The organism is Desulfoluna sp. CYM3A (assembly GCF_056829965.1).
The window spans coordinates 2910184-3017500 of sequence record NZ_CP186556.1 but is presented as its reverse complement, the minus strand read 5'-3'; the positions used below and the strand labels follow the sequence as shown (position 1 = coordinate 3017500).

Genomic DNA, 107317 nt, shown 5'->3' with positions numbered 1-107317 from the left:
GGAGTGAAATAGTACCTGAAACCGTTTGCTTACAAGCAGTGGGAGCACGATGTCTTCGGACCGTGTGACCGCGTGCCTTTTGCATAATGAGTCAGCGAGTTAATCTACGTAGCAAGGTTAAGCCGATAGGTGTAGCCGTAGCGAAAGCGAGTCTGAACAGGGCGAAATGAGTTGCGTGGATTAGACCCGAAACCAAGTGATCTATCCATGGCCAGGGTGAAGCGTGAGTAAAATCACGTGGAGGCCCGAACCGCCGCACGTTGAAAAGTGCTCGGATGAGCTGTGGATAGGGGTGAAAGGCCAAACAAACTTGGAAATAGCTGGTTCTCTCCGAAATATATTTAGGTATAGCCTTGCGTTATTATGCGACGGGGGTAGAGCACTGAATGGGCTAGGGGTCTCACCAGATTACCAAACCTAATCAAACTCCGAATACCGTTGACATCTATCGCAGGAGTCAGACTGCGGGAGCTAAGTTCCGCGGTCGAGAGGGAAACAACCCAGATCGCCAGCTAAGGTCCCTAAATCCATACTAAGTGGTAAAGGAAGTGGAAATGCTTAGACAACCAGGAGGTTGGCTTAGAAGCAGCCATCCTTCAAAGAAAGCGTAACAGCTCACTGGTCGAGTGAGTCCGCGCCGAAGATGTAACGGGGCTAAGTATGGTACCGAAGCTGCGGGTTGGTATTTATACCAACGGTAGGAGAGCATTCTGTAGGGTTGAAGGTCGACCGAAAGGACGGCTGGACCGATCAGAAGAGCCCATGCTGACATGAGTAGCGATAAAGCGGGTGAAAAACCCGCTCGCCGAAAGCCTAAGGTTTCCTGAGTAAAGCTAATCTTCTCAGGGTTAGTCGATCCCTAAGCCGAGGCCGAAAGGCGTAGGTGATGGAAAACAGGTTAATATTCCTGTACCACCGTGCAATCGTTTGAGAGACGGAGGGACGCAGAAGGGTAGGTCATCCGGGTGTTGGATATCCCGGTTCAAGCAGGTAGGCTGGAAAGACAGGTAAATCCGTTTTTCCCTTAAAGCCGAGACGTGATGACGAGGACGTAAGTCCATAAAGTGATTGATCCCATACTGCCAAGAAAATCTTCTATCGAGATTGCAAGGTGATCGTACCGCAAACCGACACAGGTAGGCAGGGAGAGAATCCCAAGGCGCTTGAGAGAACCCTGGTTAAGGAACTCGGCAAAATCACACCGTAACTTAGGGAGAAGGTGTGCCTCATATATGTGACGGACTTCGCGTCCTGAGCAGACAGAGGCCGCAGAGAAATGGCGGTAGCGACTGTTTACTAAAAACATAGGACTCTGCTAAGTCGCAAGACGATGTATAGGGTCTGACGCCTGCCCGGTGCCGGAAGGTTAAGGGGATTTGTTAGTCTTCGGACGAAGCTTTGAACCGAAGCCCCGGTAAACGGCGGCCGTAACTATAACGGTCCTAAGGTAGCGAAATTCCTTGTCGGGTAAGTTCCGACCTGCACGAATGGCGTAACGACTTCCGCACTGTCTCAACCAGGGACTCAGCGAAATTGTATTGGCGGTGAAGATGCCGTCTACCCGCGAAAAGACGGAAAGACCCCGGCACCTTTACTACAGCTTGACATTGGATTTTGGAGCAGCATGTGTAGGATAGGTGGGAGACTTTGAAGCAGGCACGCCAGTGTTTGTGGAGTCACCCTTGAAATACCACCCTTGTTGTTTTAGAGTTCTAACCCCATATCGTAATCCGGTTGGGGAACAGTGTCTGGTGGGTAGTTTGACTGGGGCGGTCGCCTCCCAAAGAGTAACGGAGGCGCGCGAAGGTTCCCTCAGGATGATTGGAAACCATCCTTCGAGTGCAAAGGCATAAGGGAGCTTGACTGCGAGAGAGACATTTCGAGCAGGTACGAAAGTAGGTCTTAGTGATCCGGCGGTTCTGTATGGAAGGGCCGTCGCTCAACGGATAAAAGGTACGCCGGGGATAACAGGCTTATCGCCCCCAAGAGTTCACATCGACGGGGCGGTTTGGCACCTCGATGTCGGCTCATCACATCCTGGGGCTGGAGCAGGTCCCAAGGGTTTGGCTGTTCGCCAATTAAAGTGGTACGTGAGCTGGGTTTAAAACGTCGTGAGACAGTTTGGTCCCTATCTTTCGTGGGCGTAGGATATTTGAGGAGATCTGTTCCTAGTACGAGAGGACCGGAATGGACGAACCACTGGTGTTCCTGTTGTCGCGCCAGCGGCATAGCAGGGTAGCTAAGTTCGGAAAGGATAACCGCTGAAAGCATCTAAGCGGGAAACCCACTTCAAGATTAGATATCCCTCTGACATTCGTCAGCTGAAGACCCCTTGTAGACGACAAGGTTGATAGGCCGGGTGTGTAAGCACAGCAATGTGTTCAGCTTACCGGTACTAATTGGTCGTGAGGCTTAGCCACAATCTTACTACATAGATGCTGAGTGCTTTATTGAGTCCATATCCTGATTGATGATCGGAAAAATCGCTTATACGATTTTCCGGTGGTGATTGCAAAGAGGCCACACCCGTTCCCATCCCGAACACGGAAGTTAAGCTCTTTTGCGCCGATGGTACTGCACGGGTAGCTGTGTGGGAGAGTAGGACGCTGCCGGATTCTTTTTTTAAGGCCCATGACATTCTGTAGATGAAACTGCGTTGGCGGGTCAGTTTGAGACGGTACGGGAAGCCCTACCAGATGGTTTGCGAAGAAGGTTGAGGACTGGTAGGGTGCGCCGTGCGCCGACGGGTAAAGAGCCGTAGCCGAAATCGACCGATTTTATGCGCCATCTCGTGCTTTTTTGGTGTCACCGATTCAAGATCTGTGTTTGCCTATCGTGGTCGGACACCCCGAAAGCCGAATCTGCGCGTCACGCCAAATGGTGCGGGGACCGCACCCTACAACCCACGATCCCGATCGGTGTCTCGTAGGATGCGCCATGCCGTCGACAGGCGCTCCATAGCCCGAAATCGACCGATTTTATGTCGCCATCTCGTGTTTTTTGCCGTCACCGATTCAAGATCCGTGTTTGCCTATCGTGGTCGGATACCCCGAAAGCCGATGTCCCTCGTCACGCCAAATGGTGCGGGAGCCGCACCCTACAGCCCAAGATGCCGATTGGTGTCTCGTGGGGCGCCGTGTACACCGATATGCGGCCTATAGCTCTAAATCGACCGATTTTATGTCGCCATGTCGTTTTATTTTTGGTGGCACGGACTCAAGATCCGTGTTTGCCGAGCGTGGTTGGAAATCCCGAAGGCTGATGACCCACGCCAAGCGGTGCGGGAGCCGCACCCTACAGCCCGCGACGCTGATCGGTGTCTCGTTGGGTGCCGGTGTGCGTACCGACAGGAGCCCTATAGCTCTAAATCGACCAATTTTATGTCGTCATCTCGTTTTGTCTTTAATGCCCCAGATTCAAGATCCGTGTTTGCTGAGTGTGGTCAGACCTCCCGAAAGCCGATGCCCCGCGCCACGCCAAATGGTGCGGGAGCCGCACCCTACAGCCCACGACGTCTATCGGTGTCTCGTCGAGTGTCTCGTGCCCACCGAAAGACGCCCCATAGACTGAAATGGACAGATTTGATGTTGCCATCTCGTGTTGTTTTTGGTGCCACCGATTCAAGATTCGTGTTTGTCAGCGTGGTCAGGCTCTCCGAAAGTCGATGTCACGAGCCACGGCAAGTGGTTCAGGATCCATGCTCCACAGTTCACGAAGCGGGTGGGGTGGGGCTGCGTGGCGCATCGTGTTTCAGTTGAATCGCCGGTAACGGTAATCCGTGTTGGAATGATGGAACCGAGGGCCGCGTGATGCCATGCGGTTCAGGTCCTGCAACCATCGCTTCGGAAACCGTGCAGTCACTGGTACACGATACGGCGCAGCGTGCAAGAGATGTCTGTGGGAATTACTGAATCGATCTGTTTGTGTCTTACATCGATTGTTACGAAGAAGAGTGGAGACGCATCATAATAGGGTTTCTTCGGCGGATATAGAAGTAAGGTGAGGAATCATCACTTTACTTTTTGGGGCCCAGAATGTGTTGGCATCTGATACTTATTGGGCCTGTTTCTCGGGGAAGCTGTAGTTTGAGGGGTTGATGTCGGACAATCGAGCCTGAGTGGCTCATGAACAGTGTTATATAAATCATGCATGAAAACAGAGGAGACGACAATGAAGAAGCTTCTGGTTCTGTTCTGCTCCGCCGGTGTTCTGTTGATGGCGGGATGCGGGAGCGAAAAGGTGACCCCCGAAGATGTCGGGAAGAAGTACATGGAAAAACGGTTTGCCGGTGCCGAAGCCAATTTGACCGAGCTCAAGTATGACGTCGTGGATACCGGTGATGACACGGCCACGGTATCCATTGAAGGCAGTATCTCTTACAAAGAGCAGATTTTCCTCGAGAAAAAAGGTGGCAACTGGGTTGTGGCTGCCGAGGCCCCGCAGGCCACCGAAGCTGTTGCTGAAGCTGCAGAGGCAGACGAGGCCGTTCATGCAGAGGCGGATGCCGCACAGGAGGCAGAGGTCGATGCCGAGGCCCCTGCTGAGCCCGAAGAAGAAGCCCATGACGGCCACGACGACAGCCATGCTGCCGAAGAGGTCGCTCACCACTGATTTTTGAGGGATGCACGGGCTATAGGATCGCGTGATGTTTTCCTTGCCCGGTAGATCCCCTGGCTTCGTTTTCAAAAACCGCCTCTTTCATATTTTGGGGAAAAGACGGTTTTCTCTCAATGTTGCCGGTTCTTTCCGTTCTTGGCTGTAAGACCACCATGAATCTTGACGATGTACCGTTCTCGTGGTATGTAATGTCATGCTTTTTTAGGTGGTTATGTCCTGATTTTTGTTTTGTCCATCTCTTGTAGGTTTCCCCGCTGTTTTTTTCTTCCATGGCTCCCCCCACGTGACGATTCGGCCTGTTTTCCCTTCTGATAGCGCAGTGAAGGTTCCATCTGTCGTTCCGGCATCTTTATATATAAGGTGGTTATGGATCCCACGGTACCCGGCTTCCCTGATGTCCTCTGAAGTATTGAAGCGGGGTCTTCCGGCATGGAATCGTGTTGCCGGTTTGGGGGCTGGAGATGAGGGGCACGGGGGCGTTGCGCAAGGTGTCATCAGTCCGTTTGATCAACATATTCAATGGGTCACAGGCCTCTGGTTTGTGTGTTCAGGGCAGGGTGAACACAGCCTTTGCCAATCGCGGGGCTTTGACTGATTTTAAAATGCAACGGAACGCTGTTTTAGTTCTTGACGCTCTCTTTTGGTATCTGATATATCAGATACAGAAGATCACGCATCATCGGTGATGCGCTGGTACTGTACTGATCGGGATAAGCGACATGTCAGAGATTTTAGAAATCGTAAAAAACAGAGACCCTCATCAGCCGGAATTCCACCAGGCCGTTACCGAAGTGGTGGAGTCCGTAATGCCCGTTCTTGAGCAGAACCCTCAGTACCGACAGCACAATGTCCTGGAGAGACTTGTGGAGCCGGAGCGTGTCATTATGTTTCGAGTCCCCTGGCTCGACGATGAAGGCAAGATTCAGGTGAACCGAGCCTTTCGCGTTCAGATGAACAGTGCCATCGGCCCCTACAAGGGCGGATGTCGTTTTCACCCCTCGGTGAACCTCAGTATTCTCAAATTCCTCGCCTTTGAGCAGGTCTTTAAGAACGCTCTGACAACCCTTCCCATGGGAGGCGGCAAAGCAGGTTCCGACTTCGACCCCAAAGGCAAGTCCGACAACGAAGTCATGCGCTTTTGCCAGAGCTTTATGGCGGAACTCTTCCGCCACATCGGTCCCAACACCGACGTACCTGCCGGCGATGTGGGGGTAGGGGCCCGTGAGATCGGCTACCTGTTCGGTATGTACAAAAAACTCACCAACGAGTTCACCGGGGTTCTCACCGGCAAGGGCCTCAACTGGGGCGGCAGCCTGGTTCGCCCCGAAGCCACAGGGTACGGCGCCGTCTACTTCCTGGACGAGATGCTCAAGACCCGCGGTGAGAGCATTGAAGGCAAGACCGTGGCCATTTCCGGTTACGGCAACGCCGGCACCTATGTCATTGAAAAAATCAACGAACTCGGCGGCAAGGTGGTCACCATCGGCGACGAGTACGGTTACGTTCACGATCCCGACGGCATCAAGGGTGAGAAGCTGAAGTACATGGCCGACCTCTGGACCATTTACCGTCGCCCCGCCAAGGATTACGCCGACAAGTACGGCTGTGAGTGGGTGCCCGGCAAAAGGCCCTGGGAAGTCCCCTGCGACGTGGCCATGCCCACCGCCCTTGAAAACGAGCTCCAGCTTGATGACGCCAAGACCCTCGTTGCCAACGGCTGCAAGGCCGTTGTTGAGGTGGCCAACATGCCCTGTACCCTTGAGGCGGCACACCACTTCAAGGAGAACGGGATCCTCTTTGCCCCTGCCAAGGCAGCTAACGCAGGCGGTGTGGCCACCTCCGGCCTGGAGATGAGCCAGAACAGCATGCGCCTCTCCTGGGGCCGCGAGGAAGTGGACGCACGCCTCAAAGGCATCATGCAGAACATCCACAACACGTGCCTGTCCGCAGCCGAGCAGTACGGCATGCCCGGCAACTACGTGGCCGGCGCCAACATTGCCGGTTTCATCAAGGTTGTGGACGCCATGATCGATCAGGGCGTGGTTTAATCCGGGTATTTCAAGACGGTTACCAATGAAATACCCGGAATAAGACAATACAGACGGGGGACCGGCGCTTCTCAGAACGCGTCTTATGCAGCCGAAGTGAGTCGGGAGGGTCGGCGCCCCCACCTGTCTTTAACATACATGAGTTTCCATTTTTTCTGGAAGGAGTGGACCATTGATAGATTTAAAAAGCATCCCCACAACCAAGGAAGACCTCGATTCCTACGAGGTGAAAAACAACTTTCATTCCTGGTCTTACCAGCCTGAGAAGTCCCCCCTGCGCGTTGTGTCCGCCAAGGGTGTTCGTTTCACCACCGAAGACGGTCGTGAGCGTCTTGACTTCAGCTCCTGCTTTGTCAGCCACAACATCGGCCACCAGGACCAGCGCGTCATCGACGCCATGTGCAAGCAGGCCAACGAGCTGACCTCCTTTGCCCCCAGCATGTCCACCAAGCCCCGCGCGGTCCTGGCCAAGATGCTGGCGGAAGTGACCCCCGGAGACCTCTCCAAGTCCTTTATCTCCCTGGGCGGCACCGAGGCCAACGAAGCGGCTATTAAGATTGCCCACCAGTTCACCGGACGCCGCAAGATCATCGGCCGTTTCCGCAGCTACCACGGCGGCACCGCCACCTCCATGAGCCTCTCTCTGGGCGACTCCCGTGGCTGGCAGCAGGTCCTGGGCGGTGCGGATCTCGTTCGCGTGCCCCAGCCCTACTGCTACCGCTGCATGTTCGGTCAGAGCTACCCCGGCTGTAAGATGGAGTGCGTCAAGTACGTGGACGAAGTGATTGAACTCGAAGGCGGCGGCGACAAAGTGGCTGCCATCATCTTCGAGCCCATCACCGGCGCCAACGGCATCATCGTGCCTCCCGACGAGTACATGAAGGAGCTCCGTGCTGTCTGCGACAAGTGGGGCGTTCTCATGATCGCCGACGAAGTCATGACCGGCTTCGGTCGTACCGGTGAGTGGTTCGCCATGAACCACTGGGACGTGGTGCCCGACATCATGACCATGGCCAAGGGCCTCTCCTGCGGCTACCTGCCCATCGGGGCCACCATTGTGCGTGAGCACATCGGCGAAGCCTTCAAGAACACCTTCTTCGGCCACGGCTGCACCTACGCAGGTCACGCCATGAGCTGCGCAGCCGCCGGTGCGGTGCTTCCCATCTATCAGGAAGACAACCTCATCGAGAACTCTCGCGTCATGGGCGCCTACCTCCTGGACAAGGCCATGGAGCTCAAGGAGAAGCACCCCAGCGTGGGCGATGTTCGCGGCAAGGGGCTGTTCGTGGGCATTGAGCTGGTCAAGAACAAGGAGACCAAAGAGCCCATCATGGCCGTTGCGGACCGCGTTAAAAAGGGTCTCAACCCCAAGACCGCCGTTGCCGCCAAGCTCGGCGAGTTGGGCATGATGGCCATGGCCGCCAACCCCAGCAACGTCATCGCCATGGCTCCTGCGCTTATCGTGACCAAGGATGAGATCGACGAAGGCATCGCCAAGATGGACGAAGCCCTCAATGTTGCCGACACCTATACTGAATAACAGCCTCTCTCCGGCTCCTGTCGGGAGCCGGAGAGACCTGTGGTTATAACTGAAGACCATTTCGCCGGGGCTGGGTTTATAAAGACCCCGGCGTCTTGAAACACGCTTTTCAAAAGGAGAGCAGTTACATGGAATTTACGAGAGTCAAGAACTTCATCAACGGTGAGTGGGTTGAAGACCCCAAAGCAACTTATATTCCCCTGCACAACCCCTCTACAGGTGAAGTGATCGGTGAAGTTCCCATGAGCAGCACCGAGGCCTCCATTGAAGCAGTGAAAGCTGCGGATGCCGCTTTCCCCGCATGGAAGAACCTGTCCATCGGCAAGCGCGTAGGTTACCTTTTTGCTCTTCGTCAGGCCATGCTTGACCATCAGGAAGAGCTGGCCGTTGCCATTGCCACCGACCAGGCCAAGCACATCAGCGAAGCCCGCGGTGAGGTGATGCGCGTTGTTCAGATTTTTGAAGCCGCCTGCAGCATCCCCACCCTGATGCAGGGCGAGACCCTGGATAAGATCGCCAACGGCATCAGCGGTCGTGTGACCAAAGAGCCCATGGGCGTGTTCGGCGGCGTGGCTCCCTTTAACTTCCCCGCACTCGTGTTCGGCTGGTTCATCCCCTACGCCATCGGCACCGGGAACACCTTTGTCTACAAGCCCTCCAACGAGTCACCGCTCTTCATGCAGATCATCGGCGACATCTTCAACGAAGTGGGTCTCCCCAAAGGCGTGGTCAACATAATTCACGGCGACCCCAACGTGGTTGAGGCCTGGTACGACCGTCCCGAAATCGCAGGTGTCTGTCTCGTGGGCTCTTCCCCCACGGCCAAGGCCATCGCACAGGGCTGCGGCAAGAACGGCAAGCGCTCCATGCTCCTCGGTGGTGCCAAGAACTTCCTCGTGGTCATGGAAGACGCCAACATGGATGTGTTCATCGAGAACTTCATCCACTCCGCCTACGGCTCCGCAGGTCAGCGCTGCCTGGCCGGCTCCATCATCGCCGTTGTCCCGGAAGTCTACGACGAGTGCATCGAGCGCATGGTCGAAGCCTCCAAGAAGGTCACCGTGGGTGATGCCATGGATCCCGATATCTACATGGGGCCCGTCATCAGCAAGGAGGCCAAGGAGCGCATCGAAAAGTACATCGAGATCGGCATCGAAGGTGGTTCCAACCTCGTTCTCGACGGCCGCAGCCCCGAGCTGCCCGAGAAGAACAAGGATGGCTACTTTGTCGGTCCCACGATCTTCACCGACGTCACCCCCTGCCGCACCATCGCCCAGGAGGAGATCTTCGGCCCCGTGGTATCTGTCATGAAGATCAACGACCTGAACGACGTGCTGGGACTCATCAAGGAGCAGCCCTTCGGCAACGGCGCCTGCATCTTCACCCAGAACCAGTACTACACCGAAAAATTCATCTCCGATGCCAACGTTGGCATGGTGGGTGTGAACGTGGGTGTCTGTGCCCCCCACCCCTACCTGCCCTTCGGCGGTATCAAAGATTCCCTTGTCGGCACCGACAAGGTTCAGGGTAAAGACGGTATCGACTTCTTCACCCAGAACAAAGTAGCCACCGTTCGCGTGACTCCCCCCGAGGGCGTTGCCGAATGCGGCACCCGCGTAGACGGCGACAAGTCTGTTCGCAGCTGCGTAGCCCAGTAGGAGAAAGCTGATCCTGAAAAGGGAAGAGGGGGCCTGTGACAGGGCGCCCTCGACCCTTTCAGGACTGCCCGGACAAGGGGGGATGTGCCGCTCCCCGGATCCCTGCAAGGGGCTCTGAACTCCGGCTTAACCTGTGAAGTTACAAACCATACCGACAGGTGCACTATGGCGTACAAAAAAATTGTCGTGGCTGTTGATGTCAACGACGCAAGCTCTGCCCTCATGGAGCAATCCGTTGAGCTTGCCGTGAAAGAGGGGGCGGAACTCGCCGTGTTCCATTGCCTACGCCAGTCTACGGTTGCGGAACTGGAAGACCGCATAGGAACCTTCACGGAGATGGACCAGGCCTCATCTCACCGGAAACGCATTGAACGAAAAGATGCCCAGGTGATGCACGCCGAGGCATGGCTCCAGGGCCTGTGTATTCTGGCCAAAGGGAAGGGAGTCAAAACGAGAACCCATGTGGCTGTGGGAAAACCCGGGGAGGACATCGTCGAGTATGCCGGCGACTGGGGGGCGGACCTCATCGTGCTGGGGCGGACAAACCGCGGCACCCTGACCGACCTTCTCCTGGGGAGCGCCAGCAACCACGTGGTCCATCATGCGCAATGCTCCGTACTGCTCGTCCACACGAATCCGACGAGCGGGTAAACCCGACAGCGCCTGGTGACCTTCACGCCCAAAATAGATAACATCAAGAAACTATGAGGGGAATTTAAAGGTGGGGAACAATCCAGCTGTAAGAAATAAAATTGAAGTGAAGAACCTGACCAAGCGATTTGGCGACCTTCTGGTTCTTGACAAGATCAACTTTACCGTGGCTGAGGGTGAATTCCTCAGCATTGTCGGTCCGACCGGGTGCGGGAAAACGACCTTCCTGAACCTTCTGTCCACGCTCATGCCTTCCTCTGACGGCAATATCTTCATCGACGGAGAGATTGCCGATCCCACCAAGCACAACCTTGCCTTTGTTTTTCAGGAGCCCACATGCCTGCCGTGGCGAACCGTGCGTGAAAACGTTGCCTTCGGCATGGAGGTGAAGAACGTCTCCGAGGCGGAAAAAGAGGAACGCCTCAATCGCATCATGGATATGGTTGGCTTGACTGACTGCGCCAGCCTCTATCCCAACCAGGTATCGGCCTCCATGATCCAGCGTATCGCTGTGGCCCGTGCCTTTTCCGTCGACCCTGACCTGCTCCTGATGGACGAACCCTACGGCCAGCTCGACGTCAAGCTCCGCTATTACCTGGAAGACGAGCTTGTCTCGCTCCAGAACAAACTGAAAAGCACCGTTATTTTTGTCACCCACAACATTGAGGAGGCCGTCTACGTTGCCGACCGTATCCTGGTCCTGAGCAACAAGCCCACAAATGTTCGCGCCGAGGTGGTGGTGGACCTTCCCAGGCCCCGCAACCCCATGGACCCCAAATTTGTTGAGATTCGGGAGCACGTCACCGAGCTCATCCGCTGGTGGTAACCGCCGCCTTTGGGGAAAAGATGCACGAAACCTTTTTTTAACCGGATGGTTGAAAGGGGCAAAAGCCGTTCAGTATCTCGTAACAATCGGCTTTTAGCTTCCGCGCCACCCGGCAGCACCACGGTCCGCAGGCGAGGTTTCACGCCGATGCACCGTCAACCGGACCTTGAGGCTATTCGGCTGATAAAATACCGATGGATCGGGCACTTTAGCACCTGTTGGTGAACCCTCCCCTTTTGAGGTGTGCAGGAGGAGGGACGAGGTGTCACTCCGTGAAACATTAACTGTAGTTATGCGAAGGAGAGTGTAATGAGAAAGCTTAAACTAATCGGCATCGTGTGCCTGGTTCTTTTGTTTGCCGTGACTGGCGTCGGAACGGCATTCGCTAAGAAGAAGCTTTTTAAATTAAAGACCTGCTGGCTTCCCGAACATGAAGCATTCATGGCCTGGTACATGGTGGAGAAGGGCTGGGACAGGGAAGAAGGTCTGGACATGGAACTTCAGTACTACGACTCAGGGATGGCACAGCTGGAAGCCCTTCCCTCAAAATCATGGCACCTGGGCGGTAACGGGGCCACCCCCCACGTCCTGGCAGGCCTGCGCTACGGCACCTACTGCGCCATGGTGGGCAACGACGAATCCTTTACCAACTCCGTGCTCGTGCGCGCCAACAGCCCCATTTTAAAGACCAAAGGGTGGAACCCCAAGAACCCTGACGTCTACGGCAGCCCCGAAACCATCAAAGGCATCACCATCCTCACCACCACGGTCTCTTCTCCCCACTACACCATGAGCTCCTGGCTCAAGGTTTTCGGTCTCAAAGACAAGGACGTCATCGTCAAGCACATGGACCAGGCCCAGGCCATGGCCGCCTTTGAAGCGGGCGTGGGCGACGCTGTCTGCCTCTGGGCTCCCAACATGTACATCGGCATGGACCGCGGATGGAAGGTTGTGGGCAACATCCACACCTCCGGCACCAGCCTGCCCATCACCATGATGGTGGCCCGTGAGTTCGGCGACGAGCACCCCGAGATCGTGGCCAAGTTCCTCCGTCAGTACTTCCGCGTGGTCAATCTCATGAAAGAGCACGGCCAGGGCAACTTCGACACCCCCACCAGCAAGCAGCTCCTCGCCGATTACCGTCGGTTCTTTGAAGAGTGGGTGGGCACCCCTCTGACCAAAGAGATGGCCATGATGGACATCAAGATGCACCCCGTGTTCACCCTGGAAGAGCAGCTTGAACTCTTTGCCAAGAAGGACGGCCAGATGAGCACCGTGGAGATCTGGATGCGCGACATCACCGATTTCTTCACCGCCCAGGGCAAATTCACCCAGGCCGAGCGCGACAAGGTCGTCAACAGCGACTACATCACCGACAAGTTCCTGAAGCTGGTGAAGACTCCGATCCCTGCGTACAACTAAGGATTGCTTCCTCCTGACATAAGGGATTTCCCCCTTCCCCTTTCCGGTGTTCTCGGAAAGGGGAAGGGGGATCGGATGCAAAAAAGTACACGATTACGACTCGGAGGTTCATGATCCATGAGTTATGAAGAGGTGAAGGTTACCAAAGAACCCATCATGGTGATCCTTCCAATCATCAGCATCATCTTCTTTTTCGGGGCCTGGCAGTCCCTGCTCACCTTCGGGGTGGTGCCCAGCTCGCTGCTGGCGTCTCCCCTGGAGGTCCTCAAGCTGTTCATTGCCAAGTGGACCCAGTTGAACCCGGACGGCGCGCTTCTCACCACCCACATGTGGACCAGCATCCAGGAGGCATTTACAGGGTATGTTCTGGCGCTGCTGGTGGGGATTCCCCTCGGTCTTGCCATGGGGTGGTTCCCGGTTGTGGAAGGGCTCGCCCGACCCATTTTTGAATTGATCCGACCCATTCCCCCCATTGCCTGGATTCCCCTGACCATCTTCTGGTTCGGTATCGGCATCCCCGGCAAGGTCTTTATCATCTGGATCGCCGGCATTGTCCCCTGCGTCATCACTCCTACGTCGGGGTGAAGATGACCAACCCCGTGTTGATTCAGATGGCGCGGACCTACGGCGCCTCCAGCTGGCAGATTTTTACCAAGATCTGTATCCCGTCTGCGCTTCCCATGGTTTTCGGTGCTCTCCAGATCGCCCTGGCCTACTGCTGGACCAACCTGGTGGGAGCCGAGCTTCTGGCTGCCGACAACGGACTGGGCTTCATGATCACCATGGGCCGCCGTCTGGCCATGCCGGACATGGTGCTCCTCGGGATGGCCATGGTGGGGTTGACGGGCGCTGTCATCGGCGTGGTCATCGATGCCGTTGAAAAGCGACTTCTTGCAGGGATAAGGAGGTAGGACACGTGACATCAATTGCCAACGAAACCCAATCGACGGCCAAGGAGCGGAGCCCCATCACGGTGAAGACCGTCCTGATGAACAAGTGGTTCCTCTACGCCGTCTCCCTGACCTGTTTTTTCGGGCTGTGGGACTATGTGGCCTACAAAAAGATCCTGGGCAGCTCCCTGGCCCGCCCCCTGGAGGTGGTGGAGTACATGGGGTACATGATCACCCACCGCCTGGCCGGTAACTCTTTGTGGGGCCATGTCTGGGCCAGTACCCGGCGCATCCTCATCGGGTTTTCCATCGCATCCCTGGTGGCCGTGCCCCTGGGGCTGATGATGGCCCTGAACAAGTACGTCAACGCCATCGTCAAGCCGATCTTCGACCTCATGAAGCCCATGCCCCCCATTGCCTGGATCTCCATTTCCATTCTCTGGTTCGGCATCGGAGAGCCCTCCAAGGTCTTTATCATTATCATCGGGACCTTTGTGCCCTGCCTGTTGAACTCCTACAACGGGGTGCGCCTGGTGGAGCCCGAGCTCTACGATGTGGTCCGGGTCCTGGGCGGGAACCGGCGGGACGAGATCCTTCAGGTCTGCTTTCCCGCGGCCTTTCCGTCCATCTTTGCAGGGCTTCAGATCTCCCTTAGTATCGCCTGGACCTGCGTGCTGGCGGCTGAGCTCGTCAGTGCCCGTTCCGGCCTGGGGTACGTCATCATCAAGGGCATGAACCTGGGGCGTCCTGCCATGGTTCTGGGTGGCATGGTGGCCATCGCCATTGCCGCACTGCTGACATCGCAGCTGGTGGGGTTGCTGGAAAAAGTGCTGTGCCCCTGGAAGCGTGAAATCGAGGGACTCTAACCCATTGGAGGATGGAAACAAGACAATGGCTGAAAACGGAAACACAAACGCAAAAATTTCCTGTCGGAACATCAGCAAGACGTTCATCCAGAAGGGGAGCCAGAAGGTCCATGTTCTTGAAGACATCAGCCTTGATGTGGAAGAGAACGAGTTTGTGGTGATCTTAGGACCCGGTCAGTGCGGGAAGAGTACCCTCTTGAGGATCATGGCGGGTCTTGAGACCCCCACCACCGGCAGCGTGGTCATCAACGGCAAGGAGGTGGACGGTCCGGGACAGGACCGGGGCCTCGTGTTCCAGAGCTACATGCTCTTTGCCTGGCGAACCGTCATGGGCAATGTGGAGATGGGGCCGAAGCTCCGCGGGGTCGGCAAGGAGGAGCGCCGAAAGGTTGCCCAGCATTACATCGACATGGTGGGCCTCCAGGGCTTTGAGAGCAAATTTCCCCACCAGCTCTCCGGCGGCATGAAGCAGCGGGTGGGCATTGCAAGGGCGTACGCCAATCAGCCCGAGGTGATGCTCCTGGACGAACCCTTCGGCCAACTCGACGCCCAGACCCGTATCTACATGGAGCAGGAGACCGTCCGCATCTGGGAGCAGGAGAAACGAACTGTCATCTTTGTCACCAACAACATTGATGAGGCCCTGTATTTAGGGGACCGCATCATCTGCATGGAGGGCAAGCTGCCCGGTCGCATCCGCGAGGTCTACGAGGTCAACCTGCCGCGACCCAGGAAATTTACCGACCATGAATTTTTGAAGCTTCGCCATGAAATCACCGAAGCCTCGGAGTTGACCTTGTAACCCGAACGCGTTTACCGCACATCGGCGGGCCCTTCATCTTTCATGGGAAAGGTGGAGGCCTGCCGGGCGGGAACCGGGGTTGGGTTACGGTGCGTGTTTTTTTTAGTGGGAGGGCCCCCTGACGCGGCACAGAGTGTGTGTCTGACGGGCAAGGGGCCGGGTTTTAACGGATTCATCTGTTTTGTGCGTGGTGTTCAATGAAGAATACTCTGTGCTGGATATTTCATAAAATATATAATATAAAATATCAGATAATTTGCAATGCAAGGCACAGGGGGCATCAAGGGCCATGAGGCCGGATCTCCCCTGCTTGCCTGAAATAGAAGACCATAAGGAAGGACCATGCAGTCGTCAGCAAGACAGGGGGAAAGCGGGGTGGTACAGCATAACCCCTGCGCGAACAAATTTACGATTACCTTCGCAATGATATCAACAAAGGCAATCTCCTGCCCGGACAGTTGGTGAATACCAACGAGATCAGCCGCAGCATGGGCATCAGCAAAACCCCTCTGCGTGAGGCGTTGATCCAACTGGAGTGCGACGGCTTTGTCACCATTCTCCCCCGGCGGGGGGTGATGGTCAACCGCCTCACCCTTTCGGACGTGCGTGAGTCCTGGGAGATCTGCCGGGCCTTTGAGTCCGAGATGATCAACCGGCTGTTTCACCGCATCGACGCCTCCTGCATCGCGTCCATGGAGGCCATCAACAACGAGATGAAAGAGGCCATGGCCGAAAAGGACACGGATCGCTTCTACCAGCTCAACATTGCCTTTCACGATGCGTTTCTCTCGCTGTCGGACAACCGCCAGATGCTTCGCATCCTGAAGCGCATCAAGCAGAGGCTCTATGATTTTCTGTCCCGCTCCTGCATTCCGGAGTGGGAGACCGTCAACTGCGACGAGCACGAGCACCTCATCGAGCTGCTGCGCTCCGGGGATCGGGAGTCCGCCACGGCGTTTCTGCGGGATATCCACTGGTCTTTCGAGAAGCAGGAAGACCATATCCGGCGCTTTTACAAGCAGGCCACCAAGGAAGAGGTGGCCCTGGCCGGGGAGTGATCGTCGGGTACCAGAGGCTATATCATTCCGGGGGTCAGGCCCGGGGTGCGATCAATATGAAAAAAGACGGGTGAACGCAGCAAGGCTGCTTTACCCGTCTTCGTGGTTTTAAACACAGGTGGGAGCCTGCTGTGGTACCGAGCCGGAAGGGGGCAGGGGGCAGCATGTTTTCGGTTCTCCGGCCCCGACCGTTATGTACGTAAGGATGTTTGACGCATGATGACCTTTCTCTTGACCGGTATCGTGGTGTTTCTTACCCACACCCTGGAAGTGATTACCGGCTTTGGGTGTACTGTTCTCGCTTTTCCCTTTGTGACCTGGATTCTGGGAATCTATGAGGCCAAGATTCTGTTGGCCGTCTTGACCTGGATCCTGGGTGCCTACCTCGTCTCCACGAAGTTTCGCCACATCAACTGGCGCCAGTTCGGCATCATCGTGGCCCTGGTTGGCCTGGGTATGCCCGCGGGCATTTACCTCTTTAACCATTTTCCCAGCGACACCCTGAAGCTGCTTCTGGGGATTTTCATTGTTTTTACCTCCATCATGCAGCTGAAAAAAGAGTACGGCGGCATTCAGCTTCGGGTGACCATTCCGGAGTGGGTCTACTACGTGCTCCTGGTGTTGGGCGGTGTTCTCCACGGGGCCTTTGCCACGGGGGGCCCCTTTGTGGTGCTCTATGCCACGCGTAAGCTGCGGGACAAGGGCGAGTTCCGGGCCACCCTCAGCCTCCTGTGGGTTTCGGTCAACACCTTTCTCATTGCCACCGACGCCACCTTTGACCCCATCCTCTCCAACATGGGCGCGGTGATCACCCAGGGGGCCGCCATGGGGCAGAGCCTCCTCAACCTGGTCTGGTCCCTGCCGTTCCTGCTGGTGGGCATTCTCATCGGTGAGGTGGTCCACCATCGGGTGGATGCGGCCCTCTTTCGAAAGATCGTCTTCTGGGTGCTTCTGGCCACGGGTGTGTTCATCATCCTCGCCAACGTGCTTCATATCGGATAACGATTCAGCCCGAAAAAAGCCTCCGGCGGCCCTGCCGGGGGCCAAACTTTTAATCCACCTTCGCCCAAGGGCTACGGCGCGACAAGAAAGTTTGACAAACAGGTCTTAAGTAAGCCTTCCAGGCTACGCTGAAACAATTTCGACATTTTCTGCCTTAGAAGAGTTTTTTGCGGAGCTTTTTTTAAAAAAGCGACCCGCCGGAGGCATAGCTGAATAGTTACCTTTTTATTTACTTTAAATACGCAAAAACCGGTCCCGGCATGTCATGCCGAGACCGGTTTTTTTGTTTGGTAACCATGGGCTCCCATTGACGGGAGGCCGGGGTATCTATGTCTACGCCTTAGTGGTGATCATTTGAGAACCGTGACATCCATGGCCGCCAGGGCCATGCGGGTGTCCGGGGATGCTTCGTAGAGTTGGATCATCTCGGCGGTGATGGGACGGCCCAGCTCCATGGAGAGCTTGTCGGCCAGGAGCTCCCTGTCGAGGTCCGAGACCTGTGCCGGGGACGTTCCAGCCTGCTTGAGATGCTTGTCTATGATGGATTTGTCCCCCTGGGGCACGTAAATGGTGCCGGTGGAGATATCCACGGCAAAGGCGATCACCCCCGGGATGATGCCGAACAGGAGCCCTGCGGCATCCAGGAGAAACACGGCGGTATCGAGCCTGCCGCCGGACTGTCCCTTGCGCTCGGGGTAGAGGAGGTACCCGCAGGCGGTGAGGTTCAGGACGGCCGTCAACAGGGCGATGGCCGTCATTTTTCGTATCAGGTTTCTGGCTTTCATGGTGAGTCCTTATTGCGGCACCAGCACCGTGTTGTCGATGAGCCGGGTTTTGCCCAGCATCACGGCAAGGGCCATGAGGGTAGGGGAGGTGACGGTCTCCACCTCGTCCAGGGTTTCGGGGTCGCACAGGGAGATGTAGTCGATGGTCATGTCCGGGCAGCCGGACAGGTGGGTCTCGGTCATGGCCTTGATGGCTTTGGCCTGGGTCTCTCCTGCGGCGATCATCTCCCGGGCCTTTGACAGGGACTGGCTGAGGCGAAGGGCCTCAATACGCTCGCCTTCGCTTAAGTAGGCGTTGCGGGAGCTCATGGCCAGGCCGTCTGCTTCCCGGATGAGGGCTCCGCCGATGATCTCGATGTCCATGTTGAGATCCTTGACCATGCGGCGGATGATGGCAAGCTGCTGAAAGTCCTTTTCACCGAAGACGGCCACATGGGGCTTGACGATGTGAAAGAGCTTGGTGACCACCGTGGTGATCCCCTTGAAAAAAACGGGGCGGGAGAGGCCGCAGAGGTGGTTGGGGAGGGTCTCCAGCTGGACGTAGGTCTCGTAGCCCTCGGGGTAGATCTGATCGCTGGTGGGGGTGAACACCACGTCCACGCCTGCGTCCCTGGATTTGGCCAGGTCACTCTCCATGGCCCGGGGGTAGGCGTCCAGATCTTCGTTGGGGCCGAACTGGGCCGGGTTTACAAAGATGCTGGTGACCAGGATATCTGCGTGTTTCTTTGCCTCCCGCATGAGGGAGAGGTGCCCGTCGTGGAGAAAGCCCATGGTGGGTACAAAGGCGATACGTTTTCCCTGTTGCCTCAGGCTGTCGCTTAAGCTCTGCATCTCGTGAATTGAACCGATGACGTCCATGTGGGTGGCCTCACTATTGGGGTTTGTTTCTTTTTTAACGGATGGCGGCACCTGTGTCCGGGGCGGCTGTTTCTCCTGCCGTTCCAGCATCGGATGCCTGTTTTATCAGCCATGGGCTTAATCCAGTCCCGATGAAAAGTCAATCCGTTGGAGGCGCTTTCCGGCGGAAAGGTCGGGAAACAGCCCGGAATTGAGAGGCCAAGGACCCTTGGAGGCCCCAGATCCGCAGGCCCTGTGCGGGGTGTGGTCGCAGAGCTTCCCATGCCTGGTGCTTGCATTGGTATTTGGTGTCTGATATATCAAAAGGTGCCCCTTTGTAAATCATGGCAAGCGGTATATATCTCTGAGACTCGGTACGAAGGAGGGTGTGGATTGACACAAAACGGCAGGTTGTCCATGGAAGAATTTGATTCCCGGTTTAAGGTGTTCTATGAGTTGATGCCCTGTAAAATCAGGGAAATCCTGTTGGTGTCCAGCCTGTATGATGCGTGCATCATGGAAGAGGACGGGCGCCTTTCCGAGAAGATCGTCACCGAGTACCGGGGGCTCAACCTGAGCCGTCCCCCGCGCCTGACCTGGGTGTCCACGGCCGAAGAGGCTCTGGACATGCTGGAGAAGCGTTCCTTTGATATGGTGGTCACCATGTTGCGCCTCGTGGACATGGATGCCTTCACCCTGGGGGAGGAGATCAAGCGCAAGTGCCCGAATATCCCCGTGGTGTTGCTCACCCACAGCCCCCTGCCCAGCCAGTTCGATCCGGTGCGGTCCAAGTCCCGGGGCGTGGACCGCATGTACGTGTGGACCGGAAACGCCGACATCCTCCTGGCCCTGATCAAAAGTGAGGAAGACCGTCTCAATGTGGCCCACGACACTGAAAAGGCCGGGGTCCGTATCATTTTGATGGTGGAGGACTCTCCCCTGTACACCTCGGCCATCCTGCCCATCCTTTACAAAGAGGTGGTGACCCAGGTCCAGGACGTCATGGAGGAGGTCTTGAACCACGAGCACCGGCTCCTCACCATGCGGGCCCGTCCCAAGATCCTCGTGACCCAGAGTTATGAAGAGGCCATGGAGATCTACGAAGAGTACAAGGAGTACATCCTTGGCGTGATCTCCGATGCCAGCTTTCCCCGGGACGGGGCTGTGTGCGACGACTCCGGGTACCTGGTGCTCTCCCACATCCAGGGGGAACAGGCGGACATCCCCCTGATGATGGCCAGCACCGAGTCGTCCAACCGCAGAGTTGCCGATGAGCTCGGTATCTACTTCGTGGACAAGAACTCTCCCTCCCTGTCCGGTGACTTCCATCACTATTTTGTGAACCAGCTGGGCTTCGGAGACTTCGTGTTTCGGGACAGCGACGGGGGAGAGCTCTGCCGGGCCCCCAACTTCCGTGCCCTTGAGAAAAAACTGGCCGATATTCCGGATGAGTACTTTTACAACCACTGGAAGAAAAACGATTTTTCCCGCTGGTTCTTCGCCCGCTCCGAGACCCTTTTGGCAAACAGGCTGCGTCCGGCCACGGACGAAGATTTCATGGGTAACATCGCCGACATGAAGGCCTTTATCCTCAAGAATATTCAGGAGCGGCGCCGCAACCGCCAGAAGGGGGTGGTGGTCCAGTTCGACGCCGAGGAGTTCGATCCGGAGACCGAGTTTCTGAAGATCGGGAACGGCTCCCTGGGTGGCAAGGCCCGGGGCCTGGTCTTTGCCTCCACCCTGCTTCGCCACCACCCGGAGCTCCACGACAGCTTCGGGGGCGTTGAAATTTCTCTGCCCCAGACCGGGCCGATCCCCCACCGAGGGCTTCGACGCCTTTGTGCGGGAGAACGATCTCAAGTGGGTGGCCAAGGCCGATCTACCAGATGAAGAGGTGATCGAGCTGTTCCAGGATGCCACCTTTCCCGGCTGGATCGACGAAGAACTCCGGGCGTTTTTAAAGGAGATCAACCATCCCCTGGCCGTACGCTCCTCGGCCCTGTTTGAAGACGCCCAGTTCATGGCGTATGCGGGGCTCTACCATACCAGCATGATCTCCAACGACGATTCGGAGTTGGAGGTAAGGCTGAACCAGCTCATCTCCGCGGTGAAGCTCGTCTACGCTTCCACCTATTTCCAGGGACCCAAGAGTTTTGCCCGGCGGGTAGGGCATCGCACGGAAGAGGAGAAGATGGCGGTGATCATCCAGGAGGTTTGCGGGCGGCGCTGGGGTGATTACCACTATCCGGCCGTCTCTGGGGTGGCTCAGTCCTACAATGATCATCCCTTTGGAAAGATGGAGGCGGATGAAGGCATCGCCGCCATCGCCATGGGACTCGGGCGCACGGTGGTGGAGGGGGAGCAGGCCCTGCGGTTTTCCCCGCGACGCCCCCATATCCTGCCTCAGTTTCCCGGGCTGGCAGGAAGAACCTCTTAACGCCCAGCAGAGCCTGTATGCCCTGAAGGTGGGGGCCAAGGCCCGGCGCTCCGTCATGACCCTCAACTCGGAAATTGAAAAGCTCAACATCCGTGACCTGGACGACGCCGGACCGGCCTCTTTCCTTTCCGGGACCTATGTCCGGGAGGAAAACACCATCCGGTACGGCCACCAGTGCCGGGGCCCCAAGGTGTTGACCTTTGACAGGATCCTTAAGTACAACATGTTTCCTCTGCCTGAGCTCCTGTCAAAGGTCCTTGAGATCGGTTCCCAGGGCATGGGCTGCTCCGTGGAGATCGAGTTTGCCGTGGAGCTTCCCCTCAAGCCCGGGGAGCAGGGGCGCTTTGTGCTGCTTCAGATACGGCCCATGACCGACCGGGACGAGCTGGCCGACGTGGTGATCACCGATGAGGAGAAGGCCGCCGGGGTCAGTGTCTCCTCCCACGCCTTGGGAAATGTCAAGGGGCAGCCCGTCACTCATATCCTCTATGTGAAGCCCGATACCTTTGATCTGAAGAACACCCGGGAGATTGCCCGGGAGATCGGCCGCATGAACGCGGAGATGGCCAGGCGAGGGGAGAAGTACCTGCTGCTGGGACCGGGACGCTGGGGCTCGGCGGACCGCTGGCTGGGGATTCCCGTGACCTGGGAGGAGATCTCCGAGGTGTGCGGCATCATCGAGAGCAGCCACGCCGACCTCAAGGCCGACCCGTCCCAGGGCTCCCACTTTTTTCATAACATCACGGCCCTGGGAATCAACTACGTCTCCATCCTGGCGGAGCGGGGCGATTTTTTCGACATGGAATGGCTCCTTGAGCAGCCGGTGGCCGTGGACGGAGAGTTTACGGCCCTTGCCAGCTTCGAGGTCCCGTGCGTGATGAAGGTGGACGGGCGACATGCCGTAAGCGTTCTGTTACCGCCTGCCTGAGGCACCGTGCAGGGGGAACCTGTCGGGACCGTATCGCCCTGGGGTAAACACCTTTTCCCTTGGTGAAGGCCCTTGAACAGGCGTTGACGGGCGAGACATTTGTGTGTACATTCCGTTTTTTTGCATGATGGGGGCTCCTGTTTTTTTAAGGGATTGGTGAAAAGGGGGCCCCTTGCCTCCCCGTGGGAGGAGGCTGGTTGAAGAGCCGGTGTTGCCATGGGGCGCTGCCGGCTGGTGTGAGTATATTTGAAAGGATACTTTGGAAAGGGTTTTTCGGCGCGCAGGTTTTGGCGCGAGCGGAAACATGGCCCGGGTGCTGTTGAATTGACCAGACTGATTTTTTTGACATCCATCCGGAGTTACCGACGGAAGAGCTAAACAGGATGCCCGCAGGGCATCCTCCTTGGGGACATTCTATGGGGCGGGAACACAACCCGTGACCCACGGAATGATGGGGACCCTGAGGGGCGCGTTGCCGCACCGCCCTTCCGCATACTGATGAAGGAGATGTGTGATGGATACTCAGGGAAAACAAGGCATAAGCATCATTGCCAAGCCTTTGCGGGAACAGATTTACGAGTATTTAAGGGATGAGATGTACCGGGGCAGCCTCCTGCCCGGCTCCCTTGTGAACGTCAATGAGATCAGCCACCGCCTGGGCATCAGCAAGACCCCCCTCAGGGACGCGCTGATCCAGCTTGAGTGCGACGGGTTTGTCTCCATTCTTCCCAGGCGCGGGGTGATGATCAATAAACTCTCCCTGGAAGATGTCAAAAACGCCTGGGAGATCTGCAGGGCCCTGGAATCGGAGATCCTGATTCCCGTGTTCGACAAGCTCAAGGAACCGGCCCTGGCCGAGATGGAGCGGTTGACCAAGGAGATGAAACGGGCTTCGGAGGTCAAGGACACCTACAGCTTCTACCAGAACAACGTGGCCTTCCATAACGTCTTTCTGAACCTCTCCTCCAACGACCAGATGCGCCGCATCATCCAGCTCAACAAGCAGCGCCTCTACGATTTTCTCACCCGCAAGCACATCCCCCAATGGGAAGAGGAGCACTGCGAGGAGCACATGGCCTTCATCGACCTCATCCGTCGCGGAGACGCAGACGAAGCCGCCCAATACCTGAAGGTGACCCACTGGTCCCTGGAGGACCAGGAGACCTACATCCTCCAGTTCTACTTCAACGGGGAGACCCATGAGTAAGAGAGTATCTGTGAGTCTGGAGACCCTGGACGTCCGCGTCCTTGACGGCGGCAGGGGCTGGGTGGCCCTGGACAAACCCTGCGGGGTCTCGGTCCATAACGATCCGGGCAGGGACCTTGTCTCTGCAGTGATCCATACCCTTGCCACGGAGCCCGTAAGGCTCCTGCAGGAAGAGGGCGCCAAATCCGACTCGGTCCATGCCGTGCACCGCCTGGACGGGGACACCAGCGGGGTGGTGCTCTTTGCCTTCGGCAAAGAAGCGGCACGGCACCTGACGCGCCAGTTCGAAGAGAAACAGGTCACCAAGGAGTACCTGGCCCTGGTCCACGGCGACCTGACACCCGAAAAGGGAAAGTGGGCGCAGCCCCTGGCCAAGGAAGCCGGCGGGCGCACCAACCCGGCAGGCAGCGGAAAGCGCATGGCATCCACCACCGCCTTTTCTGTTGTGTCCCGATCCGTGCACTACACCCTGGTGCGCTGCAGCCCTCTCACCGGCCGCAAACACCAGATTCGCCGCCACGCCAAACTGGCGGGCCACCCCCTCACAGGAGACCGGAGGTATGGCTCCAAACGCGCCCTGGCCGTTCTGGAAGAGCGATTCGGGTACCGCCGCTTGGGCCTCCACGCCCGGACCATCACCTTTTGCCCTCCGGGTTCAGACCAGACCATCACCGTGGCGTCGGCCGACTCCGTGCCCGAGGCCATGGAGACTCTTCTCCAGGGCGACATGGCCCAAGAATGATTTCACGTCAATGACGTTTAACCTGTCAGCAGCTTAATAAGCTGCCTCCTATGGATACAGTCACCGGAAAAAATTCCATTCGCTGTGTAAAATAAATGTATTCAGGGGCTTGCTTTGAGCTGCTGTCATGGCTTTAACAGCTTGCATGTGACATTTTGTAGGGTGTGCTTGCGCACCATTTGTTCGGAAAACCAATGTCTTTTGCCATATCCCTGCTGCGTGAAGGCCACCCGTACATGGGTTTCATGAGCGTTACGATTTTTCGGTGGTGCGCAAGCGCACTCTACCTCACATCCCCTACACCGTCGGCAAGTTACACCCACATGAGGGCGCGTTTGCGCACCTTTTAATTTCACAGTAACTGAATCGTTACGCCGATGTTTAAAACCTGTTTGTTAAACTTTTTAAAAGTTTAGCCCCCGGCAGGGCCGCCGGAGGCATGCTTTTTGGTTTTTTGCATTTGCGCAGCTTCCCGCTTTCGCGAACCCCGGGGTGTTGCATGGGGGCCGTCTGTGGTATAGTGCGCCATTCGGATCGGCATCCGTGGATACCGCCGGGCCTGGGGAGTTCCCTGAAGCATTTGCGGGCGGGCAGATAAGTCACCATCAATCTATACGAAAGAGATCATGAGCCAGACCATCAATACATCAGTGGATATCGGAGGCGTACGCCTCGCCAACCCGGTGATGACCGCATCGGGAACCTTCGGGTACGGCAAAGAGTTTGACGAGGTCCTCAACCTCAACCGGCTGGGCGGCGTCGTCATGAAGGGGCTTTCCCTGTATCCCGCCAAGGGCAACCCTCCCCCCCGCATCGCAGAGACCTCCTGCGGCATGCTCAACGCCATCGGCCTTGAGAACGTAGGGATCCAGCGGTTTATCAAGGAAAAACTTCCGGAGATGAAGGCCTTTGACACCAAGGTGTTCATCAACATCTACGGCAAGACCGTGGAAGAGTACGCGGCCATCGCGGACACCGCCGAGGGCGTGGAGGGCATCCACGGCATCGAGATCAACATCTCCTGCCCCAACGTGAGCGCAGGGGGCCTGGCCTTCGGCGTGGATCCCGTTGCAGCCGCTGATGTGGTCAGGGCGGTGAAGGCAAAAACCAGCCTGCCCGTCATGGTCAAGCTCAGCCCCAACGTCACGGACATCACCGAGATCGCCCGGAGCGTGGAAGGGGAGGGGGCTGACTCGGTTTCCCTGATCAACACCCTCACCGGCATGGGCATCGACATCCACACCCGTAAGCCCCTGCTGGCAAATGTGGTGGGGGGGCTCTCCGGCCCCGCGGTGAAGCCCGTTGCCATCCGCATGGTGTACCAGGTTGCCAAGGCCGTGAAGATTCCGGTCATCGGCATGGGCGGGATCATGACCGCTGACGACGCCGTGGAATTCCTCATTGCAGGGGCCTCCGCCGTTCAGGTGGGCACGGCCAACTTTGTGTACCCCGACGCCGCCGAGAAGGTGGTGGACGGTATCGAAGCCTTTCTCAAGGAGAAGGGGATCAGCGATGTCAACGACCTCATCGGGAGCGTAGAGGTCTGAAGCCCTTAAAGCCCTGACAGCCGGGCTTCGATGATCGGGTTATACGAAAGAATTTTAAAAAGCCGCGTTTTTACGCGGCTTTTTTTATTGGGGCACAATGCCTTGGGATGCGGCTTCAGCCGTGGGGCTTTTCCTTTGCGTCTCGTTCCCCTCTCAGAACTTCGAAGGCGGTGCCCCGGGATCGGCGGTGGTGAATATCCTTGCTTTTGAGCTCTATCTTTGTTTATTAAGACTGAACATAGTTAGGGTTTATGTCTGTTGTCTTTTCATTTGGTTTGTCGTTCGAATGTTAACCGATGTGAAACAATGGAAAGGGGGAGTTGATGAAGCGCACCATCCCGGTTCTTCTTGTTCTGGCTCTTTTGGTCTGCCTGCCCGGCGCAGGCGAGGTGTCGGCAGACGCCATTCTTGGGCAGTGGTACACCAAGGATAACGAGGCTGTCGTCGAAATCTACAAAGAGGGCGACACCTATGCGGGAGGGTACCTTTTTGGCTAGCCGTCGGTGGCGGGTGACCAGATGAGAACGGGGCCCCTGTGGTGGACGCCAACAACCCCGACCCGGAAAAGGCCAAACAGCCCGTTCTGGGCATGACCCTGGCCCACGGATTTTCCCATGTGGGGGGCAATGACTGGGAGAACGGTCATATCTATGACCCGGACAACGGAAAGACCTACAAGTGCCTCATGAAGCTTAAAAAAGGGGGCAAGCAGCTGAAAGTGCGCGGGTTCATCGGGGTGTCTCTGCTGGGACGCAACGAGTACTGGACGCGCAAGGGGCAGTAGCTGTTTTATCCCCGGTGCAGACATGCGCGTGTACCGGCCCGGGCACTCCGGGCCGACATCATACCGACCATCAAACGTCAATGAGGAGGAAATATGTGTAAGCGAATTGTGATGATACTTCTGGCCCTCTGCCTTGCCACAGGCACTGCTTTTGCCGTGGATGCAGAGGATGTCACCTTCCCGGAAAAGGTCACCTTTGACGGCGTGGACCTTGTCTTCAACGGTTCGGGCATCCGCGTCAAAAGCTTTGTAAAGCCCTATGTGGCGGCCCTTTTCCTCCAGGAGAAGAGCTCCGACGGTGAGGCCGTGGTCGCGGCCGATGCCCCCATGGCCATCCGGCTCCACATCACCAGCAAGCTCATCACCTCCAAGAAAATGTCCAAGTCCACGCGCAAGGGCTTTAAGACCTCCACCAACGGAAACACCGCCCCCATTCAGGCGGAGATCGACCAGATGATGGACGTGTTCAGCGAAAAGATCCATGTGGACGATGTCTACGACATGGTCTATGTACCCGGTACCGGCACCTCCATTTACAAGCAGGGAGAGAAAAAGGCCACCATCAAAGGGTACGAGTTCAAAAAAGCCCTCTTCGGCATCTGGCTCGGCGCCAAGCCCACCACCGAAGCCCTCAAGGCCGGCATGCTGGGACAATCCAACGGCTAGTAAAAAACAAAAGCATGCCTCCGGCGGCCAAGGGCTGAGCCCTTGGAACCCAGGTTCGCCCGTGAGCAGTGGGGCTACCCGAGGCTCGTCATGCAGCCTGCTGCGATGCTTAAAAATAAAAAAAGGTGGAACCGAACATTCGGTTCCACCTTTTTTATTTCAGCTTGCTCTCCACACCGCCGAAGGCGGTACGTAGAAAGAAAATGCGGTCGCAATGCGACCGCGTTTTCTTTCTACAAGATAGCTTTCATGGCGGTCATGAAGCTGCGGAGTTCTTTGCCGATGACTTCCACGGGGTGGTTGCGGATGGCATCGTTGACGCCGATGAGGGCCACGTTGTCCACGCCGTTGCCGTCTGAGGCAAGGCCTTTGCCGATGATGTCGGTCTCTACGCTCTTCATGAAGTCGGCCAGAAGGGGCACGCAGGCATTGGCGAAGAGGTAGCAGCCGTATTCCGCGGTATCGGAGATGACCTTGTTCATCTCGTAGAGCTTCTTGCGGCTGATGAGGTTGGCGATGAGGGGGGTCTCGTGGAGAGACTCGTAGTAGGCAGACTCCTCTTTGATGCCAGCGGCCACCATGGTTTCAAAGGCCAGCTCAACGCCTGCCTTGACCATGGCCACCATAAGGATGCCGTTGTCGAAGAACTCCTGCTCGGAGATCTCCATGTCGCCGGCGGTGGACTTTTCAAATGCGGTCTGGCCGGTCTCTTCGCGCCATCCCAGGAGCTTGGCGTCGCCCTCGGCCCAGTCGGCCATCATGCCTTCGGAGAAGGCGCCGCTCATGATGTCGTCCATGTGCTTGTTGAAGAGGGGACGCATGATGGTCTTGAGCTCTTCGGATACTTCAAAGCACTTGATCTTGGAGGGGTTGTCCAGGCGGTCCATCATGTTGGTGATGCCGCCGTGCTTGAGGGCTTCGGTGACGGTCTCCCAGCCGTACTGGATGAGCTTGCTGGCGTAGCCTGCGTCCATGCCCTTTTCGATCATCTTATCAAAGCAGAGGATGGAGCCGGTCTGGAGCATGCCGCAGAGGATGGTCTGCTCGCCCATGAGGTCGGATTTGACCTCGGCAATGAAGGAGGAGAGGAGGACGCCTGCACGGTCACCACCGGTACCGGCGGCGTAGGCCTTGGCGATCTCCAGGCCGTCGCCGTTGGGGTCGTTTTCTTTGTGGACGGCGATGAGGGTGGGGACGCCGAACCCGCGCTTGTACTCTTCGCGTACCTCGGTTCCGGGGGATTTGGGGGCCACCATGACAACGGTTAAGTCCTCGCGGACCTGCATGCCCTCTTCAACGATGTTGAAGCCGTGGGAGTAAGCCAGGCAGGCGCCTTTTTTCATGAGGGGCATGACGGCCTTGACCACGTTGGTGTGCTGCTTGTCCGGGGTGAGGTTGAGCACGAGGTCGGCGGTGGGGAGCATCTCTTCGTAGGTGCCGACTGCAAAACCGTTTTCGGTTGCGTTCAGGTCAGTTTCAACACTCTCGTCGATGGCTGCCTGACGCAGGGTGTAGGAGACGTCAAGGCCGCTGTCACGCAGGTTCAGGCCCTGGTTAAGACCCTGGGCCCCGCAACCCACGACAACGATTTTTTTGCCTTTGAGCTTCTCCACGCCGTTGAACTCAGACGGGTCCATGAAGCTGCATTGGCCAAGCTGTTCCAGTTGAAGGCGTAAGGGAAGGGTGTTGAAGTAGTTCATCTTTGGATGCTCCATATCATGAAAATAAAGATTAATGGGCCATATCGGCTTGCTGGGGTCGCCCGAAGGCGGCCCCGATTGTGTTACCTGTTTGTTAAACGATTCAAAAGCTTGGCCTCCGGCAGGGCCGCCGGAGGCTTTTTTTTATATAAACCTATATCACATCACAGGACGTGACGGGGTTTGACTTGAAATATTCAAGGCGGTTGAGGCCGTTAATGTAGGCCTTGGCGCTTGCCGTGATGATGTCCGGGTCGGCGCCGCGTCCCAGGGAGACATGCTCCCCTTCCTTCATGCGGACGGTGACCTCACCCTGGGCGTCGGTGCCGCCGGTGAGGGCGCCGATGGAGAAGCGCAGGAGCTCGGGCTCCCGCCCGGCGATCTTGGCGATGGTGTTGAACACCGCGTCGATGGGGCCGTTGCCTTCAAAGGCTCCCTGCTTCACCTTGCCGTTGATGCCCAGGCGCACGCTGGCCATGGGGTAGACGGTGGTGCCGGAGGTGACGTGGAGGTATTCCAGGGTGTACACCTCATGACTTCGCAGGACCACGTCCGTGACCAGGGCTTCCAGGTCCTCGTCCATGATCTCTTTTTTCCGGTCGGCCAGCACCTTGAAGCTTTCAAAGACCGTGTTGAGCTCTTCTTCGGTGAGGTTATAGCGCATCTCTTCCAGGCGGGAGCGCAGGGCAAAGCGCCCGGAGAGTTTGCCCAGCACCAGCTTGTTGGTGGTGAGCCCCACGGTCTCCGGCCTCATGATCTCGTAGGTCATGGGGTTCTTGAGCATGCCGTCCTGATGGATGCCCGATTCGTGGGAGAAGGCGTTGGCCCCGACGATGGCCTTGTTGGGCTGCACCATGATGCCCGTGATGGAGCTGACCAGGCGGCCCGTGGCGTGGATACGCGTGGTGTCGATGCCCGTCTCCATGGGAAAGGTGCCGGGGCGCGTGTGCAGCGCCATGACCACCTCTTCCAGGGCCGTGTTGCCGGCCCGCTCGCCAATGCCGTTGATGGTGACCTCGGCCTGTCCGGCTCCGGCGGCGATGGCCGCCAGGGTGTTGGCCGTTGCCAGGCCAAGGTCGTTGTGGCAGTGGACGCTCAAAGTGGCCTTGTCCATGCCCGGGGTGTTGGCCATGACGTGGCGCACCAGCTCGCCGAATTCACTGGGGAAGATTCCTGGGCGCCCACGGTGTCGGGGAGGTTGACGGTGGTGGCCCCGGCCTCGATGACCGCCCCGAAGATGCGGCAGAGAAAGTCGGGGTCGGTGCGGGAGCCGTCTTCGGCGGAGAACTCAATGTTGTCCGTGTACTGCCGTGCGTGGGAAACCGCTGCCACGGCCCGCTCCACAACCTCGTCACGGCCCATGCGGAGCTTGTACTCCAGATGGATGTCCGAGGTGGCGATGAAGGTGTGGATCCGGGGTTTTACCGCGTCCTTGATGGCTTCCCAGGCCCGGTCGATGTCCCCGGCGGTGGCCCGGCACAAGGCGGCCACTTCCGCGTTTTTTACGGTCTCCGAGATGCGGGAGACCGCCTCGAAATCACCGGGGGAAGATGCGGGAAACCCCGCTTCGATGACGTCCACGCCCAGAGCGTCCAGATGGGTGGCGATGCGCAGTTTTTCCGCGGTGTTCATGCTTGCGCCGGGTGACTGTTCGCCGTCTCGTAAGGTGGTGTCAAATATGGTGATGGTTCTGTTCATGGTTTTGTGCTCCGAAAATTGGGTCTGCAAGTTTGTCGTGTGGTTCTAACGATCTGTCGTTTGAATTCAGGCAAACCCAGTGAGCATGGACCGCAGGATGCCTGCGGCGTCTCCTGCGGTCATTGTCACCTCTTTCATGGTACGGGGCCTCCTGGTCCCCTGTTGGTGGTATGGCGGCCATTGAAGACCGCCGTGTGTATGTGGCCTGCGGGACGTGCCGCAAAGGGTGCGTCCGGCTATTTTTTCTTGGCCAGCTTGTACTGAAAGCTGTCGGCCAGGGCCTCGAAGCTCGCTTCGATGATGTCCTCGGAGACGCCGATGGTGCTCCAGATGTCGTCGCCGTCCCGGGATTCGATGAGGACGCGGACCTTGGCTTCGGTGCCGCCCCGACCGTCCATGACGCGGACCTTGAAGTCCACGAGGTGCATGGTCTCCAGCTCTTTGTAGAATCGGCTCAGGGCCTTGCGCAGGGCGTTGTCCAGGGCGCTCACCGGGCCGTGGCCTTCGGCGGCGGTGATCTCGCTTACGCCGCCTACGTTCACCTTCACGATGGCGTGGGAGGTGCAGGGGCGGTCCTTGTCCTTTTCAATGGTGACCCGGAACGACTCCAGGTCGAAGACGGGCTCGTATTGTAGCAGGAACTTGTCCATGAGGACCTTGAAGGAGCCGTCGGCCACCTCGTACTGGTAGCCTTCCTGTTCCAGCATCTTGATCTCGCTGACGATGCGCTTGGAGTCGAACTCCGGGGCCTCAAGGTCGATGCCCATCTCCTTGGCCTTGTATTCGATGTTGCTCCGGCCCGCCTGGTCCGAGACCAGCACCCGCCGCCTGTTGCCCACATCCTCGGGATCGATGTGCTCGTAGGAGAGGGGCTCTTTCATGACGGCGCTCACATGGACCCCGCCCTTGTGGGCAAAGGCGCTCTTGCCCACAAAGGGGCGGGAGGCCAGGGGGATCATGTTGGAGGTCTCGCTCACGAAGCGGGACAGCGGTTTCAGTTTTTTCAGGTTCGCCTCGGAGACGCAGGGCATTTTCTCAATTTTAAGTTCAGGATGGGGATCACCGAGGTGAGGTCGGTGTTGCCGCAGCGTTCCCCGTACCCGTTGATGGTGCCCTGGACCATGATGGCTCCTGCCTGGACCGCAGCGATGGAGTTGGCAACGGCCAGGTTGCAGTCGTTGTGGGCGTGGATGCCCATGCGGACATTGCGGCCGGTCTCGGCATCGAGGGCGGCCTTGACCGTCTCCAGGATCTCCGTTACCTCGTGGGGCAGGGTGCCTCCGTTGGTGTCGCACAGCACCACCACATCCGCACCCCCGAAAAGGGCGGCGGACAGGGTTTTGACGGCGTACTCCGGGTTGGCCTTGTACCCGTCGAAGAAGTGCTCGGCGTCGTAGAGGACCTCACGGCCGTGGCTTTTTAGAAAGGCGACGCTCTCTTCGATCATGGCCAGGTTTTCCGACAGGGTGTTGCCCATGATGTCCACCACATGGAGATCCCAGGTCTTGCCGAAGATGGTGATGGCCGGAGAGCCGCAGCCCACCAGGGCCTTTAAATTGGCGTCTTCTTCGGCGGGGATCCCCTGCCGCCTGGTGGAGCCGAAGGCGGTGATGCGCGCCGTGGCGAAGGTTTCGCCTTTGGCCAGCTCGAAGAAGCGATCGGCGGCAGGGTTGGAGCCGGGCCATCCGCCTTCGATGTAGTGGATGCCCATGTCGTCCAGGCGCTGGGCCACTTTGAGTTTGTCCTCCGGCGAAAAGGAGATGTTCTCCCCCTGGGCGCCGTCGCGAAGGGTGGTGTCGAATATCAGGACCGGTTCCATGTCATCTTGCTCCGGGTGTTGTCTTGAAAAATGATAACCAGGTGGCTCTTGTGCGTCTGTTTTTCTCTTATACGCACCGGCCATGGGGTTGCCCCGGCCTCTTTAAGGCCGGGGATGTCTGTTTTGTGATCAGTTACCGCGGTAAAGGGCAATACTGCCGGTGCGGACGATCTCTTTGATCCCCATGGGGGTGACCAGCTCGATAAAGGCCTTGAGCTTGTCTTCCGTGGCCGTGGCCTGGACGGTGACGTGCTCGGGGCCCACATCCACGATCTTGTAACGGAAGATGTCGATGATGTTGATGAGGTCACCGCGGTTTTCCGCCTTGGCGTGGACCTTGATGAGGGCCAGCTCCCTCTGGACATAGTCCGATTCGGTGAGGTCGTGGACCGTCACCACGTTGATGAGCTTGTGGAGCTGCTTTTTGATCTGCTCCATGATGCCGGGGTCTGCCGTGGTCACCATGGTGATGCGGGAGATCTCGGGCTCGTTGGTGGCTGCCACGTTGAGGCTCTCGATGTTGTAGCCGCGGCCGGAGAAGAGGCCGACAATGCGGGAGAGGACGCCGGGCTCGTTGTCCACCTGGATGGAGAGGATGTGTCGTTTTTCGCTCATGGGTCGATTTCCTTCGTATCTATAAGGGGGGCCGGATTTCGGCCGCCCGTATCGGTTCAGGGTGCGATGGCGTTAAACGGCGGCCCTGCAGCAACGCAGGGCCGGTCCACGGATCAGACAAGGAGCATGTCGGTGATGGCCTTGCCCGCCGGGACCATGGGGTAGACGTTTTCTTCCCGGTCCACCATGAACTCCATGATCACGGCCCCTTCGGTTTCGAGGCCCTCTTTGAGGACGGCTTCCACCTCTTCGGGCTTGGTGGCCCGGAGTCCTTTGGCGCCGTAAGCCTCGGCAAGCTTCACGAAGTCGGGGTTGTGGTCCAGGGTGGTGGCGGAGTAGCACTTGTCGTAGAAGAGGTCCTGCCACTGGCGCACCATGCCCAGGTATCGGTTGTTGAGGATGATGACCTTGATGGGCAGCTTGTGCTCCACGGCCGTTGCCATCTCCTGCATGTTCATCTGGATGCTGCCGTCACCGGCGACGTCCACCACGAGTTTGTCCGGGCAGGCCATCTGGGCGCCGATGGCCGCAGGCAGGCCGAAGCCCATGGTGCCCAGGCCCCCGGAGGTGATGAACTGGTGTGGACGGTTGAAGTGGTAGTACTGGGCAGCCCACATCTGGTTCTGGCCCACCTCGGTGGTGACGATGGCCTCGCCCTTGGTCATCTTGAAGAAGGTGTCGATGACGTATTGGGGCTTGATGGTCTCCTGCTGGTCGTAGGCCAGGGGCGTGGTGTTTTTCCAGGCCTCGATCTGGCTCTCCCATTCGGTTCGGTCCGGGGCGTTTTCGGAGACCGCCTCTTTTTCCAGGAGTTCGTTGAGCTTCTCCAGGGCGATTTTGCAGTCCCCCACGATGGGCACGTCCACCTCGATGTTCTTGTGGATGCTCGTGGGGTCGATGTCGATCTGGATGATGGTGGCGTTGGGGGCGAAATCATCGGTTCGACCCGTGACGCGGTCGTCAAAGCGGACCCCCACGGCCAGCATCAGGTCGCACTGGCTGATGGCCATGTTGGCACGGAAGGTGCCGTGCATCCCCGGCATGCCCAGCCACAGCGGATCGGTACCGGGAAAGGCGCCCAAGCCCATGAGGGTGCTGGTAACGGAGATGTTGGTGTTTTTTGCCAACTGGGTCAGGGCCTCGGAAGCCCCTGAGAGCACCACGCCGCCGCCGGAAAAGATCAAGGGACGCTTGGCGTTCTTGATGAGCCCTGCCACGCGGGAGAGCTGCTTGACGTTGGGCTTGTACGTGGGCTTGTAGGTCCGCATGGAGATCCTGGGGACCGTTGACTTTGGCCTTCAGGGACTGCACGTTTTTGGGGATGTCCACCAGGACCGGGCCGGGGCGACCGGACCGGGCCAGGAAGAAGGCTTCCCTCAAGATGCGCTCCAGGCTGTCGATGTCCTTGACCAGGTAGTTGTGCTTGGTGCAGGGACGGGTGATCCCCACGATGTCCACTTCCTGGAAGGCGTCGTTGCCGATGAGCTGGGTGGGGACCTGGCCGGTGATGATCACCATGGGGATGGAGTCCATGTAAGCCGTGGCGATGCCGGTGACGGTGTTGGTGGCACCGGGGCCGGAGGTGGCCAGGCAGACGCCTGTGCGGCCCGTGGCCCTGGCAAATCCGTCGGCTGCGTGCACAGCGCCCTGTTCGTGGCGTGCAAGGATATGTCTGATATCCGTCCTGGCAAGTTCGTCGTAGATATCGATGACCGCACCACCCGGGTATCCGAAGATGGTGTCAACCCCCTCTTCCTTCAACACTTTCATCAGGATTTCAGTTCCTGTGAGTTCCATTGCAGACATTCCTTGATCCTTTGCTTGTTTGGCGACGGGGAAAGGCCGCGTCCCGTCGCCGTAGTCATCGTCAAAATTCATTTAAAACGGAGTAAACGGCCGCCGAAGCGGCCGGTAAGTCCATGCTATTTCACCACGGCCCCTTGGCTGGCCGAAGAGACCATGCGGGCGTAACGGGCCATGTAGCCCTTGGTGATGCGGGGGGCAGGGGCCTCCCACTCGGCTTTACGCTTTTCAATGGCCATCTCGGGGATCATCAGCTCGATGCTCTTGGTGGCGATATTGATGGCAATGAGGTCCCCTTCGCGGATGAGGCCGATGGGACCGCCCGAGGCCGCCTCGGGTGAGACGTGGCCGATGGCCGCGCCGCGGGTGCCGCCGGAGAAGCGGCCGTCGGTGATAAGGGCCACGGAGCCGTCCAGCCCCATGCCCGCGATGGCGGAGGTGGGGGTGAGCATTTCGCGCATGCCCGGGCCGCCTTTGGGTCCTTCGTTACGGATGACCACCACGTCGCCTTTGTTGATCTTGCCGGCCATGATGGCCGCAGAAGCCTCTTCTTCGGATTCAAAGACACGGGCCGGACCCTTGTGCTGCATCATCTCGGGGAGGACGGCGGACTGCTTGACCACGCAGCCCTCCGGGGCGATGTTGCCGAAGAGGACGGCAAGGCCCCCTTCCTCGTGATAGGGGTTGTCCCAGGGGCGGATGACGCCGGCGTCCAGGACGCCTGCGTTTTTGATGTTGTCACCCACGGTGGACCCGGTGACGGTGATGCACTCGGTGTTGAGGCGTCCCTGGTCGGCCAGGATTTTCAAGATGGCCTGGATGCCTCCTGCGCGGTTCAAATCTTCGATGTGGTCCTTGCCGCCGGGGGACAGGGAGCAGAGGTGCGGGGTGACCTTGCTGACCTCGTTGATGAGGGACAGGGGCACCTCAACGCCCGCTTCATGGGCAATGGCTTTTAAATGGAGCACGGTGTTGGTGGAACAGCCCAGGACCATGTCCACGGCCAGGGCGTTGGCAAAGGCCTCCTCGGTGAGGATCTGGCTGGGGGTGATGTTCTTCTCCACGAGTTCCAGGATCTTCATGCCCGCCAGTTTGGCCAGGCGTTCCCGGGCGGCCATGACCGCGGGGATGGTGCCGTTGCCGGGCAGGCCCAGGCCGATGGCTTCGGTGAGGCAGTTCATGGAGTTGGCCGTGAACATGCCGGAGCAGGAGCCGCAGGTGGGGCAGGCCGAGTCTTCCATGGCGGTGAGCTCTTCCTCGGTCATCTTCCCGGAGAGAACCGCGCCCACGGATTCAAAGACGCTGATGAGGTCCACCTTTTCATTGGGGCGCTCGGGGTGGCGACCGGCCAGCATGGGGCCTCCGCTGATAAAGATGGAGGGGATATCGAGGCGCGCGGCGGCCATGAGCATGCCCGGGACGATCTTGTCGCAGTTGGGGATCAGGACCAGGCCGTCCAGGGCGTGGGCCGTTGCCACAACCTCCACGGAGTCGGCGATGAGCTCCCGGCTGCCCAGGGAGTAGCTCATGCCGGTATGGTTCATGGCGATGCCGTCGCAGACGCCGATGGTCCCGAACTCAACAGGCATGCCGCCTGCCATGTAGATCCCTGCCTTGACCGCTTCGGTGATGCGGTTCAGGTGGGTGTGACCCGGAATGATGGTGTTGGCCGAGTTGGCGATGCCGATGATGGGGCGCTCAATTTCGGTGTCGGTGTAGCCCATGGCCTTGAAGAGGGATCGGTGCGGGGCTCTCTCTACGCCCTTCTTGACATTGTTGCTTTTCATGACGTGCTCCATAAAAAAAAGCCGTTACCAGCGAGGGCTGATAACGGCTTTTTTTTTGTGTGATATTTATGTTAAGCCATTACAGTCGCCTTTATGTAGACGAATCCCAATCACGGGCACAATGCCCACTACAAGAATGAGAATCACAATAATAAGGTTGGTAATCGCTTTGGCGTCGTACATGAGTCCGGGTTTCCTAAATAGATTCATTTGATCGTCACTTGATATCCTCTTCATCCCCCTTTGTCAAGGAGTTCGTATCGGATGTGGAAAAAAGTCGGGGGGAATCTTTTATATATGTTAAGCGCGCGGCCGGTTTGCTTTAGAAAAATCGTGTTTCTTTCGGTAGAATCAATTTTGCGTGCACGTATAACGTTTTGATATGATAGGGGTGTTTTGAATATTTCTCTTCGGGTGGGGCAGGGCGGGGATAAAATCACGCCCATGGTTGACCACGGGCGTTTTTACAGGCTTTTTCGCCGATGGCGAAGGGCCGAAGGTCCGGAATGCGGCCCGGTTCCCCGGCAGGATGGCTTACGATGCGGGCAAGGGAATGTGGTTGATGGCCGAGGCCATGTATCCGGCGCCGAAGCCGTTGTCGATGTTCACGGCGGCCACATTGGAACTGCAGCTGCTCAGCATGCCGAACAGGGCGGTCATGCCGCCGAAGCTGACCCCGTAGCCTACGCTCGGCCTGTACGGCGATGACAGGGGCCTTCACCATGCCGGCCACCACGCTGGGCAGGGCGCCCTCCATGCCGGCCACCACGATGATCACTGTCGCCTTTTCCATGGCTTCCCGGTGGCGCATGAGGCGGTGAATACCGGCAACCCCCACGTCAAAGACCGACTGCACGCGGTTTCCCATGTATCGCGCGGTGAGCAGGGCTTCCCGGGCCACGGGGATGTCCGAGGTCCCGGCCGAGAGCACCAGCACGGTGCCGTGGCCGGTGGGTTCCGGTTCGTTTGTGGCACAGATGACCATGCGTGCGTCCGCCTCGTACCGGCAGGTGGGAATGGCTTCAATGATGCGCCGGGCCTTTTCTCCGTCCACGCGGGTGGTGAGGATGACGTTTTCCTGGTGCATCATCCTTTCCATGATGCCGATGATCTGCTCGCTTGTCTTGCCTTCTCCGAAGATCACCTCGGGAAAGCCTTTGCGCAGGCTCCTGTGATGGTCGATGTTGGCAAAGTCCAGGTCTTCGTTGACCACGTGGGTGAGCTTACCCGCGGCCTCGTCCACGGAGAGGTCTCCGTTTTTGAGGGTTTCGAGAATCTGTGTGAGGCGTTGTTTGTCCATGGGGGTCCGTCACGGGTTGGGGGGTGAGTTCTTGGGGTACCTGTCGGACCTGTTCTAATCGTTTTTTGCGATGAGGTCAACGACGGCCTCGCGCATCTCCATGAAGAGCTCCACCAGGCGGGGATCGAAATGGGAACCGCTGCAATCCTGAATTTCCCGGAAGGCTTTGTCCACGGGCCAGGGGGCCTTGTGGGGGCGCTCGGAGATGAGGGCGTCAAAGACATCGCAGATGGCCACGATGCGACCGATGAGGGGGATCTCTTCGCCTTTGAGTCCCTGGTTGTAGCCGGTGCCGTCCCACCGCTCATGGTGGGTGAGGGCGATGGTGCGGGCGTCCTGCATGAGCGGAGAGTTGCTTCCGGCCAGGAGGCGGGCGCCGATGGTGGTGTGCCCTTTCATCTGCTCCCATTCGGCGTCGGTGAGTTTCCCTTTTTTCATGAGAATTTCGTCCGGGATGCCGATCTTTCCGGCGTCGTGCAGGGTGCTGGAGAGGGCCAGGCGCTCGGTCTCCTCTTCGGAAAGCCCTGCCTTGCTGCCGAGCATCTCGGCCAGTTTGCTGATGCGCAGCACGTTCTGGCCGGTGCCGCAGTCCCGGAACTTGGAGGCCAGGCTCAGGCGGTTGACGATCTCCACCTGGGTCTCCTTGAGTTCCCGGGTGCGCTGTCTCACCTTTTCTTCAAGGATGAGGTTTTTGTTTTTGAGGCTCTCCTGGGTCACCTTGAGGGTGAGGTGGGTTTTCACCCGGGCCCTGACTTCGGAGATGTCGAAGGGTTTGGTGATGTAGTCCACGGCGCCGATGGAGAGTCCCTTGCGCTTGTGGGCGGGGTCGTCCATGGCCGTGATGAAGATGATGGGGATATCCCGTGTGGCCGGTGACTCCTTGAGCCGACTGCAGACTTCAAATCCGTCCATGCCCGGCATGAGGATATCCAGGAGGATGAGGTCCAGATGATTGGCGTGGGCGTACTCAATGGCCTTTTGGCCGCCTAAGGCCACCCCGAGCTTGTAGTCCTCCCTGAGGGCCTGGACGAGGATGTCGATGTTGGCCTTGGTATCGTCAACGAGGAGGATTCTCCTGTTGGCATGTTCTGTCATGGGGTCGGTCCTTGTGCCTGGCATCGAAGGCCTTTTATTCGTTGGGGCGTGACGACGGGCTTGTGCCTGTCGGGGCTGGCCCGCCGGTGTGTTTGAGATGGCGCGAGAGGGTGTCCGTAAGGGAGGCGGCCCCCTCGAAATCGTATGCCAGGATCGCTTTTTCCATGGCGGTGATCAGTTGCGTCATGTCGGAATCCGGCCGGGGGATACGGGCCAGGTTTTCCTGGACCTTCCGGAAACACCCCTCTGAGGCCACGGGATCGAATTGGGCCAGGTGGCCGGCCAGTTCGGGCAGCAGGGCCAGGGCTGTTTCCGTGGGCGAGGACGGACGGGGGCGCGTGACGGGTGTGGCGTTGCCCGGGGCTGTGGTGTTGCCGATTCTTCCGGCGGAGTCCAGCACCACGGCAAGGGAGGCCTCCACCAGGTGGAAACTCTCTGCGATATGGCCCTTTTCCTCTTTTTGGATGGCCGTCTCAAGGGATTTTGCGGCCAGCATGAGCTCCCCTGCGGAGATGTTTCCGGCCACGCCCTTCAGGGCGTGGACGCTTCGGCCGGCCTCTTCGAGGTCTCCTGCGGCCATGAGCTTTCTGAACTCCGTGAAAAACGGTGTGTACTGGGCTTTGAATTCCTGAAGGATCCGGACATAGGTGTCCCAGGAGCCCCCCAGCCGGTGGACCCCTTCCTCCAGGTTGAGGCCGGGAAGGGTAAAGGAGAACTCCCGGCGGGAGGGGGCTTGGTCGGACCGGCGGGCGTATCGGGCTCCCAGCTTCAGGGCTTCGGTGAGGCGGATGTTTTTCCGGATGACCGAAAAGAGGCGGGTTCGGTCGATGGGCTTGGATATGTAATCGTTCATGCCTGCGGCCAGGCATTTTTCCCGGTCCCCGTACATGGCGTGGGCGGTCATGGCGATGATGGGCAGACCGATGCGTTTCAGCTCGTTGCGGATGACCCGGGTAGCCTGGTAACCGTCCATCTGGGGCATCTGGATGTCCATGAGCACCACGTCGTAATTTTGTGTCTTTATCTTTTCAACGGCCTCGGTACCGCACTCGGCCGTGTCGATGAGGGCCCCGGAGCCCTGGAGCATCTCGGTGGCCACCATGCGGTTGATGGGGTTGTCCTCCACCAGGAGAATGGAGACACCGGAAAACTCGTCGCTGGGGGAGGGGTGCCGGGTGGTGTCGTTTTTCTGGGTGGACTCGTACCCGAAGATCTCCATGATGGAGTCAAAGAGCAGGGACTGCTTGATGGGCTTGAGCAGGAAGCTCTCCACCCCGAGCTGCTTGGCCCGCTTGATCTCAAACTCATTGCCCAGGGCGCTGATAATGATGATGGGGGGCGCATCCGATCGTTTTGTCTCTTTGATCTGCCGGGCCACTTCGATGCCGTCCATTCCCGGAAGCCGAACGTCCAGGACCACCAGGTCGTAGGAGCGGCCCTGGTCGGCACCCCGGCAGAGGCGAAGGGCCTGCTCCCCGGACTCGGCCAGGTCCGTGCGAAACCCGAAGGACTCCATGTACCGCTTGATGACCATAAGGGTGGATGGGTTGTCGTCCACGATGAGGGCGCACATCTCGCCCATGGTGGGCGGCAGGGTGGGGGTGGCCGTGACGCTTTCGGGCACCACCTTGAACCGGGCGGTGAAGGAGAAGAGGCTGCCCTTGCCCCGCTCACTTTTCACCCAGATGTCCCCTCCCATGATGCGGACGATGTTTCGGCAGATGGCAAGACCCAGGCCCGTGCCACCGTATTTACGGGTGGTGGAGCCGTCTGCCTGGGCAAAGGCGTTGAAGATATCGTCCGTGCCGCTTTCAAGGAGGGCCGGGTCAATGCCGATGCCGGTGTCCCGGATTTCAAAGAGGAGGGTGGCCCCGGATCCCTCCATTTCTTTTAGGGAAACGCGGATGCAGATCTCTCCTTCCTCGGTGAATTTAAAGGCGTTGCTGATGAGATTGGAGAGCACCTGCCGCAGACGCAAGGGGTCGGCGATGAGCTGCCGGGGGATCCTGGGATCGATGTCGATGATGAGCTCCAGCTGCTTTGCCATGTTCTTTTCAAGGAACATGTCGGTGCTCTCGTCGATGAGTTCGTGCAGGGAAAAGGGGATGCTCTCAAAGGTGAGCTTTCCCGCATCGATCTTGGAAAAATCGAGGATGTCGTTGATGAGCTCCAGAAGGGAGAGGGAGGAGCTGCGGATGATGCCTATATACTCCAGGCGTTTTTCCGTGTCGATCTGCTTTGTGAGCAGATCGGACATGCCAACGATGGCGTTCAGCGGGGTTCGGATTTCGTGGCTCATGTTGGCCAGGAACTCGCTCTTGGCCCGGGTGGACTTGTCCGCCTCCTCCTTGGCCCGTGTGAGTCGTTCGTTGGCCCGGATCAGCTCGGCGGTCCGCTCCTCCACCCGTTTTTCCAGGTCGTTTCGTGCCTGGGCAAGGGCCTCTTCAGCCCGCTTCCGGTCGGTGATGTCCCGGGCCACACCCCGGAAGCCCGTGGGTTCCCCGTGCTGGTTCCGGATGAGGGTGGCGGAGATGGAGAGGACAGCGGACTTGTTTTTGCCTACCATTTCATAGTCGCTGATCTTTCCGGGGATGCCGGTTGTGTAGATGGTGCTGAAGACGTTGAAGAGTTCGGCGGCGGTTTTTTTGCTGGTGTACGCCTTGTAGTGGAGGCCCATGAGCTCTTGGCGCGTGTAGCCGGAGATGTCGCACATGGAGTTATTGAAGAAGATGAGCTTGCCGGCCAGGTTCACCTCGAAGAACCCCTCCTGGATGCTGTCCAGAATGGTCTGGTAGGAGCTTCGGCTCTTGATGAGCTCCTCTTCGTAGGTTTTGCGCTTGGCGATCTCTTCCCGGAGCTTCCGGTTGGCCGCCACCATCTCGGCGGTTCGGTTCTCTACTTTCTCTTCCAGCTTGTCCCGGTACTCTTCCAGTTCGGCCTGGCTGGTGATCTGCCGGGTGATGTCCCGGAGAAAGGTCAGAGTCGCGGGGCGCCCGTTCCACAGGATGCCGGAGGAGCGCAGGCGAACCACACCGAAGCTGTCGTCGGCTTTGACGGTGCGGAAGGTGTACTCGGAGAACCCTTCCCCTGAGGCGTCTCCAATGGTGAGGCGGTAGCTATCAAGGACTCTTATGGTGTCGTCGTGGTGGATGAATTCGGCGATGGGGTGGCCGATGATCTCCCGGGCCGGAAGGCCCAGGTGCTGTTGCACCTTGCCATTGGCAAAGACAAAGCACTCGTCCTGAATGACCACCACGCCGTCGCTGGCGTGTTCGACCATGGCGTCTTTGACGGCAAGGGAGGCACGGGCCTGGTTCAGCTCCGCCTCAAGGCGCAGAATCATCTCTTCCGGTGTCTCATGTCGCGTGGGGTCTGGCAACGGATAGCCCTCCGGTGAACGCCTGCCCATTCACCTTGATTTCATCATCGAAGCAGCCGGGAGGCAGAAAGCGTCGGTGCTTCCCCGGGGATAAGGAAAAACAGGCGTGAGCAATGTTTATTTTTACAGCACTGCGTTTATCGTTACCGTACCTTTTCTCCAATTACAATGGCCCGTTTTTTGCGGACTGTTCCTTCTCTGCGGACAGGAACTCTTGCCTGATTTATTTCCCTTTGCGGGCTAAAGACGAGGGGTGGGTGGACTCGATGTAGCGCTTGACTCCCTTGACGATGCCGTCGCAGATTTTCTCCTGATAGGCGGAGTTGCCAAGGCGCTTGCACTCCCGTTTGTTGCTGATAAAGCCTGTCTCCACAAGGATGGCCGGCATGCGGGCACCCAGGAGCACATAAAACGGTGCCTGCTTGACGCCTTTGTTTTTGATGTTTCCGTAGCTTCCCTTGAGGTTGGCAACTAGGGAACTCTGGACGTACTGGGCGAGCCTGCTGGATTCGTTGATCTTGGCGTTTTTCATCAGGCTGTTTAAGATGGTGTGCAGGTCGCTGATGTTTTTTTCACTGGTGGCGTTTTCCCGGGCGGCAACGTTGATGGAGGCCCGGTCCTTGGCCAGGTTAAGGAAATAGGTCTCCACCCCGTAGGCCTTTCTGTTTCGGGAGGCGTTGGCGTGGATGGAGATGAACAGGTCGGCCCGCTTGCGGTTGGCAAAGGTGGTGCGCTCGTCCAGGCTCAGGTAACGGTCGGTGCTGCGTGTGAGAATCACCTCGCATTTGAGTTCCTTGCGGAGCTTCACGGCCAGGCGTTTGGCAAGGGACAGGACAATGTCCTTTTCGGCAACCCCCTTGTAATACCCCGGGGCTCCGTGGTCCTTGCCGCCGTGACCGGCGTCGATGACGATACGCCGGACGCCCAGGGCCAGCTGACGCGCCAGGTCGTCGGGGGTGATGAGATCCCCTGGATCTTTTCTCGGTGCCCGTGGCGAGGGGGCGGGGGTTGAGGGTTTGCTGCTCCAGATGTCCACCACAATGCGGTCCGGCTTTTTCAGGGAGAACACCTTGTAGTGGCTGAAATTGACTGCGTCCACCACCACCCGGACAGTGCCGGGTTTGAAAAGGCCGGAACGGACCTGTTTGACCCTGGGATCGTTGGGAAGGGTGATGCTCGTTTCCAGCTTTTTCTCCGCGTGCCCCTTGATATCGATCCAGATGCGCTTGGGGCGCTTGTTTTTCGGGTCGTGACGCAGCATGCCGTGGGTAAAGGCCAGGGACCCCTTGGTGTCCAGCACGATGCGGGTGCGTGAGGGAAGGGAGCCGTAGCGGATGTGGGTGACGGCGCCGTCGGTGGCTTTTTGAGGGGCAGGCGAAACCACGGGTTTGTTGGCTTTCCGTGTCTCGGAGGCCTTGACGGAAACGGGCGGGGCCTTGGGTTTGGCCGGTCTGGCCGCGGGTTTGGGAAGGCGCCTCAGGAGCTTGGTGGCCTCATGGCTGTAGCGGCTGGAGCCGAAGGCCCTCGCCTGGGTCAGGAGGCTCCGGGCGCGTTCGAGGTCGGAGCGCTTGCCGGAGTATTTTTCCAGTTCGATGTAGAGTTTGCCGGCCTGGTAGAGGCCTGCCGGGGCCCAGGGCCCTCGGGTGTCCTTGCGCCAGGCGTCGAGGTATTTGTTGGCGCAGGTTTCCCATTTATCACGCCTGTTTTTCCAGGAGGGGGTCTTCAGGAGTTTGCGGTGATAGGATTCTGCAGCGTGGTATGCTTTTTTTGCCTCGTCCCGTGGGGCCGCCCCGGCCAGGGGGGCGGCAAACAGCATCGGCAAAAGAAACAAGAGCAGGAGACAGGCCACGGCAACGGCCCGAGGAGTGCCCAGGGACCGTATGGGGGCATCTGTTTTTTTGTGGATCTCTCTGGTCTGCTGCACCCGATCTCCCACTTCAGCTCTTTGATTCCTCTTCGGACAGGGTTTTCAGTTCGTTGAGCAGGGCCAGGGCCTGCAAGGGGGTGGTGGCGTTGATGTCCACCGACCGGAGTTTCTCAAGGACCGGATTTTCCCGTGACGGGAAAAGGGCCAGCTGGACAAATCCGCTCTCTTTTTTTCTGGCTTTCCCGCTCTTTTTGGGCGGCTTTGCCTTTTTCTCAGGGAGGCCTTCTCCCAGGCGCCGTCCGAGGTTTTTCTGGTCGCCGTTTTCATCGCTTTCGATGACGGAGAGTACTTTTTTGGCCCGTTTGATGACGGTCTGGGGAACACCGGCAAGGCGTCACCCGATACATAACTCTCTGAATACTACGCCTTCAACCAGTTTTCGCAAAAAAATGATGTTTTCGTTCCACTCTTTCACCGCAATGTTGAAGTTTTTGACCCGGGGCTTGAGCCCTTCGAGTTCCGTCAACTCATGGTAATGGGTGGCAAACAGGGTTTTGACACCGGCTCCCGAGAGGTCGTGGAGGTACTCGGCCACGGCCCAGGCAATGCTGAGGCCGTCGTAGGTGCTGGTGCCCCTGCCGATTTCATCCATGATGATGAGGCTGTCGGAGGTGGCGTTGTTGAGAATGTTGGCCGTCTCCTCCATCTCCACCATAAAGGTGCTCTGCCCCTGGGAGAGGTTGTCCAGGGCGCCCACGCGGGTGAAGATGCGGTCGGTGACGCTGATAACCGCTTTTGCCGCCGGGACAAAGGAGCCCAGCTGAGCCATAAGGGTGATGAGGGCCACCTGCCGGAGGACCGTTGATTTACCGGCCATGTTGGGGCCGGTGATGAGGATCACCTGGTTGTCCGTGTTGTCCAGTCGGATGGAGTTGGGGACGTATCGCTCGGCGGTGATCATCTTTTCCACCACGGGGTGGCGCCCGTCCCGGATGTCGATGATGCCGTCGGTGGTGATGGCGGGCCGTGTGTAGCCGTTGTGGTCCGCAATCTCGGCCAGGGCCAGGAGCACGTCCACCCGGGCGATGAAGCGAGCAGCCGAGGCAAGGTCTGCGTTTTTCTGGGTCACGGAATCCCGCAGGGAGCAGAAAATCTGGTACTCCAGGGTGCTGCGCCGCTCTTCGGCGTGGAGGACCTTGGTCTCGAACTCCTTGAGCTCTTCGGTGATGTAGCGTTCGGCGTTGACCAGGGTCTGCTTTCGGATGTAGCTGTCGGGCACCTGGGCGGACTGTGCCTTGGAGACCTCGATGAAGTACCCGAAGACTTTGTTGTATTTGACCTTGAGGGAGGAGAGGCCGGTCTTTTCGCGCTCCGTCACCTCCAGCTCGGCGATCCAGCTCTTGCCGTCGGTGGTGAGGCGGATGAGCTCGTCAAGCTCTTCGTTGAACCCTTCTTTGATGATGCCGCCCTCCTGAAGGGTCAGGGGGGCGTCTTCCCGGACGGCTCGCTGGAGCAGTTCGGCCAGCTCGGCAAGGCCAGCTGCGTTGCCGTCGAAGCGGTAAAGCTCAGAGCCGAAGTCCGTGAGCTGTTCCAGAAGGCGGGGCAGGGCCACAAGGGAGTTCTTCAGGGCGGTGAGGTCCCTGGCGTTACCCTGGTTCATGGCGATACGCCCGGCAAGTCGCTCCAGGTCAAAGACCCCGCTTAAGTCCTCCCGGGCCAGGCTGCGGCGCGTCATGTGCTCTTTGGCCTCGGAGACGGCGTCCAGTCGCGCTTCGATGGCCTTGGGTGCCAGCAGGGGCGAGCGTACCCAATTTTTGAGGAGGCGGCCCCCCATGGCGGTGACGGTCTTGTCGATGGTGCCCACAAGGGTCCCTTTTCGGGAGCCGTCCCGTAAGTTGGCGATGAGCTCCAGGTTCCTGAGGCTGGAGTCGTCCATGACAAGGTAGTCGTCCAGGCCGTAGGTCTCAATGCGGTCGAGGTGTTCGATTTTCCTGAGCTGGGTCTCGCTGACATAGGAGAGGATGGCACCTGCTGCGCCCACCCCGGCCTTGAGCCCTTCGCACCCGAATCCTTCCAGGGAGCGGGTGTTGAACTGATCCGTCAGGCGGCTCTTGGCGCCCCTGTGGTCGAACTCCCGGTCTTCCAGGTAGGTGAAGGAGCTGGTTTGCAGGGCCTCTTTCAGGGGATCCATGTCCCGGTCGATGCGTAGGGATTCGGGAAGCAGGACCTCCGAGGGGGAGAGCTTCACCGATTCATCAAAAAGGGCGGACAGGTCCGAGGTCTCGCAGAGGCGAAAGGTGCCGGTGGAGATGTCCAGGCAGGCCAGCCCGGCAGCCCCGTTGTTCCGGTGGATGGAGAGGATGAAGTTGTTGCTCTTCTCATCGAGAAGGGCCGAGTCCAGGATCATGCCCGGGGTGACAATACGGGTGACGTCCCGTTTGACGAGTCCCTTGGCCGCCTTGGGGTCCTCCACCTGTTCACAGACAGCCACCTTGAGCCCGGCGTTGATAAGGCGGGCGATGTAGCTGTCCGCTGCCTTGGCCGGGACCCCGCACATGGGGATGGGGTTCTCGGATTTTTTGTCCCGGGAGGTGAGGGCAATCTCAAGGACTTTGGACGCTTTTTCCGCGTCTTCGAAGAACATCTCAAAAAAGTCACCCATACGGTAAAAAAGGATCGCGTCCGGGTGGTTGGACTTGATCTCAAGATACTGGGCCATCATGGGTGTGGGTTTGTTTTGCGTCATGGTTGTCTTGTTTGGGTGCCGCTCCCCGCGAAAGCAAACGCCGCGCTCAGTGGCGCGGCGTACATGGCTTTGGGACGGATTACTACAGGGCATCCCCGGGGCGGAAGGCTTTATGGCGACGGTACGCCGATGCCTCTTCTGCCGGGTGATTTCCCGTGGGGTTCAGGTTAAATCTGGGCGAATAATCAGCTCTGTGAGGACTCGGATTCCAGAGCTTCGGGGGCCTCTTCAACGACTACTTCTGCCTGGGGCTCGGGGGCTTCCACGGGGCGACGCTTCAGAAGATCCATCTCACCGCGGAGGGTGGAGATCTTCTCCTGCTGGGAATCGATGACCGCGTTGAGTTCCTTGACCATCTTGCTGGATCGAAAACGGGCCATGAGACCGGAGGTGTAGGCCAAAAGGAAGCCCAAAAGGAAAAAACCGAGGAAGTAGAGGCCGTGGGCGATGGCCGGTGACTGGTAGCCCCACAGTTTGAGGTCCACGGAAAGAGCCTCTGTGGGCAAAAAGCAGAAAGACCCGATTCTGATAGGCTACGACAAACAGTGCGACAAGTATCAAGAATATCAGAGCAAATTTAAGTTTTTTCATGGTTTTCTCCTGGTGTCGTGCCCGGTTTTTTTCCGTCGGCAGGTTTTTTGAGCCTGCGTTTGGGGCGCGGTCCGGCACAATGTGGCGGACGGGTTCGGCGAATCGGCAGGCAATTCGAGAAAGATACTGTTGGATTCACATAAACTTTTTGATTGAAAAGTTCAACCTTTTTTTCTCCTGAAGGGCTTGGGCGGCGGGCTTTTTGGGCCGCAAGCCATGGCTCAGAGCCGCACGAGGTCCAGGGCTCCCCAGAACCCGATACGGGAACCTGCCACAACCACAAGCCCTTCCACTCCGGGGATGGTTTTTCCAAATTCGACGGCCCCGTCGATGTCTTTTTCACCTGTAACCCTGTTCCCGATGGACGTGGCCGCCGCATCGGCAAGGGCGCCGGATGGGGAGACCACGCATACGGCGTCGCTTTTCCCGAAGCTCAGGGAGTGGCCCACGGTGCCGGAGGAGGTGCAGACGGCAAAGGGCGCTTGCACATCCTTGAAGGCCAGGCCCACCTTCATGGAGAAGGGCGAGTCCCCTGCGTGGAGGGCCACGGTGGTGTCTCCTTTGACGGCAATGAAGGTGTCCCCGCCGTTTTCAACGATTACCTCGGACGAGTGGGGGAGCAGGGCCCTTGCCACAGCCTCGGAGAGGGCGCCCGCCACGGCGGCCATGGGGCCGACCCCTGCCTTTTGGCATGCATCGGCCATGGTGCGGACCAGGGCCGGGGCCGGGCCGGTGACCGGTACGGGGACCAGGGAGGTGGCAAAGTCCGGGTGGGTTTCGATCCATGTCTCCAAAGGGGTGCGGGCATCCAGGATGGCCCGGACAGCTTCGGCGGTGAGGTCACGGCAGGCGGAAATGGCCAGGTCGGTCTCCTTGACCGTGGCCCGAAAGGTGGTGAGGCTCTCCCGAGTGCAGAGCTTGCGATAGGTTCGGTTTTGATAAAGGGGGTTTTCGTTGCTCATGGGATCTCTATGGTGACGGGGTGAGATGAATGACCTTCGGGCGGAGTTCCTCCGGGCAGAGGCGCAGGAAGTAGGTGTCGGTCATGCCCGAGATAAAGTCCCGGACCACCATTTCGGCCGGGGTGGTTTCCAGGTAGGCTGTGGGCATGGTGCGGACAAAGCCCTCCATGATGAGGGAGCCTTTGCGCTTGCTGCGCAGGTCGTCCAGGCAGGTGTCAAAGACCAGAGAAAAGAGCTGGGAGAGGTTTCCCAGGTGCTCCTTGATGGCCGGGCTTCGGTAGATGCGCTTGAGGTTGAATGTCTTTAGGGCCTTTATGGCCTCTGCTGCCTCGTCGGAGTAACGGATCTCCCCTTCGGTGCTGTGGGTGATGACGTCGGTGACCAGGCTGTAGACGATGGTGCCGTTGGTCTCTCCCAGGATCCGGGTGCAGGGCTTCGGCAGGTCGCTGCGCTTGATGATGCCCAGGCGGATGGCGTCTTCGATGTCCCGGCCGATGTAGCTGATGGTGTCCGCAAATTTGACCACGCACCCTTCAAGGGTCAATGGCGCCGGAGCAAACCGCTCGCCCTGGCCCAGTCGGTGCATTTCGTCGTCCAGCTGGGCAAAGGTCTTGTGCCGGTCCGGGGAAAGGGGAAGGTCATGGCTTTCGCCGTTGTGGCAGAAGATCCCGTCCAGGGTCTGGAGGGTGAGGTTCCAGCCTTTCCCCTCTTTCTCCAAGGTGTCAAGGCATCGGACGCTCTGGATGTTGTGGCGGAAGGGGCCCAGGCCCGCCTGCCTGGAAAGCTCCGAGCTGTCCTCTCCCCTGATGGCCGAAGGGGGCGTGGCCGATGTCGTGGCCCAGGGCGATGGCTTCAATGAGGTCTTCGTTGAGCCCCATGGCCCGTCCCACGGTGCGCGCAATGCGGGAGGCCAGCTGCACGTGGAGCACCCGGTGGGTGAGGTGATCGTTCTGGATCAGGGAGAAAACCTGGGTTTTGTCGATGTATCGGGTGTAGGCCTGGGAGTTGATGATCCGGTCCACATCCACGGCGTAGGCGGGGCGGTAGCCGGATGCTTCGGCGGAATCGGGCTGGCGGCGAAGGGCGTTGGTGGACCTGGCGGCAAGGGGAGACAGGGTCTCTTCCACGCGTTCTAAACGGCGTCGGATTGTGGTGCCGGATGGGTCCATGGGTTGCAACCGTTGGTGTGTGGGCTGACAAGCGGGCGTACCGGCCCGGAAACAAGCCGGGCCGGTACGCGTCGATTTTACAGCTGCTTGACGATTTTTGCGATCACGCCGTCAAGGGCTTTGGAGAATTCGTTGGACTTGTTCTTGGTGAAAATGGGGGTGCCTGCATCCGAGGCTTCCACCACCTCCGGGTCAAAGGGGAGGGTGCCCAGGAAGGGAATGCCCATCTGGGTGGCCGTGGTCTGGCCGCCGCCGCTCTTGAACAGGGAGATCTTGGTGTTGCAGCCGGGGCAGGAGAAGGGGCCCATGTTCTCCACAAGGCCCACCACGTCAAGCTTCACGGTCTGGCAGAAGTTGATGGACTTGCGCACATCGGCAAGGGCCACTTCCTGGGGCGTGGTGACCACGATGGCCTTGGACTCGGGGATGGTCTGAACCACGGTGAGGGGCTCGTCGCCGGTTCCCGGAGGGGCATCGATGACGAGGAAGTCAAGGTCACCCCACTCCACCTGGCTGACAAACTGCTGGATCATGCCCGCTTTGGCCGGTCCCCTCCAGATAACGGCCTGGTCGGCTTCGCGCATCAGGCACTGCATGGTGATGACCTTGAGGTTCTCACCCTTCTGGGCGGGGATGAGTTTTCGCTCTTCGTTGATGTCGAGGAGCTCGCTTAAGCCCATGATCTGGGCAATACTGGGGCCGTGGAGGTCCACATCCATGAGGCCTACCTTGAAGCCCTTGTCGGCAAGGCCCACGGCGAGGTTGGCGGAGATGGAGCTTTTGCCCACACCACCTTTGCCGCTCATGACAAAGAGTTTGTTCTTGATCTTGGAGAGGGTACCCTTGATCATTCTTTCCTGTTCCTGGGCGGCATCGGTTTTTCCGCCTTTGGCTTTTTTAGCCGCATCCACACTGTCGTGAATCATGGTGCTCAACACTCCTTGTGAGTTCAGTCTGCGGGCTTGCATGTGGTGCTGGTGTTCGGCCCGCGGGTCATGAGGTCACCGGACTGATCGTCCGGGCTTTCACACTCTCCACGAGCGACACATGGAATGCACACGCCGTTTCGTGGGGACTGTAAAAACAGGGTCGCCTCCCCTGCCGTCCATCAGGGGAAGACTCAATATAATGCAAATCAGGATTTCTTCAAGGTGTAATGGGCGAGATATTTTTTTACCTGATCTGTTTTGGGGTGGCTAACTTGTTTTGTTTTCTTTAGTCTGTGTTGATCGTGTTCCTTGTATTTGTGAGCGATCCCCTGTAAATCAAAGACAAAGGAAGGGTGCCGGACCGTCATGTTCACGGTGCTTTTTTTTATCGCCATTTCCGGCTCGCCTTTGGCAAGCCGCATATATGTTCCGGTTGTATGCCGACTCTTCGTTTCTTTTTTTAGGTGCAGATGCTGACTATGGATAAAAAGACCATCGAACCGGGTGCCTTTGCGGCGCACTCCATGGCGTTGACGGTGCTGGGCCGTCTCAGGGATAAGGGCTTCCAGGCCCTTGTGGCAGGCGGGGCTGTGCGGGATTGCCTCCTGGGGCGTCCCGTACGTGAACTCGATATTGCCACCAACGCCTCCGCCCTGGAGGTGACGGCGCTTTTTAACGGTGCGCGAGTGGAAAAGGTGGGCCGCAGTTTTCCCCTGGTCCTTGTGAACGGGGTGGAGGTGGCCACGTTCCGCGGGGAGAGCCTTGAAGAGGACCTTTTTCGGCGGGACCTCACCTTCAATGCCATGGCCTGGTGCCCGGATACCCATCGGGTCATCGACCCCTGGGGGGGCGTCGGGGACCTGTCGAAGCGCATCGTCCGCTTTACAGGTAACCCTGTGGAACGAATCCGGGAGGATCCCTTGCGCCTGTTGAGGGCGGCGCGGTTTGTGGCGGAGCTTTCCGGGACGATGGCAGAAGAGAGCCTTGATGCCATGGCCTCCGAAGCAGGCCTTATGGCCGACGTGGCTTCCGAGCGGATCCACCATGAGATCCTCAAGGCCATGGCAGGAGAGACGCCGTCCCTGTTTTTCGAGACCCTGAGGCAAGGCGGGCTTCTTCCGTATCTCTTCCCCGAGATGGAAAAGAGCGTGGGCCACGACGGGGGCATTCATCACGACGAGACCGTGTGGGAGCACATGATGATGGCCACCGACGCCATCTCGCCAAAATTCCCCTTGCTGCGGCTTGCCATGGCCCTGCACGACGTGGCCAAGCCACAGTGCGCGGACACGGGCAAGAACGGCATCCGGTTCCATGGCCACGAAAAGGCGGGTGAGCCCCTGGTGGACGCATACCTGGAGCGCCTGGGGTTCAGCAACCAGCAACGGGCCTATGTCTCCAAGATCGTGCGCCATCATATGCGGCGCATCGATGCCGATTCCACCCCCAAGGCCGTGCGTCGGATCCTGCGGGACCTGGACGAGAGCAGCCTGCACTGGCAGGACTGGATGCGCGGGGTCTTCGCCGACGGCAAGGCCAACAAAAAGAAGCGGGGCGGATACTCCCTTGCTGAAATGCGGTTGATGGTGGGCGCCGTGTACGCCGAGATCTCCCCCAAGAAACAGAGCGCCTTTTCCCTGGCTCACCTGGCCGTCGGCTGACCCCGACCACCCATGGGGCGGGGCATTCCCCAGGGCCCCTGCGTGGGCAGGGTCCTCAAGGCCCTCCTTGACAAGGTGATCGAATCCCCGGAGCTCAACACCAAAGAGACCCTGCTTAAAGAAGCAGCATTGTTGGCCGGGAAGCAGGCATAGCCTTGGATGGCTAAAAGCAGCCTTCTTATGGTCAACGTGAGTGGAGAAAGCAAGCCTCCGGGGGCCAGGTGGGGGCACTTGGAAACCCTATGGCGAATGCATGGAGGAATCCATTATGCCATCGTTCTCGGGGCATTCGCATGATGTGTGACATCTGGCAACCGTCTTTGCAGGAAAGGCCGATTTCATTCTTCTAAAAATACGATGAAGAACTTTGGGATTCGCCTGATTTTAACCAGAATAACTCCGGCGGTTAAGGTATTGCCTGAAATCATAAAGTTGGGTTTAATAAACAGGCCTTCATGCCTCGTCCGTCTTGGTAAAATCAAAACCTTGGGTAACTTGGACACGGTGCACAGAGTGCACCCTACGGGCTGCCGGGTTTTTGGGACAGTTTCAGCAATAAAATCGTCATGGCCCAAACGATGACCAAGACGCATCCGAAACCTGCTTTCAAGGTGGCACACCTTGCCGCATTTCTTAAACCCACCGTGGAACCTTTTGGCAATAGTCCCGGTAACTCTCCCCGAACAACTCTTCCATCAGTTTTTCTTCCCCGGAAATGACAAATCGGTACAGGACCACTTTAAGGGCCCAGATAAAGGGCAGGGTGGCGAGGTTTCCCAGGACCGCGCACCAGCCGGTCATGGTCATGAGAGCCACCACGTACATGGGGTTCCTGCTCTGGCGGTAAGGGCCCCGGACGACAAACGCCCTGGGGCGGGTAAAGGGGTGGGTGGGGGTATGTGCCCGCCGGAACTTTTGGACGGCATGCCAGAAGATCCAGAGGGCAGGCACCCAGAAGATGGGACCGGTAAGGTAAAAAGGGCTTTCCGGAAGCCTGAAGACCGGGAGCAGCCGATCCGTAAGAAAAGCCAGGCCGGCCATGAGGGTGAGCCAGACCGGAGGCCAGATTCGCAGTTGCATTTTAGGTGGTTCCTTTCTTTTGTGGGCGGAGTGTTTGCACATAGTGAGTAGTGAGTGGTGAATAGTGAGTAGTGAATGGCACGGTTTGAAGGCGTGCCACCCACGGGCGAGCGCCGGAGAATGTGAAGGGCGAAGCCCCGTAGCATTTGCGAATCTGGGTTCCAAGGGGTGGCTAAGCCACACGAAGATAGAGGCTCTTGGCTGCTGGAGGCAGTGCGGTTAAACCCGAACAACGGACAAGTTACGATAGCGTACCCTGACCCTTAAAGGATATGTGAAACAGCTTGTACAAACCACCAGCTTTGGTATCGGGCGAAGCCCGAGTCGAAGGCCCTTGCGCTTTGACCTGAGGAACGAAGGGCAAGCGCAAGGGCAATCAGCTTTCGAGGTGGCTCACCTTGCCGCCGGAGGCCTGCCTTTTCCCGTGACGTTGAATGTCCGGGCGCGGTTGATGACGGCGGCCAGTTCGAGTTTTCGAAAGGCGGCCAGGTCGCCCCTCAGGATGTCGGAGAGGGATTCGAGGCCCTTTGCTTCAACTGTGTCCATGACCTGGTCCAGAATGTCTGCCAGGGTACGGGAGCCGTCCATGAGGGGGGCAGCCATGGCCACGGCCTGGGCCAGGGCCCGGGTCTGGGAGGCCTCCACGATCTGTTCCACGTCGTCAAAGGTGATGCGGGTGGTGCCCAGGACCATTTCGTGGCGTCCGTAGGTGGTGATCTTGACCCGTCCCCGACGCTGTTCCAAAGGGATGCTTTTGGGGTGCGGGGTGCGGTGGGTCACGGGGCGCAGGGGGCCGGAGGTTTCCTTCACGCGGCCGTCGGCATTCTCTTTGGCGATGGTATGGGCTTTGTCGGTGACATCTTCCGGGGCGTAGTCCGTCATCTGGATGACATGGTCTGCCGTGGCAAAGTAGTCGCCGGAGCCGCCCATGACAAGGATGGTGGAGACGCCCTGGCGAGTGCGAAGTTCTGTGACCCGGTCAATGAAGGGGGTGATGGGTTCGTTTTCCGAGGCCACCAGGCGCTGCATTTTTTCATCACGGATCATGAAGTTGGTGGCCGAGGTGTCTTCATCCAAAAGGAGAAGCCGGGCCCCTGCCTCGATCCCTTCGGACACCGCGGCCTGGGAGGTGCTTCCGCTGGCGTTCTGGGTGTGAAAGGCCACGGTGCTGCGTCCGAAGGGGAGGTTGTTGATAAAAGGCGAAATATCGGTGCCTGTGATGCTTCGGCCTGTCGGGCGGCCCGGATCTTGAGGTCGGGGCCGGGTGATCACCAGCTCCCTGCGGATGCGGTCGTAGACCCCCAGCTCCAGGGCATTTAACAGGGTGGACACTTGTGTGGGAACCCGCCGCCGACGATGAGGGGCGACCCCTTCGGGGATGCCCATGCCCGTTACCGTGGGCAGTCCCACTTCGCACGCGCAGGGAGGCCGGGGAAGAGAAGGGAACGGCCCCTTTGCCCAGGGGCCTCGGGTCGATGCCGCTTGCCCGGGGGAGCAGGGCGCCGTCGGCCACAAAGGCCACCCGCCCGAGGCCTGGAAGCTGGGCCCTCAGGGCATCGGCGTCTTCGCAGCATGTCACGTGGGCGGTGAGGGCGGCTCGTCTGTTTTCTTTGAAGAAGAGAGCTTCTGTGGCAATGGCCGGAAGCTCGGAGAGAAGCATCTCCATGACGTCCCGCCCGGCGATGCGTCTTCCGAAGGCGGGCAGCCCGAGGAAGAAACGGGCCTCGAGGCTCGTCCGTGACGGACATGGCCGTGCGGGAGAGGACATCCCTGGGGGTGCTCGATGAGGATGAGCCCACCTTTGCCTGTGCCCCGGATTCCTTTGATTGTGCTCCGTGCGGTGCGGGCGAAGAGCCGGGTCAGGTAGTCGCCTGCGGCTTCGGCTCCAGGTGAAGCTGTTGTCAAAAACCGGAGGTGTCGCGGGTCGGACACGGACACGGAGGCGCGAGGGCTGCGGCAAAGGGATCCTGGACATGGTTTTTTTGGATATGAATGCCTTGAAGGCATAGGTGCCCTGAAGCTCTTTGTAAGCTTTGTATCCCTTGCCGTCGATACGGCGCAGGATGGTTTGAAGTGTCTGCGTGTCTTTCATGGGGGATCCGTTGTGTTGTTGGGGCGTGTTTGGCGCCTGATTGACCGGTGAGGGCGGGTGAGGCCTCTCCTGATTCGGTTACGTGTCAGGATACCCCAGGGGGATCCAACGCGCACGCAGGTTGCTGTTTGATTTGCACTGTGAACGTTGTTAATAAATCCGTTGACAGGCCAGGGGGGACACGGTACCACCCTGTAACGTTCTCCCTGTCATAACGTCTGTCATTCGGCCATCTCTCTCTCTCTCTCTCTCTCTTTCTCTGGTTTTACGCACATCAGAGTTTCCGCAATCACATCAATGAGTTCTTTGATGCCGACGACCCGGATATCGCCTACTACACAGCCTTTCAGGAGGTGTTCGGAAACGACGAGGTGATGGCTGTGGTCTTCAGGGACACGGATATCTTCACCCCGGAGAATCTCTCCTTTATCCGGCATCTCACCGATATCATGGAGCGGCATGCCGGGGTGCAGCGGGTGCTTTCCCTCACAAACGCCGAGGTGGCCGTGGGTGAAGAGGATACGGTCTCCTTCGACCCGGTCCTGCCCGACGGGGAGGTCACCCCCGAGGTGGCGGAGGCCTCCCGGGGGATGGCACTGTCCCATGAGATCCTTACCGGCCAGGTCATCTCCGCCGACGGCACCACCACCTGCCTTCTTGTGGAGCTGCTTCCCTTTGACTCCAATGAGGAGAAAGGCAAAGCGATTCGGTCCCTTCAGGCCGCAGCGGACGTGGTCTCCGGGGGGCGGCACCTCCGGTACTCGGGAGGCCCCTGTGTGGAGGTGGAGATCAACGCGTTGACAAGGCGCGACAACATGCTCTTTACTCCTGTGACCTTTCTGATTATCATGGTCATCGTTTATCTCATGCTGAGAAATGCGGCTTTGTCGCTTCTCGGTCAGGTGAACATACTGATCATTGTTTTATGGGGTGTCGGGCTTCTGGTGATGTGCGGAGAGGTGGTCAACACGGTGACGGTGGTGATCGCACCGGTGCTTCTGGCCATCTCCATTGCCGACTCCATCCATATCCTTTCCCACTACCGCACCCTGTACAACCGCAACGGCCGTGATCATCGGGCTGCGGTGAGGGAGGCGGCCCGCAACCTCTGGCGACCCTGTCTGTTTACCAGTCTCACCACCGGCATGGGCTATCTCTCCTTTGTGACCACAACGGTGAGGCCTGTGAAGATCGTGGGGGTGTTCACCGCCGTCGGCGTCATGATCGCTTTTTTCATGTCCGTGTTTGTCCTGCCTGCGTTTTTGATGGCGTGCCGCGCGGCTGTGGAAAAACGCCATGGGGACCGATTCCCCCTTGGCAAGGGGGCGCAGGATCCCGTGATCGGGATATTGACGCGGCTTGGCCGCTGGGTGGTGGCCCGCAGCGGGGTGGTGGTGCTTGCTTTTGTTGTGACGGCGGCGGGGGTGGGGTACGGCATGACCCGCCTTCGGTTTGATACGGACTTTGCCGCGTACCTCAAGGACGGCAACCGGGTAAAAAAGGACATTCGGTTTGTGGAGGGCAATATCAGGGGCACCGTCCCCGTTGAGATGGTGATCGAGGCGGCGGGCCCGGAAAGTGATTTTACCCACCCGGAGAGCATGAAGGTGCTTTCCGAGGTGGCGGAGGAGGTGATGGCCCATATGGCCGGGCAGTACACCCATGTGTTCTCTGCGGCAGATTATTTCGCTGAGATCCATGGCGCTTTTACCGGCGGAGACGGTGGAAAAGGGGCGCTTCCGGAGAGTCGCACAGACCTTCTGGATTATTACGAACTGGCAGACCCCGAGGTGCTGGAGCGGACCTTGTCTCCTGATTACCGGATGGCGCGCATCTCCTTTGCCTCCAGGTTCGGGTCCAACGCCAATGCCGAAAAGGTCCGGGCCTTTGCCGAGGCAAGGGTTGGGCAGATTCTGGGAAGTAACTACCGGTATCGGTTTACAGGGCTCTCGTCCCTTTACAACACCATGGACAAGAACCTGAAGATCAGCCAGATCAGAAGCTTCGGCACCGCCTTTGCCCTGATCTTCGTGATGATGTTTTTTGTGTGCAAGAGCCCGCTTCTGGCTCTGATCAGCATGGTGCCCAACCTGTTTCCCATCTGCACCACCCTGGGCATCATGGGGTGGGTCGGCATCCCCCTGGACACCTCCACCATCATGATCGCAAGCGTTACCATCGGCATTGCCGTGGATGATACCATCCATTTCATCACCTGGTTTCGGCGGAATTGCGAGGCCGGGCTCTGCATCCGGGAGGCCCTGGTGAAAACCTTTGGGGATACGGGCAAGCCCATCGTGATGACGTCTATGGTGCTCTGCACGGCCTATTTTGTGTTTATGACCGGGTCGGTGAAGCCCGTCATCGCCTTTGGGGCGCTGGCGGGGCTGTCCATGTTTTTTGCGTTGCTGGGGGATCTCCTGATCCTGCCGGCGTTGATTTACCTGATAAAGCCTGCGCTGTGCAGGGACGAGGCTCAAGGTGATGCCCCGGGGAGATGTGTCTGATGTGTTGTAGGGTTGTGGCCTGTGTTGTGCTGATCTGGGCCGTGTGTGTGGGGTGGGTGTTTCCGGTGTGCGCCTGGCTGCCGGAGGGTGTGGAGGCCGAGTGGACCTTCGGGGCCAAGAGCATGGCACCCTTGAACAATACGGATTATGTCGAAGACAGCATGATCAGCAACGAGGTGAGGCTGGAGGGGGCGCTTTTCTGGGCGGGGGAGGGGTTTTCTGTGTATGGGACACCTGAACTGCGGATCAACGATGCCGTGTTCAGTGATTCTCCGGGTGGGGAGATCCGCTACAGCGACAGCGGGACCACCCTCAGGAGAAACCTCACGTTGTCGTCGCGGGGAGTCGAGCTCTCGTTCCGGGAGCTTTATGTGGAAAAGGAGACGGACACAAGCCGCTGGCGGGTGGGCAATCAGGTTTTTGCCTGGGGCACCGCCGACTTCATCAACCCCACCAGTTACTTCAACCCCGAAGATCTCCGGGAACTTTTTCTGAAAGAGGAGGACGGTCTGCTGCAGGGGGTGCCTGCGGTCTCTATGCTGCGTTTTATCGGGGACTACTCTGTTGAGGCGGTTTTCATGCCCATGGGCGTTGGGCGGCTCAATGCCTGGGAGGGAGACTATTTTTACATCGATCCCGACAACTTCTCCCTGCCCGTGAAACGTACGGACAACGAAGAGCCCGATGTAAGCGTGGACAATGCGGGGGTGGGGATCAAGGCGTCCCGGAGCGTGGGCAGCTGCGATCTCTCGTTGAGTGCCTACCACGGCCCCGATCGTGAGCCCCTCATCACACCGGACCGGGTGATTATGGAACCGGGGGAGCCGGTGTCTGTGGTGGCCCGGTCTTTCCACGGGAATGTCACCTCTGTGGGGGCAGACGTCTCCGCCGACCTGGGGCAATGCGTGGTGCAGGCGGAAGGGGCGTGGAGCTTTGACAAGCAGGGGTATGTCACCCAGGACACAAGCAATCCGGCTGCCATGGTGTTTCCCTATGAGATTGTGGACTCCGGTTTCTGGTCGGTGTCGGCCGGGCTGAACTGGTTCCTTCCGGTGGTGGACTGGTTCCCCGCCCACGAGGGGGAGTCGGTGGTGACCCTGGAGGCTCATCGGTCGGGCTACACCCGCAATGGCCTTGGGGACCCTTTTTATGACGAAACCCTTGCCTTCCGATACCAGGACAGCTTTTTAAGCAGCCGGATTCCCGTCTCCCTTTTCTGGGTGATGGACGGGGATGACGAAGGCCAGATGACCTGGGCCAAGGTGGGGTACGACTTTCAAAACGGCCTGGTGGTGGAGGGTTCCCTGGTGTTTTATGACGGATCTGCCCCGGAGCTGAACGAGGTGGGATCCCCGTTCTGGTACCTGAGGGACCGGGACCTGTTCATGGTGACTTTAGAGTATCAATTTTAACCCAACCGGCTGTGTCCGTGTTGGTCCCGGGCGGAGCTTGGGCGGCGGCGCGGCACAGGTGTTTTTATGACATTGAGGTGACTGACCAGCTTCTCTCTGCCAGAGGCATGGGGGGCGAATGGTCACCGGAAGAGAGGAATAGATGGTAAAAATGCGAAAAATCATGATTCTTGCGGTTGTCGGTGTGATGATCCATGCCGGGGCCTTTGCCCTGACGGGACGCGAGGTGGTGGACCGGTCCGAGGAGATCGCCAGCCCGGATACGGCCACCAGCGAGGTGGTCATGGAGATTGAAAAACGGGGCAAGGTCACGGAAAAGATCTTCACCCTCACGGCCATGGACACCGAAGACGGTGAAGACCGGGCTCTCATTGCGTTTCACAAGCCGTCCCGCATCAAGCTGCTGACCCATGCCCACAAGGGCAGGGATGACGACCAGTGGCTCCAGATGTCCTCGGGCCGGGTCAAGCGCATCAGCCTGTCTTCGAAAAAGAAGGCCTTTGTGAACTCCCACTTCACCTATGAGGATATTGCGTCACGGGATGTGGACGATTACGCCTACACCCTTTTGGGCAAGGAGACCGTGGCCGGAGAGCCCTGCTACATGGTGGAGAGCCTGCGGATCAGGGGTAAGAAGGTGTATGACAAGACCGTGCTTTACATCAGCGAGAAGGACTGGTTCCTGAGGAAGATGGACTACTATTCCAAGGGCAAGTTGTTAAAAATTCTTGAGAACAAGGATATCCGGACCGTCGACGGGATCCTGACTCCCTATGAGGTGGTGATGAGCCGGGCGGGAAACAGGGGACAGACACGCCTCCTTCTCCAGGAGATCCGGTATAACCTGCCCATGAAGGCCACGGATTTTCGAAAAGAGTCCCTGCGGTAAACCGGGTGTGGCCGGTTTCGCTTTGATAATTCCTGAACGTGTGGTAAAAAAGTTGATCCCTCCTTCGGTGAAGGAGGCTTCCACGAATTGTCGTTTATCATGCCAATGACCATGAACCCGATGGAGACTATGGATACATCCAAAGCAACAGGGACGAACGCACCCCGCAACCTGACCAAGGGCGAGGCCACCCGGCGGCGCATCCTGGATGCCGCCCGCAAGGTTTTTTCAGAGCACCCCTACCATGCGGCCAGTGTCCGGATGGTGGGAAAGGCTGGGGGATTTGATCACCCGATCATTCATTACTATTTCCCGAAAAAGGCCGGCTTGTTCGAGTGCGTCATGGAAGAGCATGTGGTGGAGTTCCGCGAGTTCATGGAACACTGGTTCGACGGCCTGGACGCTTACACCACCGATGAGGGACTGGCTGTTTTCATCGAGCGGGTCATTGATTTTCATCTCTCCAACAAGAACTGTTTCAGGCCACGCTCATGCAGAACACGGCCCACGTGGAAAATTTCGATCAGTTTCCCGCCTCGGCCCAGTACGCGGTGTTCCACGACAGCTTCCTCAAGACCTTTCGCCAGAAGGTGCACCACAACGCATCGGACGAGGAGGTGAGCAAGTTCGTTTACAGCTTTACCGTCCTGGCGGCCAACTACCTGGGGGCAAGCTCCACCTACGCCCGGTTCCTGGGCATGGACGGAGAGTGCGACGCCTACTGGGATTGGGTGAAAGAGACCATTCATTACCTGTTTTTACCGCGAATGGAAAAGATTATTTTCGATCATCAGGACAAGTAACAGGCCCCTCGGGGCTTTTCAAACCGATTCTTTCAGGCGGGGCAGACGGCGATGCAGTGACCCGGCACCGGATGCCCCGGCCACAGGATACGCAACTGTTTTTTAAATAAATGCCGGGTTCCGTCAGGCATGGCATGGCCAAGAAGAAGAGATCAAGCAACTACCCCGAGCCGCAACGGCTCTCCTATCCCGAGGCGGAGAAGGCCCATTCATGGCTTTCCATGCTTCTGGATGCTTACATCATCGCGGACAAGGGCATTTATGCCAGCGTGGAGGCCCAACTCAAGAAAGGACGACGGCTTGCATGCGCCAAAGGGTGCTCCACCTGCTGCTCCACCCACGTCACCATTCCTGTCTACCCCCTGGAACTTGCGGGGATCTACTGGTACGCCATTGAGAGCCTCAGCGGAGAGGCCGCACAAACCATCCAGCACCAGCTCGCCCGGTTTCACCCCGGGGCCGGGTGTCCGTTCCTCGTGGACGGAGGCTGTGGCATTCATCCCATGCGCCCCCGGCCTGCAGGCATTTTAACGTCTTCGACACCCCCTGCGCCGAAGGGGAGGACCCGTTTTTTACCCGCAGGGGCGATGTGCTGACCCCGGATGAGAAGGCCAAGGACAAGGCCCTCATGGCCATGCTCCCTTACCACGGCATCACGGACCGGGCCGAAAAGCGCGAGACCATCAAAAAGGGGCTCATCCACAACACCGTCCAGAACCTCCAGGAGATCGAGTGGGTGAAACTGGCCCAGAGGATGGGGGGGAAATAAATAGGAAATAGGAAACAGGAAATAGGTGATAGGTGATAGGGGAACAGGGGCTGGGAAGGTCCTCGTTTCATGACCTTATGGATTACATGAGTTGGAATTGCCCGGCGAAGATGGCCGCAAGGGCCAGGGTGTAGCCGGCCAGAAAGCTGATGTAGCTGAGTTTGAGAAGTTTGAACTTCGGGGTGAGAATCACGGTGCTCATGCGGTAGAGGTCCCGGGCCACCATGGTCCCGATGGTGGCTGAGTTTTCCAGCATTTCGGCCATTTTTTCGATATAGGCCTCTTCGGTGTACTCGGCAATGCTTGAAAAGTGGAGCAAAGGGGGCTTCGGGTCCCCTTTTTTCGTGTAGCGCCTTGGGATGAGGCTGAGGACGGCAAAGAAGATGCTGAGAACCGAGGCGGAGATGCCCAGGAGGATGCCCCAGTGCCACTGGGGGCGCCCCAGGCCCGAGAGGGCGATGGGGATGAGAAACGAGTTCACCGTGATGACCGTGGCCGCGCGCCGGTCGGCAAACCCCACGTAGTTGATCTGCTTTGAGATGACCGCGCCGAGGATGGAGGCGCGAAAGACCGGCGGCCAGATGGTTTGCTTTAAGGGGTCGTGATCGGTGGGGGCTGGCATACCGCTCCTTAATATCGTTTCTTCCAAGTTGTTGGTGTGTTATTGCCGGCTTTTTTCGTCCCGACCCGGCATGGTGCCGGTGAGGAGGCAAACGGCCCAACAGGTCCGATGACAGGGGGCTCCGGCAGTTAAGGAAACCATGTTGTCATCCCATTGTCAACGCAGGGGAGCCCTCCCTTGACTTGCCTCTGCACCTGGCTTAGTCTGGAACAGGTACGGCATGTTGAAACCGGAGTGGCAACTGACAGCTGTTTTTCCGGTTTTTTTGTGCCATCGCTTGATGGACCATCGTTAACAATCGATATCAAAGAGGACTCACCATGGTGATACCCGTTATCCTTGCCGGGGGCTCAGGCACCCGGCTCTGGCCCCTTTCCCGCGAACTTCATCCCAAGCAGCTTATCGGGCTGGTCAATGAGTACACCATGTTGCAGAACACGGTGCTGCGCCTTTCCGGGTTCGAGGCCATGGGGCGTCCCATCGTGATATGCAACGAGAACCATCGGTTCATGGTGGCCGAGCAGCTTCGCAGCATCGGCATCGAGCCGTTGGCCATCATGCTGGAACCCGTGGGCAGAAACACGGCTCCGGCCCTTGCCGCTGCTGCGCTCAAGGCCCTTGAGGTCGACGAGAATCCCACCCTGCTTGTGCTCCCCGCTGATCACACCATCACCCATGCCGACAAGCTCCATGACGCCATGCGCGAGGGCCGAGACCTGGCCGAGGCCGGGCGCCTCATCACCTTCGGCATCGTCCCTGAGTCTGCGGAGACCGGGTACGGATATATCCGAAAAGGGGCATCCGTCAACGGGGGGAACGCCGTGGTCATCGACCGGTTCGTGGAAAAGCCGGACCTTGAGACCGCCGAGTCCTACGTGGCATCCGGGGAGTATTGCTGGAACAGCGGCATGTTCATGTTCGGGTGCCGGGAGGTCCTCGGTGAACTGGACCGGTTCGCCCCGGAGATCGTGGCGTCCTGCAGGGAGGCCGTGGAAAAAGGGGCCTCGGACCTCGATTTTTTCCGCCTGGATTGTGATGCCTTTTCCGCCTGCCCCGAGGACTCCATCGACTATGCGGTGATGGAAAAGACCGACAAGGGGGTGATGATCGCCCTTGCCGCCGGGTGGAACGACGTGGGCTCCTGGGACGCCATCTGGCAGATCGGAAACAAAGATGAGAACGGCAACGTGGTCAAAGGGGACGTGGTGACCCACGACGTCTCTTCCTCCCTGCTCCAGGGGGAGAGCCGGATGATCGCGGCGGTGGGTATTGAAGACATGATCGTCGTGGAGACCAAGGATGCCGTTCTGGTGGCACCTCGGAGCCGCGGTCAGGACGTGAAGAAGATCGTCAGCCAGCTCAAGGCCGACACCCGCTCCGAGGCCCAGCTCCACACCGTGGTCTACAGGCCCTGGGGGTCCTATGAGGGCATTGACGTGGCCGATCGGTTCCAGGTGAAGCGCATCACCGTCAAGCCCGGTGCCGAACTCTCTTTGCAGAAGCATTTTCACCGTGCAGAGCACTGGGTGGTGGTGCGGGGAACCGCCATCGTCACCCGGGACGACGAAAAGATCCTCCTTAAGGAGGACGAATCCACCTACATCTCACTGGGACGCGTATCTTGGCTCCAAAATCCGGGGAAAATTCCCCTGGAACTCATTGAAGTACAGTCGGGAAGCTACCTCGGGGAAGACGATATTGTCCGCCTGGAAGACAACTACGGCCGATAGGCACGGTTCGGCGAAAGGTTTTTTATGGTGAGTCGATCCGTGATGACACATGACCATTCAAAGGGTGGGGACCAACGATGAGCGGAGATGCGTTTCATTCCCTTAAGGGGCATTTTCTCCTGGCCATGCCGTCCATGAAGGATCCCAATTTTGCACGGTCCGTGGTGTACCTTTGCGAGCATACCGTGGACGGGGCCATGGGGTTTATCGTCAACCGTCCCAGTCACCTGATGGCGGCCCGTGACGTCTATCAGGAGTTCAAGCTCGAACATGTGGATGCCGCCGTGGATGTACCTGTGTACACGGGGGGCCCGGTTCAGCTGGATGAGATCTTTCTCCTGCACGGCCCCCCCTTTGACCATGAGGGTACCTTCCCCATGGGCGAGGACGTGGCCTTGTCAAACTCCATGGAGACCCTGTCGGCTGTTGCCCGGGGAGGGCCTGAAAAAGTAGCAATTTTTCTCGGCAGCTCCGGGTGGGCCGCCGGGCAGCTCGAAGGGGAGCTTGCGGGCAATGTGTGGTTGACCGTGGAATCCGGTATCGACTTGATCTTCGAGGTCCCGGCGGAGGTACGATGGGAAAAAGCCCTGGATCGTCTTGGTATTGATCCCGTGCTTCTTTCCGGAGATTTTGGGCGGGCATGACGCCCGGTAAAGGCAACCCCTGCTTCCCGACAATTAAATGGGCGCGTTCCTTGTGGACGCGCCTTTTTTTTATTCTGCCTCAACGAGTGTTCCCCGATGTTGCTAAACGGTGTTCATTTCTGTATTGACATTCCAGAACTTTCATTTTAGAAAAAACCGCGCATTGAGTCCGTTGATGAATGACGACAGGCTCACCTGGGCAGATACACCTCCTAACAATTGGTTTTTGAGGATGATATCCTGTTGAGGGGTTGCTGATCGATGCAGCTGAAATCCTCAGAGGCCCGTGTTCCGGCATGGGACGACGGATTTTGGTGAAGGCCAGCCCACGGGGTGGCTGTTTTTTGAGAATTAAACAGAACAAGTGTTTTGATATAAGCCTGCGGTTGAGCTGAGGGATGTGCCCGGCGATGCCTCGTTCAAGGCGCGTGAGCCGAACGGCACATGTCTGGGTTCGAGCAGGCCCTGGTTTTCTTAATGTAAGGAATGTGACGTGTTGACTACAATGAAATTGAGAACCCGGATGCTGTTGAGCATCTGTTCGGTCATGGCCCTGGCTTTTACGGTGACCATCGGGATCGTTGCCGTGATGTCCGGCAACCTGGCAGAGACGGAAGCCCTGGAAAAAGCGGAGCAGATGGCCTACCGGTACGGCGGCGTTGTCAAAGCGGAAGTGGAGATCGCAGCGGACTCGGCCCGAACCCTGGCTCAGGTCTTTGGAGGTGTGGTGACCGGACTTGACAAGGAGGACGGGAGCCTGTCCCGCCGGGACCTGTTGACGCACCTCATGAAACAGGTGATAGACAAAAACCCCGGTTTTTATGGTGTGTGGACGATCTGGGAGCCCAACGCCCTGGACGGCAGGGATGCCGATTTTGTGAACGCCGAGGGCCACGACGCCACCGGGCGGTTTGTGCCCATCTGGAGCCGCAGCTCGGGCAGCCTGAAGCTGCGGCCCAGCCTGAACTATCGGCGTGAAGGCGACGGGGACTACTACCTTGTGCCCCAGCGAACCGGCAGGGAGGTGCTTGCCGAACCCTATGCCTTCAATATCGGGGGTCGAAATCACCTGATGACAACAGTGAGCGTGCCCATTGTCATGGAGGGAAAAGTTCTGGGGGTGGTGGGTGTGGACATCGCCCTGAAAACCTTTCAGGATGCCTTTGCTGGCATTAAGATTTACGGGACGGGTTACCTCTCCATCGTCTCCAACGGGGGCGTGTATGTCTCTCACCCTGCAAACGGGCGACCCGGTAAGAGCCTCTTTAAGGAGACCTCCTGGGGAAAAGGGTTTGAACAGGCCATCCGGGACGGAAGACCGTTTCATGGGACCAACCACTCTGCGATCCTGGGGTGTGAGGTGGTGCGCATGGGCGTTCCTATCTGCATCGGCAAGGCCGACACCCCCTGGGCAGCCATGATCAGCATCCCCACCGCAAAGATCCTGAAGAAGGCACACACCATCCGGTATGTCTGCCTTGGGGTGGCCCTGGTTGCCATGCTGCTGCTCGTGGCCACGGTTTATGTGATCACCGGGCGCGCCACCCGGCCCATCATACGGGCCGTGACCTTTGCCGAGGCCGTTGCCAAAGGTGATTTCAGCCGGACCCTCTCCACCCGGAGGCATGATGAGATCGGCACCCTTGTGGGGGCCCTGAACTCCATGGTGGGAACCCTGGGGGACATGTTCCGGGATATTTCGGCGGGCGTAAGCCAGCTCAACGCTTCCTCTTCCAATCTTTCGGCAGTGTCAGCCCAGATGTCCTCAGGCGCCCGGGAGACCATGGAGAGGACAAGTTCATCCACAGCGGCCGCCGAAGAGATGAGCACCAACATGGCCTCGGTGGCTGCCGCCGCCGAGCAGTCCTCCCAGAATATCGGGCGGGTCGCCGCGGCCACGGAACAGATTACCGGCACCATCGAAAAAATCGCAGGAAACTCCGAGGAAGCGCGCCACGTGAGCAAGGAGGCGGTCTCCAGTGCCAAGCGGTCTTCAGAAAAAGTCAAAGCCCTGGGCGCGGTTGCCCACGAGATCAATACGGTGACCGAGGCGATCACCGAGATCTCCGCCCAGACCAACCTGCTTGCCTTGAACGCCACCATTGAGGCGGCCAGGGCAGGGGAGGCGGGCAAGGGATTTGCCGTGCGGAAAGCCATCAATACCTGGCCCATCAGACCGCCGAAGCCACCCAGGAGATCAAGCAGAAGATCACCGGCATTCAGGTCTCCACCGATGAAACAGTCAAGGAGATCGAACACATCTCCGAGGTGATCTTCCAGACCAACGAGATAGTTTCGTCCATTGCAGAAGAGGTGGATGAGCAGTCCATGGCCACCCGTGACATTGCGGACAGCATCACCCAGGCCTCCCAGGGGATGGCTGAGGTGAGCGCCAGTGTGGCTGAAAGCACGGCTGTGGCTGCGGACATGGCGCAGGATATCGTCGGTGTCAACGAGGCGGCCGAGGAGATTGCCGAGAGCAGTGCCGGTGTCAAGCAGAATGCGGGAGATCTCCACCATTTGTCGGATCAATTGAAAGGGATGGTGGAGCACTTTCAGCTTTAGCACGATGAGTGCAGCCCATATGTAAGGCACCAGATCTTCTGATGGTGTGTTTTTCGCTTGTGTCTCCGGCGGGACCTGCCGGGGGCATAAGCGTATGCCTGATTTAAAAAGTGCCTTGAGCAGGCAGGTTAAAAAAACACGATTGAATGAATGTTGTTTTAAAGGCGGATGTGATTTGCCTATTGCCGCGCGTGGGCCAGGGTCATGTCGATCATCTGTTCAATCTCCTGCCGACGGCTTCCCCCCTTGATCATGATGACCATGCCCATGAGCTGGCAGAAGAGGTGGTTGGCAAGGACTGCGGTGTCCTTTTCGGCCGGGATCTCTCCTTGCTCTTGTGCGGCGTCCAGGCAGAGCCTGAGGTCCGCTTTCTGCAGGGTCCAATGGTGCTGGACACGGTTCAGGACCATCTTGTCCATCTGGTTTTTTTCGGCCACCGTGGTGAGCAGAAGGCACCCGTTGCCTTTTCCTGAGTAGGCATAGTCGATGCGGTGGCGGAAAAAATCGGTGATATTCCCCAGGCCCAGGGGCTCGCGGCGGAGGATATGACCGACGTGCCGGTGCACGGCCCGGGTATAATGGTCGATACATGCACAGAACAGCCCTTCCTTGTTACCGAATTCCACATACATGCTGTGTTTGTTGAGCTTTGTCGCCTTGACCAGGTCGTTAACGGAGACGCCCTTGTAGCCTTTGTCAAGGAACTGCGAGGTGGCCGCGTTTAACACGTCCTGATGATTGTACTCTTTGTTGCGGGGCATGGTTCTGTCCTGTGGCGGGTTGGTGGTGAATTGGGTAAGCTAAAATGATCGTTCTGTTATGTCAAGGGGCAATGTCAGGCGCCCATGGTGCCGGGTAGATGGGTGTGGAATCTGTAGATATCTCTGATATAATGCAATATCCCGTCATGATTTCTTCCTTGTACCCCCATGAAAAGGCAGGCCCCCATGACCCATCACGCGGCAGTTGTCCGGATGATCCGATCCCTCCTTGACGCCCAGCGACTCGGCGTGCTCAGCACCCACTGCAGGGGACACCCCTACGCATCCCTGGTGGCCTATGGTGCCACCGACGACCTGTCTCGGCTTTTTTTCGTCACCCCCCGGTCCACGCGTAAATACGGAAACATGACCGAGGACGACCGGGTTGCCATGCTCATCGACAGCAGGTCCAACGCGGAAGCCGATTTTCATGAGGCCCGGGCCGTGACCATAACGGGCCGGGTGTCCGAACCCGGGGAGGACGCCGCCGCTCCCCTAAAAGCCCTTTTTCTATCCCGCCACCCCTACCTCTCCGATTTTGTCGCGGCCCCCTCCTGTGCCTTTATGGTGAAAGTCCGGCGCTGCATTTTCGTGGAGCGGTTTCAAAACGTCACCGAGATTGAGGTGAGCCCATGACCTTTCTTATGCCCCTGGCCCGTGCGGGAGCCCATGGCGAATCGGTGGTGGGGGGCAAGGCCAACTCCCTGGCCCGCATGGTGCAAAACGGTATTCTGGTCCCGGACGGGGTCTGCGTAACGTCCGAGGCGTATGGCGTTTTCGTTTCAGAGGCCGGGCTCTTTGAGCGGATCCAGATGACACTTCAGTGCAAGCCTTTTTCCGAGATGCGGTGGGAAGAGGTGTGGGACGCGGCCTTGAGGATCCGCAACCTGTTTCTGACGGCGCCCTGGCCACCTGCGCTTTATGAGGCCCTTGCCACGGGGCTGGAACAGTTCGTTGAAGGCGGTCCCCTGGTGGTGCGATCGTCGTGTCCGGAGGAGGACTCAGGAGGGGCGTCTTTTGCAGGGCTGCATGACTCTTATGTGAATGTTCGCGGCCTGGAATCCACCCTGGATCACATCAAGCGGGTCTGGGCCTCCCTCTGGTCGGACGGCGCTCTTCTCTATCGGCGGGAGCGGGAGGCTGATTTCCGTGCGGGAACCATGGCCGTCCTTGTCCAGCGGCTGGTGAGGGGGGAGGTGTCCGGTGTGGCGTTCAGCAAGAGCCCCCTGGCTGCATCCGAGGGGGTGGTGGAGGCTGTGTACGGTCTTAACCAGGGGCTGGTGGACGGCACGGTGGAGCCGGATCACTGGCGGCTGGACCGCACCTCTGGGGCTATCCTGGCGCACAGGGCTCCTGAAGGCCGGCCATCGTGCCTTGGCGCTGGCCCCTCCGGGGTCCGCACGGTTTTGCTCCCCGAGGCCAAGGCGGCCAGGCCTCCCCTGGAGGATGAAGAGGTGACATCGGTGTTTGCCCTGGCACGTCGCATGGAGTCCCTGTTCGATTCTCCCCAGGACCTGGAGTGGACCTTGGACGGGGGGCGGGTGCATGTGCTTCAGTCCCGGCCCATCACCACCTTGGAGGCACAGGGTTCACCAGGGAATGACGCGCTGCACAAGCGTCTCCATCGCAGCTATGACAGCCTGTGTGCATTAAGGAAGAAAATCGAGACCCGGCTCCTGCCGGAGATGACCGAGGCGGCCGAGGAGATGGCCAGGGTCTGTCTGGAAACCCTGAACGACGGGGCGCTGGTCCGCGAGTTAAGGCATCGTATTATTGAGATCAACGAGAGGTGGGTCGGGGTTTACTGGTCGGAGTTTATTCCCTTTGCACACGGGGTTCGGCTCTTTGGCCAGGCCTACAACGATGCCGTCAAGCCCGACGATCCCTTTGAGTTTACCCTTCTTCTGACCCATACGCCCCTTGTGGGCATGGCGCGAAACCGTCGCCTGGGAGCCCTGGCAGCCCAAATGCGGGAGCACCCGGACTGGAACGGGGGCGCCAGCTTTGGTGCTTTAGCATCCCTGAGGGATCGAGGCTGCCGTGTCTTCGTTCATCAACGATTACAGGAGAGCTCTCCTGGGCGGTGGCCGGGGGGGCTTCGGCCCAGTCGCCCCGGCAAACCCTGGTGTCCCTCGTCCTTGAGATGGCGGCCCACCCGCCCGCATCCGAGGCCACGGCCGGGGACGCATCCCGGCTGGAAGAGAGGTTTTTGGGGGCTTTTCCTGTGGAGTCCAGGGAGTATGCGCAGGGCGTTCTGGACCTGGGGCGTTCCAGCTACCGCCTCCGGGACGATGACGACGTTTACATGGGCGCCTTGGAGCGGGAGCTCTTTCGCGCTGTGGCCGAACGGCACGGTGAGCGGATCGGGACGGGGACCGTCCGGGGGCTTCGTCATGAGCTGGAACGCTTCGGGAGCCGTCCCACCATCCAAAGCGCTCCGGCCCGGGATGCGGAGGAGACCTCCGTGATCAAAGCCCGCCAGATCATGGGCCAGCCCGCCGGACAGGGGCTGGTTCGGGGAAGGGCCCGGGTGATCCGCAGCCCCGGCGACCTTGCAGGTCTGGCATACGGAGAGATCCTGGTGTGCGATGTGGTGGAACCCACCATGACCCATGTGGTGCCCCTGGCCGCAGGGATCGTGGAGCGACGCGGCGGGATGCTCATCCACGGTGCCATCATTGCCAGGGAGTACGGCCTGCCGTGCGTGACCGGCGTGCCCGATGCCACCACGCGCATCGCCACCGGGGATCTGCTCACCGTGGACGGGTACCTGGGCATCGTGACCCTGGGTGAAGCCGATGAGATCTTCGGGGAAGGGACGGCGGGCCGCGTGAAAAAAGATTGCTGATTTAAGTGCGATACGATATAAGCAGGCGTCGCATGAACCACGGGTTGCTACGACCCGTGGTTTTTTTATTGTTCAAATTGAGGAACCTTCTATGATCTGCGCAACCAACGTGGCGCTTGCCTACGGCAAACGCGTCCTGTTTAAAGACGTCAATATCAAGTTCACCCCCGGCAACTGCTACGGCCTTATCGGTGCCAACGGCGCCGGCAAATCAACTTTTCTCAAGATCCTTGCAGGGGAGATCGAGTCCGACAAGGGCGACATCAGCGTCGGGCCCGGCGAGCGTATTGCTGTCTTGAGGCAGGTCACTTTGCCTTTGATGAAGAGACGGTCATCAACACGGTGATCATGGGCCACCAGCGGCTCTACGACATCATGGTGGAGCGGGACGCCATCTACTCCAAGGCGGAGTTCACCGAAGAGGACGGCATCCGTTCCGGTGAACTGGAGGCGGAGTTTGCCGAGATGAACGGCTACGAGGCCGAGTCCGAGGCTGCGGTTCTCCTGAACGGCCTGGGGATCCCGGAAGAGATGCGCCACCTGAAGATGAAGGATCTGGAAGGGGGGGACAAGGTCCGGGTCCTTCTGGCCCAGGCCCTCTTCGGCAACCCCGACGTGCTGCTCCTTGACGAACCCACCAACCACCTGGACCTGAAGTCCATCGCCTGGCTGGATGATTTTCTGGCGCGGTTCCAGAACACCGTCATCGTGGTCTCCGCCGAGCCGCCACTTCTCAACCAGGTGTGCACCCATATCGCCGACATCGACTACGGCAAGATCCAGGTGTTCGTGGGCAACTACGACTTCTGGTGCCAGGCGAGCCGCCTGATCCAGAAGCAGAAGCAGAACGAGAACAAGAAGACCGCGGACAAGGCCAAGGAGCTCACCTCCTTTATCCAGCGATTCAGCTCCAACGCCTCAAAAGCCAAGCAGGCCACCTCCCGGAAAAAGCTCCTGGAAAAACTGACCCTGGAAGACATGCCCGTCTCGTCCAGGCGATACCCCTGGGTGGCCTTCAAGCCGGAGCGTCCCTGCGGCAACGTCATCCTGGAGATCGAAAACCTGAGCAAGACCATCGACGGCCAGGAGGTGCTCCGCGACCTTAACCTGGTGGTCAACAACGGGGACAAGGTCGCCTTTGTGGGGGACAACGGCCTTGCCAAGAGCACCCTTTTTCAGATTCTGGCAGGGGAGATGGAGCCGGACTCCGGCAGCTTCCGCTGGGGTCAGACCATCACCCCCTCTTTTTTCCTCAAAGAGAACCGGCAGTACTTTGAAACCGATATGACCCTGGTGCAGTGGCTGCTCCAGTACGCGCCCCCGGAAGAGGGAGAAAGCTTTGCCCGCGGTTTTCTGGGTCGCATGCTTTTCTCCGGTGAAGAGGCCATGAAAAAGACCGGGGTTCTCTCCGGCGGGGAGAAGGTGCGCTGCATGCTCTCGCGCATGATGCTCTCTGATGCCAACGTGCTGGTTATGGATGAACCCACCAACCACCTGGACCTGGAGTCCATCACCTCGCTGAACGAAGGGCTCATGGCCTTTCCCGAGGTGGTTCTCTTTGCGTCTCACGACCATCAGTTTGTCTCCACCGTGGCCAACCGCATTGTGGAGCTTACCCCCCGGGGCAGCCTGGACCGGCTCATGAGCTTTGACGACTACCTGGCCAGCGCCGATGTCGCAAAGGAGAGGGAAGAGCACTACTGCGGCGAGAGCGCCCTGGCGCTGTAAGCTTTTAAAATTCTTTGGCGACCGGGCCAAGCCCAGTGCGGCGCCCGTGCCTTGAACCGATGCGAAACCTCTGCGCCCGGCGACTGCCCCGGGGGCTCTTTCCATGTGGAAGAGACCATGAACATCAGCACCATGCCCATCACCGATCTGAAGGTGGAAGAGCCCTTTTCAACCCTGTTTCCCGTGGGGGAGGATACCCTGGAGGGGATCCGCCTGGATATGGAGTCCAACGGGTACGACGACGCCTTTCCCATCATTGTGTGGGAAGAAAAGGGGATCGTTGTGGACGGTCACACCCGGTATACCGCGGCCCTGGCCGTGGGGTTGGAGACCGTTCCCGTCCTGATCCGGAATTTTGAAAACGAGGACGACGCCATCCTCTACGCCTTTCATCTTCAGCGCAACAGGCGGAACCTGGCCGATGAGGACATCGTCCGCTGCCTGCAGCTCCTGGATTCCATTGACGAGGCCCGCGGGGACGACGGGGAGAAACGCACCAAAAAAGAGATGGTCAAGGAGCGTGCCAACGAGCTGGGCACCAGCGAGAGCAAGGTGGACAAGGCCCGAAAGGTGATGGAACACGCCGACGATTCTATCCGCGAGGCCGTGGAATCCGGTGAAAAATCCATCAACCAGGCCTTTAACGAGATGCAGGAGATGCGACGGGAGAGCGGCGAGCTCAAAGGGCGCACCACCTCGTCACTGGCCTGCGGTGCCCGCTACAACAAGACCCTGGGCAAGCTCATCGAAGAACTCACCCGGATCCGGGACGAAGGCTGGGAGCAGATCTCCATGGAGAAGGCCCTTCTGGATGTGGAGACCCTCAAAAACATTGTGGAGGGGTAATCCGGCGGCAAGGTGGGGGCACCTTGAAACCCTATGGCGAATGCATGGCGGCAGACATCATGCACCTATTTTCGGGGCATTGGCGTGTTGTGTGATATGGCGCAGCCGTTTTTGCGGAACTTGTTAAGGCCCATTGGACCTCTGTAAAGCATATTGGATAGATGACAGGCGCGACTCCTTGGTGGATCGCGCCTGTTGTGTTTTGGGGAGATCGTTTATTGCGGGGGCTCAAGGGTGAACATGGTGCGGTCCACCGCAGGGTTCACGAAGGCGCGATCGATGCGGATGGTGGCTTTCACCCCTTTGGCCGTGGTGAGGGTGATGGTGCGGAACCGATTGGTGCCGTCCGGGTCGGCCGTGGGTGAGAGGTGGAGGTCGTAGACCTCATCCCCGCCTTTGGACAAGGTGGTCCGGGTGGGGAGGCCCCGGGGGTCTATGTCGATGGTTTTGGTGTGACGCCTGTCGAGGCGAAGCACCAGGGCTCGGGCGCCCTCTTCGGGCAGGGGGTGGAGCCGTGCGGACTCAAAAGGCCCCACCATGATCTTGCCCGAGAGCAGGGCGTGGATTTCGGAGAGGGCAAAGGGGATGCCCGTGGCAGAGGCCAGGGAGGGGTCTTCCACCTTTTTGACATAGGGTTTATGGCTGCCCATATGGGAGCGGAGCCTGAGGCGCGTGCCGTCATAGGCAATGGACTCCACGGGGGTGGCCGCGGCCATGATCTCCAGTCTCAGGAGGTTGGGGGCATCACCGGCCCAGGCAAGGCGAAACCGTCGGGTTTCCCCGTCTTCGGTGGTGGTCACCGAGCCGATGCCTTTAAAGGAGGTCACCTCCGTCGCGTTAGGGCGACTGCGAGTCGACGGAGCTCCTCTTGGGCGCCGTCGGTCTCGAACCGGAGGGCAGGGGGAGAGAGGATGCTGCATGCTGAAAACAGGGGCAGGACACAAAGGACGATGAGGATCAGGACTGGGCGTTGCATGGATGATTACTTTCTTCCGGTTGTGTGAATAGGGGCGGACAACACCAGGCCCTGGAAAGGCAGCGTCTCCGGTAACGACTCGGCTTATGCCTCCGGCGGCCCTGCCGGGGGGCAAACTTTTGAAAAGTTTGACAAACAGGTCTTGATAGCTCTGGCATGAATCCCGGCGATTTTGACTGCTCTAATCTTTCAAAAAAGCGACCCGCCGGAGGCAAGCTGAATAGTTACTTCGCTTTTAAGATGAAATACCTTGTTGCCGGAGGCGGGTTTTTGGCGCTGGGTCGTTACCGTCTCCGTACGTCAAGATAACATAAAATGCCATGCTCACCATAGTGTCGCTCTCTTCTAAGGTGCGTATTTTTTCACGGATGGCCGGTGCGTCTTCATGGCCCAGCTTCAGGGACTCCCGATAGTAGTTCAGGGCCTCCTGGGTCAGGTTGTTCTGTACCAGGGCGTCCCCCAGGTGCTCCATGACCACCGGGTCGTCGGGAAGCAGGGCCGCAGCCTCCCGCAGGGTGCTCAATGCCTTGGAATACTGGCCCTTCTGGTAGTAGACCCAGCCCAGGGAGTCGGTGATGTAACCGTCTCCGGGCTTGTACTCCAGGGCTTTTTTGATGAGGCGCTCGGCATCTTCCAGATGAATGCCCTGGCGCGCGTAAGTATATCCCAGGTAGTTCAGGGCATTGGGGTCCTCGGGGTCCAGTTCAAGGGCCCGTTTCATGGCATTGGTGGAGGCCTCGCTTTTTCCCCATTTGTCGTAGAGAACTCCGATGCGGAAGTGCGATGGTCCGTGAAAGAGATGGCCTTGAGGAGGCAGGCTTCCGCTTTGTCGTATGCCTTTTGCTCTTCGTAAAACGAGGCCAGGTAGTTCAGGATTTCGATGCTTTCGGGCTGCTGCTCCCGCGCCTCTTCAAGGGTTTGAATCGCTTCATCCTGTCTTCCCTGTTCCCAGAGCTGGACACTGACAAACAGGATGGCACGCTCGTAATAGTCCGATGCGGGGGAGATGCGGGTAAAGCACTGGATGGCCTCCTCAGAGTCTCCGAGCTTTTCACAGACGAACCCGAGCATGTAATTGAACTCGGAGTTGTCCTTGTAGGCGGTCATGACCCCGGTGAGGAGCCGGTGGGCTTCCGAGTACTTCCGGCGTTCGATGTACTGCTGGTTGATGAGGGTGTAGATCTCCGGCCATCGGTCCGCAGACGCGGTGATCTCGTCGTAGAGCTTCCGGGCCTGCTCCTCTTCATCCAGTGTGTCGTGGAGCAGGGCCATGGCCAGGCTGGCGTGGAGATCGCCGGGGCTGTGGGTAAGGGCCAGGCGGTACTGGGCCTTGGCCTCGTCGTATTGTTTACGGCTGACGAGAATATCGGCCAGTTCCAGTCTTGCCTCAATGAACTCCGGCGCGATATCCAGGCTCTCTTTGAGGTGATGCACCGCCTTGTCCTCATCGCCTTTCTCCTTGTACAGAAGGGCGGCATAGTAATGGCCTGCGTAGGCGTAAGGGTACGCCTCAAGGAGTTTCAGGTAGGTCTCAAGGGCATTATCGCGTTTGCCGATGGTGGTCTGGAGCAGCCCCAGGCGAAAGTAAGCTTCTTCCCGCGTGGGGTCCGACTCAATGACCCGTTTCAGGAGCTTTTCCGCCTGTCCTGCCCGACGCTCGGCCAGGCGGATACGGACCAGGAGCAGCAGGGAGTCGGCGTCATCGGGGTGGTCGGCCAGGATGCCGTCGATGACCTCAAGGGCTTTCTCTTTTTCCCCGGCAAGAAGGTACACCACGGCAAGCTCCCGCTTGAGAATCAGGGCCGAGGGGTCTTTCTCGGACGCTGTGGTGAGGTACGCGGCAGAGGTGGCGTAATCTTCGGCCTTGCGGGCCAGCATCGCCTCAATGTAAAGGCGGTAACCGGACCAGGTTTCCGGGCTGTCGGGCTCCTCAATGGACGATGCTCCAGGGACCATGGGGGTGGATGCGTTGGAGGTAAGGCCTTCCCGGGTGGAGGAGGCGCACCCGGAAAGGAGAAGCACCGACAGGGTCAGGGCCGATAGAAGGACCGGGGCGAGTCGAAGCCCCCGGATCGTGGCTGAGATAAGGTTCATACATTCCGTTCCATGTGGTTGAGGAAGGGAGTTATTCGGACCGGTCGGTGTACAGGTGAAAATCAGGAAGCTCGCTTTGAAAGAAATCCTTCATCCGTCGGGTGATGTTTTTTTCAATCTGACGGACCCGTTCCCGGGATATGTTGTACTTTTCACCGATCTCCTGAAGGGTCAGGGGGTCTTCAGAGAAGATGCGGGAGTTGAAGATCTCCAGTTCCCTTTCGGCCAGTTCCTTTTTGAATGCCTCCACTTTATTGTGGAGCAGCGATTCCAACTCCTTCCGTGCGACCTGGTCTTCCGCCGAGTCGGATTCGGAATTGAGAAACTCAATCCGTTCCGTGTCGGAATCCTCCTTCAGGGGAGCATCCAGAGAGACATCCCAGCCGTCCAGGCGCTGGTCCATGTCGATGATCTCCTTGGGAGAGACGCCGAGCCGCTCGGCAAGCAGCTTGGGTTTGGGGTCAAAGCCCTGTTCGATGAGCTTTTGTTTCTCCTTTTTCAGTTTGAAAAAGAGCTTTCTCTGCCCCTGGGTGGTCCCGATTTTGACCAGGCGCCAGTTGTCCATGATGAACTTCAGGATGTAGGCTTTGATCCAGAACGAGGCGTAGTAGGAAAATTTTACGTTTTTATAAGGGTCGAACTTTCGCACCGCCTGCATCAGGCCGATGTTGCCTTCCTGAATAAGGTCCAGCAGGTTCTGCATCCAGACGCGCTGGAAATCCAGGGCGATTTTGACCACGAGCCTCAAGTTGGCAGTGACCAGCTGGTAAGCGGCATCGGGGTCTTCATGTTCCTGGATGCGTATACCCAGTTCCACCTCCTCTTCCCGGGTGAGCAGCTTGTACTGGCTGATCTCCGAAAGATAGCTCTGGAGCGGGTCAAACTTGGCGACAGCATTGCCGCCGGAGGATTTGACAGGCAGATGGGTATTTTTGGACGCAGGCTTCTTTTTCTGGGAAGCCTTGACGATGACCTCGGTTTCAGATGTCATAGGGTCTCTTTGTGAAGCGTTGTTGTCGTTTTTCTCGTTGTCTCTTTTAATTTTCATATGGAAACATGATCACTGAAGATGAAGGGGGCTGCGGTATTCTTCTCACCGCCTGTGCACAGGGCACCTCCCGTGAATATCGTCACAAAAATCGTTTTGCACCTCTTTGCGTAAAAACAAGGTGTCGTCTTATCTGAATGTATCATGAATCGCCGATTATGGGAAAAGTCTGCAATTCTCAGTCCCCGATATATCACAGTGGGGCGAATTGCCAACCTTGGAAACACCGGCCCCTTGAAGAGGTCGTGATTTCGACCTGTTGACCGGGCGATTTCTTTTAACGGACCGGATTTTAACGAAAGCGGGCATGCATGACCTCTCAAGGTACCTTTTCCCTGACCGGCAGCCCGTCAGGGAAACCTTTTCATCAGGGTTTCATCCGCACCAGTCGTGCCACCCGGGTCGGGAACCGCCTTTTTTATGGGGGCCCTTTTTTTGGGTGGACAAACGAAATACCGTCTGCTAAATAGCTTCTCGCATCAATCAATGCGCCTGTAGCTCAGTTGGATAGAGCATCCGCCTTCTAAGCGGATGGCCGCAGGTTCGAATCCTGCCAGGCGTACCATAAAAAAAATAAAGGCATTCCTTGATTTCAAGGGGTGCCTTTTTTGTTTTATGGGGCACCGCCTTCCTGTTTGTGACTCACACGTCTCTGCATCTCCTTTATTCCTTGTATAACAACCGGTTTGCTGCCCTGTGTGCGGTATGGTGAAAATTTGTGTGCCATAGGGTAAAAAGAAAGCAACTGTTGTGCCACGGGCAGGCGTTTTTCATAACTGTCCGGGGTCGCAGCAATATCAGGGATGGAGGCGATGGGCGCAGACGCTATGGCCCTGTGGATTGTGTCTTTTGTAGGCACCCTGGACGAATGTGTATCAAAAAGATCCGTACAGGGGGCGACGTCCCGGCAAGGCCCGTCAGCCCGCTGATCCTTCACCGCCCCGGACCAGGCGTCTCACGCCGTGGCAGACCACCGCACACTCCAGCCCGAAGGGGAGGTATCCCCCATACCCCAGCAGGGGCATTTCGAATACGTGGAACCGCCCCACATAGGGAATCGCGTAGGTCCAGCGTGCCAGGCTGAACATGTTCCACATCTCCCAGAAAAAGCCGCAGGCAAGGGCCGAGATGGCCATGAGCCAGAGGTGCGACCAGTTTCCCGATTTCAAGGGGCTGAAGACCGTTTCATACCCTGCCACCTGTTGAACGGAGACGATGAGCAGAAGAGGGGAGAGCCACAGGAACGGATAGAGAAGGTCCGGGCGGATCCCGATGCCGACCAGGGCCACGGCCGAGATAAGCAGAAGGCACAACGGGGCCAGGGGCTTTGCACCAATGTCGATGCGTACAAACCGGCCCATGCCCGCCCAGAGGCGCGGAAAGGTGGCCAGGAGGTCGCAGGTGCTTGCCACCCCGGGGAGGACCGTGGCAAAGGCCAGGCTGGCCTGGCCATTCAAGGCGAGCAGCTTGTCGTGGCCTGCGTGGTAGGACCAGTTTGCCGCAAAGCGGTTCAGGTACTCGAAAAACCACCAGAACACCGGGCTCGCCGCAAACAGGGCGATAAGGTAGACCGGCTCGTGGGTCAGCATGCACCGCCCCGTTCGTTTGTGGGTGATTCCGTTGACGACCAGGATAAAGGAGAGCCAGAGGGGCACAAAGGTCTGGTCCTGAAGGGGCTCGAACCAGGGGAACCGTGTCCAGGCCAGGGCCCAGGAGACCAGGAGCACCATCAGGCCGACTCGGCCCCACCAGGGGAGCCGTCTGGTCGAAACTCTTTTCGGGCGGGGTTGTGGCTCCTGGGACCGGATGAGGTGGCGGAAAAACGGGCCCATCACAAGGAGGATGGCGGCTGCAACAGCTACAAAAGCACCCCAGGAAAAAGGGGCCGGGGGCTGGAGGTCGGGTGTTGCGGTGAGGGTAAAAAAGGGCCGGAGCGGTTTGCCGTCGAGCCAGGCCCCCAAAAGGGGCAGCCCGATGAGCAGCAGGGCAATTCCGGCCGCGATAAGGGTTGGGGTCACGAATTTTTTTATCACGATACGCCTGTGCGGTTCTTGCCGTAGAGGCACGCATGCCAAAGGGTGGACGTCAGTCTTTTGAGTCTCAGGGGAGTGGGGAAAGCCGTGGGGCGATGAACGTGGACGGACGGGGCGCTGAGCCACGCCCTGAATAAAGGGTCGATAGCCAGGCGTCCCGTGGAGCGAAGAACCGGACGGGAAAAACATGTTTCAATGCGTCATTATATAAATTTGGGACGTAATGATCAACAACAGCAACTACAGGGCCAACGCATTTAACAATTCCGTCGCCTCCGGCGGGTCGCGTTTTGAAAAAAAGCGTCGCAAAAACTTTCCGGTAATCAAGACACGTCTCTTGATAGAGGGGCTATGGCCGGTTGCGACGCATCCAAAAAATGAAACCTGTTTGTCAAACTTTTCAAAAGATTGGCCCCCGGCAGGGCCGCCGGAGGCAAAATCTAAATGCGTTTGCCCTGACGGCAACTATGCCCCGGAAGACGCCAGGTTGATTTCCAGTTCGGCCTTCAAGGGGGTGGCGGCGTTTCTGGATGAACCCCTGCCGCCCCGCCTGCCCTTGCCTCCGGCCCGTTTACCCCCTGACGCCTTGGGTGGGGTTGTCTCGGGAGATGTAATCTCAAGGGTTACGCTGGTCCCGGGGGTGGTGTTTGCCAGCAGGGCCATGGCCTTGAGGTTGAGTCTGGCCTCCAGTATCAGCCGGTCGAATCGGTCCTGGGCCAGCAGCATTTCAATGCCCTTTTTACGGGCTTCGGATGGCGTGAGGTCCGTGGGGTGGACGGAAGGGGGCACCGTGACGGCGATACCGGCAGGCGCGGTCATGGCGTTTTGGGGGCGCGGCTGGTCCCTGTTTTGACGTTCGCTTTTTTTCGGTTCTTCTCCTGGCTTGATGGTCAGAGCCACATCCTGGCCTTCGGTGTTATCAAGGCCGAGGGTGAGGGTCAGGCCGCTGTGCATCACCTTTCGTGCCGTGCTTCTTGATCCCACGCTGAGACAGATAAAGAGGTCGTCCTCGTTGTTCATGGTTCGGACGGCAAGGCGGCTGTCCTCGTCATAATACTGGGGCCGTATGGTGTCCCATTCGTTCGTCTGGCCGTCGACCCGCAGGGTGTCAACGGGTTGCCAGGCGCTTTGGATTTTCTGAGTCGAGCTGCATCCCATGAGAAGGAGCGCTGTAAGAACGGTGAAGGGGACTGCAATGAGTGTGCGGATGCTTTGCGTTTGGTGCATGAAGGGTGGGTTCCTTTGCTGGGGTAAGGGTCACTCTGGACCGCCGATGACGATAATCTGCAGGGTGTACAGCAATGGGCATGCCAGCCGGGGGGATGCTTACGGAACCGTTAGAAATTCAGGGAATGGGGCCGCCGGGGGCGGGCTCGGTACATCGTGGCGGCCCCGGAAAGTGGGGGATTTCGGGACACTGGGGTGGGGCTGTGGGTAAAAATCCCCCACACCTGTGGCGTTTCAGGGCAGGTGACAGCCGTTACGCGGCGCGTTGGCTGAACACCACACCCAGGAGCACGGCCCCGGCCATGAGGAGCTGCAGGGAGGTGAGGGATTCGCCCAGGAGGACCCATCCGATCAACACCGCATTGACGGGGACCAGATTGATGAAAATGGAAGCCCTGGAGGCCGGCACATGGCTCATCCCCCAGTTGTAGAGGCCGAAGGCGCCAAGGGTCACAAAGAGCCCGAGAAACGCCATGGCAACCATGAGCTCCGGGGTCCACACGGCTGTGGGTGTTTGCAGGAGAAGGGGCAGGCCGGGGGTGAAGAAGAGGGCCCCTGCCAGCAGCTGCATGGCGGTGAGGCTCCAGGGGTTGTAGCGCTGGCACAGCTGCTTGACGATGATCATGTTGATGGCCGCGCTTACCATGGCGCAAAGCTCAAGCCCGTTTCCCAGAAGAGGGTTTTGGGCCTTGCTGCCCGGGGCGTCCAGAATCGTGAGGCAGATGACGCCTGCGATGGTGATCCCAAGGCCTGCCATGAGGTTGCGGTTGATTTTTTCCTTGAGGAAAAGCCAGGCCCCGAAGGCAACGAAGAGGGGAACCAGGGCCGAGATCACACCTGCCTGGGATGAGGTTGTGTAGGTGAGGGCATAGGATTCCAGCAGAAAATAGAGGCAGGGCTGAAACAGGACCATGGGCACAAGGAGTTTCCAGTCCCCTCTGCGATAGCTTGCAAAGGCGGATTTACCCACAAAGGGGGCCAGCAGGAGCAGTGCCGTGGTCATCCGAAGCCACATGACAGACCAGGGGTTTAACACCGCAACGGCAATTCGCATGGCGGCAAAGGAGCCGCCCCAGAGCAGGACGGCCGCCAGGAGCGCCGCCACCGGCAGCAGGAGGCGCTGCGGGGAAGGGGTTGTGTGGTGTGCGGTGGGTAAAGGGGCCTGTGCTGTCTCCATGGATGATCTCCTCTGTGTCGGGTTGATACAGATCCTATCTCACCGGCGAAGGAGGGTATTGTATGAAATTGCGGTGGGGATGCTTTTTTTGTCTGGCCCCTTAAGCTTCCGCCATGTATTGCCTGGGCGTAGCCCCGGTGAACTGCTTGAAGCGCTTGGTGAAATGGCTTTGATCGCTGAACCCCGTTTCCAGGGCGACCTGGGAAAAGGGCATCCCTTGCCGCATGAGGCGCTGGGAGAGGTCAATGCGGCGCTGGGTGCGAAAGGCATGGGGCGCAATGCCCGTGGCGTGTTTGAAGACACGGAGGAAATGGTATCGGCTCAGGCCTACGGCCTCGGCCACTTCGTCCAGGGACATTTTGCGGCCCAGCTCCTCGGAGAGGTACTCCTTGGCCAGGCAGACACGGCGGGATTCGCCCTGAAACGTGTCGGGGCTTTGGGCATTGGCATAGCGAATCAAGAGGTGCCCCAGGGATTCCATGAGGGCTGTTTCCAGGGCAAGCCGCCCTTCATGCATGGTCATTCGATGGAAAAAAAGCAGGAGGCGATCCTGAAGGCCTCTGTCGCGAACCACCATGCGTTGGAATTCCGGTGGTGCCGAGTCTTTTCCCGAAATATCCCTGAAGGATGCGGTCATCACATCAAGCATGATGTTGACAGACCAGTACGAGAGCTGCTCCCGGCCGATGGGAATACCGGAGTGGACCTGGCCCGGATTGATCAATGCAAGGCTTTGCCTGTCCACAACAGCCTCGTGTTCCTCCGGCCCCACGCAGTAACTTGCCCCCCTGTCCGCGAGAACGAGGGTGTAGGTGTTGTCATGGACATGCTTGGGGAAAATGTGATGGCTATCAATGACTCGCGTAACTTCGATATCTTTAAGCTCGCCATGGCGATAGAATGTCGTGTTTCCAGGTTTTTTCATGGCCCAATACCGGTCTTTTCTCGTGTTTGGCAAGAAGGATCGATTCTATCAGGTGTCTCTCCATATTTCTTGTAGAAAATTGCGGGGGCCGCTATCCGAATCTCCGTTCCCGGGTGGGTGCGGCAAGATCAGGGACTTGGGAAGGGCGATTGTTCTGTGGTAGAATAGCAACGTAACTTTGACGGGTTAGGCCGGTGTTTCCCCAACGGGATACCGGCCCCTCTCCATAAAAACCCCACGGTGGTGTACCGGTTATCTTCGTGCCCAGGAGGTGTGCATGAAAAAGAGATGGCTTTGGATGGTTGCGATGGCCCTTGTCTTCAGCGGGTGCTCCGGAATCCGGGTCAATCAGGACTACGACCCGGCACAACAGTTCGGCGGGCTGAAGAGTTACGCCTGGCTCTCTGAATCCCAGCCTGTCACCGGGGACCCCCGTATCGACAGCTCGTTGCGGGACAGCCGGACCCGTTCGGCCGTGGAGCAACAGCTCAGGGCAAAGGGAATCAAAAAGGTGGATGACGCAGACGCGGCCTTTTACCTCCGCTATGAGTTTGTCCTGAGAAAAAAGATCGAGTCCAGCGGAACCGGCGGAAGCGTCGGCTTCGGCAGGGCTAGCCACGGGCGCTACAGCGGTGTCGGTATCGGTACGGGGACCAGTGTGAGCGATTACGATGAAGAGTCCCTCATCATTGATTTTGTGGGGCGAGACTCGTCCACCCTTTACTGGCGGGGTACCGGGGCTCAGCGTTATTCCGAATACAAGGACCCCGATAAAGCCATCAAGTCCCTTAACAAACTGGTGAAAAAAGTGCTGGACCAGTTCCCCCCGAAGTGAGGCCCAGGGTTTCGCCCGGTATCCCCGGACAACGGCACACGCCGGCTGTTGTCGTGTTCCTGCCTTTCCCCTAATTTCAAAAAACGAGGGATAAATGCGCCCATTCGCGTCGGTATTCCGGCTTGAGCTTGTTTGATGAGGTTCCCTTTCCCGTGAATATCGTGTAAGACAGCCATCGCGCCAAAAGAGCACGGATGGAAAAGGCGAGGGGGTTGTGCGGGTGGGAATGGTGAGCAGTAACGTGAACAATGGTCTGTTTTTGATTGCCGTCATGCGCAGCCGTCTGATATAACCCATCGTTATTTCCATAAAGAGACGGATGAAACGACAGGCGACGCCCGAAGTTCCGGCGCGCGGGTCGAAGCGTGTAGAAAGTTAGGGTGAGGTGGCTTGGCGGCAACCGGTTCGGCGGGGAAACGGTCAAGGTGCCTCAAAGAGAAATGGAGAAGCAGGTAAGGAGACACAGATTCATGAAGGACAATGTTTTGGCAAACCCGGGGCCCCTGGGATTGATGGGGTTTGGAATGACCACCGTTCTTTTGAACATTCACAACGCCGGTTTTTTTCCCATGAGCGCCATGATCCTGGCCATGGGCCTGTTTTACGGCGGCATGGCGCAGATCATCGCAGGGATTCTTGAGTTCAAGAAAGGCAACACCTTCGGGGTGACCGCCTTTATTTCGTACGGCCATTTCTGGCTGACCCTGGTGGGCCTGATCCTCATGCCGAAATTCGGATGGATCGAAGCCACGGAACATCATTTTATGGGGTGGTACCTCTTTATGTGGGGGCTTTTCACCTTTTTCATGTTCTTCGGGACCCTCAAGGCCAACCGGGGCCTTCAGTTTGTGTTCGGTTCCCTCACCATCCTTTTTGTCCTTTTGGCCGCCCATCACTGGACCGGCTCCCACCTTATCGGCGTCATCGCAGGTTTTGAAGGCATTGTCTGCGGACTGAGCGCCATCTACCTGGCCATGGCCGAGGTACTTAACGAGCAGTACGGCCGCGTGGTGCTTCCCATCGGATAGCCCACCGTTCGCGGCTTGAGCCTTACAAGGTTACCTGAGGCCCTCCTCTGTCCCGGCGACGACAGGGGAGGGCTTTTTTTGTGCGAGCCGTCGCGCCTTGCGACACCCTGTGCGACAGGGCGCGTCGCATGCACACCCTTCACCCGTTGGGGATGGGCATTCTCCTTGTTTGCTACCGGATGAGTATGATAAGACAAACAAATTCTTATTGACGATGCAACCTCACGGAGAATCCCGAGCACCATGAAAGTGATTAAAATAGGCGGCGGCTGCCTTAAGGGCAAGAAGACCATTGAATCGATCCTGGACCTCCTGGCGGGTCGGGTGAAAGGCGACATCATCGTTGTTTCGGCGTTGAACGGCATCACCGACATGCTCATCGACGGCATGGCCGACGCCCTGGCCGATGAAGAGACGATTTCCACGCTCATGAGCCGCCTGCGGGCCAAGCATATGTCCACGGCCCGGCACATCATCGCCGATGCAGACCTTCAGAAGACCTTTTCCAAGGCTTTCGGCAAGGGCCTGCAGCGTCTGGAACGGTACTATTACGGCCTGAGCTACACCGGGGAGAGCACGCCCAAGATGCGTGATCTCATCAGCAGCTATGGGGAGCGCTTCAGCGCGGAGCTGCTCACCTGCGCCATGAACGCGCGGGGTGTCCGGGCTGTCTGTCGCATGCCCCAGAACATCGGGATGATCACCGACGGAAAGTACGAGGACGCCACCGCGGACCTGGAGGTGACCCGGGCGAATTTTCGCGAGCATTTGGGGCCCCTGGTGGACGAAGGGACCCTGGTGTTCATGCCGGGGTTTTACGGGATCAGCGAAGAGGGCAACATCACCACCTACGGCAGGGGGGGCACCGACTACTCCGCGGCCGTGGCCACCGTGGCCATGGAAGCCGAGGTCCTGGAGTTCTGGAAGGACGTGGCCGGGTTCATGAGCGCGGACCCGCGCATGGTACTCGATGCGGAGCTGATTCCCGTTCTCTCCTATGCCGAAGCCGCCGAGTTGTGCTATTTTGGGGCAAAGATTCTTCATCCCCGCGCCGTGGAACCGGTGCGCCGGTACGGCCTGGACATTGCCATTAAAAGCACCCTGGATCCCGATGCCGAGGGGAGCCTCATTACCACAAGCAGCCCCGAGGCGCCCCACGTGGTGAAAAGCGTCACCCAGAACACCGACGTGGGCATCATCAAGGTGTATGCCTCGGGTATGGGAGCCCGGCCGGGCATGCTCTCCGAGGTGACGGGCTGCGTCACGGACAGCGGCATCAACATCCGGTCCGTGGTCACCTCCCAGACCTGCATTTCCATCCTTCTGGATAAAAAAGACATGGATCGGGGCTACGAACTCCTGGAAAAACTGACCCCCAACCCCTTTCGCAAGGTGGAACGGGAAGACGACGTGGCCCTTATCAGCATGGTGGGGGAGGGGCTCAACACCCGCAAAGGGGTTGCCGCCCGCTGTTTTTCCGCCATGGACGACGCCGGGATCAACGTGGAGATGATCGCCTTTGGTCCCTCTCCGGTGGCCCTCTATTTCATTGTCCGGGAAGATGACCTCAAAGCCTCGGTCCGCGCCCTGCATGCAACCTTTTTCAACGGCACGTCGTAAGGGGCGATGTTAACTATTCAGTTGTCTCCGGCGGGGCGCTTATTGAATAAAGCTCTCGCCATCGCCTCCACCTCTGTTACTCACCCAAATGGCATCAGGGGCTATGGCGCAGCAAGCCGCAAAAACATTCCGGCTGAATGTTCGATACGTTTAATACAGTCGGCTTGCAGATAACTTTCGGTCGGTCCGGGCGTCCTTAAGACCTGTTTGTCAAACTTTCTTGTCGCGCCGTAGCCCTTGGGCGAAGGCGGATCAAAAGTTTGGCCCCCGGCAGGGCCGCCGGAGGCAACAACCGTGCTTTTTCTCTTTTTACCTCATTCTACTTGTGCGAAGGAGTCTCCATGGGGCTTTTCTCTCTTTTTGTCAAATCACCCGAAGACCTCGAAAAAAAAGGCGATGCCCTGGTTCTGTCCGAACATTACGGTCCTGCCCGTACCCAATATGCCAAGGCCCTGGAGAAGCTGGCCGGAAAAGAGGCGGGCCAGGAAGCCCTTGTTGCCCGCATTGAAGATAAGCACGCAGGCTGCGGGGAGTGTCTGGCCAAGGAGCACCTGGCCAACGCGGCGGAGCTCCATGAGTCGGGCATTGACGCAGAAGCCCACCACCTGCTTCACCTGGCGGGCCAGCTGGCCCGGGAAGCTGAAACCAAAGAGGCCATCCAGGCCCTTGTGGGAACGCTGAAGAGCTCCATGGCCCGGGAGGGTGAGGAGTGGGATGACGACGAAGACGGGCCCGGGGTCGAGGTACCGTACACTGAGGCGGACCAGGCCTTCGAAGCCCTGTGCATGGCCCTTCCCGAAGAGCAGGGCGAGGCCTATATGGACTACGGCGATGCCTTCCGAAAGGGGTACAGCGCCTTGAACTCCGGTGCCTTTGCCGAGGCCGAAGAGGCACTGGACCAGGCCCTTGAGGAGGATGGCGATGACGGGTACGTGCCCCTGGAGCTTGCCTCCGCCTGCCTGAATCTTGGAAAACGGGACAAGGCAAAAAAACTGCTGGAGACGTTCTTGTCCGGCCATCCCTTGCACACCCATGGCGTGGAGCTTTTGTGCCATCTCCACCTGGACGAGGAAGAGCCGGAAACATCCCTCTCGATCCTGGATGACGCATTGAATGGCCTTGAGGAGTGCCCTGTGGAGCTGGGCCTGCTCAAGGGCCGCCTTCTTATGGCGTGCCGACGGGCCGCTGACGCCGAGGCGTTCCTTGCCCAGGAGCTGGAGGAACGCTGGGACGACAACCTCGCCTTTTTTCTGGCCAACCTGAAAAAAGACGGCGGAGACGCAGCAGGAGCCCGAACTCTCCTGGAGACCAGCATGGGCCGGTGCGCCGGGTGCGGAAAACGTCCCCCTTCTCATATCCAGCTCACCTACGCCAACCTTCTCAAAGAGGGGGGGGACACCTCGGTCCCTCTCATCGAACGGTACTTAAAGCTTGCCATGGAAGACCCCGCAACGGCCCCTTACGCCTACCAGGCCGTCAGCGACATCTATCGGAGCAAGGGAGACGTCTCCGAAGCAGACCGGTATGCCGCCATGGTGAATTGACGCTCTTGTGACGGAGAACATGGCGGCTTTGCCGTGTGTTGTGGTAGCCCTGAAAGCTGAGGAATCATTGAACCGACGTTTTTAAGCTGTTTACAACCCGTGTAAGGATCCCACCATGAAACGACTCGTATCTTTCCTGTTTGGTCTGGCTGTGGCGGTATCGGCTTCGGTTTCCCTGGCGGCCGACACCTTTCGTGTTCTGGACATCGGTGAACGGGAGTATGAGAACGGCCCGGCCCTGTCCGTCCTTTTTTCCGAGCCCCTTGCCCGGGATGTGCTCCAGGGCGGGTTTTTCCAGGTGACGGTGGGCGATGGCCCTGCCGACGGGGGCTGGGTGCTTTCAGAAGACGGGCGGAGGCTCTGGTACCCCCATGTGGAGGCCGAGACGTCGTATACGGTGACGGTCCTTCAAGGGGTGACGTCCGTTTCGGGCCAAGTCCTTGCCGAGCCGGTGGTGGGCCAGGTGGAGACGCGGAAGGTGGAGCCCATGGTGGGCTTTGCCCGCAGCGGGCTGGTGCTTCCCCGGGGGCTTTCCGGCGGGCTGCCCGTGGCCACGGTGAATGTGCCCGCCGTGGACCTGGAATTTTTCCGCATCAACGAAGAGGGCTTGAGACGGTTCGCCCAGTGGCGGAACCCCACGGACAGCATGGGGCTCTACCGGCTGGAAGACATGCCTCAGTATGGTGATCTGGTTTATTCGGCCCGCTTTGACCTGGATCCTGTGAAAAGCCGGCGGGTGGTGCGCCATATTCCCGTGCGGGAGATCAGCTCCCTGTCGCAGACCGGTCTCTATTTTGCGGTGATGAAGCGGCCGGGTACCTTTGGGTATGCGTACCAGAGCACTTTTTTCATGGTCACGGACATCGGCCTGTCCCTGCGTTCCTACAAACAGGAGACGGTTGTTACGGCCTCTTCCCTTGCAGACGGCACCGCCCTTGAAGGGCTCCGGGTCTCCCTTTTCGACGACAAGGGGAGAAAGCTGGCCGAAGGGCGCACCGATAAGCTGGGGTTGTTTCGGAGCCGCGATGCCCGCGTGAAAAAGACTGTCCTTATTCGCGGGGAGAGCGCGGGAGGGGACCTTGCCTTTCTCTCCACCCGGGCCCCCGGAAACGATCTCTCCGAGTTTGAGGTCACCGGGCGCAAGGACAGCCCCGTGGATGTGTTCGTCATGGCCCCGCGGGATCTTTATCGGCCCTCCGAGGCCGTCCCCCTCTCATTTCTGGTGCGGAACAACGATGGCAGGCCCGTGGACGTGAAAACCCTGTTCGTCCGCTGGGTCAAGCCCGGGGGCAAGGTGTTTGCCAACGTCAGTCTGGCGCCTTCGGGGTCCTCCGGGTATTTTGAAGCCGTGGCCACCCTTCCGGGCAACGGGCCCACCGGGCGGTGGCGAGCCGAGGTGCGGCTTCGTCCCGGCAAGGTGCGACCGGTTTCCACCTTTGAGTTTCTGGTGGAGGAGTTCCTGCCGGAGCGCATGGCCCTTGATCTCTCCTCCGACAAAACCGTTTTGGTCAAAGAAACAGACCACTCCCTGAAGGTGGCCGGTCGATACCTTTACGGAGCCCCTGCCTCGGGAAACCGGGCTGAGGCACGGCTCACCCTTCGAACCCGGCGCGCCTGTTTTCCCGATGGCCTGAAAGATTTTTTCTTTGGCCTGGAAGAGGATGCGGATTTTCTTTCCGTGTCAGACCTGGGAAGCCTCACTTTGGATGACGACGGCAAGGGCGCCTTTGCCGTGGATGAGGAGGCGGCAAAGAGCCGCTCGCCCCTCTCCGTTACCTCGGAGGTGAGCCTCTTTGAAAGCGGGGGACGCCCGGTGACCCGGCGATTTTCCCTGCTCTGGATGCCGGATCGGCGCATGCCTGGGATCCGGTATCGGGGAGGCCAGGGCGGCACTGGAGAGCTGGAGACGCACAGCCTGGACCTTGTGGTGGCCGATGGCACCGGAAAGCCTGTTGCCGTAAAGCGGCTCCTCCTCAAGGTGATCCGCATCGATCGCAACAGCTACTGGGAGTTCAACGAAGGAGCCGGGTGGCAGCATCGGGTCACGGAAAAGCGCTACACCTTTGCCGAATCCTTCATGGACCTGCCCGCCGGGGTGGTGACCCATGACCTGACCCTCCCATCAGGCGACTACATCGTCGAGACCGTGGATCCCGGAACCGGTCTTTCCACCACCGTGTCTCTCTCCTCCGGCCGTGGCTATGGCGACGGCGCCCCCCATCCCGCCAAAGTGAACCTCCTTTTTGACAAAAAAACGTACCGACCGGGCGATGTGGCCCGGGTGACGGTGGTTGACGAGGGCGAGGCCCTGGTGATGGTGGAGGGAAAGGGCCTTCTCTGGGCCCGACGCACGGCCGTTGAACGGGACGGCACCGTGGTGGAGATCCCCGTTGCCGAGGCGTGGCAGAGCCACGACATCTATGTAAGCGCCGTGGTGCTGCGCAAAACGGCACCCCAAGATCCCGAGACCCCCTTGCGCGCCATCGGTGTGCAGCACCTTGCCCTGGACCGGGAGCCTCGGGCCATGGACGTGGAGGTTCTGGTGGCACGGACCTGGCAGGAGGAGGCGCCCCTGCCCGTGACGGTGACGGTGAAAAAAAAGGGGCAGGCCCACTACGGTCGGGTCTGGCTGGCTGCCGTGGATGTGGGGATCCTGGGGATTACCGATTTTGCCTCCCCGGATCCCTATGGCTGGTTTTTTGCCCGGCGCTGGTACGATGTGAAGGGCACGGATCTCTTCGGAAAGGTCATCGAAACCGACGCGTCCTTACGGGCCGCCATGCGGTTCGGCGGTGACGGGGACATCTCCCTGGGCGGTGGAAAGCCTCAGGCCGAGGTGACACTCTTTTCAAAGGTCTTCGGACCCTTTGAGACCGACCGCAGCGGAAAGATCACCGCAGAGATTCCCCTGGACGATTTTTCAGGGACCCTGCGTCTCATGGCCGTGGCCTTTGACGACACCTCCTTCGGAGCTTCGGAGTTCGAGACCACGGTGACCCCGCCCCTGGTGGTACAGCTCTCCGCCCCCAGGTTCCTTGCGCCCGGGGATGCCAATCCCTCACCGGCGGAACCTCGACGCGGATGGTGGCCGGGGAAGGCGACTACACCCTGGGCCTGGAAGCCGGGGGGCCGGTATGCATCGAAGCCGAGACCGAAACAGTGACGCTTGCCGAAGGAAAAAGGAAGATTCGCTCCTGGCCGGTGACGGCAGCCTGCGATGCGTCCCTGCCTCCTTATGGGGTGGGGGAGGTGGTCATGACCGTGCAGGGGGACGGGGTGACCAAACGCATCACTGCCCAATGGCCTGTTCGTCCCGGCTACCCCGGTGAGGCCCGGGAGACCCGGGTGCGCCTCAACCCCGGGGAGAGCCTCTCCCTTGACACCCAGGCCATGGCAGGTCTTATCCCGGCCACCGTGGGCGGTGCCGTTGCCGTCTCCACCAGACTGCCGCTGCCTGGTGATGCCTATGTGCGCGGGTTGCTCGATTACCCCTATGGCTGCCTGGAGCAGGTCGTCAGCCGCGCCTTTCCCCAGCTTTGGCTCCTGCCCGAGCGGGCTCGGGCCATGGGCATTGAGCCCGTGCCTGTGGAGAAACGGCGTGAGATCCTGGACGACGCCGTGGCACGGGTTGCCGCCATGCAGCGTCACAACGGAGGGTTCGGGCTCTGGAGCGCGTCCGGACCCGGAGGATCCCTGGCTCTCATGCTACGCCGTGGATTTTCTCCTCACCGCCCGTGAGATGGGGGTGAGGGTGCCCACGGAGGTCCTGCGCCGGGGATTGGAGCGCCAGCGCACCTGGCTGGTTAAGGGCCCCGGTGGAGATCTCCGCAACGACAGGGCCGCCTCCTTTGCGGTTCGCAGCTATGCCGCCCATAACCTGTCCAGGGTCCGAAAGGGGCACCTGGCGACCTTGCGTACCCTGTTTGACAATCATGTGGAGGATGCGGCCGATTCCCTGTCCGTGGCCCGTCTTGCCCTGGCATTGAAAGCCTCCGGGGACAAGCGGCGAAGCAGGGGCGCTGCAGACAGGGCCCTGGTTCTTCGCCCGGACGAAGAGCACTGGCGAAGGGATTACGGCAGCGCTCTGCGGGACCTGTCCATGACCGTGGCCCTTTTTACCGAGCAGAAAATCGCGGTGCCTTCCATGACGGACATCCTCGACACCCTGGAGACGGACCTGAGGCAGACGAGGTGGCTGAGCACCCAGGAGCGGTTTGCCCTGTTCCGGCTGGCCCTGGCCTTTGCCGAGAACGACGATACCGTCTCCCTTTCGGTGGCAGAGGGCGGTGAGTCTCGGAAGGTAAAGGGCAAAGGCCCCTTTGCCATGAGCCTTTCTGCAAAGATGTTGGCCCGGGGAATCTCCCTGACGTCAACGGGAAAGGAGCCCCTGTTTGCTTCGGCCGTTGTCACGGGGTACGCCGAGACGCCTCCCGCTCCCACGGAGGAGCGTATCCGGGTGGCCCGTGAGTATTTTGACCTGGAGGGGCGCAGCCTGGATCCCGAGAGCGTGCCGTCGGGCACCCTCATGCTGGTGAACCTGCGGGTGACCGCTTCCGAGGAGGTTCCTGACGCCCTGGTGGTGGACCCGCTTCCTGCAGGGCTGGAAAAGCAACCCCAGTTGCAGCACAGCATCCGTGCCGATGAGGTTGTGATCCGCGGCAAGGCTGTCTGGCGTCATGCAGAAGAGAACCCCCTGATCCATGCAGAGTACCGTGAGGATCGATTGGCAGCGTCCGTCTACCTTCGCAGGGATCGTGAGTTCAGCCTGTTTTACGTGGTGCGTGCCGTAACTCCGGGGGTCTTTGTGGTGCCGCCGCCCTTTGCCGAGTCCATGTACCGTCCTGAAATTCGGGGGATCGGTGCCGGGGGACGGGTGATCCGGGTGGAAAGGTGACACAGGGGCCCGGGATACCAGGGCAGGGGACACACGCCTTTTTTGTGTCCCGCTGTTTTGGTGTGCTGCCGTTATTTTGCAGGAAAAAGGTGTTTTATGCCCCGGTCGAGGCATCCGTGTTTGTCTTGTTTGTTTCATGTAAGGAAACCCGTTGCTACGGCCAACGGGGCTGTTGACCTGCCGTGCGATGGGATGTTTAAAGAAAGATTTCCTGTTTATGGTCAGTAAATTTATGATATTTTTTTTGTTGATAAATCTGCTATAATACACCCACATATGGTTCCAGATTTACTCTGGACGAAATCATCCCGTATGGCTTTCCCACGACGGGCCGGACAAACAGCCTCATGACGCGCATTCTCTGAGCCGCTTCTCCTTACGACGCCCCTCCTCCTTCCGCGCACGATGTTCTGCGATATCTGATTTTGTCCGGGCATCACAGCTCCATATCTCCAGTTCACAAGACATCATTTTTTCAGCTGTTTTACGTTGGTACCGAAAAGGACTTCATTGCTTTTTTGCCATTCGCAGGTCGATTCGAGCCGCCATGGACGGTGGGCATCGGGGGACCTTGCAAGAATAAGGAAGGCATTATGACCAACAGCAGAGGCATGACCCTCCTTGAACTGATGGTGGCGGTGGCGATTCTGGCCGTCCTGGCGGGGATCGCCGTGCCGGAATTCAAGCAGTGGTCCGCAGGGCAGCGGCTCTCCTCTTCGGCCCGGGATGTGCACCTGGTGTTGCAGGCTGCCAGGGCCGAGGCCATCAAGAGGGGAGAGGACGTGGTGGTTGCCTTTACCGAAGGGACCGGGGCGGCCGGGCAGTACACGTCCTTTGTGGATGAGGACGGCGATCGCTCCCTGGATACGGATGAGACCACCCTGGAGTCGGGCAGTTTTCCAGGCGGCATCGACATGTTCCATGCCCGGTTTGACCTCAATGGCTCCGGCACCCAGGACAAGGACCGGACCCACTTCGGCCGCCACGGGTTGACCACCGGCCGCAATGGGGAGATCAAGTTTAAAAACACCTACGGAAAGGCAATGCGCGTGGTGCTTAATGGCGCCGGGACAAGCCGCGTGGAAACGATGTAACGGGGAGGCGATGCTCATGGTGATGTACTCAAAACAACAGGGGTTTACCCTCTTGGAAATTATGGTGGCCGTGGCCCTTTCCTTTATCCTGATTTCGGCGGCCTACTTTTTCTACAACCACCAGGTCCAGACGCGGATCACCCAGGAACGGGTCACCGATATGCAGCAGAACCTGCGGGCCGCCATGCTCCTCATGGAGGACGACATCCGCATGGCTGGGTATGATCCCAACGGCACCACCGGTGCTGCCATCACCGTTGCCACCGCCTCCCGCCTGACTTTCAGCTACTCCATGGACGGGGATGCCAACGGCACCGACGACGACGGCGACGGCGACGTGGATGAAGCAGACGAAGCCCTTCTTACCGAGACGATTTCCTACGGCCTTTTTGACGACGGCAGCGACGGGGTCTCGGACCTGGGCCGGACCGTGGGCACCGGATCCCCGGTGGCGGTGTCCGAGAATGTGGAGGCCATGGAGCTCTCCTACCTGCTTGAAGACGGCAGCGTCACGGGAACGCCGACGGACCTGACGCAGATCGTGGCGGTGCGTTTTGCCATCCTGGCCCGGACCCGAACGGGTGAGCAGGGGTATTCCAACAGAGCCACCTATGCATACGACCCACTGGATTCCACCAAAGTATGGGGCCCTTACAACGATGAGCATCGGCGACGCCTCCTGCGTCATACGGTGCGGTGCAGGAATCGGGGGATATAGACGTATGGAAATAAATCGGAACGCGCAGGAAGAGGGCATGACCCTCATTGAGGTGATGGTGGCCAGTGTGATTCTCCTGGTGGGGATTTTGGGCATCGCCGCCCTCCAGATCCATGCCATGAGAGCCAACGCCCAGGCCTTTGACATGACCGAAGGGGCCGTGGCCATCGGGGATCGCATTGAGCGGGTGCTGGCGGAAACCTGGACGGACAAGATCACGGGGGGGGACCTGGCCGAAGGCACCCATACCTCGACGGACGGGAGCTACACTGTCACCTGGGTCGTGTCCGGCTCGGACGACGAACGCAGCAAGACCGTGAATCTCACCGTGAGCTGGGGGAGCGGGGATGAGAGCCACTCCATCTCCCAGGTGATGGTTCGGACAAAACAGTGAGAAAACCCTTTTGGGGCTTTAACCAAGGCAACCTGCGGGTGGTCCTTTTTTCAACGAAGGAGAGACCCATGAAACGGTGGTGGCAAAAGACCAAAGGACAAAACGAAGAGGGGAACGTGCTTCTGGTGGTGATGGTGCTTCTTTTTCTGGTCACCATGATCGGCATCGCCTCCATGAACAACTCCGTGGTGGAGCTGCGCCTTGCAGGGAGCGATCGGGTGGTGAAGCGCAACTTTTACAACGCCGAAGCCGGGCTCTTTGAGGCCGTAGCCAATTTTGAGCGCATCTACGGCAATGAAGCCGATGTCGATGGGAACCGGCTCTACACCCTGGACAGCACGAACCTTCCGCTGCGGGATCGAGATCCGGAAAACGGCGGGGTCTCCTTTGCTTCCCCGGTCCTTGACGGGGACGGAATCCCCGTGGCCTGGATCGAGGTGCGCGCCATTGTGCTCAAGGCCAATAGGCTTGCCAGCGGCCTTTCGGACGAAGCCGACGAGGTGCCCTCCATTACCCATATCGGTCCGGCACCTCCGGGGTTTGACAAAGCCACCTACCGGACGCGGCGATACGCTGTGACGGCAACGGCCATCGATCCCACAACCTACGATGCAACAAACCCCACGGATTCGCTCACCGGACCCACGATTCAGTGTGGCGTGGATGTGGGGGAGGAGTTTGACAAAGTGGTTCATCTGGTGGGGCTCTGATCCCAAAGGGAGGTTGATATGCGCAGTCGACACACACGGCGGGGGTTGGTGGCCATGGCTTTTCTGATGGTAAGCCCGGCCCTGGCCTGATGACATGGCGGCTATTTACGGGACCCAGCCCGTGACCCTGGAGCCCAATGCTGGCTCGATCATGTTTGATAATTCCGGGAGTATGTCCACGAAAGATGTTCCGGCGGAACCTTATAATTCGGCAACGGTTTACAGTGGCGCTTACGAGACCCATGCCGTGTACCATAAAAAAAAAGGTGAATGGAAAAAGCTGACGGATCATGTGGACAATATCGTTTGTGAACCCGTAAAAAACAATTTGAAAGAAAACGGTTTTGACAAGGATTATTTGCGCACAAAGGACCTGTCATGCGGTGGTTGAAGAAGGATGGTTAACTGGGAATGACATGAACTATGAGGGTAGCTCCTTTTCGGAAAACCGGTCCCGTTTATCTGTGGCAAAGGAGGTGGTGACAGGTCTTTTGAGCGATGTCACGAATGTGCGTTTCGGGTTGATGGTATTCCACTCCAGCCAGCGTGGGTACGTGATGGATACGTGTGGAACGACCAACAGCACCATATCTTCCCATGTTAACTCGCTGACAGCCGAAACCGGACGCCTCTCTGGGGAGACCCTGGCAGAGGCCGGGCTCTATTTTGCCGGAGCCACAAGTCATTTCAACAACGGTGTCGCCTACACCAGTCCCATCCAGCACAGTTGCCAGAAAACTACGTTATCATCATCACCGACGGGCAGCCGACCAAACTAGACAACAGTATTCTTTACACGGCCAACTATTACGACAATAAAAAAATCGGGGATTACAACAACGACGGACGTGAACTTGATTCCGACGGAAATGTCAAATATCCCTATAGTTATAGTGGTACCGATTTTCTGGATGACGTGGCCGGATTTTTATACGACACGGACATGCACTCCATGGGGGCAGGAACCTCCTTTGAAAAGCAGAACATCATCACCCACACCATCGGTTTCAAGCTGGACGATGATCTGCTCTCCACGGCCATCCTGGGCGGAAGTACTCATACAGCCAACACCGCCTCCAGCCTCAAGGAGGCCTTTGTCCAGATCATCAGCACCATCGTGGAAGAGTCCACGGTGTTTGTGGCCCCAGTGGTGCCGGTGAACCGGGTGAAGCGCACCGCGGACGGGGCTTCATCTACCTGGCCTTTTTCAAGCCCATTCAGATCGGGGAGTGGCTGGGCAACCTGAAGAAGTACGGTCTGGATTCGGTGGGGGATATCCTCGATTCCACGGGTGCTGCCGCAGTGAATGCCGACGGTACCATGAAGGACAACAGCCTCTCCTACTGGACCCAGCTGAGTACGGACGGAGCGGATGTGACCAAGGGCGGGGCCGGAGAGCGGATCCAGACCCAGGCCAGCCGCAACGTGTACACCTATACCGGCACCAGCAACGACCTCACTGACGCAAGCAACAGCTTTGTGGAGACCAACACCGCCATCGGCGTGGGGCCGGCCCTGATCACAGAGGTTCTGAACGGCATCAACGACTGGCCCATCGGATCCATCATCCATTCTGAGCCCAGGGTAGTGCACTACTCCACCTCCGCCACGATGATTTACCTCGGGTCCAACGACGGGCTGTTCCGGTGCATCAACGACGCCAACGGCGAGGAGGTCTGGGCCTTTGTTCCCCCGGGCCAGCTCAATCGCCTGGACCTGCTCCAAGACAACAACAACGACTACTACGTGGACGGGCCTCCGGGGGTGGACTACGGGGTGCGTATCACGGGTACGGACCTTTTTACCCCGGAAACCGTGCTTGTGGGCGAGCGGCGGGGTGGCTCAACATATTACGCCCTGAACATCACCGATTACAACTCCCCGAGGTGGAAGTACGACATTGAAGAAACACACCTTGGTGCCGGGGCCGAGGTATTGGGGCAATCGTGGGGGACCCCCGAGGTGCGAACCATTAAGGTGTCCGCAGATACCACGGCGGACGGGTTGATCCTTCCCGGGCTACGACAACCAGCAGGATCTGGATGCGCCTGCCTCCACGGACAGTGTGGGGCGTGCCCTGTTTGCCGTGGTCGCTTCCTCCGGGGCCCTTACGCCCATCAATGTCCATGCCGGGAACTGGAGCAGCATGACCCACAGCATCGTTGATGTCGCTGCCGTGGACCACAACGCCGACGGCATCACCACCCGCATCTACGCCGGGGACATGGCGGGCCAGGTGTTTGTCCTTGCCGATGACGTGGCCATCACCGGCACCGGGGCAGACCAAAAGGCCGAAGAGGTGACGCCGGTTGGTAGCTGGTCGTACAAGAACCGCCTGTTCCGCAGTGGGCTGGGTAAGATTTTCTACGCGCCCGTGGCCGCGGACATTGAGGGCAGCGTGGAGGTGCTTTACTTCGGCACCGGCAACCGGGCCGACCCCCTGGACACCACCGAGTCCAATCGGTTCTACGGTGTGTACAATTACTGGCTGGATACCGACCTGACCCCCGCCAACGATCTTCTGGATGTCTCGGACCCCACTGGTTCCTACGATGAGGCCCTCAAGGCCAAGAAGGGTGGGCATGGCAACCTGCCCAATCCGGGGGAGAAGGTCGTCTCCCAGGCCCTGGTGGATTCGGGGGTGGTCTACTTTACCACCTACACCCCTGTGGTGACGGGGATTGCAGCACCCATCGACGATCCGTGCGCAGGCACCGGCGCCCGCGGGACCGGGCGCCTCTATGCCGTGAGCATGCTCGACGCCACGCCTGTCACGGACTGGGGAAATTCTTCTTCGGGCAAGGTGCGGTCGACGATTCTGCCTGCTGACCTGCCCATCGCCGTGCCCATCATCAAGAACCGCAAAATCTATGTGGGGGCCAAGAGCTGGGATTTGCCGAATGATCTGGTGGCATAATTTTACTGGAAGCAGACCCGTTAGGTTAGGAGGACGAGACGATGAAACGATTCATTCTGGCCGTTGTGTGCATGGTGTGGGCGATGGGAACGGCTGCCTGGGCCGGAGAGATGCTGAGCGAGGAGGAGTACGACGTCTTTGACTTTATCGAGATGCAGGCCCGGGTCCTGGAGGTGGCTGGGACTGTACCTGGGTGGTGGTGGGTGAGACCCGTTTTTACGTTGGGTCTGCGGTCTTATGACGGCAACAGGGTCCGGACCACCTGCCTGGATGCCAGTGGGAATCCTTTGAAAAATGCCTGCCTTATCCAGGCCCGTGTGACCGGGTGTACGCCAAGGGCGTGATCCTGGAGGACCGAACCATCATGGCGGTGACCATCAGGAAACGAGACCCGTAAACGTATCGTCCTGAAGGTGAAACGGCACGTCGGCTTTGAATGTCTTTTCGAGTACGGGCCACCCTGCGCCACCGAACACGGTGGACGAAGGGGTGGCCCGTTTTTTTGTGTGTTGCCTCTTTCTTTTTTCCAGTGGTATGGGTAGTTGAAGATAACTTGTGAGCTATTTTGTGAGTTAAATAAGCCGAGCCGACATCCGGGCATGTTTCTACGAAACGGATGGGAAGGAAGAGACCATGGCGACAGAGACCAGCACAACCCGGGAGATGTGTCTCTACGCTGGGTTGTCCGAGCAGCCTGACCAACCCGGAGCTTAAGGCCAGGAAAGACGGCATTGAACTGAAAAAAGGCGATGAGGATGTCAGGGCCCGTGTGAAAAAGATTTCCGAGCTCGTTTCAGAGATCGTCATCGACGATCGATTTGACGGCATCTTGGAAGGCATCGAGGAGTTTTCCCATATCCTCGTTCTCTACTGGCCCCACCTGGTCCCGGACGAGGGGCGCTCCGTCCTTCAGGTTCACCCCATGGGTCGAAAAGACGTTCCCCTGAAAGGCGTCTTTTCAACGTGCAGCCCGGCACGGCCGAACCCGGTTCTGGTGACCGCGGTGCCCCTTGTGTCCCGCAAGGGCAACGTATTGAATGTGCGGGGCCTGGAAGCCGTGGACGGCAGCCCCATCATCGACATAAAACCCTACATGACCCATTACTACCGTCCTGAAGGGGTGGAGATGGCAGGCTGGATGTGTCGGCTCTTGGAAGAGGTGGACGGGTAGAGAGACGTGGTTTGTTATTATCGTCGCGTTCCCGCGGGTCGCTTTTTGAAAAAAGCTCCGCAAAAACATTCCGGTTGAATGGCCGTTATGTTCAATCGGCTCGCCAGAAGCTTTCGGCCAGCCCTCGTCATTCGTAAGACCTGTTTGTCAAACCCAAGTCATTAAATCGGGTAAAAGGTTGGCCCCCGGCAGGGCCGCCGGATGCTTTTTTTGGGGGGCTGAATAGTTACATTTAATGAAAATTTGCGCGAGCTGTCTTCACCCCGAGGAACGAGGGGGGAAAGCATTCGCAATCTGGGGTCCAGGGGATTTATTCCCTGGCCGCCGGAGGCCTGTTTTATTCTCCTCGTTAACCTGCCAGGGGCAGTTGCTCCAGGGTATCCGGTGCGGTGAGGGTGTAGAGGCTGTCGGCGGTGTGGATCATGTTTTCCACGTCGTGGGTGACGTGGATGACGGTGGTGGTTTTTTTGGAGAGGGCCTCCTCCAGGTGCTCGCAGATGGAGTCCCGCAGGTCCGGGTCCAGGCCGGTAAAGGGTTCGTCCAGGAGGAGGAGGTCCGGTTCGATGGCCAGGGCACGGGCAATGGAGACACGCTGCTTCATGCCCCCTGAAAGCTGGTTGGGGTAGCTGTGCTCGAACCCTGTAAGGCCCATGTCGGCCAGGCAGCTCATTCCGGCCTTCTGGGCCTCTTTCTTTTTTTCTCCCCTGGCGATAAGGGGCAGGGTGACGTTTTCAAGGGCGGTGTTCCAGGGCAGGAGGCGGGGTTCCTGAAAGACGTAGCCGGTTTTGCAGGTGTGGCGGACCACCCTGCCGGAGGTCGGGGTGACAAGCCCTGCGATGATCTTCAGGATGGTTGATTTTCCGGCCCCGCTGGGCCCGGTTACGGCCATGCGCTGCCCTTCCTTTATGGTCAGGTTGAGGCGACGCAACACCTCCCGGTTCTTGAAGGACATGGTCACATCAATGAGTTCAACGGCCGGTTTCATGATTCCCTCCACAGGTATTTCTCTTTTAACGGTTTCAGCAGGAAAAATTCGATCCCCCCGACAATGGACATGCTGATCAGGGCCAGGGCGTAGAGCCCCGGTGTGTCGAGGTTTGTCCGGGAGATGGCCAGGCAGTGGCCGAGGCCGTTGTTGGCCCCGAGTACCTCGGCCAGGACCACCACCCGGATCCCGTTGCCCACGGCAATGACCGCCGCCGAAAAGAAGGGGCCGGCCACGGTCATGGCATAGATGCGCCTCAGTTTCATGGACAGGGGAAACCGGTAGATCTCGGCCATCTCCAGAAGGGACCTGTCCACCGAACTCATGGCCTGGGAGACGTTGACATAGACCACCGGTGCGATGGTGCAGGCCGTGATGCTGATGACCATGAGGTTGCCCATGCCGAACCAGAGCATGAAGACCACCACGATGACCACCCCCGGGATGGTCATGAGCATCCACCTGAGGGGTTCGATCATCAGCCTGAAGGGATCGAAGAACCCGGCCAGGAGGCCCAGGCTCCCGCCGACAAGAAGCCCGAACACCAGGGCCAGGCCCACCCGCTTCAGGCTCACGGCAAAGTGCCGGAGGATAAAGGTCGGGTCGCTCAGCAGCCTGGCTGCCGCAGAAAGGGTCTCCAGGGGCGAGGCCACCACCAGGCCCGAGTAGTGGCGCGCCACAATCTCCCAGGCCAGGACGAGCAGAAGGATGCCGGAGATGCGGAGGAGCAGGCGGGCTGTGGTGCCGTGGATGGTTCCCATCATTGCGTCACCAGAAAAAAGTCTTCCCCCGGAAGGTCGCCCCCCGTGGCCCTTGGTGCCTGCCTGGAGAGTTGATCAAGGAAGAAGAGGGTGTCGGAAAAGGCCTGTGTCTCGCTGGTTACACGGATGTCCACCCCGGGAAGGGTCCCGTCTTTTGACTGGGCCACCAGGGCCGGAAAGCTGTTCTCCGCCATAGCCAGGGCCTGTTCCGGGTTGGCCGTGATGCTCTCGACGCCCCTGCGGTACTCCTCCAGGATCCGGCGGACCATGGCGGGGTTGTCCAGGGTGTTGCCAAAGAGGGCAAAACCGCTGACATAAAGGGGCTTGCCGTCAAACTTTTTTTTCCAGAGCGTCCTTAAGTCCAGGTGCCTTTCAAGGAGGGGCGCACCTTTGTCGGCCATCTCTTTGGATCGCATGACCGCCAGGGTGGCCGCAGGCTCGGCCAGCAGTGCATGGTGCCCTTTGCCAAGGAGCAGCAGGTTCACCGCCTCCAGGGCGCCACCTGTGTGGTGGCGTTTGATTTTCGGGGCCCCTTGCCCCAGAAGGGCGTTAAAGAGGAGTTCAGGCATCTCCTTGTGGCCGAAGGGGAAGAGGATGGTTCCGCTGAGATCTTCCAGGCCTGTTTCTGAGGCCTCCGCCGTGGATACGATCCACAGGGGTGTCTCAAAAAGGGCGGCCAGTTTGGCGTGGACTCCCTTGTGGTAAAAAAGGGAGGCAGATGCCGTGGTGACAATGGCCCCGTCCACCTGTCCCCCGGCGATCATGGCCCGGATCTGGTCCGGGGAGTGCCAGGGGGTGAATTCGATGGTCATGGCCGGGTCGTCAAAGGTCATGCCGGACATCATGGCAAAGGGGAGGCTTTCGGCCACAGGCGGGCCGGAGAGCCTTACGACAGGGCCTTCGGCCTGGCTGTTTAGCGGCCGTGCGGCTGCCGCACAACAGAGGGCCAGCACAATCATCATGACACGGGTTAGAAACACCCCGGGTCTCCCCGGGGTGCGTACAGCGTGGGTCATTATTTATCCTTTCTGTTTCCGGGCGATGGTCAACTCCACCTCGCCCACGGGAAGGGTGAGGGGGGAGGTCTCCACCGAATGAAATCCCGCTCGGCGAAGGTGATCAGCGATCTCCCCTTTTTGAAAGACATAGTTCTGGCCTTCCAGGGCCAGGGACAGCCTGGAGAGCACCACATGCTCCGGTGCCGTGCCTTCCCCGGTGGTGCCTTCGTGGAGACTCACGAAAACCCCGCCGTCGTTTAATGCCGTGTGGAGGCGGGAGAAAAAGTCAGAGGCCTCCTTGACGTAGTAGAGGTTGTGGCTGGCCCAGATGATATCGTAGCCGGTGCCGAAGTCCGTGGTGTTGTAGTCCCCCTTGATGTAGGAAATCCGTGATTCCATCCCCTCTTTTGCCACCTCTTTTTCCGCCAGGCCGATGATGGCCGGCAGGTCGCAGAGAACCCCTTCCATGGCAGGATGGCGTTTGAGGACCTCCATGCATATGAGGCCGGGGCCACACCCGATGTCCATGATCTTTGTGGCAGACGTGCACTCGGGAAGGGCATCGATGGTATCGGCGGCAAGGGCGGCAATGCCTGCCCGTTGGTAGGGTGCCAAATGCTTGACCGATGCCTGCCACTTGCTCTCGTCTGCGAGGCGGTCCTCTTTTTTTACAGGCGGGGGGCCGCCTTGAACCAGCGCTTCGATTTTGTCAATGTTCCGGTGCTGCATTCGGGACAGGTTGAGAACCATATCTCCCAAGTAGACCGGGCTTTCCGTGCGCAGGGAGGTCTCGGCAAAGGGTGAATTGAGGTAGTTGCCCTGGTGCTTCACGGCCAGGCCGATGCCCGTCATACTGTCCAGAAAGTGGGTGAGGTTCCCGAGGTCCGTCTCGCCGGGCAGGGCCGCTGCGATCTCCTCGGGGGTCGAGACCCTGGCCAGGATGTCGGCCATGCCCATCTCCACGGCTGCCTTGAGGATGGCCATGCGCACAGGCCCCTGGAGGGCTTCGAAGATCGGTGTCATGGGGTTTTTGCCGTTGATGTCGAACAGGGGTGTCATATTAAAGCCTCCAGTTGAGTGTCAGCCCAAAGGTGAGTGGATCGCCGTCTTCCACCATGGTGAATCCCTGCATGTTTTTGACTTTTTTGGTGGCGTACTCTTCGTCCAAGAGGTTTTTGCAGTAGACGGAGATATCAAAACGATCAAAGGCGTAGCCCAGCTTGAGGTTTACCAGGGCGTACCCGTTGTCTTTCAGGGTGTTGGCCGCGTCAAAGTATTGTTTTCCCGCGCCTGTGACGTCGGCGATGCCGTAGAGGCCGTTGGTCATGTAGTAGGCGGCCCCGGCGTTCCAGGTGAATTCAGGGGCCCAGGGCAGGGAGTTGCCCGAGTAGTCGAAGGGCATGCCGCCTGAAGTGCCCTGCCAGGTATCGATCTCCGTGTCGGAGATGCCCACGCCTGCAAAGACTTCCAGGTTGCCCAGGGGCAGGGCGGTGAGGTCCAGTTCAACACCCTGGCTGTGGGCCTTGCCTGCGTTGGAAAATTTCCAGACGCCTTGGCCTCCCCCAGGCACTTCTTCCCTGACCTGTTTGTCGTCGATGTCGATGTAAAACAGGGAGAAGTCCGCCTTGAGTCGTCGGTCAAAGAAGGTGGCCTTAAGGCCTGTTTCGTAGTTTACGGTGTACTCGGGCTCATAGCCGAAGGTCTCTTCGGAGTTTGCCGAAAAGTAGTTGAAGCCCCCGGCAAGCCAGCCCCGGGCACAGGTGGCGTAGGCCGTCAGGTTGTCGGCAATGTCGTAGGAGGCCGAGGCCATGGGGAGCCATTCCGTTTCGGAGAGTTTTTCGTCGAAGGTCACGGGCCCCGTGATGCTGGTGTAGGTCTGTGTGCCTTCGGCTGTGGCGTGCTCCCCTCGCAGGCCACCGGTAAGCTTCAGCTTGTCTGTAAGCCGGTAGGTTGCCTGTCCGAAGATGGCGTAGCCGTCGTTTTCCGAATCTGTCACTCGGTTTTTGGCCATGGCGGGGGAGATATGGTTCAATGTCATGGTGGTGTCCAGGTCCTCGGTGAACCCGAAAAGTCCCATGACCCAGGAGAGGGGGGCCTCTCCTTCGGAGGCGACTCGGAATTCCTGGCTCCAGTTGTCCTGGTCGATATCTAAATCGGTGGTTCCCAGTTTAACCGGGGTCCGGTCAAAATCGTGGGTAAACTCCCGTGTAAACTGACGGTTGCTGGTGATGGACGTGAATTTGGCATTATCGGCCCGCCAGTTCATCTTGATGACTCCGCCCACTTCCTCTTCATCGGCGCGGTCCTCTTCACTGGAGCGGACCTTGTGCCTGTCCGAGGCCTGGGGGCCGTCTTCAAAACGCAGGGTGCTGACGCCCTTGTCCTGGTCCAGGCCGTCCAGGGTAGCCACAAGCTCGAAGCGTTCTCCCGGGGTCCAGCGGAGGGTTCCCCGGGCTGCGGTGGTCTCTTCGTCGGCCACGTCGTCTTTGCCCGTGACTTCATTTTCTACGAAACCGTCTGATTTACGGCCTGTCACGGACAGCCCCAGGTAAAGGGTGTCTTTTACCACAGGGCCGCTCACCGAGGCTTCCCCGCACCAGGTGTTGTAGTTGCCGCCGGACAGGCTGGCCGTTGCCTTCAATTTGTCTCCGGGCTCCTCCAGAACCACGTTGATGACCCCGGATTCGCTGTTCCTGCCGTAAAGAGTCCCCTGGGGCCCCCTGAGAACTTCCACCCGTTTTACGTCGGTGAGCAGCTGATTCTGCATAAAGCTCAAGGGGTAGGCGACGTCGTTGATGTAAAGGCCCATGGGGCTGAACAGCGAGGTGTCGATGGTGGAGATACCTCTGGAGACAAAGGCGTCCCCGGAGGTGGTCTTTTTAAAGAAGACGTTGGGGACAAAGAGGGTCAGCTCGGAGAGGTCCTTGATCTCATGGTCCGTGATGAACTGACCGTCTTTGACGGTGATGCTCCCTGCGAAATCCTCCAGGGAGGATTCCCTTTTGCTTGCGGTGATGACCATGTCATCCAGGGCGCGCTGGGGCTCTTCGGTTGCAAAAACAGCGGGCGTTACCAACAGGACAGCCAGGCAGGCTGCAAGGGCGCCCCGTTTGAGAGGGGCTGAATACGATATCATCTTCACTAACACAACTCCTTTTCCTTCTTGGGGGATCGCCTGGTGAAGGCATGGTACTTTTCGGCATGCCTGAGCACCTGTTCAATGGTGTCGGCCATGCAGCGGTCCACCTGTTTAAAATTCATATGGGGGATGTAGTATTGCTCCAGTTTGCCGTGGGTATGGCCTGCGCGGACAAGGGCCTCCATGGCCGCATCAATCATGGCGTCGTAGTCGCGGTCATCGCCTTTCATCTCTCCCTGTTTCGTGCTGATGCCAGGCTTCAGGAAGGCATTCAGGTCGTGCTCCTGTTCCTTGGGAAGCCCCCTGAGGGCATCCGTTGAGATCACCACGTCCATGGCGGGGATGATGAGGTGGCTGATCCTGTGGTGGTCCAGGGGGTGGTGGCAGTATTCCACCTTGTAGCCCCGGCTCCTGGCCTTTGCGGCAAGCCGCGACAGCAGTGTGGATTTTCCGGTGCCCGGGGAGCCGTGGATGACCACCAGGCGGGTGGAGGGGCCAATCACCGTATCCATGAAACTGACCGTGCCCTCCGGGGTGATGGAGTTCATGAAGAGGTGCCTTTCCGGTCCCACGGTGTCGGCCAGGGGGTGGCCGGTGAAGAGGTCTGCACAAAGGGCCTCATACAGTGCATTGACCTTGGAAAAATCCTGGTGTTCCGTGGCCAGGCCCGCCCTGTTCGTGCGAACGAGTTGGGCTGCGGCGAGGAAGCGGTACGCCCTGCCGAAGCACCGGTCGGATTCGGCGGTGATGGCCATGATCTCCTTTGCGTGGGGGCGAATACCCGCCTCATCCCAGTAGCGGCCCAGGTTGATGATTTCGTCGACGGCACCGGGGTGCTTGGGGTCAAAGACGTGGTGGCCGGTGGCGGCCGTGACCACCGCCTTGATCTCCGGGACGATGATGGCGTCCAGGGAGTTAGGGTCCAGGGAGCAGTGCTGCTGTTCCACAGCAAATCCCTGGCTGCGCATCTCATCGGCAATCTGCTTCAGGAAGGTTGATTTGCCTGTTCCCGGCCCACCTTTGATGATGGTGATTTTTGCGTCGGTAAGGTCGTGGAAAAAGTCAAAGAAGCAGTGAAATCCATGGGCGGAGTTGCATCCGAAAAAACTTTTTCGTACGAGGTGTTTTTCAGTGGGTGCAGTCATGGGTCCATCCTTAACGTATGTGTGGTTTCGTTATGTCCCGTGTATCGGGTTCGTGCCTGTTGGGTTCGGGTAGTTGCCGACGCCTATGCCCGCATGGGGTGAAGCGCCTTCTCATTTTTTCCGTGGGCCGTCAGGAACACATGGTAGAGGCCGT

The 107317-nt window shown here is 58.7% G+C and carries 98 protein-coding genes, 1 tRNA gene, 2 rRNA genes and 4 pseudogenes (2 of these 105 running past the window's edge); 61 read left to right on the top strand and 44 right to left on the bottom strand.

Annotated elements, in window-relative coordinates; all coding sequences use genetic code 11:
* The 3 genes from ACOYW1_RS15335 to ACOYW1_RS15325 all read left to right on the top strand — a co-directional run.
* Positions 1 to 2420, top strand: a 23S ribosomal RNA gene (locus tag ACOYW1_RS15335); it begins 581 nt to the left of the window's first position.
* Between the two features lie 78 nt (positions 2421 to 2498).
* Positions 2499 to 2615: ribosomal RNA gene (gene rrf / locus ACOYW1_RS15330) — 5S ribosomal RNA — on the top strand.
* A gap of 1555 nt (positions 2616 to 4170) precedes the next feature.
* Positions 4171 to 4611: a hypothetical protein gene (locus ACOYW1_RS15325; protein WP_482423478.1), complete on the top strand. Its 441-nt coding sequence runs from the start codon at positions 4171 to 4173 to the stop codon at positions 4609 to 4611.
* 19 nt (positions 4612 to 4630) lie between these two features.
* On the opposite strand, the gene ACOYW1_RS15320 is transcribed toward ACOYW1_RS15325, so the two are convergent.
* On the bottom strand, positions 4631 to 4888 hold the full coding sequence (locus ACOYW1_RS15320) for a hypothetical protein (protein WP_482423477.1): 258 nt from the start codon (positions 4886 to 4888) through the stop codon (positions 4631 to 4633).
* Between the two features lie 448 nt (positions 4889 to 5336).
* Between ACOYW1_RS15320 and gdhA the strand changes: the two genes are divergently transcribed.
* From gdhA to ACOYW1_RS15260, 12 genes are all read left to right on the top strand, one after another.
* Entirely contained in the window at positions 5337 to 6665 is a 1329-nt protein-coding gene (gene gdhA / locus ACOYW1_RS15315; protein WP_482415795.1) for an NADP-specific glutamate dehydrogenase, read from the top strand.
* A 172-nt stretch (positions 6666 to 6837) separates the two neighbouring features.
* Positions 6838 to 8205 (top strand): aminotransferase family protein, encoded by a 1368-nt coding sequence (locus tag ACOYW1_RS15310; RefSeq protein ID WP_180142215.1) that lies wholly within the window; start codon positions 6838 to 6840, stop codon positions 8203 to 8205.
* Between the two features lie 128 nt (positions 8206 to 8333).
* The gene (gene mmsA / locus ACOYW1_RS15305) at positions 8334 to 9863 is read left to right on the top strand and encodes a CoA-acylating methylmalonate-semialdehyde dehydrogenase (protein WP_482415796.1); all 1530 of its coding nucleotides are present in this window, start codon (positions 8334 to 8336) and stop codon (positions 9861 to 9863) included.
* 165 nt (positions 9864 to 10028) lie between these two features.
* A complete protein-coding gene (locus ACOYW1_RS15300) occupies positions 10029 to 10514 on the top strand; it encodes a universal stress protein (RefSeq protein ID WP_482415797.1) in 486 nt (161 codons plus the stop codon).
* A gap of 106 nt (positions 10515 to 10620) precedes the next feature.
* Complete coding sequence (locus ACOYW1_RS15295; RefSeq protein WP_482423476.1) at positions 10621 to 11340, top strand: ABC transporter ATP-binding protein; 720 nt, start codon at positions 10621 to 10623, stop codon at positions 11338 to 11340.
* Between the two features lie 309 nt (positions 11341 to 11649).
* Positions 11650 to 12762, top strand: coding sequence for an ABC transporter substrate-binding protein (locus tag ACOYW1_RS15290; protein WP_482423475.1), 1113 nt, complete (start codon positions 11650 to 11652; stop codon positions 12760 to 12762).
* Positions 12763 to 12879: 117 nt separating this feature from the next.
* Positions 12880 to 13347 (top strand): ABC transporter permease, encoded by a 468-nt coding sequence (locus ACOYW1_RS15285; RefSeq protein ID WP_482423474.1) that lies wholly within the window; start codon positions 12880 to 12882, stop codon positions 13345 to 13347.
* A 2-nt stretch (positions 13348 to 13349) separates the two neighbouring features.
* Positions 13350 to 13673: an ABC transporter permease gene (locus tag ACOYW1_RS15280; protein ID WP_482423473.1), complete on the top strand. Its 324-nt coding sequence runs from the start codon at positions 13350 to 13352 to the stop codon at positions 13671 to 13673.
* A gap of 5 nt (positions 13674 to 13678) precedes the next feature.
* Positions 13679 to 14518, top strand: coding sequence for an ABC transporter permease (locus ACOYW1_RS15275; RefSeq protein ID WP_482423472.1), 840 nt, complete (start codon positions 13679 to 13681; stop codon positions 14516 to 14518).
* A gap of 25 nt (positions 14519 to 14543) precedes the next feature.
* Positions 14544 to 15320, top strand: a complete 777-nt coding sequence (locus ACOYW1_RS15270) for an ABC transporter ATP-binding protein (RefSeq protein WP_180142203.1) — start codon at positions 14544 to 14546, stop codon at positions 15318 to 15320.
* A 392-nt stretch (positions 15321 to 15712) separates the two neighbouring features.
* On the top strand, positions 15713 to 16378 hold the full coding sequence (locus ACOYW1_RS15265; RefSeq protein ID WP_482423736.1) for a GntR family transcriptional regulator: 666 nt from the start codon (positions 15713 to 15715) through the stop codon (positions 16376 to 16378).
* Positions 16379 to 16594: 216 nt separating this feature from the next.
* On the top strand, positions 16595 to 17380 hold the full coding sequence (locus ACOYW1_RS15260; RefSeq protein ID WP_482423471.1) for a sulfite exporter TauE/SafE family protein: 786 nt from the start codon (positions 16595 to 16597) through the stop codon (positions 17378 to 17380).
* Between the two features lie 350 nt (positions 17381 to 17730).
* Here the strand turns inward: ACOYW1_RS15260 and ACOYW1_RS15255 are convergent, their stop codons facing one another.
* Together ACOYW1_RS15255 and panC are read right to left on the bottom strand one after the other, a co-directional pair.
* Positions 17731 to 18165, bottom strand: a complete 435-nt coding sequence (locus ACOYW1_RS15255) for a hypothetical protein (RefSeq protein WP_482423470.1) — start codon at positions 18163 to 18165, stop codon at positions 17731 to 17733.
* 9 nt (positions 18166 to 18174) lie between these two features.
* The gene (gene panC / locus ACOYW1_RS15250) at positions 18175 to 19023 is read right to left on the bottom strand and encodes a pantoate--beta-alanine ligase (protein ID WP_482423469.1); all 849 of its coding nucleotides are present in this window, start codon (positions 19021 to 19023) and stop codon (positions 18175 to 18177) included.
* A 396-nt stretch (positions 19024 to 19419) separates the two neighbouring features.
* Here panC and ACOYW1_RS15245 point away from each other — a divergent pair, with 396 nt between their 5' ends.
* The 9 genes from ACOYW1_RS15245 to ACOYW1_RS15205 all read left to right on the top strand — a co-directional run bounded on the left by ACOYW1_RS15245 (position 19420) and on the right by ACOYW1_RS15205 (position 27313).
* Complete coding sequence (locus ACOYW1_RS15245) at positions 19420 to 20892, top strand: response regulator (RefSeq protein ID WP_482423468.1); 1473 nt, start codon at positions 19420 to 19422, stop codon at positions 20890 to 20892.
* Positions 20843 to 21439 (top strand): PEP/pyruvate-binding domain-containing protein, encoded by a 597-nt coding sequence (locus tag ACOYW1_RS15240; protein WP_482423467.1) that lies wholly within the window; start codon positions 20843 to 20845, stop codon positions 21437 to 21439. Before ACOYW1_RS15245 ends, ACOYW1_RS15240 begins: the two co-directional genes overlap by 50 nt.
* A 55-nt stretch (positions 21440 to 21494) precedes the next feature.
* Positions 21495 to 22367 carry a hypothetical protein gene (locus tag ACOYW1_RS15235; RefSeq protein ID WP_482423466.1) on the top strand — a complete coding sequence of 291 codons (873 nt, stop codon included), beginning with the start codon at positions 21495 to 21497 and terminating at the stop codon, positions 22365 to 22367.
* Between the two features lie 514 nt (positions 22368 to 22881).
* Entirely contained in the window at positions 22882 to 23574 is a 693-nt protein-coding gene (locus ACOYW1_RS15230) for a GntR family transcriptional regulator (RefSeq protein ID WP_482423465.1), read from the top strand.
* A complete protein-coding gene (locus ACOYW1_RS15225; RefSeq protein ID WP_482423464.1) occupies positions 23567 to 24316 on the top strand; it encodes an RluA family pseudouridine synthase in 750 nt (249 codons plus the stop codon). Before ACOYW1_RS15230 ends, ACOYW1_RS15225 begins: the two co-directional genes overlap by 8 nt.
* 626 nt (positions 24317 to 24942) lie before the next feature.
* The gene (locus tag ACOYW1_RS15220) at positions 24943 to 25863 is read left to right on the top strand and encodes a dihydroorotate dehydrogenase (protein WP_482423463.1); all 921 of its coding nucleotides are present in this window, start codon (positions 24943 to 24945) and stop codon (positions 25861 to 25863) included.
* A 323-nt stretch (positions 25864 to 26186) separates the two neighbouring features.
* Positions 26187 to 26360 (top strand): hypothetical protein, encoded by a 174-nt coding sequence (locus tag ACOYW1_RS15215; protein WP_482423462.1) that lies wholly within the window; start codon positions 26187 to 26189, stop codon positions 26358 to 26360.
* Between the two features lie 38 nt (positions 26361 to 26398).
* Complete coding sequence (locus ACOYW1_RS15210) at positions 26399 to 26647, top strand: DUF2147 domain-containing protein (RefSeq protein WP_482423461.1); 249 nt, start codon at positions 26399 to 26401, stop codon at positions 26645 to 26647.
* A 93-nt stretch (positions 26648 to 26740) separates the two neighbouring features.
* Positions 26741 to 27313, top strand: coding sequence for a chalcone isomerase family protein (locus tag ACOYW1_RS15205; RefSeq protein WP_180142140.1), 573 nt, complete (start codon positions 26741 to 26743; stop codon positions 27311 to 27313).
* 233 nt (positions 27314 to 27546) lie between these two features.
* Here the strand turns inward: ACOYW1_RS15205 and ilvC are convergent, their stop codons facing one another.
* From ilvC to ACOYW1_RS15105, 20 genes and pseudogenes are all read right to left on the bottom strand, one after another.
* A complete protein-coding gene (ilvC, locus tag ACOYW1_RS15200) occupies positions 27547 to 29013 on the bottom strand; it encodes a ketol-acid reductoisomerase (protein WP_482423460.1) in 1467 nt (488 codons plus the stop codon).
* 154 nt (positions 29014 to 29167) lie between these two features.
* A complete protein-coding gene (locus ACOYW1_RS15195) occupies positions 29168 to 30157 on the bottom strand; it encodes a 2-isopropylmalate synthase (protein WP_482423459.1) in 990 nt (329 codons plus the stop codon).
* Positions 30109 to 30711: a hypothetical protein gene (locus ACOYW1_RS15190; protein WP_482423458.1), complete on the bottom strand. Its 603-nt coding sequence runs from the start codon at positions 30709 to 30711 to the stop codon at positions 30109 to 30111. The genes ACOYW1_RS15195 and ACOYW1_RS15190 overlap by 49 nt, the downstream gene beginning before the upstream one ends.
* Before the next feature lie 236 nt (positions 30712 to 30947).
* Positions 30948 to 31742, bottom strand: coding sequence for an alpha-isopropylmalate synthase regulatory domain-containing protein (locus tag ACOYW1_RS15185; RefSeq protein WP_482423457.1), 795 nt, complete (start codon positions 31740 to 31742; stop codon positions 30948 to 30950).
* Positions 31715 to 32530 carry a hypothetical protein gene (locus tag ACOYW1_RS15180; protein WP_482423456.1) on the bottom strand — a complete coding sequence of 272 codons (816 nt, stop codon included), beginning with the start codon at positions 32528 to 32530 and terminating at the stop codon, positions 31715 to 31717. Before ACOYW1_RS15180 ends, ACOYW1_RS15185 begins: the two co-directional genes overlap by 28 nt.
* Positions 32531 to 32659: 129 nt before the next feature.
* A complete protein-coding gene (ilvN, locus tag ACOYW1_RS15175; protein ID WP_482415810.1) occupies positions 32660 to 33145 on the bottom strand; it encodes an acetolactate synthase small subunit in 486 nt (161 codons plus the stop codon).
* A 113-nt stretch (positions 33146 to 33258) separates the two neighbouring features.
* A complete protein-coding gene (locus tag ACOYW1_RS15170; RefSeq protein WP_482423455.1) occupies positions 33259 to 34413 on the bottom strand; it encodes a thiamine pyrophosphate-dependent enzyme in 1155 nt (384 codons plus the stop codon).
* A gap of 235 nt (positions 34414 to 34648) precedes the next feature.
* Positions 34649 to 34915: pseudogene (locus ACOYW1_RS15165) on the bottom strand (thiamine pyrophosphate-binding protein); the annotation flags it as partial.
* A 152-nt stretch (positions 34916 to 35067) separates the two neighbouring features.
* Positions 35068 to 36735: a dihydroxy-acid dehydratase gene (ilvD, locus tag ACOYW1_RS15160; RefSeq protein WP_482423454.1), complete on the bottom strand. Its 1668-nt coding sequence runs from the start codon at positions 36733 to 36735 to the stop codon at positions 35068 to 35070.
* Between the two features lie 436 nt (positions 36736 to 37171).
* On the bottom strand, positions 37172 to 38035 hold the full coding sequence (gene larB / locus ACOYW1_RS15155; protein ID WP_482423453.1) for a nickel pincer cofactor biosynthesis protein LarB: 864 nt from the start codon (positions 38033 to 38035) through the stop codon (positions 37172 to 37174).
* A gap of 54 nt (positions 38036 to 38089) precedes the next feature.
* Entirely contained in the window at positions 38090 to 39130 is a 1041-nt protein-coding gene (locus ACOYW1_RS15150) for a response regulator (protein WP_482423452.1), read from the bottom strand.
* A 34-nt stretch (positions 39131 to 39164) separates the two neighbouring features.
* The gene (locus ACOYW1_RS15145; RefSeq protein ID WP_482423451.1) at positions 39165 to 42509 is read right to left on the bottom strand and encodes a hybrid sensor histidine kinase/response regulator; all 3345 of its coding nucleotides are present in this window, start codon (positions 42507 to 42509) and stop codon (positions 39165 to 39167) included.
* Positions 42510 to 42732: 223 nt separating this feature from the next.
* Positions 42733 to 44433, bottom strand: a complete 1701-nt coding sequence (locus ACOYW1_RS15140; protein ID WP_482423450.1) for an N-acetylmuramoyl-L-alanine amidase — start codon at positions 44431 to 44433, stop codon at positions 42733 to 42735.
* Between the two features lie 337 nt (positions 44434 to 44770).
* Positions 44771 to 47122, bottom strand: a complete 2352-nt coding sequence (gene mutS, locus ACOYW1_RS15135; RefSeq protein WP_482423449.1) for a DNA mismatch repair protein MutS — start codon at positions 47120 to 47122, stop codon at positions 44771 to 44773.
* Between the two features lie 185 nt (positions 47123 to 47307).
* On the bottom strand, positions 47308 to 47607 hold the full coding sequence (locus ACOYW1_RS15130) for a hypothetical protein (RefSeq protein ID WP_482423448.1): 300 nt from the start codon (positions 47605 to 47607) through the stop codon (positions 47308 to 47310).
* A 327-nt stretch (positions 47608 to 47934) separates the two neighbouring features.
* Positions 47935 to 48675 (bottom strand): UPF0280 family protein, encoded by a 741-nt coding sequence (locus tag ACOYW1_RS15125; RefSeq protein ID WP_482423447.1) that lies wholly within the window; start codon positions 48673 to 48675, stop codon positions 47935 to 47937.
* A gap of 7 nt (positions 48676 to 48682) precedes the next feature.
* Positions 48683 to 49261, bottom strand: a complete 579-nt coding sequence (locus ACOYW1_RS15120) for a hypothetical protein (protein ID WP_482423735.1) — start codon at positions 49259 to 49261, stop codon at positions 48683 to 48685.
* A 136-nt stretch (positions 49262 to 49397) separates the two neighbouring features.
* A complete protein-coding gene (locus ACOYW1_RS15115; RefSeq protein ID WP_482423446.1) occupies positions 49398 to 49844 on the bottom strand; it encodes an HD domain-containing protein in 447 nt (148 codons plus the stop codon).
* 77 nt (positions 49845 to 49921) lie between these two features.
* Positions 49922 to 50770, bottom strand: coding sequence for a P-loop NTPase (locus ACOYW1_RS15110; protein ID WP_482423445.1), 849 nt, complete (start codon positions 50768 to 50770; stop codon positions 49922 to 49924).
* A gap of 209 nt (positions 50771 to 50979) precedes the next feature.
* Complete coding sequence (locus tag ACOYW1_RS15105; protein WP_482423444.1) at positions 50980 to 51195, bottom strand: hypothetical protein; 216 nt, start codon at positions 51193 to 51195, stop codon at positions 50980 to 50982.
* 48 nt (positions 51196 to 51243) lie between these two features.
* Here ACOYW1_RS15105 and ACOYW1_RS15100 point away from each other — a divergent pair, with 48 nt between their 5' ends.
* Entirely contained in the window at positions 51244 to 52434 is a 1191-nt protein-coding gene (locus ACOYW1_RS15100; RefSeq protein ID WP_482423443.1) for a CCA tRNA nucleotidyltransferase, read from the top strand.
* Between the two features lie 12 nt (positions 52435 to 52446).
* The gene (locus tag ACOYW1_RS15095) at positions 52447 to 52587 is read left to right on the top strand and encodes a hypothetical protein (RefSeq protein WP_482423442.1); all 141 of its coding nucleotides are present in this window, start codon (positions 52447 to 52449) and stop codon (positions 52585 to 52587) included.
* 480 nt (positions 52588 to 53067) lie between these two features.
* Here ACOYW1_RS15095 and ACOYW1_RS15090 read toward each other — a convergent pair whose 3' ends face one another.
* From ACOYW1_RS15090 to ACOYW1_RS15080, 3 genes and pseudogenes are all read right to left on the bottom strand, one after another.
* Positions 53068 to 53514 (bottom strand): methyltransferase family protein, encoded by a 447-nt coding sequence (locus tag ACOYW1_RS15090; RefSeq protein WP_482423441.1) that lies wholly within the window; start codon positions 53512 to 53514, stop codon positions 53068 to 53070.
* 393 nt (positions 53515 to 53907) lie between these two features.
* Positions 53908 to 54924: a P-loop domain-containing protein gene (locus ACOYW1_RS15085; RefSeq protein WP_482423734.1), complete on the bottom strand. Its 1017-nt coding sequence runs from the start codon at positions 54922 to 54924 to the stop codon at positions 53908 to 53910.
* Between the two features lie 52 nt (positions 54925 to 54976).
* Positions 54977 to 55606: pseudogene (locus ACOYW1_RS15080) on the bottom strand (ABC-ATPase domain-containing protein); the annotation flags it as partial.
* 353 nt (positions 55607 to 55959) lie between these two features.
* Here ACOYW1_RS15080 and ACOYW1_RS15075 point away from each other — a divergent pair.
* The 4 genes and pseudogenes from ACOYW1_RS15075 to ACOYW1_RS15060 form a co-directional block, all read left to right on the top strand.
* On the top strand, positions 55960 to 58113 hold the full coding sequence (locus tag ACOYW1_RS15075; RefSeq protein ID WP_482423440.1) for an efflux RND transporter permease subunit: 2154 nt from the start codon (positions 55960 to 55962) through the stop codon (positions 58111 to 58113).
* Complete coding sequence (locus ACOYW1_RS15070; protein WP_482423439.1) at positions 58113 to 59525, top strand: DUF1302 family protein; 1413 nt, start codon at positions 58113 to 58115, stop codon at positions 59523 to 59525. The genes ACOYW1_RS15075 and ACOYW1_RS15070 overlap by 1 nt, the downstream gene beginning before the upstream one ends.
* 151 nt (positions 59526 to 59676) lie before the next feature.
* A complete protein-coding gene (locus ACOYW1_RS15065; protein WP_482423438.1) occupies positions 59677 to 60414 on the top strand; it encodes an outer membrane lipoprotein-sorting protein in 738 nt (245 codons plus the stop codon).
* Positions 60415 to 60513: 99 nt separating this feature from the next.
* Positions 60514 to 60690, top strand: a pseudogene (locus ACOYW1_RS15060) (TetR/AcrR family transcriptional regulator); the annotation flags it as partial.
* Here ACOYW1_RS15060 and ACOYW1_RS15055 read toward each other — a convergent pair.
* Positions 60643 to 60873: a hypothetical protein gene (locus ACOYW1_RS15055; RefSeq protein ID WP_482423903.1), complete on the bottom strand. Its 231-nt coding sequence runs from the start codon at positions 60871 to 60873 to the stop codon at positions 60643 to 60645. The pseudogene ACOYW1_RS15060 and the gene ACOYW1_RS15055 overlap by 48 nt on opposite strands.
* A 32-nt stretch (positions 60874 to 60905) precedes the next feature.
* Between ACOYW1_RS15055 and ACOYW1_RS15050 the strand changes: the two genes are divergently transcribed.
* The 3 genes from ACOYW1_RS15050 to ACOYW1_RS15040 all read left to right on the top strand — a co-directional run bounded on the left by ACOYW1_RS15050 (position 60906) and on the right by ACOYW1_RS15040 (position 61986).
* A complete protein-coding gene (locus tag ACOYW1_RS15050; RefSeq protein WP_482423902.1) occupies positions 60906 to 61217 on the top strand; it encodes a hypothetical protein in 312 nt (103 codons plus the stop codon).
* A 134-nt stretch (positions 61218 to 61351) separates the two neighbouring features.
* Entirely contained in the window at positions 61352 to 61813 is a 462-nt protein-coding gene (locus tag ACOYW1_RS15045; RefSeq protein WP_482423437.1) for a YkgJ family cysteine cluster protein, read from the top strand.
* Positions 61807 to 61986 (top strand): hypothetical protein, encoded by a 180-nt coding sequence (locus tag ACOYW1_RS15040; protein ID WP_482423436.1) that lies wholly within the window; start codon positions 61807 to 61809, stop codon positions 61984 to 61986. The genes ACOYW1_RS15045 and ACOYW1_RS15040 overlap by 7 nt, the downstream gene beginning before the upstream one ends.
* 82 nt (positions 61987 to 62068) lie before the next feature.
* On the opposite strand, the gene ACOYW1_RS15035 is transcribed toward ACOYW1_RS15040, so the two are convergent.
* Positions 62069 to 62608 carry a Pycsar system effector family protein gene (locus ACOYW1_RS15035; RefSeq protein ID WP_482423435.1) on the bottom strand — a complete coding sequence of 180 codons (540 nt, stop codon included), beginning with the start codon at positions 62606 to 62608 and terminating at the stop codon, positions 62069 to 62071.
* A 320-nt stretch (positions 62609 to 62928) separates the two neighbouring features.
* Here ACOYW1_RS15035 and ACOYW1_RS15030 point away from each other — a divergent pair, with 320 nt between their 5' ends.
* The 4 genes from ACOYW1_RS15030 (at position 62929) to ACOYW1_RS15015 (ending at position 67547) form a co-directional block, all read left to right on the top strand.
* On the top strand, positions 62929 to 64338 hold the full coding sequence (locus tag ACOYW1_RS15030; RefSeq protein WP_482423434.1) for a mannose-1-phosphate guanylyltransferase/mannose-6-phosphate isomerase: 1410 nt from the start codon (positions 62929 to 62931) through the stop codon (positions 64336 to 64338).
* Between the two features lie 77 nt (positions 64339 to 64415).
* Positions 64416 to 64982 carry a YqgE/AlgH family protein gene (locus ACOYW1_RS15025; RefSeq protein WP_482423433.1) on the top strand — a complete coding sequence of 189 codons (567 nt, stop codon included), beginning with the start codon at positions 64416 to 64418 and terminating at the stop codon, positions 64980 to 64982.
* A gap of 493 nt (positions 64983 to 65475) precedes the next feature.
* Entirely contained in the window at positions 65476 to 67254 is a 1779-nt protein-coding gene (locus ACOYW1_RS15020; RefSeq protein WP_482423432.1) for a methyl-accepting chemotaxis protein, read from the top strand.
* Positions 67251 to 67547, top strand: coding sequence for a hypothetical protein (locus ACOYW1_RS15015; RefSeq protein WP_482423431.1), 297 nt, complete (start codon positions 67251 to 67253; stop codon positions 67545 to 67547). The genes ACOYW1_RS15020 and ACOYW1_RS15015 overlap by 4 nt, the downstream gene beginning before the upstream one ends.
* Before the next feature lie 179 nt (positions 67548 to 67726).
* Here the strand turns inward: ACOYW1_RS15015 and ACOYW1_RS15010 are convergent, their stop codons facing one another.
* Complete coding sequence (locus tag ACOYW1_RS15010) at positions 67727 to 68308, bottom strand: TetR/AcrR family transcriptional regulator (protein WP_482423430.1); 582 nt, start codon at positions 68306 to 68308, stop codon at positions 67727 to 67729.
* Between the two features lie 186 nt (positions 68309 to 68494).
* Between ACOYW1_RS15010 and ACOYW1_RS15005 the strand changes: the two genes are divergently transcribed.
* The 6 genes from ACOYW1_RS15005 to ACOYW1_RS14980 all read left to right on the top strand — a co-directional run bounded on the left by ACOYW1_RS15005 (position 68495) and on the right by ACOYW1_RS14980 (position 73730).
* The gene (locus ACOYW1_RS15005) at positions 68495 to 68944 is read left to right on the top strand and encodes a pyridoxamine 5'-phosphate oxidase family protein (RefSeq protein ID WP_482423429.1); all 450 of its coding nucleotides are present in this window, start codon (positions 68495 to 68497) and stop codon (positions 68942 to 68944) included.
* Positions 68941 to 70776, top strand: a complete 1836-nt coding sequence (locus ACOYW1_RS15000; protein WP_482423428.1) for a PEP/pyruvate-binding domain-containing protein — start codon at positions 68941 to 68943, stop codon at positions 70774 to 70776. The genes ACOYW1_RS15005 and ACOYW1_RS15000 overlap by 4 nt, the downstream gene beginning before the upstream one ends.
* A complete protein-coding gene (locus tag ACOYW1_RS14995; RefSeq protein WP_482423427.1) occupies positions 70773 to 71156 on the top strand; it encodes a PEP-utilizing enzyme in 384 nt (127 codons plus the stop codon). Before ACOYW1_RS15000 ends, ACOYW1_RS14995 begins: the two co-directional genes overlap by 4 nt.
* Before the next feature lie 91 nt (positions 71157 to 71247).
* Positions 71248 to 71502 carry an ATP-binding cassette domain-containing protein gene (locus ACOYW1_RS14990; RefSeq protein WP_482423426.1) on the top strand — a complete coding sequence of 85 codons (255 nt, stop codon included), beginning with the start codon at positions 71248 to 71250 and terminating at the stop codon, positions 71500 to 71502.
* Between the two features lie 2 nt (positions 71503 to 71504).
* Positions 71505 to 72884 carry an ABC-F family ATP-binding cassette domain-containing protein gene (locus tag ACOYW1_RS14985; protein WP_482423425.1) on the top strand — a complete coding sequence of 460 codons (1380 nt, stop codon included), beginning with the start codon at positions 71505 to 71507 and terminating at the stop codon, positions 72882 to 72884.
* A 51-nt stretch (positions 72885 to 72935) separates the two neighbouring features.
* Complete coding sequence (locus ACOYW1_RS14980) at positions 72936 to 73730, top strand: ParB/RepB/Spo0J family partition protein (protein ID WP_482423424.1); 795 nt, start codon at positions 72936 to 72938, stop codon at positions 73728 to 73730.
* A 215-nt stretch (positions 73731 to 73945) separates the two neighbouring features.
* On the opposite strand, the gene ACOYW1_RS14975 is transcribed toward ACOYW1_RS14980, so the two are convergent.
* The 4 genes from ACOYW1_RS14975 to ACOYW1_RS14960 all read right to left on the bottom strand — a co-directional run bounded on the left by ACOYW1_RS14975 (position 73946) and on the right by ACOYW1_RS14960 (position 77791).
* Positions 73946 to 74557, bottom strand: coding sequence for a hypothetical protein (locus ACOYW1_RS14975; protein ID WP_482423423.1), 612 nt, complete (start codon positions 74555 to 74557; stop codon positions 73946 to 73948).
* Positions 74558 to 74941: 384 nt separating this feature from the next.
* The gene (locus ACOYW1_RS14970) at positions 74942 to 75478 is read right to left on the bottom strand and encodes a tetratricopeptide repeat protein (RefSeq protein WP_482423733.1); all 537 of its coding nucleotides are present in this window, start codon (positions 75476 to 75478) and stop codon (positions 74942 to 74944) included.
* Entirely contained in the window at positions 75424 to 76800 is a 1377-nt protein-coding gene (locus ACOYW1_RS14965) for a tetratricopeptide repeat protein (protein WP_482423422.1), read from the bottom strand. The genes ACOYW1_RS14970 and ACOYW1_RS14965 overlap by 55 nt, the downstream gene beginning before the upstream one ends.
* 31 nt (positions 76801 to 76831) lie before the next feature.
* On the bottom strand, positions 76832 to 77791 hold the full coding sequence (locus ACOYW1_RS14960) for a sigma-70 family RNA polymerase sigma factor (RefSeq protein WP_482423421.1): 960 nt from the start codon (positions 77789 to 77791) through the stop codon (positions 76832 to 76834).
* Between the two features lie 545 nt (positions 77792 to 78336).
* Here ACOYW1_RS14960 and ACOYW1_RS14955 point away from each other — a divergent pair.
* Positions 78337 to 78413 (top strand) — tRNA-Arg (locus ACOYW1_RS14955).
* Between the two features lie 352 nt (positions 78414 to 78765).
* Here ACOYW1_RS14955 and ACOYW1_RS14950 read toward each other — a convergent pair.
* From ACOYW1_RS14950 to ACOYW1_RS14935, 4 genes are all read right to left on the bottom strand, one after another.
* Positions 78766 to 79881, bottom strand: coding sequence for a hypothetical protein (locus tag ACOYW1_RS14950; RefSeq protein ID WP_482423420.1), 1116 nt, complete (start codon positions 79879 to 79881; stop codon positions 78766 to 78768).
* 465 nt (positions 79882 to 80346) lie between these two features.
* On the bottom strand, positions 80347 to 81108 hold the full coding sequence (locus tag ACOYW1_RS14945; RefSeq protein ID WP_482423419.1) for a hypothetical protein: 762 nt from the start codon (positions 81106 to 81108) through the stop codon (positions 80347 to 80349).
* 253 nt (positions 81109 to 81361) lie between these two features.
* A complete protein-coding gene (locus tag ACOYW1_RS14940) occupies positions 81362 to 82285 on the bottom strand; it encodes a DMT family transporter (protein ID WP_180142068.1) in 924 nt (307 codons plus the stop codon).
* A 100-nt stretch (positions 82286 to 82385) separates the two neighbouring features.
* Positions 82386 to 83210 (bottom strand): helix-turn-helix domain-containing protein, encoded by an 825-nt coding sequence (locus ACOYW1_RS14935; protein ID WP_482423418.1) that lies wholly within the window; start codon positions 83208 to 83210, stop codon positions 82386 to 82388.
* Positions 83211 to 83487: 277 nt separating this feature from the next.
* Here ACOYW1_RS14935 and ACOYW1_RS14930 point away from each other — a divergent pair, with 277 nt between their 5' ends.
* The 17 genes and pseudogenes from ACOYW1_RS14930 (at position 83488) to tsaA (ending at position 100135) form a co-directional block, all read left to right on the top strand.
* On the top strand, positions 83488 to 84045 hold the full coding sequence (locus ACOYW1_RS14930; RefSeq protein WP_482423417.1) for a DUF4136 domain-containing protein: 558 nt from the start codon (positions 83488 to 83490) through the stop codon (positions 84043 to 84045).
* Between the two features lie 470 nt (positions 84046 to 84515).
* Positions 84516 to 85073 carry an acetate uptake transporter gene (gene satP / locus ACOYW1_RS14925; protein WP_482423416.1) on the top strand — a complete coding sequence of 186 codons (558 nt, stop codon included), beginning with the start codon at positions 84516 to 84518 and terminating at the stop codon, positions 85071 to 85073.
* 243 nt (positions 85074 to 85316) lie between these two features.
* Positions 85317 to 86693, top strand: coding sequence for an aspartate kinase (locus ACOYW1_RS14920; protein WP_482423415.1), 1377 nt, complete (start codon positions 85317 to 85319; stop codon positions 86691 to 86693).
* 341 nt (positions 86694 to 87034) lie between these two features.
* A pseudogene (locus ACOYW1_RS14915) lies at positions 87035 to 87685 on the top strand (tetratricopeptide repeat protein); the annotation flags it as partial.
* Positions 87686 to 88352: 667 nt separating this feature from the next.
* Positions 88353 to 91400, top strand: a complete 3048-nt coding sequence (locus tag ACOYW1_RS14910) for an alpha-2-macroglobulin family protein (protein WP_482423414.1) — start codon at positions 88353 to 88355, stop codon at positions 91398 to 91400.
* Positions 91319 to 91975, top strand: coding sequence for a hypothetical protein (locus tag ACOYW1_RS14905; protein ID WP_482423413.1), 657 nt, complete (start codon positions 91319 to 91321; stop codon positions 91973 to 91975). The genes ACOYW1_RS14910 and ACOYW1_RS14905 overlap by 82 nt, the downstream gene beginning before the upstream one ends.
* Positions 91950 to 93131, top strand: coding sequence for an alpha-2-macroglobulin family protein (locus tag ACOYW1_RS14900; protein WP_482423412.1), 1182 nt, complete (start codon positions 91950 to 91952; stop codon positions 93129 to 93131). Before ACOYW1_RS14905 ends, ACOYW1_RS14900 begins: the two co-directional genes overlap by 26 nt.
* A 593-nt stretch (positions 93132 to 93724) precedes the next feature.
* The gene (locus ACOYW1_RS14895) at positions 93725 to 94225 is read left to right on the top strand and encodes a GspH/FimT family pseudopilin (RefSeq protein ID WP_482423411.1); all 501 of its coding nucleotides are present in this window, start codon (positions 93725 to 93727) and stop codon (positions 94223 to 94225) included.
* 16 nt (positions 94226 to 94241) lie between these two features.
* Positions 94242 to 94943, top strand: coding sequence for a prepilin-type N-terminal cleavage/methylation domain-containing protein (locus tag ACOYW1_RS14890; RefSeq protein ID WP_482423410.1), 702 nt, complete (start codon positions 94242 to 94244; stop codon positions 94941 to 94943).
* A 4-nt stretch (positions 94944 to 94947) separates the two neighbouring features.
* Entirely contained in the window at positions 94948 to 95337 is a 390-nt protein-coding gene (locus ACOYW1_RS14885) for a prepilin-type N-terminal cleavage/methylation domain-containing protein (RefSeq protein WP_482423409.1), read from the top strand.
* Between the two features lie 68 nt (positions 95338 to 95405).
* Positions 95406 to 96047, top strand: coding sequence for a pilus assembly PilX N-terminal domain-containing protein (locus tag ACOYW1_RS14880; RefSeq protein WP_482423408.1), 642 nt, complete (start codon positions 95406 to 95408; stop codon positions 96045 to 96047).
* A gap of 121 nt (positions 96048 to 96168) precedes the next feature.
* Positions 96169 to 96438: a hypothetical protein gene (locus ACOYW1_RS14875; protein ID WP_482423407.1), complete on the top strand. Its 270-nt coding sequence runs from the start codon at positions 96169 to 96171 to the stop codon at positions 96436 to 96438.
* Between the two features lie 336 nt (positions 96439 to 96774).
* A complete protein-coding gene (locus ACOYW1_RS14870) occupies positions 96775 to 97293 on the top strand; it encodes a hypothetical protein (RefSeq protein WP_482423406.1) in 519 nt (172 codons plus the stop codon).
* Positions 97294 to 97313: 20 nt separating this feature from the next.
* A complete protein-coding gene (locus tag ACOYW1_RS14865) occupies positions 97314 to 98213 on the top strand; it encodes a hypothetical protein (protein ID WP_482423405.1) in 900 nt (299 codons plus the stop codon).
* On the top strand, positions 98194 to 98964 hold the full coding sequence (locus ACOYW1_RS14860; protein ID WP_482423404.1) for a hypothetical protein: 771 nt from the start codon (positions 98194 to 98196) through the stop codon (positions 98962 to 98964). The genes ACOYW1_RS14865 and ACOYW1_RS14860 overlap by 20 nt, the downstream gene beginning before the upstream one ends.
* A gap of 41 nt (positions 98965 to 99005) precedes the next feature.
* Positions 99006 to 99308 carry a hypothetical protein gene (locus ACOYW1_RS14855; RefSeq protein ID WP_482423403.1) on the top strand — a complete coding sequence of 101 codons (303 nt, stop codon included), beginning with the start codon at positions 99006 to 99008 and terminating at the stop codon, positions 99306 to 99308.
* 272 nt (positions 99309 to 99580) lie between these two features.
* Complete coding sequence (gene tsaA / locus ACOYW1_RS14850) at positions 99581 to 100135, top strand: tRNA (N6-threonylcarbamoyladenosine(37)-N6)-methyltransferase TrmO (RefSeq protein ID WP_482423402.1); 555 nt, start codon at positions 99581 to 99583, stop codon at positions 100133 to 100135.
* A 349-nt stretch (positions 100136 to 100484) separates the two neighbouring features.
* On the opposite strand, the gene ACOYW1_RS14845 is transcribed toward tsaA, so the two are convergent.
* The 7 genes from ACOYW1_RS14845 to ACOYW1_RS14815 form a co-directional block, all read right to left on the bottom strand.
* Positions 100485 to 101120, bottom strand: coding sequence for an ABC transporter ATP-binding protein (locus tag ACOYW1_RS14845; RefSeq protein WP_482423401.1), 636 nt, complete (start codon positions 101118 to 101120; stop codon positions 100485 to 100487).
* Positions 101117 to 101884: an ABC transporter permease gene (locus ACOYW1_RS14840; protein ID WP_482423400.1), complete on the bottom strand. Its 768-nt coding sequence runs from the start codon at positions 101882 to 101884 to the stop codon at positions 101117 to 101119. The genes ACOYW1_RS14845 and ACOYW1_RS14840 overlap by 4 nt, the downstream gene beginning before the upstream one ends.
* Positions 101881 to 102897 (bottom strand): ABC transporter substrate-binding protein, encoded by a 1017-nt coding sequence (locus ACOYW1_RS14835; RefSeq protein WP_482423399.1) that lies wholly within the window; start codon positions 102895 to 102897, stop codon positions 101881 to 101883. The genes ACOYW1_RS14840 and ACOYW1_RS14835 overlap by 4 nt, the downstream gene beginning before the upstream one ends.
* A 3-nt stretch (positions 102898 to 102900) precedes the next feature.
* Positions 102901 to 103938, bottom strand: coding sequence for a methyltransferase domain-containing protein (locus ACOYW1_RS14830; RefSeq protein WP_482423398.1), 1038 nt, complete (start codon positions 103936 to 103938; stop codon positions 102901 to 102903).
* Position 103939: 1 nt separating this feature from the next.
* Complete coding sequence (locus ACOYW1_RS14825) at positions 103940 to 106015, bottom strand: TonB-dependent receptor (protein ID WP_482423732.1); 2076 nt, start codon at positions 106013 to 106015, stop codon at positions 103940 to 103942.
* A gap of 5 nt (positions 106016 to 106020) precedes the next feature.
* Positions 106021 to 107163 carry a hypothetical protein gene (locus tag ACOYW1_RS14820; protein ID WP_482423397.1) on the bottom strand — a complete coding sequence of 381 codons (1143 nt, stop codon included), beginning with the start codon at positions 107161 to 107163 and terminating at the stop codon, positions 106021 to 106023.
* 83 nt (positions 107164 to 107246) lie between these two features.
* A protein-coding gene (locus ACOYW1_RS14815; protein ID WP_482423396.1) for an FAD-dependent oxidoreductase crosses the window boundary here: on the bottom strand, positions 107247 to 107317 show its 3' portion. 1243 nt of this gene lie beyond the right edge of the window; the window shows 71 of its 1314 coding nt (coding positions 1244-1314); the start codon falls outside the window, past its right edge; its stop codon occupies positions 107247 to 107249.

What these genes read in the sequence shown, in the direction of transcription:
- larB (WP_482423453.1), bottom strand. Translation starts at nt 38,035, where the DNA reads ATGGACAAACAACGCCTCACACAGATTCTCGAAACCCTCAAAAACGGA.
- ACOYW1_RS15115 (WP_482423446.1), bottom strand. Translation starts at nt 49,844, where the DNA reads ATGGACCCATCCGGCACCACAATCCGACGCCGTTTAGAACGCGTGGAA.
- ACOYW1_RS14930 (WP_482423417.1), top strand. Translation starts at nt 83,488, where the DNA reads ATGAAAAAGAGATGGCTTTGGATGGTTGCGATGGCCCTTGTCTTCAGC.
- ACOYW1_RS14920 (WP_482423415.1), top strand. Translation starts at nt 85,317, where the DNA reads ATGAAAGTGATTAAAATAGGCGGCGGCTGCCTTAAGGGCAAGAAGACC.
- ACOYW1_RS14855 (WP_482423403.1), top strand. Translation starts at nt 99,006, where the DNA reads ATGAAACGATTCATTCTGGCCGTTGTGTGCATGGTGTGGGCGATGGGA.
- tsaA (WP_482423402.1), top strand. Translation starts at nt 99,581, where the DNA reads ATGGGAAGGAAGAGACCATGGCGACAGAGACCAGCACAACCCGGGAGA.
- ACOYW1_RS14985 (WP_482423425.1), top strand. Translation starts at nt 71,505, where the DNA reads ATGGGCCACCAGCGGCTCTACGACATCATGGTGGAGCGGGACGCCATC.
- ACOYW1_RS14905 (WP_482423413.1), top strand. Translation starts at nt 91,319, where the DNA reads ATGGTGGCCGGGGAAGGCGACTACACCCTGGGCCTGGAAGCCGGGGGG.
- ACOYW1_RS15110 (WP_482423445.1), bottom strand. Translation starts at nt 50,770, where the DNA reads ATGATTCACGACAGTGTGGATGCGGCTAAAAAAGCCAAAGGCGGAAAA.
- ACOYW1_RS15050 (WP_482423902.1), top strand. Translation starts at nt 60,906, where the DNA reads ATGCAGAACACGGCCCACGTGGAAAATTTCGATCAGTTTCCCGCCTCG.
- ACOYW1_RS15150 (WP_482423452.1), bottom strand. Translation starts at nt 39,130, where the DNA reads ATGACAGAACATGCCAACAGGAGAATCCTCCTCGTTGACGATACCAAG.
- satP (WP_482423416.1), top strand. Translation starts at nt 84,516, where the DNA reads ATGAAGGACAATGTTTTGGCAAACCCGGGGCCCCTGGGATTGATGGGG.
- ACOYW1_RS15320 (WP_482423477.1), bottom strand. Translation starts at nt 4,888, where the DNA reads ATGGAAGAAAAAAACAGCGGGGAAACCTACAAGAGATGGACAAAACAA.
- gdhA (WP_482415795.1), top strand. Translation starts at nt 5,337, where the DNA reads ATGTCAGAGATTTTAGAAATCGTAAAAAACAGAGACCCTCATCAGCCG.
- ACOYW1_RS14990 (WP_482423426.1), top strand. Translation starts at nt 71,248, where the DNA reads ATGATCTGCGCAACCAACGTGGCGCTTGCCTACGGCAAACGCGTCCTG.
- ACOYW1_RS15255 (WP_482423470.1), bottom strand. Translation starts at nt 18,165, where the DNA reads ATGAAAGCCAGAAACCTGATACGAAAAATGACGGCCATCGCCCTGTTG.
- ACOYW1_RS15290 (WP_482423475.1), top strand. Translation starts at nt 11,650, where the DNA reads ATGAGAAAGCTTAAACTAATCGGCATCGTGTGCCTGGTTCTTTTGTTT.
- ACOYW1_RS14935 (WP_482423418.1), bottom strand. Translation starts at nt 83,210, where the DNA reads ATGAAAAAACCTGGAAACACGACATTCTATCGCCATGGCGAGCTTAAA.
- ACOYW1_RS15180 (WP_482423456.1), bottom strand. Translation starts at nt 32,530, where the DNA reads ATGGAACCGGTCCTGATATTCGACACCACCCTTCGCGACGGCGCCCAG.
- ACOYW1_RS15170 (WP_482423455.1), bottom strand. Translation starts at nt 34,413, where the DNA reads ATGCGGACCTACAAGCCCACGTACAAGCCCAACGTCAAGCAGCTCTCC.
- ACOYW1_RS14840 (WP_482423400.1), bottom strand. Translation starts at nt 101,884, where the DNA reads ATGATGGGAACCATCCACGGCACCACAGCCCGCCTGCTCCTCCGCATC.
- ACOYW1_RS15100 (WP_482423443.1), top strand. Translation starts at nt 51,244, where the DNA reads ATGCTGACTATGGATAAAAAGACCATCGAACCGGGTGCCTTTGCGGCG.
- ilvD (WP_482423454.1), bottom strand. Translation starts at nt 36,735, where the DNA reads ATGAAAAGCAACAATGTCAAGAAGGGCGTAGAGAGAGCCCCGCACCGA.
- ACOYW1_RS14960 (WP_482423421.1), bottom strand. Translation starts at nt 77,791, where the DNA reads ATGACATCTGAAACCGAGGTCATCGTCAAGGCTTCCCAGAAAAAGAAG.
- ACOYW1_RS15230 (WP_482423465.1), top strand. Translation starts at nt 22,882, where the DNA reads ATGGATACTCAGGGAAAACAAGGCATAAGCATCATTGCCAAGCCTTTG.
- ACOYW1_RS15225 (WP_482423464.1), top strand. Translation starts at nt 23,567, where the DNA reads ATGAGTAAGAGAGTATCTGTGAGTCTGGAGACCCTGGACGTCCGCGTC.
- ACOYW1_RS14830 (WP_482423398.1), bottom strand. Translation starts at nt 103,938, where the DNA reads ATGACACCCCTGTTCGACATCAACGGCAAAAACCCCATGACACCGATC.
- ACOYW1_RS14895 (WP_482423411.1), top strand. Translation starts at nt 93,725, where the DNA reads ATGACCAACAGCAGAGGCATGACCCTCCTTGAACTGATGGTGGCGGTG.
- ACOYW1_RS15285 (WP_482423474.1), top strand. Translation starts at nt 12,880, where the DNA reads ATGAGTTATGAAGAGGTGAAGGTTACCAAAGAACCCATCATGGTGATC.
- ACOYW1_RS15105 (WP_482423444.1), bottom strand. Translation starts at nt 51,195, where the DNA reads ATGCGGCTTGCCAAAGGCGAGCCGGAAATGGCGATAAAAAAAAGCACC.
- mmsA (WP_482415796.1), top strand. Translation starts at nt 8,334, where the DNA reads ATGGAATTTACGAGAGTCAAGAACTTCATCAACGGTGAGTGGGTTGAA.
- ACOYW1_RS15270 (WP_180142203.1), top strand. Translation starts at nt 14,544, where the DNA reads ATGGCTGAAAACGGAAACACAAACGCAAAAATTTCCTGTCGGAACATC.
- mutS (WP_482423449.1), bottom strand. Translation starts at nt 47,122, where the DNA reads ATGACGCAAAACAAACCCACACCCATGATGGCCCAGTATCTTGAGATC.
- ACOYW1_RS15325 (WP_482423478.1), top strand. Translation starts at nt 4,171, where the DNA reads ATGAAGAAGCTTCTGGTTCTGTTCTGCTCCGCCGGTGTTCTGTTGATG.
- ACOYW1_RS15120 (WP_482423735.1), bottom strand. Translation starts at nt 49,261, where the DNA reads ATGCACCGACTGGGCCAGGGCGAGCGGTTTGCTCCGGCGCCATTGACC.
- ACOYW1_RS15090 (WP_482423441.1), bottom strand. Translation starts at nt 53,514, where the DNA reads ATGCAACTGCGAATCTGGCCTCCGGTCTGGCTCACCCTCATGGCCGGC.
- ACOYW1_RS14860 (WP_482423404.1), top strand. Translation starts at nt 98,194, where the DNA reads ATGACCCACAGCATCGTTGATGTCGCTGCCGTGGACCACAACGCCGAC.
- ACOYW1_RS14945 (WP_482423419.1), bottom strand. Translation starts at nt 81,108, where the DNA reads ATGCACCAAACGCAAAGCATCCGCACACTCATTGCAGTCCCCTTCACC.
- ACOYW1_RS14845 (WP_482423401.1), bottom strand. Translation starts at nt 101,120, where the DNA reads ATGAAACCGGCCGTTGAACTCATTGATGTGACCATGTCCTTCAAGAAC.
- ilvN (WP_482415810.1), bottom strand. Translation starts at nt 33,145, where the DNA reads ATGAGCGAAAAACGACACATCCTCTCCATCCAGGTGGACAACGAGCCC.
- ACOYW1_RS15205 (WP_180142140.1), top strand. Translation starts at nt 26,741, where the DNA reads ATGTGTAAGCGAATTGTGATGATACTTCTGGCCCTCTGCCTTGCCACA.
- ACOYW1_RS14880 (WP_482423408.1), top strand. Translation starts at nt 95,406, where the DNA reads ATGAAACGGTGGTGGCAAAAGACCAAAGGACAAAACGAAGAGGGGAAC.
- ACOYW1_RS15005 (WP_482423429.1), top strand. Translation starts at nt 68,495, where the DNA reads ATGACCCATCACGCGGCAGTTGTCCGGATGATCCGATCCCTCCTTGAC.
- ACOYW1_RS15300 (WP_482415797.1), top strand. Translation starts at nt 10,029, where the DNA reads ATGGCGTACAAAAAAATTGTCGTGGCTGTTGATGTCAACGACGCAAGC.
- ACOYW1_RS15045 (WP_482423437.1), top strand. Translation starts at nt 61,352, where the DNA reads ATGGCCAAGAAGAAGAGATCAAGCAACTACCCCGAGCCGCAACGGCTC.
- ACOYW1_RS15235 (WP_482423466.1), top strand. Translation starts at nt 21,495, where the DNA reads ATGACCCTCAACTCGGAAATTGAAAAGCTCAACATCCGTGACCTGGAC.
- ACOYW1_RS15245 (WP_482423468.1), top strand. Translation starts at nt 19,420, where the DNA reads ATGGAAGAATTTGATTCCCGGTTTAAGGTGTTCTATGAGTTGATGCCC.
- ACOYW1_RS15220 (WP_482423463.1), top strand. Translation starts at nt 24,943, where the DNA reads ATGAGCCAGACCATCAATACATCAGTGGATATCGGAGGCGTACGCCTC.
- ACOYW1_RS15215 (WP_482423462.1), top strand. Translation starts at nt 26,187, where the DNA reads ATGAAGCGCACCATCCCGGTTCTTCTTGTTCTGGCTCTTTTGGTCTGC.
- ACOYW1_RS14885 (WP_482423409.1), top strand. Translation starts at nt 94,948, where the DNA reads ATGGAAATAAATCGGAACGCGCAGGAAGAGGGCATGACCCTCATTGAG.
- ACOYW1_RS15260 (WP_482423471.1), top strand. Translation starts at nt 16,595, where the DNA reads ATGATGACCTTTCTCTTGACCGGTATCGTGGTGTTTCTTACCCACACC.
- ACOYW1_RS15000 (WP_482423428.1), top strand. Translation starts at nt 68,941, where the DNA reads ATGACCTTTCTTATGCCCCTGGCCCGTGCGGGAGCCCATGGCGAATCG.
- ACOYW1_RS15065 (WP_482423438.1), top strand. Translation starts at nt 59,677, where the DNA reads ATGCGAAAAATCATGATTCTTGCGGTTGTCGGTGTGATGATCCATGCC.
- ACOYW1_RS14835 (WP_482423399.1), bottom strand. Translation starts at nt 102,897, where the DNA reads ATGACCCACGCTGTACGCACCCCGGGGAGACCCGGGGTGTTTCTAACC.
- ACOYW1_RS14910 (WP_482423414.1), top strand. Translation starts at nt 88,353, where the DNA reads ATGAAACGACTCGTATCTTTCCTGTTTGGTCTGGCTGTGGCGGTATCG.
- ACOYW1_RS14965 (WP_482423422.1), bottom strand. Translation starts at nt 76,800, where the DNA reads ATGAACCTTATCTCAGCCACGATCCGGGGGCTTCGACTCGCCCCGGTC.
- ACOYW1_RS15025 (WP_482423433.1), top strand. Translation starts at nt 64,416, where the DNA reads ATGAGCGGAGATGCGTTTCATTCCCTTAAGGGGCATTTTCTCCTGGCC.
- ilvC (WP_482423460.1), bottom strand. Translation starts at nt 29,013, where the DNA reads ATGAACTACTTCAACACCCTTCCCTTACGCCTTCAACTGGAACAGCTT.
- ACOYW1_RS15035 (WP_482423435.1), bottom strand. Translation starts at nt 62,608, where the DNA reads ATGCCAGCCCCCACCGATCACGACCCCTTAAAGCAAACCATCTGGCCG.
- ACOYW1_RS14820 (WP_482423397.1), bottom strand. Translation starts at nt 107,163, where the DNA reads ATGACTGCACCCACTGAAAAACACCTCGTACGAAAAAGTTTTTTCGGA.
- ACOYW1_RS15190 (WP_482423458.1), bottom strand. Translation starts at nt 30,711, where the DNA reads ATGAACAGAACCATCACCATATTTGACACCACCTTACGAGACGGCGAA.
- ACOYW1_RS14825 (WP_482423732.1), bottom strand. Translation starts at nt 106,015, where the DNA reads ATGATATCGTATTCAGCCCCTCTCAAACGGGGCGCCCTTGCAGCCTGC.
- ACOYW1_RS15010 (WP_482423430.1), bottom strand. Translation starts at nt 68,308, where the DNA reads ATGCCCCGCAACAAAGAGTACAATCATCAGGACGTGTTAAACGCGGCC.
- ACOYW1_RS15280 (WP_482423473.1), top strand. Translation starts at nt 13,350, where the DNA reads ATGACCAACCCCGTGTTGATTCAGATGGCGCGGACCTACGGCGCCTCC.
- ACOYW1_RS15125 (WP_482423447.1), bottom strand. Translation starts at nt 48,675, where the DNA reads ATGAGCAACGAAAACCCCCTTTATCAAAACCGAACCTATCGCAAGCTC.
- ACOYW1_RS15185 (WP_482423457.1), bottom strand. Translation starts at nt 31,742, where the DNA reads ATGCCCTGCGTCTCCGAGGCGAACCTGAAAAAACTGAAACCGCTGTCC.
- panC (WP_482423469.1), bottom strand. Translation starts at nt 19,023, where the DNA reads ATGGACGTCATCGGTTCAATTCACGAGATGCAGAGCTTAAGCGACAGC.
- ACOYW1_RS15030 (WP_482423434.1), top strand. Translation starts at nt 62,929, where the DNA reads ATGGTGATACCCGTTATCCTTGCCGGGGGCTCAGGCACCCGGCTCTGG.
- ACOYW1_RS14940 (WP_180142068.1), bottom strand. Translation starts at nt 82,285, where the DNA reads ATGGAGACAGCACAGGCCCCTTTACCCACCGCACACCACACAACCCCT.
- ACOYW1_RS15070 (WP_482423439.1), top strand. Translation starts at nt 58,113, where the DNA reads ATGTGTTGTAGGGTTGTGGCCTGTGTTGTGCTGATCTGGGCCGTGTGT.
- ACOYW1_RS15055 (WP_482423903.1), bottom strand. Translation starts at nt 60,873, where the DNA reads ATGAAAATCAATGACCCGCTCGATGAAAACAGCCAGTCCCTCATCGGT.
- ACOYW1_RS14890 (WP_482423410.1), top strand. Translation starts at nt 94,242, where the DNA reads ATGGTGATGTACTCAAAACAACAGGGGTTTACCCTCTTGGAAATTATG.
- ACOYW1_RS15095 (WP_482423442.1), top strand. Translation starts at nt 52,447, where the DNA reads ATGGGGCGGGGCATTCCCCAGGGCCCCTGCGTGGGCAGGGTCCTCAAG.